Source organism: Micromonospora sp. NPDC050200 (assembly GCF_040656135.1).
GTDB lineage: Bacteria > Actinomycetota > Actinomycetes > Mycobacteriales > Micromonosporaceae > Micromonospora.
The window spans coordinates 56,499-138,509 of record NZ_JBFALG010000014.1 but is presented as its reverse complement, the minus strand read 5'-3'; the positions used below and the strand labels follow the sequence as shown (position 1 = coordinate 138,509).

Here is an 82,011-nt window from a genome sequence, read left to right as displayed (position 1 = left end):
CCGCCGTACGCCAGGCGGGCAGCGCGCGACCGCCGGCCGCCAGCAGCGCGGCGACCTGGGCCGCGTGCGCCTGTTCGGCCGGCTGCCGGACGGGCAGCGCGGCGGCGACCGCGGCGACCGCGGCGGACAACTCCCGGTCGTCGACCCGGGCGGCGGTACGGGCGACGGCGCTGAGCACCGGCCACCCCTCGCGGGGCAGGTGCGGCAGGCGGTCGTCGGCCAGCGCGGCGCGGGCCGCGCGGACCGCCTCCACCTTGTCGTCGGCCGCCAGCGCCGCCTCGATCCGCAGCTCGTGCAGCGGCAGCCGGTGGTTCGGCCACAGGTACGGCCGGACGAGGAAGCCCAGCGCCCGGCCGATCAGCTCGTCGGCGGCGGGGTGGGCCCGGGCCAGCCGCAGCCCGGCGCGCAGCTGGAGCCAGTGCAGGCCGGAGACGCCGGGCGGGTCGATCCGGGCCGCGTCGGCGCAGGCCGCGTCGGCCTCGTCCCAGCGGCCCAGGGCGAGCAGCGCCTCGGCCTGGTTGGACAGCAGGTACGCCCCGGTGGAGCGGCTGATGCCGACCCGGCGCGCCTCGGTCACCCCGGCGGCGGCCGCCTCGGCGGACTCGGCGTAGTGGCCCAGCTCGAACAGGACGTCGGAGAGGTGGACCAGCGCGCTGACCAGCGCCGGCGCGTCGCCGGCGGCGCGGGCCAGCGCCTCGGCCCGGCGCAGCTCGGCCAGCCCGAGGTCGGGGGCGGCGTCGGTGCGGCAGAGCATGGCGATCCGGGTGGGCAGCAGGGCGAGGTCCTCGCCGACCGCCTCGGCGACCGTACGCGCCTCGGCGGCGACCGCGACGGCCTGCTGCGGATCGATCTTCACCAGGTGCGCGGCGATGTCGGCGAGCAGCCGGACCCGCTCCGGCCCGTCCGGCACCCCGCCCGCCAGCCGGTACGCCTCGCGCAGCTCGGTGCTGCCGTCGCTCTTGCCGAGCAGGGCGAGCAGCCGTCCCCGCCGGTCCAGCAACCGGGCGGCGCGCAGCGGCGCGGCGTCGGGGTCCACCTCGGCCAGCGCGGCCCGGGTGAGGGTGACCGCCCGGCTGTAGTCGCCGGCCGTGCTGGCGGCGTCCAGGGTCTCCTCCAGCACCGCCAGGTGGTCCATGCCGAGTCGGTCGGCGGCGTCGGGCACCAGCTCCCACAGCTCCAGCACCCGCTCCAGCAGCCGGCTCTGCTCCGCGTACGCGTACCGGTCGGCGGCGGCGCAGGCCGCCGCGCGGGCGGTGACCAGGGCACGGGGGTGGTCGTGGGCGGCGTACCAGTGGTGGGCGATCTCGGCCGGGGCGCGGCCGGCGGCGACCAGGTGCGGCTGCGCCTCGATGGCGGCGGCGTACCGGGCGTGCAGCCGGGCGTGCTCGCCGGGGAGCAGCTCGTCGTGGACGGCCTCGCGGACCAGTGCGTGCCGGAACTCGTAGTCGCCGTCGGGGTCGGCGACGACCAGCTGGGCGGCGACGGCGGCGCGCAGCGCGTCCTCCAACTCGGGTTCGGGCAGGCCGGCGACCTCGGCGAGGAGCTGGTGGGCGAAGCGGGTGCCGCCGGCGGCGGCGATGCGCAGCACCCGCTGGGCGGCGTCGGGGAGCCGGTCGACCCGGGCGAGCAGCAGGTCACGCAGAGTCTCCGGCAGGGTGGCGCAGCCGACCGGGTCGCCGGCCGCGGCCAGCTCCTCGATGAAGAACGGGTTGCCCTGGGTACGTGCGTGGACGTCGTCGACGGCCCGGGCGGCCGGTTCGGCGCCGAGGATGTCGGCGAGGATCGCGGCGGTGCCGTCCCGGTCGAGGCGGCCCAGCTCGATCCGCTCGACGCCCCGGGCCCGGTCCAGCTCGGCCAGGAAGGGCCGCAGCGGGTGACCCCGGTGCAGCTCGTCGGTGCGGTACGTGCAGACCAGCAGCAGTCGGGCGGTGCGGGCGGCCCGGACCAGGAAGCCGATCAGGTCACGGGTGGACCGGTCGGCCCAGTGCAGGTCCTCGATGACCAGCACCAACGGTTGGTCGGCGGCGAGCCGGTGGAACAGCTCCCCGACCAGGTCGAACAGGTAGCCCCGGGGGGCGTCGGAGAGGGCCGGCCCGGCCGGCGCGGCGACGGCGGCGGGCCCCCGGGCCAGCTCCGGCAGCAGGCGGGCGAACTCCGCCTCGTACCCGTCGAACACGCCGGGGCCGTCGCGGCGCAGCACCTCGCGCAGCGCGGCGGCGAAGGGTGCGAAGGGTAGACCGGCCTCGCCCAGCTCCAGGCACTGGCCGATCAGCAGCCGGGCGCCGGCGGCGCCGGCCAGCCCGCCGAACTCCTCCAGCAGCCGGGTCTTGCCGACGCCGGCCTCGCCCCCGACCAGGACGGTGGTGGGCTCCCCGGCACGGGCGCGGGCCAGGGCGGTGCGCAGCGACCCCACCTCGCCCTGACGGCCGACGAGGACGGTGCTGGCGGCGCGTACGGTCACGGCACCGAGCATGCCACGCGCGGCGGCGGCGCCGTCCCCGCCGACCGGGCGGTCCGGCACCGCCGTCCCGGCGGCCCGCCCGGTCTGCGGCGGGGTGCCGGCCCGGCCGGAGACCGGGCCGGCACTGACTGCCGCCGCCCCGCCGCTCGGGGCGGCGGTCGCCGTCGGGGCGGCGGTCGCCAGGGCCGTCACCGGCGGGCGGCGTCGGTACGGCCGGGGCGGTTGCGGCGGCTCAGCCAGCTACGGCCGTGCCGGCGCGGCAGGGACCGGGCGAGCCGGGCCGCCTCGGCGTCGGCCTGGAGCTCGGCGGCGTGGCTGCGGTGGATGGAGAGGAGGAGGTCTGCGTCGTTGCCGAACATGTCGGGCTCCTTCGGGGTCGTCGTCTGCTGACGTCGACTCTGCGCGGGAAGGTGCCCCCGGGGCATGGGTGCGCCGCCTGATCTTCGGCCGGGCGCCCTCCTTACCCGGGCCCGGAACGACCGCTGAGGCGACGTAAGGTACTCAGCCGGCCGCGGATCATCTGCGCCTGGCGGCGCCCACTAGACTCTGCGGCATGGCAAAGCCCCAGGAGAAGGTCTCGTTCGGCCAGCGGCTGAAGCAGATCGGGATGGTGTTCAAGTTCACCGCCAAGCAGGACAGGTGGTTCGCGCCGCTGACCGCGGCGGCGGTGCTGATCCCGCTCGCGCTCACCGTGGTCGCGGTGATCCTCTGGGGTTGGCTCTGGTTGCCGCTGGGCATCCTGATCACCCTGCTCGCCGTGCTGATCGTGCTCAACCTGCGGTCCAACAAGGCGATGATGAACGCGGCCGAGGGGCAGCCCGGCGCGGCGGCGCAGATCATGGAGAGCATGCGCGGCGACTGGCGGGTCACCCCGGCGGTCAGCTCCACCACCCAGATGGACATGGTCCACCTGGTGATCGGCCGGCCCGGCGTGATCCTGCTGGCCGAGGGGAACCCGCAACGGGTGCGCGGCCTGCTCGGCCAGGAGAAGCGCCGGTTGGCCAAGGTGATCGGCTCGGCGCCGCTCTACGACTATGTGATCGGCCAGGGCGAGGGCGAACTGCCGGTCCGCAAGCTGCGGATGACCCTGATGCGGCTGCCCCGCAACCTGCAGGGCAAGGACGTCAACGCGCTGGACAAGCGGCTCAAGGCGCTCACCGCCCGCCCGCAGATGCCCAAGGGCGCGATCCCGAAGAACATGCGGCCGCCGGGCGGCGCGTTCCGCCAGTCGCGGGGCCGCTAACCCCGGCCCCGCCCGGCGATCTTGCAGTTTCGGCCCTCGCTATACCCTTTTCGCGCTTTTTGACCGGGCAGAAAGCGCAAGATCGCGGGAGGGAAAGAGTCAGGGGATCAGGGGCGGGGGGCGTCGGCGACGACCGAGCCGGTGAGCCGGTCGTGCAGGCCGCGCCGGTGCCCGTCCATGATCAGGGCGGGCACCACCAGGGCGAGCAGCAGGCCGCGCAGCAGCGCCCGGGCCGGCCCGATCCGGCCGCCGTCGGCCCAGTCGAGGCAGCGGATCCTCGTGATGAACATGCCGGGGGTCTGCGCGAAGAGGCCGAGGAAGAAGCCGTACTCCAGGATCAGCACCAGCGGCGGAGCCCAGCCGTCGCGGGCCGGGTCGGCGAAGCCGCGGGCGACCAGCAGGCAGAGCACCCAGTCGATCACCAGGGCACCGAACCGGCGGCCGAGGCTCGGCGGGGTGAAGGAGGGGTCGGCGGCGGGCGGCACCGGTGCCGCGGCGTGCGGGTTGGTCACGACGGTCAAGGGTAGTCAGCGCCCCGCCGGCGGCGGCCGGGGTGGGCAGCGGAGACCGGATCGGCACGCATCGCCGAATCGGGCCAACCGCATCAATTAGCCATACACCGTCCCGGCGGGTATCGTCCGAACGGTGACCCGGTGCGGGCTGAGCGGCGCAGATGACGCTCCGCGAGCGACGTAACACGGCGGAAACAGAGGAGACACGGCCGGGCAACCGGGCGGTCATAACGTCGCCAGTGCCCAGTCACCGGAGTGGACGTGCCAGGAGGACGTGTGTTTGCCAATCCCGAGGAACTCCTGCGATACCTCAAGAACGAGGACGTGAAGTTCGTCGACGTACGTTTCTGTGACCTGCCCGGCGTGATGCAGCACTTCAACCTGCCGGTCGAGTCCTTCGACGACAGCGTCTTCACCGACGGCCTCGCGTTCGACGGCTCGTCGATCCGCGGCTTCCAGGCGATCCACGAGTCGGACATGCTCCTGCTCCCGGACGTCGCCAGCGCCTTCATCGACCCGTTCCGCGCGCAGAAGACCCTCGCGCTGAACTTCTTCATCCACGACCCGTTCACCCGCGAGGCGTACTCCCGGGACCCGCGCAACGTGGCGAAGAAGGCCGAGGCGTTCCTGGCGGCGAGCGGCATCGCCGACACGGCCTACTTCGGCGCCGAGGCGGAGTTCTACATCTTCGACTCGATCCGCCACGAGACCTCCGCCCACCAGTCGTTCTACTACATCGACTCGATCGAGGGCGCGTGGAACTCCGGCCGTGAGGAGCCCGGCGGCAACCGCGGCTACAAGACCGCGTACAAGGGCGGCTACTTCCCGGTGCCGCCGGTCGACCACTACGCCGACCTGCGCGACAGCATGGTCCGCCGCCTCGTCGACGCCGGTTTCACCGTCGAGCGCTCGCACCACGAGGTGGGCACCGCCGGGCAGTCGGAGATCAACTACAGGTTCTCCACCCTGCTGCACTCCGCCGACCAGCTCCAGCTCTTCAAGTACCTGATCAAGAACGAGGCCTGGGCCGCCGGCAAGACCGCGACGTTCATGCCGAAGCCGCTCTTCGGCGACAACGGCTCGGGCATGCACACCCACCAGAGCCTCTGGCTCAACGGTGAGCCGCTGTTCTACGACGAGACCGGCTACGCCGGCCTGTCGGACACCGCCCGCTGGTACATCGGCGGCCTGCTGCACCACGCCCCGTCGCTGCTGGCCTTCACCAACCCGACGGTCAACTCGTACCGGCGGCTGGTGCCGGGCTTCGAGGCGCCGGTCAACCTGGTCTACTCGCAGCGCAACCGCTCCGCCTGCACCCGCATCCCGGTCACCGGCAGCAACCCGAAGGCCAAGCGGGTCGAGTTCCGGGTGCCGGACCCGTCCAGCAACCCGTACCTCGCCTTCTCCGCGATGATGATGGCCGGCCTGGACGGCATCAAGAACAAGATCGAGCCGCCGGCGCCGATCGACAAGGACCTGTACGACCTGCCGCCGGAGGAGTGGGGCAACGTCAAGCAGGTGCCGGGCTCGCTGCCCGAGGTGCTCGACGCCCTCGAGGCCGACCACGACTACCTGCTCGACGGCGGCGTCTTCACGCCGGACCTGATCTCCACCTGGGTGGGCTGGAAGCGGGCCAACGAGGTCGACCCGGTGCGCCTGCGCCCGACCCCGCACGAGTTCGCCATGTACTTCGACTGCTGAGCAGTCGTCCGACACCGGCCGGGCCGGCTCCGCGTTCGCGGGGCCGGCCCGGTTCGTCATGACGCCCGGCGGGCGGCGCGGGCCCGGCGCAGGGCCCAGCCCACGAGCACCACCACCAGCCCCGTCATGGCGATCGCCCCGGGCGCCTTGGTTGACCGGGCCAGCGACGTCCCGTCCGGCAGGGCCAGGAAACCGGCCACCGCGCAGGGCAGCACGAACCAGGTGGTGCGGGTCGCCGAGACGGCGAGCACCAGCAGCGGCCAGGTCGCGTACCAGGGGTGGAGGACCGGGGCCAGCACCACCGTGGCGGCCAGCGCGACACCGGCGGCGTACAGGGTGATCAGGGGGCGGGCCGCCGCCAGCCGGCGCACCCGCTGCCGGACGTTGGTGAGGGCGCGCAACGCCGTCCAGGCCCGCCACCAGAGCGCCACCAGCAGCACCGCGAGCAGCACCAGCGCCACCGCCCGGGTGACCGGCACCGCGGCTGGCTCCCGCCCGGCCAGCTCCCCGAGGTAGTCCACGACGACGCCGACGGCGGTGGGCGGCGAGGTCCACTGCTCGGTGTCGCCGCTGCGGGCCAGGCCGGCGACCCAGCCCAGGCCGAGCCCGGACAGCGCCGAGGTGGCGGCCAGCGCGGCCAGCACGCCACCGGCCAGCCAGCCCCCGTCCCGCAGCAGGGCGCGCGGGGTGTAGCGGCCGTGCACCGCCGCGAGGGCCGCGAACGGCAGCACCACCACGGCGGTGGCCTTCACCGTCACCGCCAGGCCGAGCAGCACCCCGGCCGCCAGCAGCGGCTTCGGCTTGCCGGGCAGCCGGACCAACACCAGCAGGCCGAGCAGGAGCAGCCCGAGCATCACCGCGTCGTTGTGCGCGCCGGCCACCAGGTGCACCCCGACCAGCGGGCAGGCCAGCGCCAGCCAGGCCGCCCGGGCGGTGGGCACCCCGGCGGCCCGGGCCAGCCCGGGCAGGCAGAGCGCGGCCAGCAGCACCCCGGCCAGCGCGACCAGCCGCAACAGCACGATCGTGCCGACCAGGCCACCGCCGAGGGTCGTGGCCAGCGCGGCGAGCAGCACGAAGAACGGGCCGTACGGCGCGGGGGTGTCCCGCCAGATCGGCGCGACCGAGTCGACCCACGGACAGCCGGCCGCCGCCACCCCCACGCCGTACGGGTCGTGGCCGGCGGCGTACGCCCAGCCCTGGCAGGCGTACGAGTAGACGTCCCGGCTGCCCAGCGGCGGCGCGGCCAGCAGCGGGACCAGCCAGAGCCCGGCGGTGAGGTACGCCCAGCGGGTCGACGGCGCGCCCCGGCGCAGCGACCACCAGGCCCCGACCAGCAGCGCCGTGCCGACCAGCCAGCAGCCCAGCGCCCAGGGCCCGGATGCGGCCCGCCAGGGGCCGTTGGGCGGGATGTCGGGCAGCGCCCCGCCCAGCCACCCGGCGACGGCGAGCAGCACCGCGCCCGCCAGGCCGGCGTACCGGGCGGACCGGGCCCGGCCGACGGACGCTGGCCCGGGCTCGGTCACCGGCAACCTCTCCTCAGTCGACGGGGGCCGGCCGGCGGGCCGCCCGGGCCGACCGTACCAACCGGACGGCCACCACGATCACCAACAGCGTCATCAGCGGCGCACCGGGCATCTTGGTGTACCGGGCCAGGCCGGTGCCGTCGGCCAGCACCAGGAACGAGGAGACCACCGTGACCACGCCGAGCCAGCCGGTGCGCAGCGCGGTGGCGGCCAGCACGGTCAGCGGCCAGGTCCAGTACCAGGGGTGGAAGAGCGGGGCCAGTGCGACCGTGGCGGCCAGTGCCAGCCCCGCGTGCCACAGCGGGTCGCGGGTGCGGGCCCGCCACCACAGCCGGACCAGCAGCACGGCGAGCACCGCCACGCCGATCGCCCGGGTCACCGGCAGCGCGTCGACGTGCGCGCCGAAGAGCGCCGCGACGTACCCGACGGTCTGCCCGACCGCGGTGGGCGGCGAGGTCCAGGCGATCACGTCGCCGCCGCGGGCCAGGCCGGAGACCCAGCCGAAGTCGAGGCCGGCGGCGAGGGTCGCCCCGACCACCGCGGCGAGCGCGCCGCCGACCACCGGGCCGCCGTCGCGCAGCAGCGCCCTGATCCGGTACGGCCCGACGATCGCGGCCAGCGCGGCGAACGGCACCACGACCAGCGCGGTGACCTTGACGGCGGCGGCGAGCCCGAGCAGCACTCCCCCGGCCAGCAGCGGGCCGGGGCGCCCGGGTCGGGCCGCCACCACGGCCAGCCCGGCGACCAGCAGCCCGACCATCAGCGCGTCGTTGTGCGCCCCGGAGACCAGGTGCACGCCGACCAGCGGGGAGGCCAGCGCCAGCCAGAGCGCCCGGCGCACCGGCACCCCGCAGCGGCGGGCCAGCACCGGCAGGCACCAGGCGGTCAGCGCCACTCCCGCCACGGCGATCAGCCGGAACAGCGCCATGCTGGCGTAGAGCGAGCCGGTGGCCCTGACGACCGCACCGGAGATCATCACGAAGAGCGGGCCGTACGGTGCCGGGGTGTCCCGCCAGATGTACGAGATGGTGTCCAGCCATGGGCAGGGCAGCGTGGAGACGCCCTGCTCGTACGGGTTGATCCCGGCCGCGTAGCTCGCGCCCTGGCAGGCGTACGCGTAGACGTCGCGGCTGCCCAGCGGCGGCGCGACCAGCAGCGGGACCAGCCAGAGCCCGGCGGTGACCAGCGCCCAGCGGGCGGACGGCACCCGGTCGCGCAGCGACCACCAGGCCCAGGCCATCAGCGCGGTGCCGACCAGCCAGGCGCCCACGACGAGCGGCCCGTGCCGGCCCTGCCAGATGCTGACCGGGGTGGGCCGCAGCGGGGAGTGCGGCAGCGCGCCACCGAGGTACGCGGCGACGGCGAGCAGCGCCGACCCGGCCAGACCGATCCAGCGCGTGAGGTGGTGAGACACGTCCGACATGCTGCCAGTACGGTGGTCGCGGACCGGAGGTGGGCATGCGGCGCAGCAGGGTGGTGGGGCTCACCGCCGTCTGCGCCGCCGTGGCGGGCGGGGTGTGGCTGGCCCTGCCGCCGATGGGCTCGGACCTCTCCGCCCAGGTGGCCCGGGCCGACTTCTTCGCCGCGCACGGCACCGCCCTGGTGGACCTGCGCTGGTACGCCGGCATCCACCCGCTCGGCTACAGCCTGGTCAGCCCGCCGCTGATGGCCGCCCTCGGAGTCCGGGTCACCGGCGTCCTCGCGCTGGTCGCGGCGGCCACCGCGTTCGCCGCGTTGCTGGTGCGCACGCCGGTGCCCCGTCCGCTGCTCGGCAGCCTCGTCGGGGTGCTCACCATCGCCGGCAACCTGGTCTCCGGCCGGGTCACGTACGCCCTCGGCGTCGCGTTCGGGTTGGCCGCGCTGCTCGCCCTGACCCTGCCGGCGCACGCCCCGCCCGGCCGCCGCTGGGCGCGTCCCGTGCTGGTCGCGGCCGGCGCGCTGCTGGCCTCGGCGACCAGCCCCGTCGCCGGCCTCTTCGTCGGCCTGGCCGGCGCGGCGCTGCTGCTCACCCACCGGTACGCCGACGGCCTGCTGCTCGGCGTCGCCGCCGCGCTGCCGCTGGGGGTGACCGGGCTGCTCTTCGGCGAGGGCGGCTGGATGAACATCAGCCGCACCGACACGCTGCGGGCGGTGCTGGCCAGCCTCCTCGTCGCGGCGCTGGTGGCGTACCGGCCGGTGCGGGTGGGGGCGCTGCTGGCGGCGGCGGGGGTGCTGGCGGCGTCGTCGGTGCACACCCCGGTCGGGTTGAACGCCACCCGGCTGGTGGTGATGTTCGCGCTGCCGGTGCTGGCCGCCGCCGCCCGGCCGCCGCGCCGGATCGCCGGCCGGCTGCCCGCGCCGCGTGGCCGCCGCGTCGGCGGGGTCGCGCTCGCGGTGCTGCTGGCGGTGGTGTGCTGGTGGCAGCCACCGGTGGTCGCCGCCGACCTGGTCGGCATCGGCGACCCGACCAGTGGACGGGCCTTCTTCGACCCGCTCCGCGCCGAGCTGACCCGGCGTGGTGTCACCGGCCGGGTGGAGGTGCCGCCGACCCGGGACTACTGGGAGGCGGCGCGGCTCGGCGAGGTGCCGTTGGCCCGGGGCTGGCTGCGGCAGGCCGACATCGACCGCAACCCGCTCTTCTTCACCACGGTGCCCGGGGCCGCCGGCACCGGCGTGCCGCTGACCGCCGACAGCTACCGGGCCTGGCTCGACGAGTTCGCCGTGCAGTACGTCGCCGTCCCCGACGCGCCGCTGTCCTGGGTCGGCCGGGCCGAGGCCGAGCTGGTCGGGTCGGGCCTGCCCTATCTCACCGAGGTGTGGGCGGACCGGCACTGGCGGCTGTACCTGGTGACCGACCCGACGCCGATCGTCGCCGCCCCGGGCGAGCTGGTCCGGCAGGATGGTGCCTCGCTGACCTTCCGGACTGCGACCGCCGGGACGGTCCCGGTCCGGGTCCGACACTCCAGCTGGCTGACCGCCTCGGACGGGGCGACGGTCGCCGCCGACGGGGACTGGACCACGGTCGCCGTGCCGCGCGCCGGCACGTACACCCTGAGCGGGTGAACGCCGCCGCCGACCGCCGGTGGGCGGCCGGACCCAGGGTGTCTCCTCCACGCCCTTTGGAGCTGACGTCGCAAACGATTCACGGCGGTGGCGCCGGGTCCGTAGGGCGGCGGAAGGCCACCGCGCGGATGCGCTGATCCGTCTGTGTCCTCAGCTCCACAGGGTCTCCACCCTCGGCTCGGCCAGACCGGGTCGGTCGAAGACGGGTCGGCACAGGACAAGGAAGGGCAGGACGGGTCGAGCCAGGACCGGCCGGGCAGGAGGGGCCGGGCCGGACAGGTCGGGTCAGGCCGGGTCGGTGTCGCGGCGTACCGGCGCGGGGCGGGCGCGGACGTGCAGCCGCTCCCCCTGCGGCCCGAAGAGGCTGAGGATCTCCAACGGGGTGTCCTGCGGGTTGCCGAACCAGTGCGGCGTACGGGTGTCGAACTCGGCGACCTCCCCCGCCTCCAGGGTCAGGTCGTGCCCGCCGAGCAGCAGCCGGCACCGCCCGGAGAGCACGTAGAGCCACTCGTACCCCTCGTGCACCTGCTGCTCCGGCTCCCCCGCCGGCCCGCGCGGCGGGTAGATCATCTTGTAGGCCTGCACCCCGCCGGGGCGGCGGGTCAGCGGCACGATGGTGACCCCGTTGCGGACCACCGACCGGAGCCGGACCCGGGGGTCCCCGGTGTCCGGCGCGCCGACCAGGTCGTCGAGTGGCACCCGGTGGAACCGGGCCAGCGGCAGCAGCAGCTCCAGGGTGGGGCGGCGGCCGCCGGACTCCAGCCGGGACAGGGTGCTCACCGAGATGCCGGTGGCGGCGGAGAGCTGGGCCAGCGTCACGGCGCGCTGCTGGCGCAGCGCCCGCAGGCGGGGCCCGACCGCCGTCAGCACCCCGTCGGGACTGCTACCGTCTTCCGTCACCTCCCCATTTGCCATCTCGGCAACACTTCTTGTCAAGTCGGGGGGTCGCGCGGACGATCCTGAGCGTGGGCGGGACGGACCCGCCGCGGGAGGGACACGACGATGAGGGAACACCTGACCTACGACGTGGTGGTGGTCGGCGGCGGCGCGGCGGGGCTCAGCGGCGCGCTCACCCTGGGCCGGTCGCGCCGGTCGGTGCTGGTGATCGACGGCGGCACGCCCCGCAACGCCCCCGCCGCCCACGTGCACAACTACCTGACCAGCGAGGGCGTCGCCCCCGCCGAGCTGTACGCGACGGGCCGCGCCGAGGTCGCCGGGTACGGCGTCGAGGTCGTCGACGGCACGGCCACCACGGCCCGTCGGGTCGAAGGTTCGGGCGGGGCCCGGTTCGACGTGGAGCTGGCCGACGGGCGGCGGGTACGGTCGCGGCGGCTGCTGGTCACCACCGGGCTGGTCGACGAGCTGCCCGCGATCCCGGGCCTGGCCGAGCGGTGGGGCCGGGACGTGCTGCACTGCCCGTACTGCCACGGCTGGGAGGTGCGGGACGGGGCCGTGGGCGTGCTGGCCACCGGGCCGATGGCCACCCACCAGGCGCTGCTGTTCCGCCAGCTCACCGACGACGTGGTGGTGTTCACGCACACCGGGCCACCGCTGCCGCCGGAGCAGGCGGAGCAGCTCGCCGCCCGGGGCGTACGGGTGGTCGAGGGCGAGGTGACGGCGCTGGAGGTGACCGACGACCGGCTGGCCGGCGTACGGCTGCGCTCCGGCGAGCTGGTCGCTCGGCAGGCGCTGGTGGTGGGGCCCGCGTTCACCGCGCGGGCCGACCTGCTGGCCGGTCTCGACCTGAAGCCCAGCGAGTTCGTCGTCGGCGGGCAGGTGCTCGGCAGTCATGTCGCCGCCGACGCCGGCGGGGCGACCGCGGTGCCGGGCGTCTGGGTGGCCGGCAACGTGACCGACCCGCAGGCCACCGTGATCGCCGCCGCCGCGGCGGGCATGAAGGCCGGCGCGGCGCTCAACGCCGACCTGATCGCCGAGGAGACCGCCGAGGCCGTGGCCGCACGGCGGGCCGGCGACGCGGGGGACGAGGAGACGGCCCGGTTCTGGGACGCGCTCTACCAGGGGCGGGACCAGGTCTGGAGCGGGCGGGCCAACCCGCACCTGGTCGACGTCGCCGGCCCACTGCCGGCCGGCACCGCACTGGACCTCGGCTGCGGCGAGGGCGGCGACGCGATCTGGCTGGCCGGTCGGGGCTGGCGGGTGACCGCGGTGGACGTCTCCGCCACCGCCCTCGACCGGGCGGCGGCCGAGGCGGCCACGGCCGGGGTGGCGTCGCGGATCGACTTCCGGCGGCACGACCTGACCCGCACCTTCCCGGAAGGCGTGTTCGACCTGGTCTCCGCCCAGTTCCTCCAGTCGCCGCTGGAGTTCCCCCGGGCGGAGGTGCTCAGGGCGGCGGCGCGGGCGGTGGCGCCCGGGGGCCGGCTGCTGATCGTCGAGCACGGCGAGGTCCCGCCGTGGTCCCGACTGGCCCACCCGGAGCTACGTTTCCCCACCCCGGAGGAGACGCTGGCCGAACTCGACCTGGACCCGGACGGGTGGCGGACCGAGCGGCTGGACGCGCCCCGGCGCGAGGTCACCGGCCCGGACGGGCAGCCCGCCGCCCTGGTCGACCACCTGGTGCTGGTGCGCCGCCGCTGACGGCGCCGGGGATCAGGCCTCCATCACCCGTTCCATGGCCGCCCGGGAGCGGCGGGCGGTGCGCAGGTACTCGTCGAGGAACTCGCCGGGGTCGTCGCGGCCGAGCAGCCGGACGACCCCGGCCAGCTCCACGCCGTGCCGGGGCAGCTGGTCGCCGGCCCGGCCACGGACCAGCATGAGCGCGTTGCGGACCTGCGCGGCGAGCGTCCAACCGGCGGCCATCCCGGCGGCGTCCGCCGGGTCGACCAGGCCCGCGTCCCGGGCCGCCGCGAGCGCGTCGAGGGTACGGGTGCCGCGCAGCTGCGGGTACGCCCCGGCGTGCCGGAGCTGGAGCAGCTGCACCGCCCACTCGACGTCGGCCAGGCCACCCCGCCCGAGCTTGGTGTGGGTGGCCGGGTCGGCGCCCCGGGGCAGCCGCTCGTTCTCCACCCGGGCCTTGATCCGGCGGATCTCCACCACCTGCTCGCGGGTCAGCCCGTCGGCCGGCCAGCGGACCGGGTCGATCAGCGCCTCGAACTCGGCGCCCAGGTCGGCGTCGCCGCAGACGAACCGGGCGCGCAGCAGCGCCTGCGCCTCCCACACCTTCGACCAGCGGGCGTAGTACTGGGCGTACGCGGCGAGGCTGCGTACCAGCGGGCCCTGCCGACCCTCGGGGCGAAGGTCGGCGTCGACGCCGAGCGGCGGGTCGGGGGCGGGCACGCCGAGCAGCCGGCGCAGCTCCTCGGCGATGCCGTGCGCGGCGGCGCTGGCCGCGCTCTCGTCGGCCCCGGCGGGCGGGTCGTGGACGAAGAGCACATCGGCGTCGGAGAGGTAGTTCGACTCGTACCCGCCGAGCCGGCCCACGCCGATCACGGCGAACCGCAGGCCGGGCGGTGCCGGCTGGGCGGCACGGGCGGCGCGCAGCGCGGCGGCCAGGGTGGCGTCGGTGACGTCGGCCAGCGCGGTGCCGACCCCGGTGACGTCGGCCAGCGGAGCGGCCGGCGAGCCCCGCTCCGGGCGCGGGGCGAGCCCGCCGGCCCGGCTGAGCAGGTCGGCGCAGGCGATCCGGACCAGCTCCCGCCGGCGCAGCGCGCGCACCGCGCGGATCGCCTGCTCCGGGTCGGGGTAACGGGCCGCGGCGGCGGTGAAGCCGTCGCAGAGCACCTCCCGGGTACGCGGGGCCAGCTCGCTCTCCTCCGCCAGCAGCCGCAGCGCCTCGGGCTCCCGGGCCAGCAGGTCGGCGGCGTACCGGGAGGTGGACAGCACCCGGGCCAGCCGGCGGGCCACCGGCCCGGAGTCCCGCAGCAGCCGCAGGTACCAGGGGGTGCTGCCGAGCTTGTCGGAGACCTGCCGGTAGCTGAGCAGGCCGCGGTCCGGCTCGGGGGCGTCGGCGAACTCGCTGAGCAGCACCGGCAGCAGGGTCCGCTGGATCGCGGCGGTGCGGCTGACCCCGCCGGTGAGTGCCTGGAGGTGACGCAGCGCCCCGGCGGGGTCGGCGAAGCCGAGGATCTCCAGCCGGTGCCGGGCCGCCTCCGGGGTGAGCCGCAGCCCGTCGGCGGGCACCCGGGCCACCGACTCCAGCAGCGGCCGGTAGAGCAGCTTGGCGTGCAGCCGGCGTACCTCGGTGGCGTGGGCGACCCACTCGGCGCGGAAGCTCTCCACGGCGGTGCGGCCCGGCGTGGCGGTGCAGCCGAGCGCGGCGGCGAGCCAGCGCAGGGCGGCCGGCTCGGTCGGCACGGTGTGGGTGCGGCGCAGGCCCTGGAGCTGGAGCCGATGCTCGACGCCGCGCAGGAAGCGGTACCCGCGCAGCAACGCCTCGCCGTCGGCGCGGCCGACGTAGCCGCCGGCGACGAGCGCGCGCAGCGCCGGGATGGTGCCGGCCGCCCGCAGCGACTCGTCGCCCCGCCCGTGCACCAGTTGCAGCAGCTGGACGGCGAACTCGATGTCGCGCAGCCCGCCCGGCCCGCGCTTGATCTCGCGTTCCAGCTCCTTCGGCGGGATGTTCTCGATGATCCTGCGGCGCATGGCCCGGACGTCGGAGACCGCCTCGGGCCGCTCGGCCGCGGTCCAGACCAGCGGGGCGAGCGCGTCGATCCACTCCCGTGCGAGGGCCAGGTCGCCGGCCGCCGGCCGGGCCTTGAGCAGGGCCTGGAACTCCCAGGTCCGGGCCCAGCGCTGGTAGTAGGCAACGTGGCTGGCGAGGGTGCGCACCAGCGGCCCCCGGCTGCCCTCGGGGCGCAGCGCGGCGTCCACCGGCCAGGCGACCAGCCCGCAGACGTGGATCAGCCGGGTGGCGACCGTGGTGGCGACGGTAAGGTCCGCGTCGTCGGCGGCCACGAAGATCACGTCGACGTCGGAGACGTAGTTCAGCTCGTCGCCGCCGCACTTGCCCATCGCGACCACCGCGAGCCGGGGCCGGGGCGTGCCCTCGGGCAACTCGTCGACGGCGATCTCGTACGCCGCCACCAGGGTCGCGTCGGCCAGCGCGGAGAGCGCGGCCATGATCTGCTCCAGGCCACGCCCGCCGGTCAGGTCGGCCGCCGCGATCCGCAGCAGCGCCAACCGGTACGCCTGCCGCAGCACCGCCACCGGCTGGGTGGCGGCGGTCAGCCGCCCGGCGGTGGCGAGGTCCAGCCGACCGTCGGCGGTGGGGGCCAGCCCGTCCGGGGCGGTGGCCAGCACCCTCCACTGCTGCGGATTGGCGACCAGGTGGTCGCCGAGCGCCGAGGAGGCGCCGAGCACGGCGACCAACCGGCGGCGCAGTCCCGGGTCGGCGTGCACCGCGTCGAGCAGCGCGGAGGTGGCGGTGCCGGCCGGGCCACCGCCGCTGCCGCTACCGGCGGCGCGGCGTTCCGCCTCGACCAGGCGGTGCAGCTGACGCAGGGCCAGGTCCGGCCCGGCGGCCCGGGAGAGCGCGGCCAGCAGCTCGGCGGCCGGCTCGTCGGTGGGCTCCTGCTCCTCGACGCGCCACAGCCCGAGCCCGTCCGGCCCGAGCAGGTCGGCCGCGCGGGCGCCACCGTCCCCCTCGGCGGTGCCGAAGCCGTACCGGGCGAGCCGTCCCCTGGCCGGTCTGGTCATCTCACTGCCCGAGCAGCGGCAGGCTGCGCCGGGGGGTGTCGTCGTCCAACTCGCCGAGGGCCAGCGCGGCGAACCGGATGGCGAACGGCTGCCAGACCTCCTCCACGTCGGCCATCACCCGGTCGCAGGCGGCCACCACCAGCTCCGGGTCGTAGCCCAGCTCGGCCAGCAGGTCGGAGTCCCGGGCCCAGTCGGCGATCATGGCGGTGTCGCACTCGATGTGGAACTGCAGACCCCAGGCCCGGTCGCCGAGGCGGAACGCCTGGTGCGGGTAGCGGGTGGAGGCGGCCAGCAGGGTGGCGCCCCGGGGCAGCTCGGTGATCTCGTCGGAGTGCCACTGGAGCACGTCCGGGATCAGCGGCACGTACCGGAACAGCGGGTCGCCGTCGGCGGCGTCCCGCTTGCCCACCACAGCCGGGCCCACCTCGGGCCCGGACGGGCTCCGCTCCACCAGGCCGGCGTGGGCGGTGGCGAGCAGCTGCCCGCCGAGGCAGACGCCGAGGGTCGGCACCCGGTGGCGGACCGCCTTGCGCAGCAGCCCCTCCAGCGCCGGGAACCAGGGCGCGCCCGGGCTGCCGTCGGGCAGCGGGTACGCCTGCTGCTCGCCGCCGAGCACCACCAGCGCGGCGTACCCCTCCAGGTCGGCGGGGAGCGCGTCGCCGGCGTGCGGACGGAGCACCCGCAGGTCGAGGCCCCCCTCGGTCAGCCACTCCCCCAGCCGGCGGAGGTCGTCGGTCGGGTCGTTCTCGATCACCAGCGCGGTCGCCACGGTGTCGAGGCTAGCGGGTGCGTCGCCGCCCACCCGGAACGGCTCGGCCGCTGTCCCGGCGCGGGTTAGGCTCTGCCGCTGTGATCACCGAAGAATGCCTGCGCCCGCCGGTCCTGCGCCCCGGCGACACGGTGATGCTCGTGTCGCCCTCCGGACCGACCCGGCCGGAGCGGGTGGCCCGGGGGATCGAGCTGCTGACCGGCTGGGGGCTGCGCCCGGTGCTGGCGCCGAACGCGTACGCCCGGCGGGGCTACCTGGCCGGCGACGACGCGCTGCGCGCCGCCGACCTGAACACCGCGTTCGCCGACCCGGAGGTGCGCGGGGTGATCTGCACCCGGGGCGGTTACGGCGCGCAGCGGGTGGTCGACCTGATCGACATGGCCGCGGTACGGCGGGACCCGAAGGTGGTCGCCGGCTTCTCGGACATCACCGCGTTGCAGTTCGCGCTCTGGCGGGGCGCCCGGCTGGCCGGCGTGCACGGCCCGGGAGCGGCCTGGCTCGACGAGCGGACCCCGCTGCGCTCGGCGGAGTCGCTGCACGCCGCGCTGATGACCACCGAGCCGGTGACCGTCGACGCGGTGCCGGCGGAGGAGACCTTCGCCGTACGGGTGTCCGGTCGGGCGGTCGGTCCGCTGCTCGGCGGCAACCTCTGCCTGATCGCCGCCTCGATCGGCACCCCGGACCTGCCCGACCTCACCGGCGCGGTGCTGCTGGTCGAGGAGGTGCAGGAACCGCCGTACAAGGTCGACCGGATGCTCACCCACCTGCGCCGCGCCGGCGTGCTGGACGGCGTGGCCGGGGTGGCGGTCGGCCAGTTCACCGACTGCGCCGACGGCTGGGACACCACGATCGTCGACGTGCTCACCGAGCGTCTCGGGGACCTGGGCGTCCCCGTCCTCGGCGGCCTCCCCGTCGGCCACGGCCAGGGCCAGCTGACCGTCCCGGTCGGGACCGAGGCCACCCTCGACGCCACCACCGGCACCCTCACCGTCTCCCCCGCCGTCCACTGACCCCGGCGCCGGCGCCCCGCCCGTTGTTCGGCGTCCGGGAAGGCGCCTGCGCGGGCGCGAATTTCTTGATCAACAGGGGTGGGGGTGGGATTTTCAGCTGGGGCACAGTGTCGGGACGGGTTTTCTCCAGGTTTGGTGGTCACTGTCGGTGAGGTCATCGCACCACCACCGATCACTGGAGGACTGATGTCCCGCACGATCTCGAAGAAGCGCCTGCTGGTCGGGCTGGCCGCCGCCGGAGTGCTCGGCGTGGGGATCGCCGCCCCGGCGGTGGCCTTCGCCGAGGGCGCCACCCCGTCGCCGAGCGCCAGCAGCGGCGCCGACCAGGGCACCGACCGCCAGGAGCGCAAGGCCGACCGCCAGGAGCGGCGGGCCGATCGGCAGGGCGAGTTCGCCGAGGCCCTGGCCACCGAGCTCGGCGTCCCCACCGACAAGGTGACCGCCGCGCTGGAGAAGCTGCGCGAGCAGCACAAGGCCGACCGCCCGGAGCGTCCCTCCGGCGAGGAGCGGCAGGGGGCGCTCAAGGACCGGCAGGCGGCGCTCGAGGACCGGCTGGCCCAGGCGGTCAAGGACGGTAAGCTCACCCAGGAGCAGGCCGACGCGATCACCAAGGCCGTCGAGGCCGGCGTCTTCCCGGGCCCGGGCGGCCGTGGCCACCACGGCGAGGGTATGACCGGCAGGTGACCTGGGTGGCCCCGCCGTTCCCCTCCCCGGCCGCCTGTTCTCCTCCCGGCCGGACCACCCCCGCGGCGGGGCCGCCCTCCGTACCCGATCCACCGCGCACGGCGGTCGTCCGCCCCGGCGGCGCTGCCGGGCGGACGGGGTCCGGCCACCGCAGGTACGGCCCGCCGGCGGGAACGCCGGCGACGTCCACGTCGGACTCGTCGGGGGTTCACCCTCGACGGCCGGGCTTCTCGTGAGAGCTCGCACCTTGCGGCAACGCCTTCCGGGGCAGCCGCCTGCCCGCCGGGCGACCGCGCCGGGGCGGGCAGGCGGCGGGCTCACGCCCCGGCGGGCGGCGCGAAGACGCCGAAGTGGTTGCCGGCCGGGTCGAGCAGGTGGGCGAAGGTGAGGCCGTTGTCGTTCGACTTCAGCGGCACCAGCACCTTGCCGCCGGCCGCCTCGGCCTGCCGGCAGGTCCCGGCCACGTCGGCCACCTGCACGTAGAACACCGCGTAGTTCGGGCCGGCCCCGCCGGTGGCCCGGACGGCGCCCTGGATCGACCCCTCCGGTCCCGGCGCCACCACCCGGTACGACGCCTCCGGGCTGCCCTGTTCGTCGAACGCCCAGCCGAACACGTCGGTGTAGAACTTCCCGGTCTCCTCCGGCCGGTCGGTGCCGATCTCGAACCAGCTGACCGCGTTGGTGATCGTGGACATGGGTCGCCTCCCGTTCCGCGCGCCGGCCGGTCGGCCGGGCTCGTCAGGAGTCAGCCTCGACCCGGCCGGCGACACCGTCCTGTCGGTGTTTTCCGACGGCGAGCCCGACGTGGCGCCCTCTTGCCAGCCGGGCCCCGTCCTCCGCGGTCGGGCCGCGCCGGAGCTCGCCGCACGCGGCCCGCCCCGACAACCGCCATGCGGAAGCCGGCCGGCAGGAGCCGGCGCGGGGGCGCTCAGACCAGGCTCAGCGCGCGGACCCGCTCGTGCGGGATGTCCAGGTCGCCGAGGCGCAACTCCCGCGCGACCAGCTCGGGCAACGCCTCCACCCCGAGGATCCGGTCGGTACGGAAGCAGCGCAGCCCGTCGCGCAGCCGGCACCAGGCGAGCAGGTACCAGTGGCGGGGGTTGCCGAGGTAGCCCAGCGGCTCGACCTCGCGTACCGAAGCCGTGCCGGCGCGGTCGGCGTACCGCAGGCGGAGCACGCGCCGCGCGGAGACCGCGTCGGCGACGGCGGCCGGGACGGGCGTGGCCGGCCCGTCGCCGATCAGGTGCACCCGGCCGGCGAGCCGGTGCGCCTCGGCCGCGTCGGCGGCCGGCATGACCGCCAGCAGTTTGCGCAGCGCGGTGGCGCCCGCCCCGGCGAACGGCGTGCCGTCGAGCCGGTGCAGCGCGACGGCCATCGCGACCGCCTCGGCGGCGGTCAGGTTGACCGGCGGCAGGGTGTGCGCCCGGTCGCCCACGTAGCCGCCGGTGCGGCCGGGCTCGGCCCAGATCGGCACGCCGGAGCCCTGCAGCGCGGCGATGTCCCGCTCGATGGTGCGGGTGCTCACCTCGAAGCGCCCGGCCAGCCAGCGCGCGCTGCGCGGCCGGGGCGACACCGCCCGCAGCTCCTCCACCAGCGCGTAGAGACGGTCGGTCCGGTTCACCCCCGGAGGCTAAGCCGGGGGTACGACAGTGGCGCTCAGGCGATGCAGGCGCAGACGATCAGCGCGGCCCCGAAGTGGGTGGCGGCGCTGACCCGGGCCGCCGGGTGCGGCTCGTCCGAGCAGATGATCTCGCCGAGCCGGCCGGGGGTGAGCAGGTCGAGCACGAAGAAGGCCAGTGCCATGATCGCCAGCCCGATCAGCCCGAAGATCACCGTGGAGGCGAGCCCCTTGGTGAAGTCGCTGTAGCTGGTCAGGATCGCGGTGAAGACGATCCCGGCGATGCCGAGCTGGTTGGCGGCGAGCAGCAACCCGGCGTTGCCGTTGCGCCGCACCCAGATCAGCTCCCGCAGCCTGCCGGGGGTGAGCAGGTCGACCAGCACGAAGCCGGCCGCCATCAGCGCCACCCCGACGACACCGAACACGACGCTCTGCCATGCTCCGGTGAGCAGATCCTCCAGCACCGACGGCCTCCCGACCTCCTACGCCCGGCGGGGGTGCCGGCGCGGTGATCGAGACGATAGCGGCACCGCGCCACCGTGATCTAGAGCGACAGGTAGCGCTGCCGCTCGTACGGGGTGACCTCGCGGCGGTACTGCTCCCACTCGGCCCGCTTGTTGCGCAGGAAGAAGTCGAAGACGTGCTCGCCGAGCACCTCGGCGACCAGCTCCGAGCCGGCCATCACGTCGATCGCCTCGGCCAGGTTCTCCGGCAGCGCCTCGTATCCCATGGCGCGGCGCTCGGCGCTGGTCAGCGACCAGACGTCGTCCTCGGCGCCCGGCGGCAGCTCGTAGCCCTCCTCGATGCCCTTGAGGCCGGCACCGAGCAGCACCGCGAAGGCGAGGTACGGGTTCGTCGCCGAGTCCAGCGAGCGGACCTCCACCCGGGCCGAGTTCGGCTTGCCGTACGCGGGCACCCGGACCAGCGCGGACCGGTTCAGGTGACCCCAGCAGACGTACGCCGGGCTCTCGGTGATCCGGTCCGGCAGCGCCAGCGGGAAGAGCCGCTTGTACGAGTTGACCCACTGGTTGGTGACCGCGGTGTACTCCCGGGCGTGCATCAGCAGGCCGGCGATGAACGACTTGGCCACCTTGGAGAGCTTCATCGGGTCGCCGGCGTCGTGGAACGCGTTGCGCTCCCCCTCGAACAGCGACAGGTGGGTGTGCATGCCGCTGCCCGGCTGGTCGGTGAAGGGCTTCGGCATGAAGCTGGCCTGCACGCCGGTGGAGAGCGCCACCTCCTTGACCACGTGCCGGAACGTCATGATGTTGTCGGCGGTGGTCAGCGCGTCGGCGTAGCGCAGGTCGATCTCCTGCTGGCCGGGGGCCACCTCGTGGTGGCTGAACTCCACCGAGATGCCGATCCGTTCCAGGGCCAGCACGCCCTGGCGGCGGAAGTCCCGCGCGACGGCGTGCGTGGTGTGCTCGAAGTAGCCGCCGGTGTCCACCGGGGTCGGCACCGAGCCGTCCTGGGGGCCGTTCTCCAGCAGGAAGAACTCGATCTCGGGGTGGGTGTAGAAGGTGAAGCCCTTCTCGGCCGCCCTGGACAGCATCCGGCGCAGCACGTGCCGCGGGTCCGCCCAGGAGGGACCGCCGTCGGGGAGCAGGATGTCGCAGAACATCCGGGCGCTCTCGCCGCTGACCCCGCCCTCGAAGGGGAAGACCTGGAAGGTGGTCGGGTCCGGCATGGCCACCATGTCGGACTCGAAGACCCGGGCGAAGCCCTCGATCGCGGAGCCGTCGAAGCCGATGCCCTCCTCGAAGGCCGCCTCCAGCTCGGCGGGGGCGACCGACACGCTCTTGAGCGTGCCGAGCACGTCGGTGAACCACAGCCGGACGAACCGGATGTCCCGCTCTTCCAGCGTACGGAGGACGAACTCCTGCTGACGGTCCACTTCCCCAACCCCTCGCGACACTCTTTCTCCGCCTTCGACCGGGCTGTGCCCGACCTGACCGCCCAGTCTCCCCGGGCCTCGTTACGCCGACGTTACGCGAAGCGCCGGCGCCCGTCCCGCCGTGTCCCGCCCGCCGGTGGCCGGGCTCCCGCGCGGGTGGTCGCCGTCTCGTCCCGGCCACCGGTTCGGTTCGTCAGCGCTGGGGCAAGATGAGGACATGCCCACCCTGCGTCTCGCCCTGTCACAGGTCAACCCGACCGTCGGCGACCTCGCCGGCAACGCCGAGCTGGTCCGCGCCTGGAGCCACAAGGCGGCCGACGCCGGCGCCCAACTCGTCGCCTTCCCGGAGATGATGCTGACCGGCTACCCGGTCGAGGACCTGGTCTTCCGCCGCTCCTTCGTCGCCGCGTCGAAGGCCGCGCTGGAGCGGCTCGCCGCCGACCTGGCCGCGGACGGACTCGGCGATCTGCCGGTCGCGGTCGGCTACCTGGACGCGGACGGCCCGCCGCAGGTCAGCGGGGACGCCCAGCCGGGCCGGGGCGCCCGCAACGCCGTCGCGCTGCTGCACCGGGGCGGGATCGTCGCCACCTACTTCAAGCACCACCTGCCCAACTACGGCGTCTTCGACGAGGACCGCTACTTCGTCCCCGGCGACACCCTCACGGTGGTCCGGGTCGGCGGGGTGGACGTCGCGCTGACCATCTGCGAGGACCTCTGGCAGGCCGGCGGCCCGTTCGCGGTGGCCCGGCAGGCCGGTGTGGGGCTGGTGGTCAACATCAACGGCTCGCCGTACGAGCTGAACAAGGACGACATCCGGCTGCCGCTGGTCCGCCGCCGGGCCGCCGAGGCCGGCGCGACGATCGCGTACGTCAACATGACCGGCGGCCAGGACGAGCTGGTCTTCGAGGGCGACTCGATGATCGTGGCGGCCGACGGCACCCTGCTCACCCGCGCCCCGCAGTTCGTGGAGCACCTGCTGGTGCACGACGTCGAGCTGCCCGAGGCGGGTGAGCGGGGCGCGGACACCGCCGAACTGGCCGACGGGATGCGGCTGGTCCGACGGGAGGTCTCGGCGATTCCCCCCGCGCCACCGGGCCCGGCGGCCGCCGGCGGGGTGCTGGAACCGGTCGCCGACGAGGCCGAGGTGTGGCACGCGCTGGTGCTCGGCCTGCGCGACTACGTCAACAAGAACCGCTTCCCGTCGGTGGTGCTGGGCCTGTCCGGCGGCATCGACTCGGCGGTGGCGGCCGCGCTCGCCGTCGACGCGCTCGGGCCGCAACGGGTGGTCGGGGTGTCCCTGCCCAGTCAGCACTCCTCGGAGCACTCCCGCGCCGACGCCGAGGACCTGGGCAAGCGGACCGGCCTGGACTACCGGGTCGAGCCGATCCAGCCGATGGTGGACACCTTCCTGGCCAACATGTCGCTCTCCGGGGTGACGGTGGAGAATCTCCAGGCCCGGGTCCGGGGCGTGATCCTGATGGCGCTGTCGAACCAGGAGGGCCACCTGGTCCTCACCACCGGCAACAAGAGCGAGCTGGCGGTGGGCTACTCGACCCTGTACGGCGACTCGGTCGGCGGGTTCAACCCGGTCAAGGACGTCTGGAAGACGCTGATCTGGCGGCTGGCGAAGTGGCGCAACGCCGACGCGGCCAGCCGGGGCGAGACCCCGCCGATCCCGGAGAGCTCGATCGGCAAGCCGCCGTCGGCCGAGCTGAGCCCCGGCCAGCTCGACAGCGACACCCTGCCCGAGTACGAGGTGCTCGACCCGATCCTGATCGGCTACGTCGACGGGGACCTGGGCCGCGACGGGCTGGTGAAGGCCGGTCACGACCCGGCGCTCGTCGACCGGGTGCTCCGACTGGTGGATCTCGCCGAGTACAAGCGCCGGCAGTCCGCGCCGGGCACGAAGATCTCCATGAAGGCGTTCGGACGGGACCGGCGGCTGCCCATCACCAACCGCTGGCGCGAGCACGGCTGAGCGGGCCCTTCCCGGCGCGGCGGCGGCCCGTCCCGGTCCCGCCGCGCCGATTCCGCCGAGTGAAATCCGGCACTGTGCCCTGCCGTGAGGCGGTCGTCCGGTGCGACGATCGCGGCGGAACCCGGGGACCGCGACGGCGGCCTCGAGGAAAGGAGACAGCCATGGTGGAGTCCACCCCGACCGAGGTGACCGCCCTCTACGGCGGCCCGGCCACCCGGCGGGTACGCACCCGCGACCTGATCGCCGCCAAGGAGCGCGGCGACCGCTGGCCGATGCTCACCTCGTACGACCAGTACACCGCCTCGATCTTCGACGCCGCCGGCATCCCGGTGCTGCTGGTCGGCGACTCGGCGGCCAACAACGTGTTCGGCTACGAGACCACCCTGCCGGTGACCGTCGAGGAACTGCTGCCGCTGGTCCGGGCCGTGGTCCGGGCGACCCGGCAGTCGCTGATCGTCGGTGACCTGCCCTTCGGCTCGTACGAGGAGGGCCCGACCCAGGCCCTGCGCACGGCGGTGCGGTTCATGAAGGAGGGCGGCTGCCACGCGGTGAAGCTGGAGGGCGGGCGGCGCTGCGCCGACCAGATCGCCGCGATCGTCGGCGCCGGCATCCCGGTGATGGCGCACATCGGCTTCACCCCGCAGAGCGAGCACACCCTGGGTGGCTACCGGGTCCAGGGGCGGGGCGACACCGCCGACGAGGTGATCGCCGACGCCCGGGCGGTGGCCGAGGCGGGCGCCTTCGCGGTGGTGCTGGAGATGGTGCCGGGCGAGGTGGCCAAGCGGATCACCGCGGAGCTGCCGATCCCGACGGTGGGCATCGGCGCCGGCCCGGACACCGACGCCCAGGTGCTGGTCTGGCAGGACATGGCCGGACTGCGTACCGGCAAGGCGCCACGCTTCGTGAAGCGGTACGCCGACCTCGCCGGGACGCTCACCGAGGCCACCCGCCGCTTCGCCGACGAGGTGCGCGGCGGCGAGTTTCCCGCCGCCGAACACACCTTCTGAGTACGACGGCAGCGGTGCGGCGTCCGGGCCGCACCGCTGCCCACTCAGACCACACAGAACTCGTTGCCCTCCGGGTCGGCGAGTTGGGCGGAGTAGTAGCCGTTCTCCGGGTCGTCCATCGAGCCCGACACCCGCGCCCCGAGCCCGGTCAGGCGGCGCACCTCGGCGTCGACTGCGACCCGCCGCTCGGCGACCGGCACGCCCCGGCCGCCACCGACCTTGAGGTCGATGTGCAGCCGGTTCTTGACCGACCGGGACTCCGGGACCGGCTGGAACCAGATCCGCGGGCCCGCCCCGGTCGGGTCCTCCAGCCGGTCCAGGCAGTCGCCGTCGCCCAGCTCGTCGGCCGGGATGCCGTTGGCCAGGTACCAGGCCCGCCAGGTCGGGTGCCCGTCCGGCGGTGGTTGGGGCCGGTATCGCAGCGCCTCCGCCCAGAACGCGACGAGGCGTGACGGATCCCGACAGTCGATCACCAGTTGCCATTCCATCCGGCGATGATGCCCCGGCGGTACGACAGCGCCGCCGTACCCCGGTGTCGCGGCGGACTGCTCAGAGGTCGGTGACGCGGATGCCGGCGTGCGCCTTGTAGCGCTTGTTGATGGCGATCAGGTTGGCGGTGAACGCCTCGATCTGGTGGGCGTTGCGCAGCCGGCCGGCGTAGACGCCGCGCATGCCGGGGATCCGGGCGGCCAGCGCGCCGACGATGTCGACGAGTTCCCGGTCCTCGGTGCAGATCAGCACGTCCAGATCGATCCGGTCGATCTCCGGGTCGGCCAGCAGCGGCGCGCTGACGTGGTTGAACGCCGCGCAGACCCGGGAGTCCGGCAGCAGGCCGGCGGCCTGCTGCACCGCGCTGCCCTCGGCGACCGGGAGGGCGTACGGACCCTGCTTGTCGAAGCCGAGCGGGTTGACGCAGTCGACCACGATCTTGCCGGCGAGCGACTCGGCGAGGGCGGCGACGATCGCGGCGTGCCCGTCCCACGGCACCGCGATGACGACCACGTCGCTGCGCCGGGCCACCTCGTCGTTGTCGGCCCCGGTCACGTCCACCCCGGCCGGGAGGCCGGGCAGCGCCGCGATCTCGGCGGCGGCCTCCGCGGCCCGCTCGGCGGAACGGGAACCGATCAGCACGGTCTGCCCGGCCCGGGCGAACCGGTAGGCGAGGCCCCGCCCCTGGTCGCCGGTGCCACCGATGATGCCGACGGTCAGCCCGGAGACGTCGGGCAGCGTGGTCGCGTCGTAAGCCATGCAGCCATCCTCGCAAACCGCCCCGCCCCCGCCCACCCGCCACCCGCCGCGTGCCGCGTGCGCGCAGTTTCAGAGAAAGTGTGGCCTTCACGGGCCGGAAAGCCACACTTTCTCGGAAAGTGCGCGGATCTTGAGGGGCGCGCGGGGTCGTCACGGGGGTGGTGGGGGTGGAGCGTGGGCGGGGCGGGGCGGGGCGGGGCGGTTCAGGCTCGCTCGAAGAGGACCTTGCGGGCCGCGGGGTCGGCGGTGACCAGGCGGACGCGGATCCGCTCACCGAGCGGCAGCTCGCCGGTGCAGCGGGCGCGGACCGGCGGGGCGTCCAGCGCCACCGTGCCGCCGGGCGGGCGCCCGGGCTTCGACTGCCCGTTCGGCGGGGCGGCCACGTCCAGCACGGCGGCCTCGAAGATCTCCCCCACCCGGTGTTGCAGCAGCACCGCCTCGGCCAGCTCGATGGCGCCCCGGGTGGCGGCGCCCGCCGTCCGGTCGGTCGCGGCCATCACCTCGGGCAGCTTCGGCAGCGCCGCGCGGACCCAGTCGGGCACCGGTCGCTGCTCGTGCAGGGCCAGGCAGGCCTCCGTCGCGTACCGGTCGGCCAGCCGGCGCAGCGGGGCCGTGACATGGGCGTACGCGGCCGCGACCCCGCCATGCTCCGGCTGCTCGGGCAGCTCGCCGTCGAACGCCGTGTACCCGGCACCCCGCATCAGCTCCGCCGCCTGGTCGACGAAGGCGGCGGCCCGGGGCTGCGAGGCGTCCAGCCCGGCCAGCACCTCGCCCACGCCGACGCCGTCGGGCCACCGCACGCCGAGCGGGGCGGCGGCGGCGCGCAGCCGGGCCACCGCCTCGGGCTTCGGCGGCGGCATGGTGCGCAGCAGCCCGATCCGGCCGGCGAGCATGATGTCGGCCGCGGCCATCCCGGTCAGCAGGGAGATCTGCGCGTTGTGGTCCTCCATCGGGACCGGGCCGCGCAGCACCAGCCGCCACCCGTCGCCGTCGGGCTCGACGTCCTGCTCGGGCAGGGGCAGGTTGACCGCGCCCCGGCGCAGGCCCCGGGCGGTGAGCAGGACGCCGATCTCGGGCAACAGGGCGATCGGTTCGGGCAGCCGCCCGGCGTCGGCGGCGGCCTGCACCCCGTCGTAGTCGAGCTTGGCCCGGCTGCGGACCCGGGCGCGTTCCAGCGCGACGCCGGTCGTCGCGCCGTCGGCGTCGAGGTCGATGGTCCAGACCACCGCCGCCCGGTCGACGTCGGGCAGCAGGCTGGCCGCCCCCTCGCTGAGGGTGTGCGGGTGCAGCGGGACGTTGCCGTCGGGCAGGTAGACGGTCTGCCCGCGTCGCCAGGTCTCCTCTTCCAGCGCGCCGCCGGGGCGTACGTGCGCGGCGACGTCGCCGATGGCGTACCGCACGCGGTAGCCGCCACCGGGACGGCGGGCGAGGTGCATCGCCTGGTCGAGGTCGCGCGAGGTCGCCGGGTCGACCGTGACGAACGGGACGTCGGTGCGGTCGGCCCCGGCGGCCGGCGGCGCGGCGGCGGCCTCGTCCGCCTCGCGCTGCGCCGCGTCCGGGAAGCCCTCGGGCAGTCCCAGCTCGCGGCGCAGCGCGCCGAAGTCGATGCGGGGCGCCAGTACGCGTCGGATGACCACGGGCCAATCCTGGCAGTCCGGCGCGTGATCCGCTCTCCGGCGTTGCGGCGGCGGTCGCCGTACGGTCAGCCGGTGGCCCTGCGGGCGCGGGACCGGGGGCTGGCGGGCGCGGTCGCCCGGGCGGCGGCCGGGCGCGCCGGCGCCTTGCGGGCGGTGGCCTTCCCGGTGGCCGTGGTCTTCTTCGCCGGTGCCTTCTTCGCCGTCGCCCTGCGGGTGGTGGTCGACGAGGTCGCGGTCGCCTTCTTCGCCGGCGCCTTCTTGGCGGTGGTCTTCGACGCCGGTGCTTTCTTGGCGGTGGTCTTCTTCGCCGGGGCCTTCTTGGCAGCCGTGGTCTTCTTCGCTGGGGCCTTCTTGGCAGCCGTGGTCTTCTTCGCTGGGGCCTTCTTGGCCGCCGTGGTCTTCTTCGCCGCCGTGGTCTTCTTGGCCGCAGTGCCGGTGGTCTTCTTCGCCGCGGTGCGGGTGGTCTTCTTCGCCGCGCTCGTGGTCTTCGCGGCGGCCTTCCTGGCGGGGGCCTTCGTCGCCGTCGCTTTCGACGCGGGCGCCTTCTTCGCGGCGGTCCTGGAGGCGGGCGCCTTCTTCGCGGTCGTCCTGGACGCCGGGGCCTTCTTCGCCGCCGTCTTCTTCGCGGCGGTCGCCGTGGTGGCCGGAGTCCGTCCGGACCCGGCGCCCGACGCGTTCGCCGAGGCCCTGCCGGCCGACGCCTTCCGGGCCGCCGCCGTGGTCGTGGTGGACCGGCGTGCCGCGGTGCTGCGGGTGGCGCCCGCGGTCCGCTCCGCCGCGGCGGACTTCTTGGCGGCCGGCCGGGTGGTGGCCTGTTGTGCTTCGGCCATCTCGGTTCCCTCCTTGGGGACATGCGCTCGCGTGCCCCCGCTACGGAGGCACGGAGTTCCTCGACACGGGCCGTCCCGTGCCGTTCAGCTGCCCTCCCCGGCCCAGCGGGCGTCCTCGGCGTCCCACGCTTCGTTGCGCTCCCGCACCGTCTGCAGGGCGTTCTCCGCGTCGGCGGACGAGTCGTACGGTCCGAGAACGTGCTTCGCAGGGCACACGTCGGCATCGGTCTCGACCCGGTGGTGTCGGGTGCACCAGTAGTAGCGCCCACCACTTCCGCTGTCGTTCATGAGATCACTGTGCACCGGGAGCAGCCCGGCCGCCACCGGATCGCGCAAATAGTCGCGACGACCTCCACAGTAGACGTGCAGGTCGGGGCCGCGAGGCCGAACGCGGGAAGCCGTACCCGGGTGGACGGGGCAGCCGGAAGACCGGTCGGTGGCGGAGAATCCCCCGGTGCGTTTCGGGGGCAGAACATCGGCACGGGTCCGCCGCGGCCTGCTCGCCGCGGCCGTGGTCATGGTCCTGGCGGTGACGGTGGTGACGGTGGCGGTGCCCCTGCTGCGGGACCGGTCGCAGCAGCGGCTCGAGCGGCGGGCCGACCGCGAGGTGACCGCCATCGCGCAGCGGGCGCGGGCCGAACTGCTGGCCGATCCGGCGGCCGGGGAGGCGGCTCTGCGCCTTGCCGCGGACCGGGTCGACGGCGTCGAGGTGCTGGCCGTGGAGGGTGGCGGGCAGCGCCCGGAGGCCGCGGTGCGCCTGGTCTTCCGGGTACGCGTGGCGAAGCCGCGAGCGTCTTCGGCTGGCAGCAGGCCACAGCGACGCGCTGCTTCGCGCAGGTGGTGCGCCCCGGTTCCGGTCCGGCGGCGTTGGAGCGGGTGCCGTGCCCGGCGTGAGTCGACGCGGGTCACGCCCTCACCTCGTCCCGCTCGGCGGCCGGCTCCGCTGAACAGCCGGTACCGCGGCGCGGCCACCACCGGCAGGATCGGCGGTCATGATCACGACGACGTCCGGGACGGGGCCGTGCCCGCAGTGCGGTGCGACGACGGTGTCGGTGCGCGAGGCGATGCCCTGGTGTGCCGGCTGTGAGTGGAACCTCGACGGCTACGACCGGGTCCGGCAGGCGCCGGAGTTCGGCTGGTCCTGGGTCGACCGGCGGACCCACCGGTTGGCCGCCCGGCTCACCGGCCAGCAGTACGCCGCGCTCGTGGGGCGCCCGCTGGACTCGACCGGCCTCGGGGTGGCCGGGATGGCGACCGTGCTCGTCTCGCTGCTGCTGGTCGCCGGGGTGCTGGCGATGGTCGGCGAGGCGATTGGCCGGATGCTGTCGTGGCTGCTGTCCCGGCTGCTCTTCGCCGGCCACCTGCTGCTGGTGGTGACGGCGCTGCGGGACAGCCAGCGGGCCGAGTACCTGGCCGACGAGATGTCCGCCCGGGCCGCCGGCACCGCCGGGGCGACCGGCCTGCTCGACGTCCTGCTCAGCGGCGAGTCGGTGGCGCTGGTCGTCCGTCAGGCGTCGCGCGGCGGGCACGGGCCGGCGACGTGGCGGTCGGGGGTGGCGAGGTCGCTGGCCGGCTCGGGTGAGCGGCTGCCGCTGCTGCGCCAGCTCTCCCTGCGCGAGCAGGTGTCGCTCTTCGCCTCCCACCCGCCGGCGGGCCTGCGGCACCGGATGCTCACCGCCCGCGCCCGGCAGGACCCCCGGGTGGTGCTCACCGAGACCCGCGCGGAGCGGATCGACGCCGAGCTGGCCCGGCACTACCAGCGGGTGAGTCGGGCCGTGGCCTGGTCCGGCTGACGACCGACGGCGGCACCGCCAGCGGCCGGCACGGTCGAGGTCGCGACGGTTAGGGTCGCCGGATGGGCGTACCGGACTACATCCTGCGGATGCGCGAGCACGTCGGCCACGACCTGCTCTGGCTGCCGAGCGTCAGCGCGGTGGTCCGCAACGACGCCGGCGAGCTGCTGTTGGGGCGGCGCTCCGACGACGGCCGCTGGTCGGTGGTGAGCGGCTTCGTCGAGCCGGGCGAGCAGCCGGCCACGGCCGTGGTGCGCGAGGTCGAGGAGGAGACCGGCCTGTGCGTCGAGCCGATACGCCTCAGCAGCGTCGTCTCGCACCCGCACACCTACCCCAACGGCGACCGCTGCGAATACCTCAACCTCGGCTTCCACTGCCGATTCGTCTCCGGTACGGCCCGGGTCAACGACGACGAGTCGGTGGCGGTGGAGTGGTTCCCGCCAGACCGGCTGCCCGAACTGGACGCGCACGCCCGGCTGGTGATCGCGCAGGCGCTCGCCGACGACCCGACCGCCTGGTACCTGCCCGCGGGCGCGACCTGGGACGAGTTCTCCGCCGCGCGCTGACCTCGGACGCCGTGGCCGCCGGGCGGAGCCGCACGCCGTGACGCCCGCCGGCGCCACCTCCGCGGCGGGCGTCGCCGTGGGCGCTGTCGGGCTTTCCGCGCGGCGTCGGGCGCCCCACGGACGGCGGCGAACCGGCCTGGCGAGCGTGGTGGCCCCGTCGGTGTTGGCCCTGTTCTGCATCACCTGGGGAGCACCCGGCTGGCTGCTGCTCGGCGGTGTCTTCGTGGTGACCGGGCTGGTGATGCCGGCCGTCGCACGGGCGGCCGAGCGCTCCCGCCCGTACGTGCCCCGGCCGGGGTGACAGGCGGTGGCCGGGTCAGCGCGTCGAGCGGTCGCGCAGCACGGGGGACCCGTCGCCGTCCAGCTCGGCCAGCACGACGAGCCGGCCGGTCAGCGCGAGCATCAGCGCCTCGGCCGTGCCCCGGACCACCGGGCCGTCGCCCCACGTCCAGTCCAGGTCGGTGGCCGTGAACCGCAACCCCTCCCGCAGGCTCCTCCGCCCGAATGCCACCGAGCGGCGGCTGACCAGGAAGTCCAACGACACCCGCATCCGGTCCGGACGCAGCTCGTGCGGCAGGCCGAGCGGACGGCGAATGTCCTGCCCGTGCACCTGGAGGTCGGTGAGCTGACCGAAGTGCCCGACCACGGGCGGCCGGAACGGGTTCTCGGCGTTGTCCCGCAAGACCGCCGCGAGGTCGTGAGCCGGCCTGCGCGCGACCAGTTGGGCCAGCTTGGCATTGGCAGCGTGGAGGTTGAAGCCGCTGCGCAGCAGGAGCGACAGCATCGCGCGGGGTCGCGTGGCGAAGGGAGAGACCAGGTGGGCCACCACCTCATGGACGGTCCACGACCCGCACAGGCTGGGCGTGTCGAGCTGCTCCCGGTTGAGCGAGTCGATGAGGTCGGCGAGCCGACGTCGCTCATCGGCGATCATCCCCGTGAGGTCCATGGCGGGACACTACCGTCGGCCGCCGCGCCGCCGCTGTCCCTGCTCGGGTGGCCAGGTCCAGCCCGGCGGGGAGCGCCGCCACCATGAGCCGGCGACTGGCGGTCAGCCACAGTCGGGCGGCGAGCCGGGCGGCGGGCTGTCGGATGACCCCGTACTGCTGGCCCTTGAGCGAATGGGCAGTACGTCCATCGACGCCGACAATGAGGCGCATGACGGTGCGTCATCGGATCGCAGCCGGGCTCGCGCTCACCGCGGCGGGCGTCCTGGTACTGGCCCTGCCGGACAGTTTGGAGGGTCCACGGCTGGTCGCGTTCGGCCCCGGTCATGGACCCTCCCGACTGGACCTGATCGGCATTGCGCTGCTCGCTCCGGGCGCCAGTTGGCTGCTGGTCACGCTGGTACGAGCGCTGCCATCGCTCGAGTACACACCGCGTGTGCTGCTCGGCCTGGGCGGCGCGGGCGGGCTCGGTCTCGGGCTGCTGGTTGCCTCGAGCTTCGCCGGGTTCACCGGCTGGTGGGTGGTCGGTGCCCTGACACTGTCCGCAGTCGAACTCATTCTCGTCGCAATGGTGTGGCGAGGACGCGGCCACCCAGCTGCCCACCGGTAGGTCTCCGCCCGTCCCAGGCCGTGGTCAGGCCGCCAGACACCGCCTGACGCTGACCAGGGTCAACCAGGAACACCCGACGGGAATCCAGCTCGGAGCCTGGCGAGGTACCACTGCTTGAAAGGGTGCTGCGCTGGTCGTCGTCTACCCTGCGTCCATGTCTGTCACCGACCAGGAGTTGGCTGTTGCGGCAGCACAAGCAGGAGCCGTCGTGGTGCGGAACATGTACGGCACATCACTCTCCCGCATCGAGAAGGCCGCGGGCGACTTCGCTACCGCCGCTGACATCGAGGCGGAGAAGATCATCATCGACATGCTCGGTTCGGCCCGACCGGACGATGCGGTGAGCGGCGAGGAGAGCGGACGCACGGGCGCAAGCACGGCCGAGCGGATGTGGCTCGTGGATCCTCTGTGCGGCACCTTGAACTATGCCGCGCGCAGCATGCTGGTCTCGGTGAACGTTGCCTTGCGAAAGGACGCCGAGGTGACGGTCGCGGCGTCAGCCGACCCGTTCTCCCGTGAGGTGTTCTGGACCGATGGGTCTGGTGCGTACGTTCGGCACGGCGACATCGACGAGCGGCTCAGACCGTCGGCGGCGTCTCGGCTGGTGGATGTCAACCTCGATCCACCGTTTCCGAACGCTCCCCGCTTCCGGGCTGCGCGGCTCCTCGCTAAAACGGGATTCGTCGAGCGGTTCCGCCCGCGCGTGGTCTCCACCACCTTGGCGGTGGCGTGGGTGGCAGCCGGCCGGAGAGCGGCGTACGTCACCGATGGTGACCTGCGGGACAGCGTGCATTTCGCCAGTGGGATCGCCCTGTGCCGGGCTGCCGGTTGCGTGATCAGTGACATCGACGGGCAGCCGCTGCACAGTGGTGCCGGTGGACTCGTCGTGGCGGCGGACGATGAGACACATGCTGCCTTGATGGCGCTGATCCGGACCCAACTGGCGGCTGCTGGTTAGCCCGCAGACCGGCGGCGCTTGCTCTCCGTCAAACAGCGAGTAATCCTGGCAGCCCGATCCGCCCTGCGAGCAGGTGTCGGGCACCGTTCCCGCTGGTGGCGGGGAGACGGCTCTAAGTTCCGCTTCAACATATGACCGTCAGGCCGGGAGACCGGGGGATGGTCGGCAGTTAGGTAGGCGTGCTTCCATGACTGCATGACGAAGACCGGCGAGCCGCCGACTTCCAAGCAGGTTGCTCAGCTGGGTGCGTGGTTCCTGGTCTTCGGCTTGGGTGCTCTCATGATCGAGGTTTGGGTGGGCGACCATCCGTTCAGAGGAAGTCCGGCGTCATGGGGCCTCGGGGAGACTTTCTCTGTGGTGGGGGGCGGGATCCTCTGTTGGGCCGCGCAGCGTCATCGACAGCAGCGGTGACAGCAACCGGCCGCGATGAAGACGACCAAGGCCGGCGTCGCACGGACGGTCGGCCGAGGCAGGAGACGGCCCAGGACGCGGCCGGACCAAGCGCCCAGAACTTACAAGCGAGGGGTCGAGCGGCGGCGCACTTCCGCATCGCCCGACCCCTCGGGTTGTGCCCGATCAACGCTGACAGGCCACACCTTGCCCCTCGACGAAGCCTGGCTGCTGGTTAGGCCCGTAGCACTCGAAGAAACAGCAGGTCAGCCACCATGTGACGGCGGCTGACCTGGTGGGCGACGGACGAGTCGACCTGTACGCCGGATTCTGTGCGCGGCGCGTACCCCTCGCGGCGTACGCACCGGCGGCGGCCATCCATCTCGGCCTGCCGTCGCCGACAGGCTCCTGCGGCCTACCCGCAGACATCGGGCGGGCAGCCCTCAAGCGTCTGCGCCGGGTCGTCATCTTGCGGTGACGGCCCTTTCTTGGCCTTGCTCCGGGTGGGGTTTACCTAGCCACCCCGGTCACCCGGGGTGCTGGTGGGCTCTTACCCCACCGTTTCACCCTTACCGACCCGTTTGGGCCGGCGGTCTGTTTTCTGTGGCACTGTCCCGCGGGTCACCCCGGGTTGCCGTTAGCAACCACCCTGCCCTGTGGAGTCCGGACGTTCCTCGGCGGCGGGCCGGAGCCCGCCGACGCGACCGCCCGGTCGACTCGTCCGTCGCGCCTTCATCCTAACGACGCGGCCGGCCCGCCCATTTCCGCCCCGGACCGCCACGCAGGCGGCGGTGCGGGCAGCCGCCGGAGGGAACGCCCATTTCCGCCCCGACGGGCGGTTCAGGGGATGGCGATCGCGAGCCAGGACGGCCAACCGGTTTCGCGTCTCCGCGTCCACCTTGATCGTCGTGTCCACGTCGGCAACATACCGCCGGTATACCGCCTACGGAGAGCAACACGAACAGGTGAATCACCGCCCGCGCGGTGCGGACCGGGGCGTACTAGCCTCGGGACACCATGGATCTTTCCCACGCCGCGCTGCTGCTCGCCGCCGGTCTCGCCGCGGGCACGGTGAACGCGGTGGCCGGGGGCGGTTCCCTGATCACCTTCCCGGCGCTGATCGCGGTGGGCCTGCCGCCGGTGCCCGCGAACGTCACCAACTCGGTCTCGGTCTGCCCCGGTTACCTGGCCAGCGTGGCGGGCAGCCGCGGCGACCTGCCGCCGGCCCGCCGGCTGGCGGTGCTGGTGCCCACCACCGTCATCGGCACGATGATCGGCTGCCTGGTGCTGCTGGCCACTCCGGCGCGGGCGTTCGAGCTGGTCGTACCGTTCCTGGTGCTCGGCGCGACCGCGGTGCTCGCCTTCCAGGATCCGCTGCGCCGGCTGGTCGGGCATCCGCGCGACCTGTCGCCGCGCCGCCGTACCGTCACGGTGCAGGCCATGGTCGGGCTCGGCGCGGTGTACGGCGGCTACTTCGGCGCGGCCCTCGGGGTGATGCTGGTCGCCGGCCTGGCCCTGGTGCTGGACGCGACGCTGGCCCGGGTGACCGCGATCAAGAACCTGCTCTCGGCGGTGGTCGGGCTGACCACGGTGGCGGTGTTCGCGCTCGTCGGGCCGGTGAACTGGGCGGCCGTCGCGGTGGTCGCGCCGGCCACGGTGGTCGGCGGGTACGCGGGTGCCCGGCTGGTCCGCCGGCTGCCGTCGGTGATGCTCAAGACGCTGATCGTGGTCTTCGGCACGGTGATCGGCCTCTACCTGCTGTGGCGGGCGCTGCGGTGAGACGCCGGACCGCCCCGGCGCGAGCCTGCGCCGGGGCGGTCCAGGGTGTCAGTACGCCTCGCCGACCGGCTCCTCCGGGGCGTGCTCCGCCTGGCGGGCGGCGCGGTTCCAGCGGGACCAGAGCACCCGCTCGCCGTAGCCGGCAGCCATCAGGTGAGCGAAGGCCAGGTAGACCAGCACGCCCACCGCGAGGACGCCGAAGCCGACCCAGAACGGCAGGGCCAGACCGTGCTCGGCGAGCTTGCCGGAGATGATCGGGGCGGGCGCGGCGGCGCCCCAGCGGACCAGGTTGAACGCGCCGGTGGCGAGCCGCCGGTCGCTGGACCCGAGGCCGAGCGCGAGGTCGGTGAGGTTGGCGTTGGCCAGGCCCATGCAGAGGCCGGCCAGGACCAGCACCACCAGCGACTCGGCGGTGCTGCCGGAGGTGGCGAAGAGGACCATGCAGGCCAACAGCCCGGCGATGGCCACGCCGACGGTCTGCACGGCGCCGATCCGGTGCGCGAGCCGGTGGCCGATCACCAGAATGCCGGCGGCCAGGCCGAGACCCCAGCCGGTGAAGGCCAGCCCCAGCGGGACGACGTCCAGGCCGAGAAAGAGCGGCGTGTAGCCGAGCACCACGAAGAAGACGAAGTTGTAGGCGGCGGTGACCACACAGAGCGCGACGAACGCCGGCTTGCGGTAGGTGGCGAAGATCTGACCCACGCGTACGGGCGCCTGCCGGTTGGCCGGCTCGCGGAGCTTGCGGGAGGCCACGGCCAGCGCGAGCACCATGAACACGCCGCAGACGAAGAACGGCAGCCGCCAGCTGACCTGGCCGAGCAGGCCGCCGATCAGCGGGCCGACGGCGAAGCCGAGACCGAGCGCGGTCTCGAAGAGGCCGACCACCCATTCCCGGTCGTTGGCGAGGTTGACCAGCACCACCATGGCGGTGGCGAAGAACATCGCGTTGCCGAGCCCCCAGACGCCGCGCAGCACCGACAGTTGCCCGATGTCGTTGCTGAACGAGGCGAGGATGGCGGCCAGGCCGACGACGGACACGCCGGTGATCAGCACCGGTTTGAAGCCGAACTTCCCGCTGGCCAGGGTCGCTGGGATCATGCCGACCGCCATCACCGCGATGTAGGCGGTGAAGAGCAGTTCGACCTGCCAGGCGGTGACCCCGATCGCCTCGCCGATGGCGGGCAGGATCGGGTCGACGACGGCGATGCCGGCGATGGCGAGGAAGGCCACCAGCGTGGTGGCGTAGATGGCACTGCGGTTCGGTTCGGTACGCCGATCCACTCCGCCTCCCAAGTTGGCTGTATCGTACAGGTAGTTTTGTTGTATCATACAGATATGAGCCGCGACCACAGCACCGGAACGGACGGAAACGAGACCACCCTCGGCCGGATCGAGACCGAGGTGGCCCTGCTGATGCGCCTGGGCGAGGCGACCCGCCGGGCCACCGGCACCGCCGAGCACCGGGTGCTGGACCGGGCGGCGTACGTGATCCTGCGACACCTGGACAAGGCCGGCGCGCAGAACGTCTCCGCGCTGGCGGCCCGCCTCAACCTGGACGGCTCGACGGTGACCCGGCAGGTCTCGGCCATGCAGCGCGACGGCCTGATCACCCGCGCCCCCGACCCCGCGGACGGCCGCGGCACCGTGGTCTCCGCCACTCCGGCCGGGTTGCAGCGGATGGCCGCCGTGCGGGCGGCCCGCACCCGGCTCTACGGCGACATCCTCGCCGACTGGACCGGCGACGACCGGGACACCCTGGCGACGATGCTGCACCGGCTCAACCAGGCCCTCGAATCCCGCAACAAGCGGCGCTGAGCCGCCGACGGGGGCGGCCCACCTGCCCTGCCCGAGGCCGTCCGGGGCGGTGGGGTGCCGGGCGCTGTGGAGCTGATGACGCGAACGAATCAGCCGGCCGGGCCTGACCGGCCGGGCTTCGGATCCTCAGGGCTGGGACGCGGAACGGATCAGGGCCGGATGTCCGCCCCTGATCCGTTTACGTCATCAGCTCTAAAGCGTCCGAACACGATGGGCCAGACCCCACGAAAGCCGCCCCGGCACCCAGGCAAGGAGGGGACCAGGCGCCCTCGACGGAGCACCCGGGCGGCATCGGAAGGTCCGCCCGGCGCTACCGGAGGTGCCGCCCGGGCGCCGTCGGTGCGGGCGCCCGGGCGGACCGCCGGGTCAGGCGACCGGCTCGCGGGCCGAGTCGGCGTCGCGCTCGGTACCCGGGGTGACCCGGGGATCGCCCTCGTCGGCGAAGTAGTCGTCCGGCCTGGTGCCGTCGACGCCCTCGGCGGCCTTCGCCGCCCGCAGCGCCAGCGTCAGCAGCGCCGCCACCAGCAGGTTCACCAGTACGGCCACGATGCCGACGTAGATCGTCTTCTTGGTGTCGAAGCCGAACTCGGACAGTGGGAAGGCCGAGCCGGCGAAGTGCTTCTTGCCGGTCACCGGGTTGGCGACCTGGTAGAGCATCCACAGGCCGAGCCCCATGCCGGCCACCCAACCGGCGATCAGCGCGGTGCGGTGGAACCAGCGGGTGTAGAGGCCCAGCGCCACCGCCGGCAGCGTCTGGAGGATGATCACGCCGCCGATGAGCTGGAGGTCGATGGAGAACTGCGGGTCGAGGAAGATGATGCAGGCCACCGCGCCGACCTTGACCACCAGCGAGGCGATCTTGGAGACGTTCGCCTCCTGCGCCGGGGTGGCGTCCCGCTTCAGGTACTCCTTGTAGATGTTGCGGGTGAACAGGTTCGCCGCCGCGATCGACATGATCGCCGCCGGCACCAGCGCGCCGATGCCGATGGCCGCGTACGCCACCCCGGCGAACCAGTCGGGGAACTGCTGGTCGAACAGGACCGGCACCACGGTGTTGCTGTCCACGCTCCCCGCCGTCGCGCCGGGCAGCGGCTTCACCCCGGCCGCGATGGCCATGTAACCGAGCAGCGCGATCAACCCGAGCAGCAGGCTGTACGCCGGCAGCGCCGACATGTTCCGCTTGATCACGTCGCGGTTCCGGCTGGCCAGCACACCGGTGATGCTGTGCGGATAGAGGAACAGGGCCAGCGCCGAACCGAACGCCAGGGTGACGTACTGGAGCTGGTTGTTGGCGTTGAGCAGGATGCCGTCGTTCGGATTGTTCGCCGTGGCCTGGAACTTCGCGTCGGCCGCGTCGAAGATGTCACCCCAGCCGCCCAGCTTGTACGGCAGGTACAGCACCGCCACCAGAATCACGATGTAGATCAGCGTGTCCTTGACGAACGCGATCAGCGCCGGCGCGCGCAGCCCCGACTGGTAGGTGTACGCGGCCAGGATCGCGAACGCGATGATGATCGGCAGGTGCCGGGCCAGCGCGCTGTCCCCGGTCACCCCCATCGTCTTCAGCACCGCCTCGATGCCGACCAACTGAAGCGCGATGTACGGCATGGTGGCGACGATGCCGGTGATCGCGATCAGCAGCGCCAGCACCGGCGAGTCGAAGCGGTTCCGGACGAAGTCCGCCGGGGTGACGAAGCCGTGCCGGTGCGAGACCGACCAGAGCCGGCAGAGCACCAGGAACACCATCGGGTAGATGACGATGGTGTACGGCACGGCGAAGAAGCCCGCCGCGCCCGCCCCGAAGATCAGTGCCGGCACCGCCACGAAGGTGTACGCGGTGTAGAGGTCGCCGCCGACCAGGAACCAGGTGATCCAGCCGCCGAAGCTGCGCCCGCCCAGCCCCCACTCGTCGAGGTGGGCCATGTCCCGCGGGGCCCGCCAGCGGGCCGCGACGAAGCCCATCGCGCTGACCAGCAGGAAGAGCACCGTGAAGACGATGATCTCGGTCAGGTGGTCCCGCCACATCACCGACCACCCCGCTTCTTCGTCATCTGGTACACCAGGGTCGTGGTGGCCACGCCGAGCAGGATGTAGGCCAGTTGCAGCCAGTAGAAGCGCGGGAAGCCGAAGAGCCGGGGCGAGTCCGCGTTGAAGAACGCCGGGACCAGCGGCACCAATATGGGTATGAAGAGCAACCAGTTCCAGGGACTGTGGTCCTTCGCCCTGGACGACGCCGTCTGCGGCGCCTCCGGTTCCGGTGCAGCCATCTGACACACCTCCGGGAAGTCGTAACTCGCCATGTGACGGCCGGAGGCTACGACTCAGTGACGGCGGTCACGCTCGACCCGGGTGCGCCGCTGCGCCGAACGGCCGCCCGCCTGCGCCGAACGGCGCGCCCGGTTGACCGGGTGGACCGTCAGCGCGCGGCGAGGTGGGCGGTGTCGTTGACGCTGCGCACCGCCACCCCGCCGTCGGGCCACATGTCCAGCACCGAGATGCCGGCCGCGTCCAGGTAGAGCCGGTGCAGGAAGGCGTCGCCGGCCGCCAGGGCGTCGCGCAACGCCAGCTTGATCGGCGAGACGTGCGAGACCACCACCACGGTCTCCCCCGGGTACGCCTCACGCAGCGCCGCCACCGCCCGGTCGACCCGCTCCGCGACGGCGGTGAACGGCTCCCCGCCGGGCGGCGCGATCCGGGTCGAGGCGAGCCAGGCGTCCAGCTCTCCCGGCCACTGCTCGCGTACCTCGGCGAAGGTCATCCCGTCCCAGTCGCCGAAGTCGCACTCGATCCAGTCGTCCTGCGGGCGTACCGGGATGCCGCCGAGCGCCCCGGCGATCGCCTCGGCGGTCGCCGTACACCGGGACAGCGGTGAGCTGAGCACGGCCGCGACGGACGGGGCCAGCTCGGCCACCCGCGCGGCGGTGGCCCGGGCCTGGGCCCGGCCCTGGTCGGACAGGGGGACGTCGGCGCGGCCGGCGTAGCGGTGCTGGACGGTCCACTCGGTCTCGCCGTGGCGGACCAGGATCAGCCGGGTGGCGGTGAAGCTGGGCCGCGGCTCCCAGGATGGCCTGGTGGTGGCCGGGTCGGTGCCGGCGGTGCGGGTGGCGGCGCGGGCGGCGACCTCGCGGGCCTGCGCGCGGGCCGCCGAGTCGGCGGCGGCCACCTCGCGGGGCGGCTGGGCGGCGGCCCGCTTCGGCGGCTTGCCGGCGGCGGCGTCCATCGCCGCGTTGGCGAGGGCGTCGGCGTGCCGGTTGCGCTCGCGCGGGATCCAGCTGAACCGGACGGACTCGAAGCGGTCCACCAGGGCGGCGGCCCGCGCGGCGAGCGGGCGCAACCCCGGGTGCTTGATCTGCCAGCGGCCGCACATCTGCTCGACCACCAGCTTGGAGTCCATCCGCGCCTCGACCTCGACCGCGCCCAGCTCGGCGGCGGCCTCCAGCCCGGCGATCAGCCCCCGGTACTCGGCGACGTTGTTGGTGGACACCCCGATCGCCTCGGAGCGCTCCACCAGCACCTCCCCGGAGGCCGGGTCCCGGACCACCGCGCCGTAGCCGGCCGGGCCCGGGTTGCCCCGCGACCCGCCGTCGGCCTCGACGACGACCGCGCGCACCGCCACCGGCTACAGACCCGACTCGTTGGTGCGGACCATGATCCGTCGGCACTCCTCGCAGCGGACCACCTCGTCCGGGGCCGCCTTGCGGATCCGGGCCAGGTCGGCGCCGGAGAGCTCCAGCCGGCAGCCGCCGCAGCGGCCGGCGGTGAGCAGGGCCGCGCCGAGGCCGGTGTCCTCGCGGATCTTGTCGTAGAGGGTGACCAGGTCGCCCGGGAGGTCGCCGGCGAGCGGCTTGCGCGCCGACTTCTTGAACTCCTCCTCCTTGGCGATCTCGGCCAGGGTGTCGTCCCGGCGCTGCTCGGCCGCCGCCCGGCGCTCGCGCGCCTCGGCCAGCCGGGCCTCGATCCCGTCGAGCACGCCCTGCGCGGTCTCCCGCTGCTCCATCAGCTCCAGCTCGGCGTCCTCCAGGTCGCCCTGCCGCCGGTTGAGCGAGACCAGCTCGTGCTGGAGCGCCTCCAGCTCGCGGGCCGGGCCGGAGCCGGCGGCCAGCCGGGCCTCGTCCTTGCTCTTGCGGGCGCGGACCTGGTCCACGTCCTTCTCCAGCCGGGCGATGTCCCGGTCCAGGTCGTCCACGGCGACCTGGGCCCGGACCCGCTCGTCCTCCAGCGCGGACAGCTCCCGGGCCAGCCCCTCCAGCTCGGCCCGCTCGGGCAGGGTGCGGCGGCGGTGGGCCAGCTGGGCGAGGGCGGTGTCGATGGCCTGCAGATCGAGCAGGCGGCGCTGGACCTGGGGTTCTGCCTTCACGGTCGGGGCTCCTTGTCGTCCAGTACGGGCGCGGCGGCGTGCACGGTCCAGGGGTCGGTGTCCAGGTCGGACACCACGGTCTCGACGCCGAGGTCGTCCCGGAGGTGGGCGGCCAGGTCGTCCAACCAGGGTCGTTCGGTCGCCCAGTGGGCGGCGTCGAGCAGGGCGGGCCCTCCGGCGGCGAGGTGCTCGCCGGCCGGGTGGTGCCGCAGGTCGGCGGTGAGGAAGGCGTCCACCCCGGCGGCGGTCGCCTCGGCCAGGAAGGCGTCGCCGGAGCCGCCGCTGACCGCGAGGGTACGCACGATACGCGCGGGATCCCCGGCGGCGCGAACTCCCCAGGCGGTGGCGGGCAGCACGGCGGCGGCGTGCCGGGTCAGCTCGGCCAGGGTCATCGGGGTGGGCAGCTCGCCGATCCGGCCGATGCCCCGGCCCGGGCCGTCGGCCGGGGCGCCGGGCGACGGGCGGTGCAGCGGGCGCAGCCCGGTGAGCCCGAACCGGGCGGCGAGCGCGTCGGAGACGCCCGGGGCCGCCACGTCGGCGTTGGTGTGCGCGACGTACAGGGCGACACCGGCCCGGATCAGGTCGTGCACGATCCGCCCCTTGTATGTGGTCGGGGCGACCGAGGAGACGCCGCGCAGCAGCAGCGGATGGTGGGCGACGATCATGTCGGCGCCGGCGGCGCGCGCCTCGGCGACCGTCTCGGGCACCACGTCGACCACGCAGGCGACCCGGCGTACGCCGGCGGTGGGCTCACCGAGCACCAGGCCGACCCGGTCCCACTCCTCTGCCCAGGACGGCGGATACCGGCGCTCCAGGACCGCCACCACCTCGGCGACGGTCGTTGGCGCTGCGGTTGTGCTCACGGCGGGTCAGCTTACCGGCGCACACGGGCGACCACGGCCTCCCCCGCCGCCCGTGTCCCCCGGCCCAGCCCGCTCTCGCCCCACTCGGTCCACCCCGTCTGCGCGGGTGTGGCGGTGTCGGGGCGCCCGCCACACCGCGACATGGCGCGAACAGAGTCGATCACGGCGTGGGCCGGGACGGCTCAGGCGGCCGACGTGACGCGCGCCCGGTCGCGCAGGGCGGAGAGCCCGACCTCCCAGGGGAATGCCTGGAGGTGCCGCTCCCCCGTGCCCGGCGGATGCAGGGGAAAGACGTGGTCACCGAAGAGCACCGTGGTGCCCCACTCGCGGAGCCGGGCCAGGCCGGCCCGGAAGGCCGGGTGGGCGGCCATCGCGGCGTTGGTGAACGGGACGGCCACCACCGGCAACCCCTTGCCCTGCCCCTCGACCAGCAGGCCGAGGGCGAGGGTGTCGGTGATCCCCGCCGCCCACTTGTTGACCGTGTTGACCGTCGCCGGGCAGACGATCATGGCGTCGGCCGGGGGCAGCAGGTCCGGGTCGCCCGCGTTCTTGTAGTGGGTGCGTACCGGGTGACCGGTCTGTCGGGCCAGCGCGGCCCGGTCGACGAACTTCGCCCCGTCGGGCGTGGTCACCAGGCAGACCTCCCAGCCGTCCCGCTGGGCCAGCTCGACCAGGCGACCGACGTGGCGGGCCAGCGGCGAACCGCAGGCGATGACGTAGAGCACCGCGCGGCGCTCGTTGCTCGGGTGCGGGCCGCTCATCCGGCCGGCACCGTGTTCATACCCCTACTCCCATGTGCTCAGCCAACTCCGCTATCGGCGGCGGCGGCGCACCACGTGTGCGACGCAGCACGTCCGACATCACCTCGTGGGCGATCGGCCGGCAACGGATCTCCGAGGGCGCGAGCCGGTCGCCGCGCAGCAGCATCTCCCCGGCGTTGGCCACGTCGCCGATCTGGGCGAAGCCCCGGGCGATGTCGAGCAGGTGGTGCGCCCGGCGCTCGGGCAGCAGCGCGTTGAACGCGGGCTCCGGGAGACGCTGGTGGATCTCCACCGCCCGGCCGCCGTCACCCAGCTCGACCGCCGCGGCGGCGCGGTGCAGCTCCAGGTTGGTCGGGCCGAACGAGGTCCAGTAGTGGTTCTGGTCGCTGCCGAGCAGCGTGGCCGCCTCGTGGGCGCCGTTGAGCAGGTCGTCCACGGTGGCGGAGTCGCCGATCCGGGCGGCCGCCATCGCGCCCTGGAGCAGCAGCATCCCGTAGACGGAGAGCCGGTCCGGGCAGGCGTCGTTGCTCCCGCCCGGGGCGAGCCGGTTGGCGATGGTGACGTTCAGCTCCAGCGCGGGGCGGGCCCGGCCCATGGCCACCAGCGCGTTGCAGACCCGGGTGGTGGCGACCCCGGCCAGCAGCTGGTCGTCGGCCCGCTGGGCGACCGCCATCGAGCGGTCGGCGGCCAGCCAGGCCAGGTCGCACTCGCCGAGCTTGCGCAGCACCGAGGAGGCGATCTGGTAGACCTGCCCGAGCAGGTGGGCCGCCTCGCACGCCTGGTCGCCGCGGTAGCCCGCGTCGGCCGCCTGGGCGTCGCGCAGCAGCTTCGGCAGCGCCCGGGTCAGCATCCCGTAGCGGCCGTACTGGTAGGTGAGCCAGGCGTGGTTGACGGCCTTGCGCATGTCGGCCAGCGGCGGCGGATACGGCGCGGCGTCGAAGTAGGCGCTCATCGAGTCGTACCGCTCCAGGGCGGCCCGGATCTCCTGCACCTCGATCTGGTCGATGCAGTTGAGCGCGTCGGTACGCCGTTCCGGGTCCTTGCCGAGCAGCAGCTGCACGTCGACCTGGAGGATGTCGGCGATCTCGTAGAGGACGGAGAACTTGTCGAGCCGGCGTACCCCGCGCTCGACCTTGTCGACCCAGCTCTTGGACTTGCCCAGCCGGTCGGCGAAGACCTGCTGCGACATCTTGCGCCGGCCCCGCCAGTAGGCCACCCGCCGCCCTATGGGTAGCTCGTCCATCCCTGCTCCTCCCCCTTGTCGCCCGTCCGGTGGTACTCCGGACGGCTTCCCCGCGGGTGCGGCGCTCCGTCCGTCTCAGGTTTTCGCTGGTCGCACAGGTTGTACGTCAGCCATACGGCCAGTCCTCGTAGTTTTCGTGCAAGTTGCACGAGCCGTTCGACAGCTCAACGATCGCGGGTTACGGCAGTGACGGTGCTCGACATGCTGCCTGACGGGATGTCCGGTCGGGGCGAGGGGAGATCACGGGAAATGTGGGGGAACGTCGGACCGCGGGTCGCCCAGCTGTCGCCGATCGAGCGGGTCCGGCTGCGCCGGATCGCCGTCCGGTACGCCGTGCACGGCTGGGATGTCACCCCGGGCGCCTGCCTGGCGCGCAGCCGTTTCGTCTGCGGCCGGGTCGGCTGCCCGACCGTCGGCTGCCACCCGGCGCTGGAGAACTGGGAGCACGGGGCCAGCGCCGACCCGGCCCGGGTGGCCACCTGGTGGCGCAGCCGGCCGCACGGCGTGCTGCTGCCCACCGGGCGGGCCTTCGACGTGCTGGAGGTGCCGGCCCACCTCGGGCGGCACATCGTCGACGCGATCCCGACGCACCCGGCCGGTCCCGCCGTCCGGGGCCCCGTGGTGGTGACCCCGACCGGTCGCTGGATGTTCCTCGTCCGCCCCGGCGACCCGCTGCGGCCGGAGCTGGTGCACTGCTTCCACGTGGTACGCCACGGGCCCGGCTCGTGGATCGCGGCGCCGCCGACCCGGCTGCCGGAGGGACCGGTGCGCTGGGCGGTCGCCCCGGAACAGGCACGCTGGCAGCTGCCCGACTCGTACCTGGTGCAGAACAGCCTGGTCGACGCGCTGCGGGCCACCGGCGTGACGCTGGCCCCGGAGCTGCTCCCCGGCCAGCTCCCGCTTCCCAGGCGGGGTCACTGATCCGCCAGTCGGGTCACCGGCAGCGTCCCGGCCGGTGCCGGGGTCGTTGAACCGGTGACGGCGTGGACGCGCCGGGAACGGGGGTACGTGATGGCCAGCGACGACGCGGCGTGGCCCGCCGGCGGCACCGAGCCGCCACCACACCACCGGCGGCCCCACCGCCGGTCGGGCACCCGCCCGGGTGGTTCCCGCCCGGAACGCGCCCGCCCCGCCGGCTCCCGCCCCGCCGGCAGCCCCCGCCCCGCCCGCTGACCCTCGCGGCCTCGGTGCGGAACTGGCGCAGCAGCCGCCCGAGCTGCCGGCGCGGGTCAGTCGGTGAGGGGCAGGTGGGTGGAGTGCAGGAGGCGGGCGTCGTCGGTGACCACCGCGTGCCGGTGGTCGGTGAGGCGGTCCAGCCAGCCGACGCCGGCCTCACCCATGGCCACCGCCGCGGTGGCGTACGCGTCGGCGACGCCGAGGTCGGCGCCGACCACGGTGACCGAGCGCAGGCCCCGCGCCGGCTCACCCCGGCGCGGGTCGCGCACGTGCTGGCCCCGGTGCTGGACGCCGGAGGTGGCGACCGCCAGGTCGCTGCCGGCGAGGACCAGACAGGTGGCCATCGGGTTCCACGGGTGCGCGACGCCGATCCGCCACGCCTCCCGGGTCGGTGACAGCCCCCGGACCACCACGTCGCCCCCGGCGTTCAGGCAGTGGTTGGCCGCCCCGGCGGCGACCAGCCGGTCCGAGGCGACCTGCGCCGACCAGCCCTTCACATAGCCGGAGGGGTCGAGCCGACCGGTGGCGTACGCGTCGAAGTAGCCGTCCGTGGCGGCCCACAGGTCGGCGCAGCGCTCCAGCACCGCCCGCAGGTCCGCCGACGCCTCGGCCAGCGGCAGCTCGCCCCGGTCGAGGCGGCACACCTCGCTGTCCTCCCGGTAGGTGCTGAACCGGGCGTCGACCTCGCGCAGCCAGCCGAAGGTCTCCTCGGCCAGGTCGTGCAGGGTCGCGGCGGGCAGGTCGTCGGCCAGGTCGAGGCTGATCGCCGTACCCATGACGTGCTCGACCCGGCGCAGACCGGGACGGGCCGGCGAGGCCGGCACCTCAGCCGGCCCGGTCGATCGCCGCCTGGAGCGACCGCTGGTACACGTCGCTGGTGGCGGTGGCGCCGGAGACGGTGTTCAGGTTGGCGCTCTGCTTCTGCACCACCTCGCCGGAGGTGCCGCTGTAGGTGCTCTGCACGTCGTCGCTGCGCTGGCCCGACTGCCCGCTCTGCGGCAGGCCGATCCCGGTGGCGTTGACGATCCGGGTGCCGGAGAGGGTGATCTGCACGTGCAGCGTGCCGTACTCGTACGTGACGTCGGGGCCGCTGACCGTACGCAGGGTCGGCTTCGGCGCGCTGGTGGTGGTCTTCGCCGCGGCCGTCGGCCTGGCGCTGGTGCTGGTCCGGGCGCCCGGGGTCCGGCTCGCGCCGGCGGTGGGTCGGGCTGCCGGGGTGCGTCCCGAGGCGGAGGCCGAGGGCGGCGTCGGGGTGACGCCGCCGGGCGCGGGGGCGACGGACGCCTGGTCGGCGGGGAGGCCCTGGGCCAACTGGCCAGCACCCGGGGAGCCCTTGAGCACCACCAGCGCGCTGGTGCTCGCGGCCAGACCGGTGATCGCGAGGATCGCGCGACGCATGTCGGTTGCCTTCCTACAGTTCGAACGTGGCGAGGTGGATCTGCCGGCGGGGCACACCGGCAGCGCGCAGCACCCGCACCGACTCCTCGACCAGCCCCGAGGGTCCACAGAGGTAGACGTCGCGGCGGGCCACGTCGGGCACCAGCCGGCGCAGCCCTTCGGGGCTCATCACCTGCCGGGGGCCGGCGTCGTCACGGGAGCCGATGACGTACCAGACGGAGGTCCGCCGGGCCTGGGCGAGCCAGTCCAGCTCGTGGTGCAGCAGCACGTCGGCCGGGGTACGGGCGCGGTAGATCAGCGCGGCGTCGGGCGGCAGCTCCTCCAGCATCGCCCGCAGCGGGGCGATGCCGCTGCCCCCGGCGATCAGCAGGGCCCGCTCCCTGGTGCGGTGCGCGGCGGTGAAGGTACCGGACGGCCCCTCCGCCCAGACCCGGGTGCCCGGGTCGAGGTCGCACAGGTCGGCGGTGTGCGCGCCGACCACCTTGACGGTCAGCCGCAACCAGCGACCGTTGGCCGCGGCGGAGAGCGAGAACGGGTGCGACTGCCACCAGCAGCCGCGGGCGAGGAACCGCCAGCGGAAGTACTGCCCGCCGAGCATGTCGATCTGGTTGAGCCGCACGCCGGTCAGGTAGATCGAGATGGTGTCCGGGGTCTCGGCGACCACGTCGGCCACCCGCAGCCGGTACCGCAGGTTGAAGCGCAGCGGGGCGACCAGCCGCCCCCAGCCGAGGGCGACCAGCACCAGCAGGTAGGCGCCGATCCAGCCGGTGCGCACCGGCCCGGGCGGAAAGAGCTGGGCGCCGTTGCTGAACTGGTGACCGAAGCCCAGCAGCAGGGCCGCGTAGCTGGTCAGGTGCAGGTGGTACCAGAGCTCGTAGGGCAGCGCGGTACGGATCGCCCGGACGCCGGTGACGCCGACCAGCACCATGACGCCGGCGGCGGCGAACGCGGAGACCATGTCCTCGTAGTCGCGCAGCAGCACCCCCACCTCACCGGCGACCGACTGCTCGTCGACCTCGGCGTAGGCCACCACCAGCAGCGACATGTGGGTGAGCACCGCGACGAGCAGGGTGGCGCCGACGTCCCGGTGCAGCCGGGAGATGCGTTCCCCGCCGAGCCAGCGTTCCAGCGCGCCGAGGCGGCTCATCATCAGCACCTGCACCAACAGCAGGTAGCCGGCGACCAGGCCGGTGATCCGCCCGGCGGCGGTGAGCACGTCGGCGGTGTCGGTCAGCGAGCCGGCCGGGGTGTCCAGCGACCAGGGCAGCACGCTGGCCACCAGGCCGAGCCAGAACAGCGCGGACAGGGCCCGCCGGCCGCCGGGCCCGCGCCGGGGCAGCGCCGGAGCCGGAGGTACGGAGACAGCCGAACGGCCGCCGTACGGGGACGAGGTCCCGGTACGGCGGCCGGCGGCGTAGGTGTCCTGGTATGTCACGCGTACAGCTTCATGGGGGTGTACTTCTACCTCGGGAAGATCTTGTCCACCTCGGCGTTGGTCAGGCCGAACCGCCCCTGCGCCACGCTTCCGTAGCCGTTGAACATGTTGTTGTACTCGGGTACGCCGCCGCTGTCGAGATCGTCCAACCCGTTCCAGGTGCCGAGCCGGCGAGCCGGCGGATGTTTCGCCCCTCGCGGGCGTCGGCGTCCGGAGCAGTGGCGACACGCTCGCCGACGGCCCGGACGTAACGTTTCCGCGCACGCGACGCTTTCCGCGGCGTTCACCGGTACAGCGAAACTTAAGGCAGGGATAAGCCTGTGCTGAGCCGTTCCTGATCCGCGTCCCGGACCCCGGCACCGGCGCAAATGGCAGCGGCGGAAGGGCGTGAGCCGCCGCCGCAGCGGGTAAGCCGCCGGACCGCTGAAGCCGTGAGGGGAAGGCACCGCCATGCTCAGCAAAGAGGATCAGCGCAGATTCGAACAGATCACCCGGCACCTCCGGGAGAGCGACCCGAAGTTCTTCGCGAGACTCGACCATCGGGCGCGGGCCCGACGCGGGCGCTGGCTGATGATACTGACGATCGTGCTGTGGGCGTCACTGCCGGCGATGACCGTGCTGGCCGGACGGATGGCCGGGGCGATCTGCGCCGTGGTGCTCGCGGCCAACGCCGCCCTGATGTGGCGCGTACGCCGCCGCTGGCAATGACCCGTCGGCCACCACGGCCCCACGCCGACGACGGCACCGCGCCGCCCGGCCCGGGATCGTGGACAGGTGGCGTCCACAACGGACGGCAGCCGTCCACGATCCTCCGCCGGCGGCGGAGTCAGGACCGGCCGAAGGTCCGGTATGCCCGGCGCAGCCGCTCCAGCAGGCCGGGGCCGCCGATGGCGGGCGCGGGCGCGCCGAGCTGCCTCAGCAGCAGCTCCGGGCCGGTCGCCAGGCTCGGCGGCCGGTCGGGCAGCGGCACCGGCGGCAGCCAGAACCGGTCCACCGCCTCGTCCAGCGGGATCGCGGGCAGTCCCGCGAGCACCCGCGCCGTCCCGGCCGGTTCCTCGCCGGGCGTCCGCTCCGGACCCGGTCCGGCTGCGGCCGGGGCGGGGGTGTCCGGATCGGACGGTCGCGGTGGGCCGACGGGGTCGGCCGCGCCCGCACGCAGGGTACGCAGCCGGTCGAGCAGCTCGACCCGGCTCCGGCCGCGCCAGTGCAGCAGCTGGAACGGGTCCGCGTCGAACGCCTCGGCGAGCAGGTAGAACGTCGCCGCGAGGTGCTTGCAGGGCACCGCGAAGTCGGGGCAGCTGCACCGCTGGGTCAGCTCCGCCACCCCGCTCGGGAAGAGCGGGGCGCCGGCGGCCACAAACACCTCCTCCAGCTCCGCCGGGAGGTCACCGGCGAGCAGCCGGGCGCTGAAGAACGCCTGCGCGGCGAGGTCCCGCTCGACCCGCTCCCAGAGCGCCGCCGGGAACACCGCCAGCTCGATCCCCACCCGGTACGGCTCGGCCCGGGAGCCCTGCACGGTCGCTTCCACCCGGCCGGGCGTCACGTCGAGCCGGAGCACCTGGCCCTTCCGCGCGTACGACCGGCCGCGGGTCAGCCGGGTGCCGAGGGCGAACGACTCCAGCACCTCCAGGAACCGCCGCGACCACCAGGAGACGCCGATCGTGCCCCGGGTGCTGCGCGCCTTCAGCCCGCCGTCGACCCGCCGGGGTGGCCCGAAGTCGGCGAACCGCCCGCCGCCGGCCGCGCTCACGTCGTCGCGGTCGGGCTCGCCGGTCGGAGGGGTGGGCTCGCGGCGCCTCACTCGACCACCGCCCCGGCCTCCAGCGCGAACAGCTCGCGCAGTTGGGCGGTGGACAACTCGGTGACCCACTGCTCGCCGCTGCCCACCACCGAGGCGGCCAGGCTGCGCTTGTCGGCGATCATCGCGGCCACCTTCTCCTCCACCGTGCCGGCGCAGACGAACTTGCGTACCTGGACCCGCCGGCGCTGGCCGATCCGGAAAGCCCGGTCGGTGGCCTGGTCCTCCACCGCCGGGTTCCACCACCGGTCGACGTGGACGACGTGGTTGGCGGCGGTGAGGGTCAGCCCGGTGCCGCCGGCCTTGAGCGACAGCAGGAAGATCGCCGGGCCGTCCGACGACTGGAACCGGGTGACCATGGCGTCCCGGTCCGCCTTGCCGACCCCGCCGTGCAGGAAGAGCACCTCACGGCCGAACCGGGCCGACAGGTGCCCGCGCAGCATCCCGCCGAACTCGGCGTACTGGGTGAAGAGCAGGGCCTTCTCCCCCGCCGCCAGCACCTCGTCGAGGATCTCCTCCAGCCGTTCCAGCTTGCCGGAGCGCCCGGGCAGCGCCGAGCCGTCGCGCAGCAGCTGCGCGGGGTGGTTGCAGACCTGCTTGAGCCGGGTCATGGTGGCCAGCACCAGGCCGCGCCGCTCCATCCCGTCGCTGGACTCGATCTTCGCCAGCATGTCGTCGACGACGGCCCGGTAGAGCGACGCCTGCTCGGCGGTGAGGTTGCAGAGCACCTCCATCTCCAGCTTCTCCGGCAGATCGGAGATGATCGAGGAGTCGGTCTTGAGCCGGCGCAGCACGAACGGGCCGGTCATCCGGCGGAGCCGGGCCGCGACCTCGGCGTCCGCGTGCCGCTCGATCGGCACCGCGTACGCCTTCTTGAAGCTGGCGGCCGGGCCGAGCAGCCCGGGGTTGGCGAACTGCATGATGGACCAGAGGTCGGCCAGCCGGTTCTCCACCGGCGTACCGGTGACCGCGACCCGGTGCCGCGCGGGCAGCGACCGGACCGCCTCGGCCTGCCGGGTCGAGGCGTTCTTGATCGCCTGCGCCTCGTCCACCACCACCCGGTGCCAGCCGATCGAGGCGAGCGCGGCCGCGTCCCGGGCCGCCACCGAGTAGGTGGTCACCACCAGGTCGGCGGCGTGCACCGCGTCGGCGAACTCCTCGCCCCGCGCCCGGTCGGCGCCGTGGTGCACGTGCACGCGCAGCCCCGGGGTGAACTTCGCCGCCTCCCGCTGCCAGTTGCCGACCAGCGACATCGGGCAGACCAGCAGGGTCGGCCCGACCGCCGGCGGGTCCCCGGCGAGCAGGGCCAGCAGCTGCACCGTCTTGCCCAGCCCCATGTCGTCGGCGAGCACCCCGCCGAGCCCGAGCGACTGGAGGAAGGCCAGCCAGGCCAACCCCCGCCGCTGGTACGGCCGCAGGGTGCCCTTGAAGCCCGGCGGCGGGTCGAGCGGGGTGAGCCGCCGCTCGGCCTCCCCGGCGAGCAGGTCGCCCAGCGGCCCGTCGGCGGTCACCTCAAGCACGGGCAGCGCCTCGGGCCGGTCGGCCCCGGCCAGGCCGAGGCGGAGCAGGTCGGCGACGGTCAGCTCGCCGGAGGAGCGCAACAGCCGCAGCCCGGCGGCGAGCCGCTTCGGGTCCAGCTCCACCCACCGGCCACGCAGCCGCACCAGCGGGGTCTTCAGCGCGGCCAGCGCGGTCAGCTCGTCGGCGTCGAGCGTCTCGTCGCCGAGCGCCACCTCCCACCGGTAGTCGACCAGCGCGTCCAGCCCGACGCCGCCGGAGGTGCCGGCGACGGTGCCCGGGGCGGTGCGGCCGCGGGCCTGCAACCGGGCGCCGAGTCGCGCCGACGGGCGCTGCCACCAGGACGGCAGCAGCACCCCGAAGCCGGCGGCGTGCAGCACCGGGGCGCCGTCGCGCAGGAACCGGTGCGCGCCCTCGGCGTCCAGCTCCAGCTCATCCGGAGCCGGGGTACGCAGCGCCGCGTCCAGCTCCGGCCAGAGCCGGCCGGCCCGGCCCAGCTCGGCCAGGAGGGTCTCCTGCGGGTCGTCCCGCCGGCCGGCGAGCACGGGCACCGTCTCCGGCGCGCACCAGACCTGGCCGGCGTCGACGTGCAGGCTCGGCTCGTCGGCGGCCTGGAGGCCGAACTCGACCCGCCAGCGGCCACCGTGCCGGACCACCGTGGCCGGGTCGGCGGGCATCACCACCAGCGGGTCCACAATCTCGTCGACCGGCGGCTCGACCAGCCGGAAGCTGGCCCGTACCGCGCCACCGGCGGCGTCGCGCTGCCAGCTGTCCAGCTCGGCGCGGAGGGTGGCCAGCGCGGCGGGGTCGGCGGTGAACTCCCGGTCCGGCCCGGACAGCGCGGTCAGCCAGCCGGCGACCACCCCGTCGCGGCGGCCGCCCCGGGCCGGGTCGGTGTCGGCCAGCGCGACCCGGGCGGCGGCGTCGGTCAGCGCGTCCAGCGCGTCGGCGACCATGCCGCCCGGCCCGGGATCGCCGGGGGCGGCGGCCCGGACGGTTCCCCGCCGGGCGGCGGGCACCGGCCCGGCCTCAGACAGCGGCGCAGCGGAAACCGGCCCGGCGGCGGCCAGCGGCCCGGCGGCGGCCCGGGCGGCCGGAGGCAGGGCCAGCGCGAGCGACCGCGCCCAGCCGGCGTCGGCGCCGGTGAGCAGCGGCCGCCAGAGCGCCCGGGTCACCGCCACCGCGCCGTCGGGCGGGGCGGGCGCGGCCAGCCCGGGCAGGACCCGGCCCCGGGACACCAGGTCGACCGCGAACTCGGCCAGGTCGGCGAGGTGCCGCAGGGTGGCGCCCGGCACGGTGGCGGGCCCGTCGAGGGCGCGCAGCACGGTCAGCGCGTCGTCCGGGGCGTACGTCAGGACGGGCACCCGCCACCCGGCCAGGGTGACCGGGCCGCGGACCGGTTCCGCGACGGTGGTCCGCACCAGCTCGGGCGAGTCCAGCGGGGAGCCGGCCCGGGTGGGCAGGGTGAGCGGCAGCGAGCCGGCCCCGGCTGGGACGTCGCCCAGCGCGGCGGCCAGCGCGGCGGCCAGCGCGGCGTGGTCGGCGGCGAACGGGTGGGGGCGCTCGCGCGGGGCCCGACCGGGGCGGCGCGGCGCCCGGGCCGGCCGGGCACTGTCCTCCGCCCAGACGGCGAGGCCGGCGTTGACCAGCCACAGCCCGTGGATGACCAGCACAGCTCCCGTTTCCTTTCAGTGAGCTTCAGTGAGCACACGTGGGGAAGTCCCGCCGACGCCCGGGCCAAGGATAGGCGGCGCCCACCGGCTACCGTCGGCGCCATGTTCGATCTTCTCGTGGTCGGCGGTCTGGGAGTGGATCTGCGGGTACGCGTGCCCGCGATCCCGCCGCCCGCCGCCGACTCGCTCATCGTCCCCCCGATCGAGTCGCGGATCGGCAACACCGGCGCCGGCGTGGCCCTCGCCGCGCACGCGCTCGGGCTGCGGGTCGCCCTGGTGGACGTGCTCGGCACGGATCCCGCCGGTCAGCTGGTGCGCGCGGCGCTGGCCCGGACCTCGGTACACACCGTGCTGGTCGACAACCCGGGCGGCACCCGGCAGTCGGTGAACCTGGTCGACCCGGCCGGGCGGCGGATGTCGCTGCACGACCCGTCCCCCTGGACCGGCCCGGCGGCCCCGTTCGCCGACGAGGAGCTGGCCGGGCTGGTCCGGGCCGCCGCCCACGTGCACGTCTCGATCATGGACTGGGCGCGGGACCGGCTGCCGGTGCTGCGCGCCGCGCTGCCCGACGGGGTGCCGCTCTCCACCGACCTGCACGACTGGGACGGGCGCGAGCCCTACCACCGCCCGTTCGCCGAGGCCGCCGACCTGGTGCTGGTCAGCGGCGTACGGCTGGGCGACCGGGCCCCGGCGGTGGCCGCCGGGCTGGCACCCCGGACGGTGGTGGTGACCCGGGGCGCGGACGGCGCCGACCTGCACGCGGGCGGCGGCGCGCCGGTGCGGGTGCCCGCCACCGTGCCGGCCGCGCCGGTGGTGGACACCAACGGCGCCGGGGACGCCTTCGCCGCCGGGCTGGTCGCCGGCCGGCTGCGCGGCGCGGCACTGCCGGAGGCCGCGGCGTACGCGGCGGCGGTGGCCGCCGCGGCCTGCACGCACGACGGCATGGAGTATCCGCCCGCGCTGCTGCCGCGGGCCTGACTCAGAGCACGCCGGTCTCGCCGTCGGTCAGCTCCCGCAGGATGTCGGCGTGGCCGGCGTGCCGGGCGGTCTCCTCGATCATGTGCACCAGGATCCAGCGCAGCGACACCTCGCCGAGCTGCGGCTGCGGCACGACGTGCTCCAGCGGGAACCGGGCGGCCACCTCGCGGGACCGCGCGCAGGCCCGCTCGTACGCCTCGACGAGCGAGTCCAGCGTCTCCTCCTCGTCCACGGTGAAGCTGGCCGCCGCGTCCTCCTCGGAGGTCGGGAAGGCATCCCCCGGGGCGGGATCGAGCAGGATCGGGAACCAGTTCCGCTCGACCAGGGTCAGGTGCTTGAGCAGGCCGGCGAGGTTCGTCGCGGACGGCACCAGCCGGCGGCGGGCGTCGGCGTCGGCCAGGCCGCGTACCTTGCGCAGCACGATGCCCCGGTGGAAGTCGAGGAATGCCTCCAGCACCGCCCGTTCGTCGCCGGTGCGGGCCAGGACCGGCGCGAGCGTGGGGTCGATCTCGATGTCCGCCATTCCCGGACCATAGTCCGGGCGGACCCGGGCCCGCTGCCCCGGCTATCCCTGCGGGCCGGCGATCGCCGGGGCAGGATGGGCCCATGGCATCAACGGTGCGGATCCCCCTGGTCGACGGCCCGGCGGACGGCGAGGCGGTCGACGTCGAGCTGGACAGCAACGACCGCCCGCCGCTGACCCATCACCACCTCGGGCCCGAGGGGCTGGCCGACGCGCAGATCTACGAGCTGGAGTTCGTCGGCGACCGGTACTGCTACCGTTGGCGCGGCCCGGCGGTCTGAGCCGTCCGGGGGTGTCACCCGGCGCGCCGCACGCAGGTGTGCCGCACCCGCCGCGATCCGCCGTCGGGCGGGGGCGGTCAGGCGTCCGCCCGGGCCAGCGCCCGGGAACGCAGGCTGTCCAGCACCGCCCGGGTGACGTGAGAGGTGCCCCGGGCCTGGTCGCAGACCTCGGCGACCAGGCGGGCAGTGTGCTCCGCCCGGGACTCGCGTTCGTCCCAGAGCCGGTCGACCTCCGCGAGCAGCGGGCCCTCCACCTCCCGCTCCACGCCGCGCAGAGCCGGCACCCCGAGCCGCTGGGCCAGGTCGAAGACCTTTCCCGCGTACGGCAGGGGCAGGAACGGGGTGCCCATCATCGCGGCGAAGATCAGGAAGTGCAGCCGCATGCCGACCGCCAGGTCGAGGTGCTTCATCAGGCCGAGCACCTGCCGGGGTGTGTAGTCGCCGTGCAGGATCCGGCCCCGGTCGGCGGCGATCATGTGGGACATCACGCCGTGCGAGTGCCGGATGTCGTCGCGCTCCATCGGGACGAAGAGCACGTAGGCGTCGATCCGGTGCACCAGGAAGTCGCCGATCTGGGCGATCAGCCGGTGGTACCCGTCGACGTCGAGCCGCTCGGCGGCCCGGCCGGGCTCGCGGACGCTCAGCCCGACCAGGCGCTTGCCGGCGGGCACGCCCTCCTCGCGCAGCAGTTCGGCGGGGAAGTCCTCGGGCTCCAGCAGGAACGCCGGGTCGGCGGTGACGGTGACCGGGTTGAGCAGCCCCGCCTCCTCAAGCACCATCCGGGACTCCTGGTCCCGCACGGTCACCTCGAGGGCCCCGGCCAGGGTTTCCCGGACCATGCCGGTGTCGACCCCGTCGCTCAGCGGCCCCACCCCCACCGCGTACGTCAGCAGCGGCAGGCCCCGCTCCTGGGCGACCCGGACGACGCGCAGGTAACGGCGGGCCTCCCGGTCGTACAGGATGCCTCCGCCGCCCAGGATCAGCAGGTCGAGCTGGGCGAGCACCTCGGCGGAGTCGACCCGGCTGACCCCCTCCCACGGCACCGCCTCCACGTCGGGGTGGGCGAGCGCGGTGTGCGTCGGGTTGCGGGAGAAGACGATGATCCGGGCGTCGGGTTCCTGTTGGCGCAGGTCGGCCAGGAGGCCGGTGAGGATCGCCTCGTCCCCGAGGTTGCGTCCGCCGTACGAGCCCAGCACACCGATGGTCAGGCCGGCGCCGTCTCTCATCCGTCACTCCTCCCGGGGTACGTCCCGGGCGGTTTCCCGTTGCGGCGGGTGGCATACCTCGGGCCGAGGCGGACGGCTGGGGTGTGTTCAGGCGCGGGCGACCAGCCGGGACACGAGGGCGGAGACCACCTCGTCCGGGTCAAATCCGGCGTCGATCGAGGTGGTGAGCAGGTCGAGCAGGAGCCCGTCCAGCGCGTAGTGCAACAGGGCGACCTCGAACGCCCCGCCGGGCAGCCCGGCGGCAACGTGGAACGCGACGTCGTCGCGGTAGCCACGGCGCAGCGTGTCGCCGAGGATCCGGGCCAGCTCCGGCCGGCGCACCGCCTCCAGCCGCAGCTCGATCAGCGCCCGGGTCAGCTCCGGCTGGGCGGTGGTGCGCGTGACGATGTAGCGGACGTAGTCGGTGAACAGTTCCAGCGAGGGCTCCCGGGCGCCCAGCTCGGCGAGGGTGCGCTCGTCCGGGGCGAACCGCTCCATGATCCGCTCACCGAGCGCGCCGAGCATGGCGTCCCGGGACCGGAAGTAGTTCGAGGCCGTACCGATCGGGACGCCGGCCTCGGCGTCGACGGCGCGGTGGGTCAGGCCGCGCGCCCCGGTCGCCGCCAGCACCCGTAACCCGGCGTCGGCCAGCGCCGCCCGCCGTTCCACGTTTCTCACCACGGCATCACCCTAGCGAAAACCACGACAGATGTTGTAGTTTCGCAACCACGACAGCAGTAGTGATGAGGAGTTCGTTTGCGCAAGCTCGTGTACTACGCCGCCAGTACCCTCGACGGCTTCATCGCCGCCCCCGACGGGTCCTACGACTTCTTCCCGCTCGAACCCGACGTGCTGGAGCACCTGGTGGCGACCTGGCCGCAGACGTTTCCCACCTTCGCCCACGCCAGGTTCGGCATCGACCGGCCGGAGGGCCGCTTCGACGCGGTGGTGATGGGCCGCGCCACCTATGACCCGGGGCTGGCCATCGGCCTCACCAGCCCGTACGCCCACCTGACGCAGTACGTCTTCTCCCGCTCGCTGCCCCCGGCGGACTACCCGGACGTGCAGCTCGTCGACACCGACCCGGTCGAGTTCGTCCACGAGCTGAAGCGGCGGGAGGGCGGGGACATCTGGCTCGCCGGCGGCGGGCAGCTCGCCGGGCAGCTGCTGCCCGAGGTGGACGAGCTGGTAATCAAGCTCAACCCGTTCCTGATCGGCCGGGGCGTGCCGATCATCGACCGGGAGTTCGACCCGCGCCGGTTCCGGCTGGTGGAGACCCGGCCCTTCGACAGCGGGGTCGTCGTCCTGCGCTACCTCGCCGGATAACGCGGTTGCCCGCCGGCCGCTCCCTCGACCACCCTGGACGGATGGGTGAGCTGGTCAGGACCCGGATCGGCTGGACGGACCTGCCCGGCCACGTCCGGTCGGCGGTGGAGGACGTCCTCGGCGACCGGGTGGTGGAGGCGGTGTCCCAGCCTGGGGGCTTCTCCCCCGGCACCGCCGACCGGGTCCGCACCGCCGATGGGCGACGTGCCTTCGTCAAGGCGGTCAGCCCGGCGCAGAACGCGCACAGCGTCACGCTGCACCGGACCGAGGGGGCCGTCGCCGCCGCGCTGCCGACGTCCGCCCCGGCGCCCCGGCTGCTCGGGCGCCACGACGACGGCGAGTGGGTGGCGCTGGTCTTCGCCGACGTCGAGGGCCGGCACCCGGCCACCCCGTGGCGGTCCGACGAGCTGACCACCGTGCTCGACACGCTGGCGGCGATGGCCACGGCACTCACCCCCGGTCCGGTCCGGCACGCGCCGACCGCCGTCGAGCGCCTGGCGTACGACTTCACCGGCTGGGACCGGATCGCCGCCGACCCGCCCGCCGACCTCGACCCGTGGGCCCGCGCGCGGCTCGACGACCTGTGTGACTCGGCCGAGCGGGCGCTGGCCGCGCTCGACGGCGACACGCTCTGCCACCTCGACATCCGGGCCGACAACCTGCTCGTCGACGGGGCCGGGGCGGTGGCCGTGGTCGACTGGCCGCACGCCTGCCGGGGCCCGGCCTGGCTGGACACCGCGCTGCTGCTGGTCAACGTCCGGCTGCACGGCGGGCACGACACCGAGGCGCTGCTGCGCCGGCTCCCGCTCACCGCCGACGTCGACCCCGACGTTTTGACCGGCGTGTACGCCGGCCTGGCCGGCTACTTCACCGACGCCGCCCGGCAACCGCCCCCGCCGGGCATCCCCACCGTCCGGGCGTTCCAGCAGGCCCAGTCGGATGCCCTGCTGCCCTGGGTACGCCAGCGGATGCGCTGACCGCGGGGGTCACTCATTCGGGTGGGCGGACCTGGTGGGTGAGGAACGGCAGGACGGCGGCGGGCAGGGCCGGCGAGGCGACGATGTCGTAGTGGGTGAGACCGGGCAGCACGGCCAGCCGGGCCGTCGGCCGGTCGCTGCCGTCCCAGCCGGCGTCCCGGTGCCCCCCGCCCAGCAGCCCGAAGAACTCCGCCATGTGGGTGACCGGGATCGAGTCGGCGTCGGCGTAGACCAGCATGGTCGGCACGGTGAGGGCGGCGACCTCGGCCGACCAGTCGTACTCGCGGCGCAGCAGGTCGCCGGTCCTGGCCCAGAGCTGCGGCCAGTCCTCAGGCCGGGGGGCGACCCGCGCGTACAGCTCGTGCGGGGGCGTGCCGCGCATCTGCTCGCCGACCCGCGCGTCCTGGGCGGCCATCGCGGCCAGCACCTCCGGGTACCAGCCCTGCCGGCGGCACGGGGTGGAGACCATCACCAGCCGCCGGACCAGCGCGGGATGCTGGATCGCGGTACGCAGCGCGACCCCGCCGCCGAGGGAGTAGCCGAGCACGTCGGCCCCGGACAGGTCGAGGTGCCGCAGCAGCGCGGCGACGTCGTCGGCCATCGTCTCGTACCGCAGTGGACGGTCCACGTCCGCGGTGCGCCCGTGACCCTGCAGGTCGACGGCGATCACCCGCCGCCGCTGCGTGAGGGCGGGCAGGATCGGGGCGAACATCTCCACCGCGCCGTACCCGCCGTGCAGCAGCACCAGCGGCTGGCCGCTGCCGTGCGTCTCGTACCAGAGGTGCAGACCGTTGACGTCCGCGTAGCTCACCAGGGCGCCTCCCGTCGTCTCGTCCCGCCCGCATCCTGACAACGCCGTACGACACTCGGAGGCACCGGTCACGAGCTTCTCGTCCTGGCACAGTGGCGTGTTCCCGCCGGCACGGCTCAGCGGGCGAACGGGGAGTCGGGCATCTCGGGCAGCGGCGGGGCTTGGCTCCTCTCGTCGGCCCAATCGGTCTGCCAGCGGACCAGGGTGGGCGCGGCCCACCGACCGGCGTGCCAGGCGAGCACGCCCACGGCGACGACCAACGTACCCACCACCAGGACGGCCAGCAGTGTCCGCAGGGCGGCCCGGCCGTCGACCGGGTGGCGGGGCGGCGGGGAGTGTTCCAGCTCGAACAACCACTGCGGCCAGGTCATAGCGACGCCCACACCTCCTGCCCCACGGCGGAGGCCGCTTCGACGATGGCCGGGGCGGCGACACCCCGCGCCTCGTACCTGACGTAGACCCCGTACGTGCCGAGGCAGGACGACAGGTGGACGACATGGTTGTCGGCCTGGTTGCCACGCTCGAAGTAGTACGTCCCGACGTCGCCGAGCGCGACCCGGTGGTTGGCCCGGTTGACCGGCCGGGTCAATGCTCCCGGTCTGTCGAGACAGCGCGGCCCCTCGCCCGCCTCGCTCCGCCCGTACCGGGTCAGGGCGACGAACAGGCTGGTGCCGTCCGCACCCGGGGGGCCCTCGGTCAGACAGGAGGTGCCGTGCCAGCTCGGCTCGGCCTCCTCCCCGGCCGTCAGCGGGCCGTGGCCGGGAACGAGGATGTCGAAGACCGCCGGCCTGATGAGGCGGCAGACCGAGGGGGCGCGGTCGGGTCGACGGTGGCGCTTCCGTACCCCTGCTGGAAACCGACGGTGGCCGCGATCAGCACACAGATGGCCGCGACGGTCAGCCAGGTCACCCGCCGCGCGCTCACGCCGTCGGTGTGGCGCGGGCCGACAAGCAGCTGGACTGAGCCCATCCGGCTTGGTGGTGGGCGCGGCAGGTTTCGAACCTGCGACCCCTCGCTTGTAAGGCGAGTGCTCTCCCACTGAGCTACGCGCCCGGAACGCCCGTACGGCGGGCCGGAGGGTGGCAAGCTTACCTGCCGGCCCCCGGCCCGGTCGAACGGTGTGCCCCGGTCAGGGCGTCAGGCGGTGACGGCCTCCGCGAGGGCCTTGCGCCAGCCCTCCTGGTCGCGCGCCTCGCCCGGCATGTTCATCTCGGCGAACCGGACGACGCCGGCCTTGTCGATGACGAAGGTGCCCCGGTTGGCGATGCCCGCGACGTCGTTGAAGACGCCGTACGCCTGGGCGACGGCCCCGTGCGGCCAGAAGTCGGCCAGCAGCGGGAACTGGTAGCCCTCCTTCTCGGCCCAGATCTTGTGGCTGTAGACCGAGTCGACGCTGACGGTGAGCACCTGGACGTCGTCGTTGACGTACTCGTTGAGGTTGTCCCGCACCTCGCAGAGCTCGCCCTGGCAGATGCCGGTGAAGGCGAGCGGGTAGAAGACCAGCAGCACGGTGCGCCTGCCCCGGAAGTCCGAGAGCCGGACCTCCTGGTTGTTCTGGTCCTTGAGCACGAAGTCCGGCGCCTCGGCGCCAACCTCGATCGGCATGCGAGCTCCTTGGGTTGAGTCTGGAGGTGGCAACAGCCTGCCACACCCGGTGGCGGCCGCCGCCGGGTCACGGGTTGCGCTCGGGGCTACTTCTTGTTCTTGGACCCGCGCCGCAGCACCAGGCGGGCGCCGCTCCAGTCCCGGCCGGCGTTGATCGTCGACGTCTGCTGGAGCCCGGCGGTCTGCGCCGACTCGGCGACCTCGCTCGGCTCGACGTGCCCGTCACGGCCGGCCTTCGGGGTCAGCAGCCACACGACTCCGGCGTCGGCCAACGGGCCGAGGGCGTCGACGAGGAGTTCGAAGAGGTCACCGTCGCCGTCGCGGTACCAGACCAGCACCGCGTCGACCACCTCGTCGGTGTCCTCGTCGACCAGATCTCCACAGCGGTCGGTCAGGGCGTCGCGGAGATCCTGGTCGACGTCGTCGTCGTACCCCATCTCCATGACGACCATCCCCGGCTCGATCCCGAACCGGTCCGCCAGGCTGCGTACCCCGTCGGCGGCCTGACCTGCGGTCGCGCTCACTGTCGCGTGCCTCCTCATCTCATCCCTGTCTGCGACGTCGGGCGACGCCGTCAGGCAAAGTCCACACAGTTGCGGGCCCACGCGCAAGTGGCGCACCGGGTGGAACGGAATTTACCGTGCCAGCAGCGTACGGGCACCCTGGGTAATGGCTTCCTCGGAGACCAGAACCTGACGCGCCGCCGGACCTAATGGTACAAACGAGTCAACTCCGGCCACTCGCCGCGCGGCACCCACATATCCGGCGTCGACCAGCGCCGCGAGGATCCCCTCGCCGACCCCGCCGGACCGGCGCGTCTCGTCCACCACCAGCACCCGGCCGGTCGCCGACGCCTCCCGGATGAGGTCCGCCACCGGCAGCGGGGCCAGCCAGCGCAGGTCCACCACCCGGGTCCCGATCCCCTCGTCGGCGAGGGTGGCGGCGGCCCGCAGGGACATCCGCACCCCGTTACCGAAGGTGAGGATCGTAACGTCCCCGGCCGAGCCGACGCCGTAGACCCGGGCACGGCCGATCGGCACGTGCCCGGACGCCCACGCGCCGGGCTCCGCGTACTGCCCCAGCCACTCGCCGTCGCCCGGCTCGTACAGGTCGCGGGTGTGGTAGAGCGCGATCGGCTCCAGGAAGACGCAGACGCTGCCGTCCACCGCCGCGGCGGCCAGGCAGGTGCGCAGCAGCGGCGCGGCGTCGTCCGGCCGCGCCGGCACCGCGATCACCAGGCCGGGCACGTCCCGGAGTACGGCCACCGAGTTGTCGTTGTGGAAGTGCCCGCCGAACCCCTCCTGGTACGCCAGCCCCGGCACCCGCACCACCATCGGGTTGCGGAACGCCCCCCGCGAGAAGAACTGCATGGTGGCCGCCTCGCCGCGCAGCTGGTCCTCGGCGTTGTGCAGGTACGCCAGGTACTGGATCTCCGGCACCGGCAGCAGCCCGGCCAGCCCGGCCCCCAGGCCCAGCCCCAGTACCGAGGTCTCGTCGAGCAGCGTGTCGAACACCCGCGCCGGGCCGAACTTCTCACGCAGCCCCTTGGTCACCCCGTACACCCCGCCCTTGGCGGCGACGTCCTCCCCGAACACCGCCATCCCCGGGTGCTCGAGCATCCCGTCGGCCAGGGCGGCGTTGATGCTCTGCGCGAGGGTGAGCGGGCCGGCCAGCTCCGGCGGCTTCCCGCCGAACGCCTCGGCGCGGGCGCCCGCGCCGGGGCCGGCGGCCCGGGACGCCACCTCCGCCACCGCCGTGGAGATCCGCAACGGCCGGCGCGGCGCGAGCGGGGCGACCACCTCAGCCGCCGTGGCGAGCTTCGGCTCGTCGAGCACCTCCTCGGCGATCCGGCGGATCTGCCAGCCGCGCTCGTCGTACCGGGACAGCAGCTCCTCGCCGGTGGCCAGGCCGGCGTCCACCAGCAGCCGGGCGGTGGCCAGCACCGGGTCTCGCGCCTCGTCGGCGGCGATCTCGGCGGCGCTGCGGTAGGCGGTCTCCGCGTCGGCGCCGGCGTGCCCCATCAGCCGTACGGTGCGCAGGTGCAGCACCGCGGGCCGCCGGTGCCGGCGTACCCAGGCCGCCGCCTCGGCCGCCGCCGCGTACGTCCCGACGGGGTCCGCCCCGTCGGCGGAGAAGTAGCGCAGCCCGGGCCGGGCCCGCAGGCTCCGCTCGACCCAGCCCTCCGGCGAGCGGACGCTGATGCCCAGCCCGTTGTCCTCGCAGACGAAGAGCACGGGGATACGCAGCCCGGTGTGGTCGTACCAGCCGGCGGTGTTGAGCGCGGCGGTGGCGCTGGCGTGGTTGACCGAGGCGTCGCCGAAGGAGCAGACCACGATGGCGTCCCGGGGCCACGGCGAGCGCAGCGGGGCGTCGGCGCCGTCCCGCCGGCCGGCGGTCCCCACCCGGCGCAGCCGCTCCAGGGCCAGGCCCAGCCCGACCGCCCGGGGCAGGTGCGAGGCGATCGTGGAGGTGGTGGGCACGACGGCCAGGTCGGCCCGGCCGAAGACCTTGTGCCGGCCCCCGGCGACCGGCTCCCGTGCCGAGGCGACCATCCCGCGCAGCACGTCCCGCGCGGCGTCGGCGTACGCGTCCGGCCGGCCCGCGCCGGTGGCCGCGTCGCGGGCGGAGGCGCCGCCACCGGGAACCGCCTCGGCGCCGGTGCCGGTGCGGTCCGGGAGGGGACCGGCGGCGATCGCCTCGGCGGTACCGTCCGTGCCGACGCGGTAGGCGGCCGCACCCGTGACGGCGCCGCCGGCGGTGGCCGGGGCCACGGGGGCCGCCTGCTCCCGCGTCGGCCCGCCATCCGCGACCGTCGACGCCACGTCTCCGGAGGGGCCGGGGACCCCGACGGGATCGACGCCGTCACCGAGGACGTCAGGGACCTCGGCGAAGTCGGCGCCGTCACCGGAGGCGTCAGTGGCGTTGACGGGGTCCGCGCTGCCGGTGGAGGCGTCGGGGACCCTGACGGGGGCCGCGCCGTCACCCGGGGCATCGGCGGGGCCGGGAGTGCCGGCGGTGGGCGTACCGTCGCCGGTGCCCGCGGCGGGGAACTCGCCGGCGGCCCGGGCGGCGCGGGCACAGTAGAAGGCGCCGGAGCGGTAGTGCAGCAGCGCCGGATCGGTGGGGCGCAGCGCGGCGGCGACCGCGGCGTTGGCCTCGTGCCCGGCCGAGCCGATGGTGTAGAAGCCCTCCCCGAAGCTGCGCAGCCAGCGCCCGGCCAGGTCGAGCTGGCGGCTGGTGACCTGGGCGTCGAAGAGGGCGAGCAGCTGCCGCCCGGTCAGCGCGGCGCCCTCGCGGACCGGCTCTGCCGGGTCACGTCGCCGCTCGGGCTCGGGCAGCGCGCCCAGGCTCTCCCGGAATCGGTCGTCGAGGTCCTGCGGGGTGGTCACGTCGATCAGCATTACCGACGGAGGCCAGGGTCGCCCACTCAGACACGACGCGCCCGGCCGGACTCACTCCGGGCCGCACTGCTCCGGGCAGCCGCCGTCGGAAACCTTCCAGACCAGCTCACGCAGGGTGGCCAGCTCCTCGGCGCTCAGGCCGGCGAGCAGCCGGGAGTCGGTCATCACCCGGTGTACCCGCTCGCGCATCCGTCGGCCGGCCTCGGTCACCAACAGCGTCTTCTGCCGCCGGTCGGCCGGGTCGACCCGGCGTTCGACCAGGCCGGCCTGCTCCAGCTTGTCCACCAGGGCGGTCACGTTGGACCGGTCGCAGCGCAGCTGCTCGGCGAGGTCGCGGGCGGGCAGCGGCCGGTCCGGGTCGAGCTCGTACAGCGCGCGGGCCGCCGCCGGGGTCAGCCCCAGCTCGGCGACCTCGACGTCCTGGTAGTGCCGGATGGCGGAGGCGATGTGCATGATCCGGCGCACCGCGTCCCCGGCCAGACGGGAGCGGTCGCCCAGGTCGGACCCGGTGGGAACGGTGCTCTGCGTCATGTCTCACATCCTACTTGCGGCTCAATAGTTGAGCAGCTCTACTATTGGCAAGCTCACGCATTCGCGATCGAGAGGATCCACCCATGTCCGACCGCACCGTCCTCGCCATCTCCGGCAGCCTGCGCGAGGCGTCGTTCAACACCGCGCTGATCCGGGCGGCGCAGCGGCTCGCCCCGGCCGGCCTGACCATCGAGCAGTACACCGACCTCGGCGCGATCCCGCCGTTCAACGAGGATGTCGAGGCCCAGCCGCCAGCCGCCGTGGTGGACCTGCGGGAGCGGATCGCCGCCGCGGACGCCCTGCTCGTCGCCACTCCGGAATACAACTACGGCGTCCCCGGCGTGCTGAAGAACGCCCTCGACTGGGCGTCGCGCCCCAGCTTCCCGATCACCTCGTGGGTCTCCCCGCTGGCGCACAAGCCGATCGCCATCGTCGGCGCCGCGCCGACCGGGATGGGCACCGTCCGCGCTCAGCTCCAGCTGCGCCAGCTCTTCCTCTGGACCGACTCCGCGGTGGTCACCAAGCCCGAGATCATCGTCACCAACGCCCACGAGAAGCTTGCCGCGGACGGCACCGTCAAGGACGAGACCACGGAGAACCTGCTCCGCACCCTCCTCGACGCCCTCGCCACCAAGATCCGCGTAACCCAGCTCGCCGCCGCCACCGCCTGACGCACCGACCGGGTGCGCGCACTTTCCCGGAAAGAGTGGCTGTTCCGCGCGGGATGGCCACTCTTTCCGTGAAAGAGGCCCGAGGCGGGGCCCGAGGCGGGGCCCGAGGCGGGCGGCGTCAGGCGGGGAGGAAGGAGAAGCGGACCTGGCGGGTGGGGTTGTCGCCGTTGGGGTCGACCAGGGTGAGTGACTGCCACGTGCCGAGCGCCAGGCGGCCGTCGAGGACCGGCAGGGTCGCGTACGGGGGGACGAATGCGGGGAGCACGTGGTCGCGCCCGTGGCCGGGCGAGCCGTGCCGGTGCCGCCAGCGGTCGTCGGCGGGGAGCAGGTCGTCGATCGCCCGCAGCAGGTCGTCATCGGAACCGGAACCGGTCTCGATGATCGCCAGGCCGGCGGTGGCGTGCGGCACGAAGACGTGCAGCAGGCCGTCGCCCTGGCCGGAGACGAACCGCTCGGCCTCGGCGGTGATGTCCTGGACGGTCGGCCGGGACCCGGTCCGGACGGTGATCACCTCACTGCGCATGCGCCGCATTCTGCCGCACCAGCTCAGCAACCACTGCCACTGCCGCCGTCTCCGGCACCACCGTCGCCGTCGGACGAGGAGTCGCGGTAGTCGGCGCCCTCGGCGCCGCTCGGACCCTGCACCCCGGGACCGCGCGGGTCGTCGTCCGTGCGACGCTCGGGGCGCGGGCGGCGGGCGTACTTCACCAGATCGACGCCGAGCAGCACCAGCACCACGCCGGCCACGAAGGCGGCGAGCAGGCCCGACTCCCCGGTCAGCAGCCCGCCCGCACCGAAGGCGAGCGCGACCAGCCCCACACCGACGATCACCACGCCCAGGAGCGCCCACCGCATGGACGGAGGGTACGGGACGCGGCACTCCACCCGGGGTAGCCCAGGGGGCCGTCGCACAAAGTTACCGGCGGGTACCTGTGTTCAGCGTCGCGTCTGGGGGAGCTAGAGGTGACGAGGTATGCCACCAGGGGGCAGGATGGCGCTAGAGACCTATCCCACACACAACCGAGGGAACGCCTGTGGCTACGGAACGCAAGCGCCCGGTGATCACCGCTGGTCTGCCGAGCCAGCTTCCGGACACCGACCCTGAAGAGACCGCCGAATGGGTCGAGTCGCTCGACGGTGTCATCGACGAGCGCGGGACAAAGCGCGCCCGCTACGTCATGCTGCGCCTGCTGGAGCGGGCCCGTGAGCGCCAGGTCGGGGTGCCGTCGCTGACCACCACCGACTACATCAACAGCATCCCGCCGGAGCGCGAGCCGTGGTTCCCGGGCGACGAGCACGTCGAGCGGCGGATCCGGGCGTACGTCCGGTGGAACGCCGCGATGCTGGTGCACCGGGCGCAGCGCCCGGAGATCGGCGTCGGCGGGCACATCTCCACCTTCGCCAGCTCCGCGTCGCTCTACGAGGTGGGCTTCAACCACTTCTTCAGGGGCAAGAACCACCCGGGTGGCGGCGACCACATCTTCTACCAGGGCCACGCCTCCCCCGGTATGTACGCGCGGGCGTTCCTGGAGGGGCGGCTGAGCGAGAACCAGCTCGACGGGTTCCGCCAGGAGCTGTCCCACCCGAACGGCGGGCTGCCGTCGTACCCGCACCCGCGGCTGATGCCGGACTTCTGGGAGTTCCCCACCGTCTCGATGGGGCTCGGCGGCCTGAACGCCATCTACCAGGCCCGGTTCAACCGGTACCTGCAGCACCGGGGCATCAAGGACACCTCCCAGCAGCACGTCTGGGCGTTCCTCGGCGACGGCGAGATGGACGAGCCGGAGACCCTCGGCGCGATCGGCGTGGCCGCCCGTGAGGAGCTGGACAACCTCACCTTCGTGATCAACTGCAACCTCCAGCGGCTGGACGGCCCGGTCCGGGGCAACGGCAAGGTCATGCAGGAGCTGGAGGCCTTCTTCCGGGGCGCCGGCTGGAACGTCATCAAGGTGGTCTGGGGCCGGGAGTGGGACCCGCTGCTCGCCGGGGACACCGACGGCGCGCTGGTGAACCTGATGAACACCACGCCCGACGGCGACTACCAGACCTACAAGGCGGAGTCCGGGGCGTACGTGCGGGAGCACTTCTTCGGCCGCGACCCGCGGACCCGCAAGATGGTCGAGCACCTGTCCGACGACGAGATCTGGAACCTCAAGCGGGGTGGCCACGACTACCGCAAGCTCTACGCGGCGTACAAGGCGGCGACCGAGCACACCGGCCAGCCGACGGTCATCCTGGCCAAGACGATCAAGGGCTGGACGCTCGGCTCGCACTTCGAGGCTCGCAACGCCACCCACCAGATGAAGAAGCTGACGCTGGAGGACCTGAAGACCTTCCGCGACCGCCTCTACCTCGACATCCCGGACAAGGCGCTGGAGGACAACCCCTACCTGCCGCCGTACTACACCCCGGGTGAGAACTCCGACGAGATCGCGTACCTCAAGGAGCGGCGCCAGCAGCTCGGCGGCTACCTGCCGACCCGGCGGACCAGCACCAAGCGGCTGAACATCCCGGGCCCGGAGCGGTTCGCCGACGTCAAGCGCGGCTCCGGCAAGCAGAAGGTGGCCACCACGATGGCCTTCGTCCGCCTGCTCAAGGACGTGATGAAGGACAAGGAGTTCGGCAAGCGCTGGGTGCCGATCATCCCGGACGAGGCCCGCACCTTCGGCCTGGACTCGATCTTCCCGACCGCGAAGATCTACTCGCCGCACGGCCAGCGGTACACCTCGGTCGACCGGGATCTGTTCCTGTCGTACAAGGAGTCGACCACCGGGCAGATCCTGCACGAGGGGATCAACGAGGCCGGCTCGGTCGCCTCGTTCACCGCGGCCGGCTCGTCGTACGCCACCCATGACGAGCCGATGATCCCGATGTACATCTTCTACTCGATGTTCGGGTTCCAGCGGACCGCCGACGGGCTCTGGGCGGCCGCCGACCAGATGGCACGCGGCTTCCTGCTCGGCGCGACCGCCGGCCGGACCACGCTCAACGGTGAGGGCCTCCAGCACGAGGACGGGCACTCGCTGCTGATCGCCGCCACCAACCCGGCGGTGGTCGCGTACGACGCGGCGTTCGCGTACGAACTCGCGCACATCATGGAGAACGGCCTGCACCGGATGTACGGGGAGGCGCAGGAGAACGTCTTCTACTACCTGACGGTCTACAACGAGCCGATCCACCAGCCGGCCGAGCCGTCCGACGTGGACGTCGAGGGGCTACTCAAGGGCATCTACCGCTACTCCCCGGCACCGCAGGTGGGCGGGAACGCCCCGAAGGCCAACATCCTGGCCTCCGGCACCGGCATGCAGTGGGCGCTCAGGGCGCAGCAGCTGCTGGCCCAGGACTGGGGGGTGGCCGCCGACGTCTGGTCGGTGACCTCGTGGACCGAGCTGCGCCGGGACGCGGTCGAGTGCGAGGAGCACAACCTGCTCAACCCGGGCAGCGAGCCGAAGGTGCCGTACATCCAGCAGAAGCTGGCCGACGCCGACGGGCCGAAGGTCGCGGTCAGCGACTGGATGCGCGCGGTGCCGGACCTGATCGCCCGCTGGGTGCCCGGCGACTACACCTCGCTCGGCACCGACGGCTTCGGCATGTCGGACACCCGGCACGCGCTGCGGCGGCACTTCCACGTCGACGCCGAGTCGGTGGCGGTCGCGGCGCTGCGGCAGCTCGCGCTGCGCGGCGCGGTGCCGGCGACCGTGCCGGCCGAGGCCGCCAAGAAGTACGCCATCGAGGACGTCAACGCCGCCCCGGTCAGCGAGACCGGCGGCGACAGCTAGGGCGTGCCTCCTGGATCTCGTCGAGCCGAGACGAGACCCGGACGGCGAGGATCCGGGAGACACGCCCTGGTTCCCGCGTACGACGGAAGGGCCCGGCGCATCACGCGCCGGGCCCTCTGTCGTCCGCCGGCCGAGGCGGTCATGGGCGGTGGCGGCGTGCCGGGCGCGGCCGTGCCGCCGGTCGCGGCCACGGAGTCCAGCCGTGCGCGGGCCGAGGGCCGGGGACGGGAGCGGCGGTGGTCCGGAGCCCCTGGCGGGGACGCCGGGCCACCGCCGTCGCGGGTGACGCCGTAGGACGCGGCCGTCTCAACCGACGGCGGCCAGGTCGGTGAGTCGGGCCAGCGAGTCCTCCAGGTCGGCGCCGACCCGACGCAGTCCGAGTCGGAGCAGGGCCGCCTTGACCGGACCGGCCGGCCAGCGTACGACGATGAGCCGCACGATCGTCCCGCCCTCCTCCTCGTCGGGAGTGAGCTGGACGTAGATCTCGGTGCGCGCCTCCGCGCGGGCGCCGGCGCCCCTGGCCCGTTCCCGCCATCCGATCAGGGCGGGCTCCTGGTAGGCGATCACCTCGGCCTCGTGCGCCGCGCCGCGCCCGGCCTGGACCAGCTGTCGCCGGCCGAAGCCCTCCCCCGAGAGGACCTCGGCCGCGCGGACCCCGGCCAGCCAGGCCGGCAACTGCTCGGCCCGCTGTACGACTTCCCAGACCGCTTCCATCGACGCCATCACGTGCGCACTGCGTTCCACGAGGATCATTTCTGTCTTCCCCCACTGAGGACATCCGCGATATTCCGCACTGTATGCGCAAATTCGGACTTACCCGGACGGGTTCGGAAAAGACACGCCGAAAACCCTTGCGCTGGCATCGTCGCGGGCCTATGGCGCTTCCGGGTCCCGCGTCCTAGAGTCCCGAACACGCTTCATGTTCGGGAGGGCGACTGTGACGACCGCGCCGATGCCCACGTTCCCCGCCTGCTTCCGCTGGGGGGTCTCCACCTCCGCGTACCAGATCGAGGGCGGCGCCGACGCCGACGGACGCGGGCCGTCCATCTGGGACACCTTCGCGCACACCCCGGGCCGGATCGCCGACGGCAGCACCGGCGACGTCGCCTGCGACCACTACCACCGGCACCGCGAGGACGTCGCGCTGATGGCCGGGCTGGGCGTCTCGGCGTACCGGTTCTCCATCGCCTGGCCCCGGGTCCAGCCCGGCGGGACCGGGGCGGCCAACCCCGCCGGCCTGGACTTCTACGACCGGCTCGTCGACGACCTGCTCGCCGCCGGCATCGACCCGGTGGCCACGCTGTTCCACTGGGACCTGCCGCAGCCGCTGGAGGACGCGGGCGGCTGGCTGCACCGGGACACCGCGCACCGCTTCGCCGCGTACGCCGACCTGGTCGCCGCCCGCCTCGGCGACCGGGTGAAGCTCTGGATCACCCTCAACGAGCCGTTCATCCACATGAGCCTCGGCCACGCCACGGGCGGGCACGCGCCGGGTCGGTTCCTGCTCCTCGACGCCCTGCCGGTCGCCCACCACCAGTTGCTCGGGCACGGCCTCGCGGTCACCGCGCTACGCGCCCGCACCACCAGCCCGGTCGCCATCGCCAACAACTACTCGCCGGTGCGGCTGGCCGGCGACACCGACGCCGACCGGGCCGCCGGGGCGGCGTACGAGGCGCTGCACAACCGGCTCTTCACCGACCCGCTGCTCGGCCGGGGCTACCCGCCCGGCTTCGACGCCGCCCCGGTGCGCGACGGGGACCTCGACGTGATCGCCGCGCCGATCGACGTGCTCGGGGTGAACTACTACAACCCGACCGGGATCCGCGCGCCGGAGGAGGGTGGCCCGCTCCCCTTCGAGCTGGTGCCACTGGACGGGCACCTGCGGACCGCCTTCGACTGGCCGGTGGTCCCGGAGGGACTGCGCGAGCTGCTCACCTGGCTGCGCGACACCTACGGCGCGGCGCTGCCCCCGATCCAGGTCACCGAGAGCGGCTGCGCCTACGACGACGTACCCGACGCGGACGGCCGGGTGCACGACCCGGAGCGGATCGCGTACCTGGACGGGCACCTGCGGGCGGTCCGGGCGGCGATCGACGACGGCGTCGACGTCACCGGCTACTTCGTCTGGTCCCTGCTCGACAACTGGGAGTGGGCGGAGGGCTTCACCAAGCGCTTCGGCCTGGTGCACGTGGACTTCGACACCCAGGTCCGCACGCCCAAGTCCTCGTACGCCTGGTACCGGGACCAGGTCGTCCGGCGGTGACCACGATCGACCCGACGCCGACCTCGCTGCCGGCGGCGCTGGCCGAGCCGGTCGTCCCGGTGCGACGGGGCTGGATCGCGCTGATCTTCGCCGCCAACCTCGGCGTCTGGATGGCCTTCTTCACCCCGATCCAGGTGCTGCTGCCGCAGCAGATCGAGCGGATCGCGCCGGGCGACAAGGAGGCGATGCTGGCGGTCGTCACCGGGATCGGCGCCCTCGCGGCGGTGCTCGCCAACCCGCTCGCCGGGGCGCTGTCGGACCGTACCTGCCTGCGGATCGGCGGGCGCGAATTCGGCCGCCGGCACGTGTGGACCGCGGGCGGCGCGCTGCTCGGCGCGCTCGCCCTGGTGCTGCTGGCCCGGCAGGACACCGTCGCCGGGGTGACGCTGGGCTGGGTGGCCGCCCAGGTCTGCTTCAACGCGATGCTGGCCAGCCTGACCGCGGCCATCCCCGACCGGGTGCCGGTCGCCCAGCGCGGCGGCGTCTCCGGCTGGGTGGGCATCCCGCAGGCCCTCGGCCTGGTGGTCGGCGCGGTGCTGGTCACCGCCGTGGTCAGCGGCACCACCGCCGGGTACGCGACCATCGCCGTGGCCGTGCTGGTGCTCGCGCTGCCGTTCGCGCTGTTCACCGCCGACGACCCGCTGCCCCGGGCGCACCGGCCGGTGCTGCGCTGGCGCGCGCTGGTCGCCTCGATGTGGATCAGCCCGCGCCGGCACCCGGACTTCGCCTGGGCCTGGATCACCCGTTTCCTGGTCCAGATCGGCAACGCGCTCGGCACCCTCTACCTGCTGTACTTCCTCACCGACGGGGTGCGCCACCCCGACCCCGAGGGTGCGCTGCTGGTGCTGATCCTGCTCTACACCGCCGGGATGATGCTGACGGCGGTGGTCGCCGGCCGGCTCTCCGACCGCTCCGGCCGGCGCAAGGTCTTCGTGATCGCCGCCGGGGTGATCATGGCGGTGGCGGCGCTGCTGCTGGCCGTCGCGCCGGTCTGGTCGACGGCGGTGGCCGCCGCGCTGCTGCTCGGCGCCGGCTACGGCGTCTACCTGTCGGTCGACGCCGCGTTGATCACCGAGGTGCTGCCCCGCGCCACCGACCGGGCCAAGGACCTCGGGGTGATCAACATCGCGAATTCCGCGCCGCAGGTGCTCGGCCCGGCCATCTCCGCCCCGATTGTGGTCCACCTCGGCGGCTACCCGACGCTCTACGCCGTCACGGCGGCGGTCACCCTGCTCGGCAGCGCCCTGGTCCTCAAAATCCGCACCATCCGCTGACCCCCACCCCACCCCCACCCTCCGGTGGGCGCACTTTCACGGAAAGAGTGGCTGTTCGGCGCGGAATAAGCACTCTTTCCGAGAAAGTGTGTGGATCTTGGGGGTGGGGGGTGGGGTGAGCCGGGACCCCTGGGGGAATGGGGTCGCGGCCGGCCGTAGGCTGGAGGACGTGACGGTACGTGTGCGCTTCGCCCCTTCCCCGACCGGTATGTTCCACGTCGGCGGCGCCCGCTCGGCGCTGCAGAACTGGATCTACGCCAAGCAGCAGGGCGGGGTCTTCGTGCTGCGCATCGAGGACACCGACGCGGCGCGGAACAAGCCCGAATGGACCGAGGGCATCCTGTCCGCGCTGGAGTGGATCGGCATCGCGCGCGGCAGCTACGAGGGCCCGTACTTCCAGTCGCAGTACGCCGGGGAGCACCGCGCCGCCGCCCAGCGGCTGTACGAGGCCGGCCGGGCGTACTACTGCGACTGCACCCGGGAGGCCGTGCAGGCCCGCACCGGCTCGCAGTACCAGGGCTACGACGGCTTCTGCCGGGACCGGGGCCTGACCCCGGGCGAGGGGCGCGCGCTGCGCTTCCGCACCCCTGACGAGGGCCAGACCGTGGTGGTCGACCTGATCCGCGGCGAGCCGACCTTCGAGAACAAGCTGATCGAGGACTTCGTCATCGCCCGCGGCGACGGCTCCCCGGTCTTCCTGCTGGCCAATGTCGTCGACGACATCGCCATGGGGATCACCCACGTGGTCCGGGCGGAGGAGCACCTGCCCAACACCCCGAAGCAGCAGCTGCTCTGGGACGCCCTCGGGGTCAAGCCGCCGGTCTGGGCCCACGTGCCGGTGGTGGTCAACGAGAAGCGGCAGAAGCTGTCCAAGCGTCGCGACAAGGTCGCCCTGGAGGCGTACAAGGACGAGGGCTACCTCGCCGACGCCATGCGCAACTACCTGATGCTGCTCGGCTGGGCGCCCTCGGGCGATCGGGAGATCGTGCCCTGGTCGGTGATCGAGCAGGAGTTCCGGCTGGAGGAGGTCAACCCCTCCCCCGCCTTCTTCGACGAGAAGAAGCTGCGCGCGTTCAACGGCGAGTACATCCGGGCGCTGCCGGTCGACGGGTTCGTCGCCGCCTGTCAGCCCTGGCTGACCGGCACCGACACGATCGCGCCGCCGCCGTGGCAGCCGGCGGAGTTCGACGCCGACGCGTTCGCCGCGGTGGCGCCGCTGGCCCAGACCCGGATCGCGGTGCTCAGCGAGATCGTGCCGAACGTCGACTTCCTCTTCCTGGCCGACCCGCTGATCGACGAGGGTGCCTGGGCCAAGGCGATGAAGGAGGGCGCGGCCGAGCTGCTCGACGCGGCGATCGCCGCGTACGAGGCGGTGGATTCGTGGGACGCCGAGTCGCTGAAGGCGACCCTGGAGGCGGTGGGCGCGGAGCGCGGCCTGAAGCTGGGCAAGGCGCAGGCGCCGGTCCGGGTCGCGGTCACCGGCCGCACCGTCGGGCTGCCGCTGTTCGAATCGCTGGAGGTGCTCGGCCGGGAGCGCACCCTGGGCCGGCTGCGCGCCGCCCGGGTCCGCCTGGTCTGACCCGTACGCGAGAAGGGCCCGCCGGGGGAACCGGTGGGCCCTTCGTCGTACCCGCACCGGGCGCTCCGGCGCGGGATCGGTCAGTCGCGGGTGGTGCGGCGGCGCAGCAGGGCGGCGGCGAGTCCCGCCACGACGAGCCCGGCGGCGAGCAGCCAGGGCCAGACCGGCGCGCCCTGGTCGTCGGAGCCGGCAGCGGGGGCGACCGGCCCGGCCGTGGTGGGTGCGGCCGCCGACGGCGACGCGGGCCCGGCCGTGGTGGGGGCAGCCGCCGACGGCGACGGGTCGGCCGGCGTGCCGGTGGTGAGGGTGAAGCGCACCTCCCCCTTCACCGGATGGCCGTCGCTCGACGCCAGCTGGTAGCCGACGATGTAGAGCCCGGCCCGGCCCGGCTTGAACGGCACGGCGACCCGGCTCCCGGTGAAGCTCGGCGCGCCGCCGGCGGCCGGTACGTTGTCCGGACCGACCACTGTGATCTTCGTCGTAGCCGGGTCGGCCTTGGACAGAAAACGCAGCTCGATCCGGGCGGGCGCCTCCGCCACCCGGGCGCCGTCGGCCGGGTTGCTGCCGGTCAGCGAGTTGTGCGCGGCTGCCGGCGTTGCCGGCAGCAGCAAAGACACACCGAGCGCCACGCCCATAACCGCTAGCGAGGTACGCGCCGCACGTGCGACCCTGCCCCCCATGAACCCCTCCGCAAAGGTACGATCCGCCCGCTGATCAACGGCTGACCATTAGTCGGTTCCGGATCGCAGATAGTTCCACATAATGGTCCAGCAGCTGCAACCGAGCGCCGTTCTGCGGAGTCTTTGAGGTGGGGCCCAACCTGCGGGCACGGTCACCGCCATCGACCAACCAACGCGTGACCTGCAGCACAGCCATCCATCGAACGGGGCGAGGAGGCGGCGATGGCCAAGAGGGTGAGGCGGCTGCTCGGCATGGTCGTCGCCGTGACGGCGGCGGCGGTGCTCAGCATCGGGATGGCCGCCCCCGCGTGGGCGACCGGCCCGGGACGGGCCGCCCCGAAGCCGCCCCCGGCCGGAGTGGACATCACCGGCGACGGGCTGACCGAGCCGCTGCGGCTGCGCGCCGACAGCCAGCCCGCCCACGTGCTCGCGGTGATCGACCAGGTCAACTGGTTCGGCCGCACCGGGGCCGCCACCGGCCCCCGGGCCGTCGACCTCGGTCCGAAGTACACGATCGTGGTGCTCGCCGGGGACGTGCCGAAGCAGACGTTCGTCCTCTACCCCTTCGCCAAGGGCGGGCCCCGGGTCTACCGGCCGGCCAAGCAGCCGGACTCCCGCAAGACCAGCGCCGGCTGGTTCCTCGGTCGGCTCAACATGTCCGAGACCCTGCGGACCGCCGGGGTGCCGCTGGAGCGGCAGTTCGACACGGTCAGCGGCGGGGTCGGCGGCGGCGAGCGGGTCATCCCGGAGGACTCCCTCAACCCCGGCAAGGACATCGACGAGGCGATCAACGAGTTGCAGCGCCTGCTGCTGCTCAACGCCGGGGTGATGCTGGTGATCACCTCCGGGCTGGCCGGGATCGCGCTGCTGATCCGCCGCCGTACCCGCTGAGCCGCCCGCTCCGGGCGGCACAGACCTCCAGCACCACCTTGCCGCGGACCTGCCCCTCGGCCACCAGACGCTGGGCGTCCGCGGCCTGCGCCAGCGGGAACGTCCGTCCGACGTGCACGGTGAGCCGGCCGGCGTCGACCAGCCCGGCCGGCACGGTGAGGTCCTGGGTGGACGGTCCGTAGGCGGTGAGCCCGGCCAGCGACAGGCCGGCGGCCTCCACCCAGGACGCCTGCGACGGCTTGTCGGCCAAGCAGCGCTCCGGGGCCGACGAGTTCGGCGACGTGCCGTACTGGACGTGGTCGCGGCGGACGGACCCGACGTCTCCTGGGTCTCGTCCGGGCCCGTCGCAGGCCGGCGAAGATCCGGGAGACACGCCCTTGACGGCCGGACGGCCGGCAGGGGGTCAGCACCAGCGGTGCGGGGGCCGCTCCCGGCGGTCGGGGCGGCGGCCGGGGCGGACCGGGCCGTGCCGGTGCGCGCCGGCCCAGCCGGCCAGGTCGCTGCGGCAGGCCCGGGGGGTGGACCGGTCGGGCTCGCCCGGCCCGGCCGGCTCGACGGCCCGGGGGCGGTGGCCCGGCTCGACGCCGCGCGGCCGGGGTGTCGCCGCCTCCGAGGCGGCCGTCTCGGCGGGGCGCTGGCGGGGCACCGCCAGCTCCTCGTCGGCCCGCTCGGGCGCCCGGCCGGCCTGCTCGGTCGGGCAGGGCGCCGCCGCGAGCCGGCGGTGGGGCCGCAGCGGCCCCTGCTGCTCGTGGTGGCCTGGCCGGCAGGGCTCGCCCTGGGCGCAGCCGTGCTCGGCCTCCCCGTGCGCCATCCCGGTCTCCTCACGCTCGCGTCGCGCGCCGGGAGGTCGCCCCGGCGGCAGTGCCACCGTACTGGCCGGCACCGACGCCCGTGCAGCGCGTACCCGTTGTCAGCGCTTCGGACGGCGCGGGAAGATCGTCTCCCAGACCGGGAAGGACCGTCGCCACCACCAGCCAGGGGCACCTGACGGCCCGACGTAAAGGGCCAGGTCGGCACGTGTCAGGCTGGACCGGTGAGCGAGCCGGGCGGGACGGAGCTGTCGGCCACGCTGCGCCGGATCGAGCGGGCGGCGGGGGCGCTGGCCACCGCCAGCGTGGCCCGGATGGACGAGACCCTGCCCTGGTTCCGGGAGCTCCCGGCCGACCAGCGCTCGTGGGTCATGCTGGTGGCGCAGGCCGGGGCCGGGTCCCTGGTGCAGTGGCTGCGCTCGGGCGGCGGCAGCGCGGACAGCACGCAGGAGGTCTCCGACGAGGTCTTCGCCACCGCCCCGGAGGCCCTCGCGCGCTCGATCAGCCTCCAGCAGACGGTGGCGCTGATCAAGGTGACCATCGACGTGGTCGAGGAGCAGGTGTCGCACCTGGCCGCGCCGGGCGAGGAACAGCAGCTGCGCGAGGCGGTGCTGCGGTTCTCCCGGGAGATCGCCTTCGCCGCCGCCCGGGTGTACGCCCGGGCCGCCGAGTCCCGCGGGTCCTGGGACGCCCGGCTCCAGGCGCTGCTGGTCGACGCGCTGCTGCGCGGCGACTCCCCCGACGTGCTGGCCAGCCGGGCCGCGGCGCTGGGCTGGGCCGACGCGCCGCCGGTGGCGGTGGCGGTGGGACGCTCCCCCGGCGGGGAGGTGGCCGTCGTGCTGCACACCGTCTACCGGCAGGCCCGGCGGATCGGGGTGGACGTGATCGGCGGCGTGCACGGCGACCGGCTGGTCATCGTGCTCGGCGGCGCGGCGGACCCGCTGGCGGCCACCGAGAAGCTGCTGCCCGCGTTCGGCGACGGGCCGGTGGTGGTCGGGCCGGCCGTACCCAGCCTGGACGAGGCGACGGAGTCGGCGCGGGCCGCGCTCGCCGGCTTCCGCGCCGCGCCGGCCTGGCCCACCGCGCCGCGCCCGGTGCCGGCGGCGGAGCTGCTGCCCGAGCGGGCCCTGGCCGGCGACGCCGAGGCCCGCCGGCGGCTGCGGCACGACGTGTACGCGACGCTGGTCCGCGCCGGCGGCGAGCTGCTGGAGACGCTGGACGCCTTCTTCACCGCGGGCGGGACGCTGGAGAGCGCGGCCCGGTCGCTGTTCGTACACCCGAACACGGTCCGCTACCGGCTGCGCCGGATCTCCGAGGTGACCGGCTTCTCGCCGCTGTCGCCCCGGGACGCGTTCGCCCTCCAGGTGGCGCTGACCGTCGGGCGGCTCGACCCGGTGGCCCCCGCCGTCACGACCGCCCCGACCCAGACATTGAGCCCAGGCGTGGGGAAAACCTCACAGACGGGGTGATGACCGCCGCTGATCTTTGTAGGATCCCTCCAAAGGTTCTAGTGCGGTTTGGTCGGTGCCGACACAGCGCTACCCACAGGTATCCGGGAGAGTCATAGACGTGCTCGCCGTACTCTCTCCCGGCCAGGGTTCGCAGAAACCCGGCTTCCTGACTCCCTGGCTCGACCTCCCCGGCACCGAGGCCCGCCTGCGCTGGTGGTCCGCGCTCGCCGGGGTCGACCTGGTGCACCTCGGCACCGAGGCCGACGCCGACGAGATCAAGGACACCGCTCGTACGCAGCCGCTGCTGGTCGCCGCCGCCCTGCTCGCCGCCGAGCACCTGCCGATGCACGACGTCGCGGTCACCGCCGGCCACAGCGTCGGCGAGCTCGGCGCCGCCGCACTCGCCGGGGTGCTCCCGGCCGAGGCGGCGATCACCCTCGCCGGGGTACGCGGCCGGGAGATGGCCGCCGCCTGTGCCCTGGAGCCCACCGGCATGGCCGCCGTGCTCGGCGGCGACCCGGACGAGGTGCTCGCCGCGATCGAGGCGCACGGGCTGCACCCGGCCAACCGCAACGGCGCCGGTCAGATCGTCGCCGCCGGCGCGCTCGACGCGCTGGACAAGCTCGCCGCCGAGCCGCCCGCGAAGGCCCGGATCACCCGCCTCAAGGTCGCCGGCGCGTTCCACACCCCGTACATGGCCCCGGCCGAGGCCGCGCTGGCCGGCGTGGCCGCCGGGATCACCCCGGCCGAGCCGGCCCGGATCCTGCTGTCCAACCTCGACGGCTCGGCGGTCAACCACGGCCGGGAGATGGTGCAGCGGCTGGTCCGCCAGGTCACCGCGCCGGTCCGGTGGGACCTGTGCATGCGCACCCTGGCCGACCTCGGCGTCACCGGCGTGGTCGAACTCCCCCCGGCGGGCACCCTGGCCGGCCTGATGAAGCGGGAGCTGAAGGCCACCGGCGGGCCCGAGATCGTCACCCTCAACACCCCCGACGACCTGCCGGCCGCCCGTGACCTGATCGCCCGGCACAGCGGGCTGCGCGGCCACGAGCCGGTGGTCCAGTTCCGGGTGGTGGTCTCCCCCGCCGCCGGCACGTTCGAGCCGGCCGCGGAGCTCGCCGAGGGCGCCGACCTCCGCACCGGCCAGGTGATCGGCCACATCGCGACCCGGCAGGGGCCGGTCGAGGTGACCGCGCACGACAGCGGCCTGCTCACCGAGTGGCTCGCCCACCACGACGACCCGGTCGCGCCGGGCCAACCCCTCGCCCGCATCGGAGGCCCCGCATGAGCGAGCGCAGCGAGCGAACCACCGCACCCAGTCCGCACCAGGCTCACGACGGGGCCGATCACAGGGAGGCCACCGCATGACCGGCAGCCGGATCCTCGCGATGGGGCACTACCAGCCCTCCCGCGTGGTCACCAACCACGACATCGCCCAGCTGGTCGACACCAACGACGAGTGGATCCGGGACCGGGTCGGCATCGTCACCCGCCGGATCGCCGACGGGGAGACCGTGGCCGACATGGCGACCGCCGCCGCCGCAAAGGCGCTGGCCAACTCCGGCCTCACCGCCACCGACATCGACCTGGTCGTCGTGGCCACCTGCACCTCCGTCGACCGCAGCCCGAACGTGGCCTGCCGGGTCGCCGCCAAGCTGGGCATCACCGCCCCGGGCGCGTACGACCTCAACACCGCCTGCTCGGGCTTCGCGTACGCCCTCGGCACGGTGGACCACGCGATCCGGGCCGGGGCGGCGCGCAACGCGCTCGTCATCGGCGCCGAGAAGCTCTCCGAGTTCCTCGACTGGACCGACCGCTCCACCTGCATCATCTTCGGCGACGGCGCCGGGGCCGCGGTGGTCACCGCCGCCGCCGAGGGCGAGCCCGCCGGAATCGGCCCGGTGGTCTGGGGCTCGGCGCCGGAGAAGAGCGACGCGGTACGCATCGAGGGCTGGCGCCCGTACATCGCGCAGGAGGGTCAGGCGGTCTTCCGCTGGGCCACCACCGCGCTGGCCCCGCTGGCCCTGCAGGCCTGCGAGCGGGCCGGGGTCGACCCGTCGGAGCTGGCCGCGTTCGTGCCGCACCAGGCCAACTCCCGGATCATCGACGGCATCGCCAAGCGGCTGAACATCCCCCAGGCGATCATCGCCAAGGACATCGTCGAGTCCGGCAACACCTCGGCGGCGAGCGTGCCGCTGGCCCTGTCCAAGCTGATCGAGCGGCGGGAGGTGCCCTCGGGCGCCCCGGTGCTGCTCTTCGGCTTCGGCGGTGGCCTGACCTACGCCGGTCAGGTCGTCCGCTGCCCCTGAGACCCCTTCCGGCGCGCGAGCGCGGAGGAGTGGCGGCCGGCGTCGTCGGCCGCCGAGTACCCCCGATGAGAGGAACCAACCGCAATGACCCGTGACGAGATCACCACCGGCCTCGCCGAGATCCTCGAAGAGGTTGCCGGGGTGAACCCGGACGACGTGGCCGAGGGGAAGTCCTTCACCGACGACCTCGACGTCGACTCGCTCTCCATGGTGGAGGTCGTGGTGGCGGCCGAGGAGAAGTTCGGCGTCAAGATCCCGGACAACGAGGTGCAGAACCTCAAGACCGTCGGGGACGCCGTCAGCTTCATCGAGGCGCAGTCCTGATCATGAGTCGCATCGACGTCGTCGTCACCGGGCTCGGCGCGACCACCCCGCTGGGCGGGGACGTCGCGTCGACCTGGGACGCCATGCTCGCCGGCCGCTCCGGGGTGAGTGCGCTCACCCCGGAGTGGGCCGGGCAGCTGCCGGTCCGGATCGCCGCCCAGCTGGCGGTCGACCCGGCCGGCATACTGGACCGGGTCAAGCTGCGCCGGCTCGACCGTTCCGAGGCGATCGCGATCATCGCGGCGCAGCAGGCCTGGGCGGACGCCGGCCTGGCCGACTCCGGGCCGGACCCGGACCGGCTGGGCGTCAGCGTCGGCTCCGGCATCGGCGGCGCGCTGACCCTGCTCTCCCAGGACGACATCCTGGAGGCGTCCGGCCCGCGCCGGGTCTCCCCGCACACCATCCCGATGTTGATGCCGAACGGCCCCGCCGCCTGGGTGGGGCTGGAGTTGGG

Annotated in this window: 80 protein-coding genes, 1 tRNA gene and 1 other RNA gene (1 of these 82 cut by a window edge); 34 read left to right on the top strand and 48 right to left on the bottom strand. The window is 74.1% G+C overall.

Features of this window, described 5'->3' with window-relative positions; translation table 11 throughout:
* On the bottom strand, nt 1-2,653 hold a 2,653-nt coding region (locus AB0I41_RS12655; RefSeq protein WP_357105661.1), incomplete at its 3' end, for an AAA family ATPase.
* Nucleotides 2,650-2,820, bottom strand: a complete 171-nt coding sequence (locus tag AB0I41_RS12650) for a hypothetical protein (protein ID WP_357105658.1) — start codon at nt 2,818-2,820, stop codon at nt 2,650-2,652. The genes AB0I41_RS12655 and AB0I41_RS12650, both read right to left, overlap by 4 nt.
* Before the next feature lie 194 nt (nt 2,821-3,014).
* Here AB0I41_RS12650 and AB0I41_RS12645 point away from each other — a divergent pair, with 194 nt between their 5' ends.
* Nucleotides 3,015-3,704 (top strand): DUF4191 domain-containing protein, encoded by a 690-nt coding sequence (locus tag AB0I41_RS12645; RefSeq protein WP_357105655.1) that lies wholly within the window; start codon nt 3,015-3,017, stop codon nt 3,702-3,704.
* 107 nt (nt 3,705-3,811) lie between these two features.
* Here AB0I41_RS12645 and AB0I41_RS12640 read toward each other — a convergent pair whose 3' ends face one another.
* Entirely contained in the window at nt 3,812-4,189 is a 378-nt protein-coding gene (locus AB0I41_RS12640; protein WP_357105676.1) for an RDD family protein, read from the bottom strand.
* 303 nt (nt 4,190-4,492) lie between these two features.
* On the opposite strand from AB0I41_RS12640, the gene glnA (AB0I41_RS12635) reads away from it, so the two are divergent.
* The gene (gene glnA, locus AB0I41_RS12635; RefSeq protein ID WP_357105652.1) at nt 4,493-5,917 is read left to right on the top strand and encodes a type I glutamate--ammonia ligase; all 1,425 of its coding nucleotides are present in this window, start codon (nt 4,493-4,495) and stop codon (nt 5,915-5,917) included.
* Nucleotides 5,918-5,973: 56 nt separating this feature from the next.
* On the opposite strand, the gene mptB (AB0I41_RS12630) is transcribed toward glnA (AB0I41_RS12635), so the two are convergent.
* Nucleotides 5,974-7,440, bottom strand: a complete 1,467-nt coding sequence (gene mptB / locus AB0I41_RS12630; protein ID WP_357105649.1) for a polyprenol phosphomannose-dependent alpha 1,6 mannosyltransferase MptB — start codon at nt 7,438-7,440, stop codon at nt 5,974-5,976.
* 13 nt (nt 7,441-7,453) lie between these two features.
* Nucleotides 7,454-8,854, bottom strand: coding sequence for a polyprenol phosphomannose-dependent alpha 1,6 mannosyltransferase MptB (gene mptB, locus AB0I41_RS12625; RefSeq protein WP_357105646.1), 1,401 nt, complete (start codon nt 8,852-8,854; stop codon nt 7,454-7,456).
* Nucleotides 8,855-8,898: 44 nt separating this feature from the next.
* Here mptB (AB0I41_RS12625) and AB0I41_RS12620 point away from each other — a divergent pair, with 44 nt between their 5' ends.
* Nucleotides 8,899-10,482: a hypothetical protein gene (locus tag AB0I41_RS12620; protein ID WP_357105644.1), complete on the top strand. Its 1,584-nt coding sequence runs from the start codon at nt 8,899-8,901 to the stop codon at nt 10,480-10,482.
* Between the two features lie 285 nt (nt 10,483-10,767).
* Here AB0I41_RS12620 and AB0I41_RS12615 read toward each other — a convergent pair whose 3' ends face one another.
* Nucleotides 10,768-11,382: an XRE family transcriptional regulator gene (locus tag AB0I41_RS12615; protein ID WP_357105641.1), complete on the bottom strand. Its 615-nt coding sequence runs from the start codon at nt 11,380-11,382 to the stop codon at nt 10,768-10,770.
* A gap of 102 nt (nt 11,383-11,484) precedes the next feature.
* On the opposite strand from AB0I41_RS12615, the gene AB0I41_RS12610 reads away from it, so the two are divergent.
* Nucleotides 11,485-13,080, top strand: a complete 1,596-nt coding sequence (locus AB0I41_RS12610; RefSeq protein ID WP_357105638.1) for a methyltransferase domain-containing protein — start codon at nt 11,485-11,487, stop codon at nt 13,078-13,080.
* A 12-nt stretch (nt 13,081-13,092) separates the two neighbouring features.
* Here the strand turns inward: AB0I41_RS12610 and AB0I41_RS12605 are convergent, their stop codons facing one another.
* Both AB0I41_RS12605 and AB0I41_RS12600 read right to left on the bottom strand, forming a co-directional pair.
* A complete protein-coding gene (locus AB0I41_RS12605) occupies nt 13,093-16,137 on the bottom strand; it encodes a bifunctional [glutamine synthetase] adenylyltransferase/[glutamine synthetase]-adenylyl-L-tyrosine phosphorylase (protein ID WP_357105635.1) in 3,045 nt (1,014 codons plus the stop codon).
* 1 nt (nt 16,138) lies between these two features.
* Nucleotides 16,139-16,906 (bottom strand): type 1 glutamine amidotransferase, encoded by a 768-nt coding sequence (locus AB0I41_RS12600; protein WP_357105632.1) that lies wholly within the window; start codon nt 16,904-16,906, stop codon nt 16,139-16,141.
* 80 nt (nt 16,907-16,986) lie between these two features.
* Between AB0I41_RS12600 and AB0I41_RS12595 the strand changes: the two genes are divergently transcribed.
* Both AB0I41_RS12595 and AB0I41_RS12590 read left to right on the top strand, forming a co-directional pair.
* Nucleotides 16,987-17,916, top strand: coding sequence for an LD-carboxypeptidase (locus AB0I41_RS12595; protein WP_357105630.1), 930 nt, complete (start codon nt 16,987-16,989; stop codon nt 17,914-17,916).
* A gap of 186 nt (nt 17,917-18,102) precedes the next feature.
* Nucleotides 18,103-18,600 carry a hypothetical protein gene (locus AB0I41_RS12590; RefSeq protein ID WP_357105627.1) on the top strand — a complete coding sequence of 166 codons (498 nt, stop codon included), beginning with the start codon at nt 18,103-18,105 and terminating at the stop codon, nt 18,598-18,600.
* 317 nt (nt 18,601-18,917) lie between these two features.
* Here AB0I41_RS12590 and AB0I41_RS12585 read toward each other — a convergent pair whose 3' ends face one another.
* The 4 genes from AB0I41_RS12585 to glnA (AB0I41_RS12570) form a co-directional block, all read right to left on the bottom strand.
* On the bottom strand, nt 18,918-19,295 hold the full coding sequence (locus tag AB0I41_RS12585; RefSeq protein WP_357105625.1) for a VOC family protein: 378 nt from the start codon (nt 19,293-19,295) through the stop codon (nt 18,918-18,920).
* 233 nt (nt 19,296-19,528) lie between these two features.
* Nucleotides 19,529-20,221, bottom strand: a complete 693-nt coding sequence (locus AB0I41_RS12580; protein ID WP_357105622.1) for a WYL domain-containing protein — start codon at nt 20,219-20,221, stop codon at nt 19,529-19,531.
* 35 nt (nt 20,222-20,256) lie between these two features.
* Nucleotides 20,257-20,682 carry a DUF350 domain-containing protein gene (locus tag AB0I41_RS12575; RefSeq protein ID WP_357105619.1) on the bottom strand — a complete coding sequence of 142 codons (426 nt, stop codon included), beginning with the start codon at nt 20,680-20,682 and terminating at the stop codon, nt 20,257-20,259.
* A gap of 80 nt (nt 20,683-20,762) precedes the next feature.
* Nucleotides 20,763-22,112 (bottom strand): type I glutamate--ammonia ligase, encoded by a 1,350-nt coding sequence (glnA, locus tag AB0I41_RS12570; protein WP_357105617.1) that lies wholly within the window; start codon nt 22,110-22,112, stop codon nt 20,763-20,765.
* A gap of 217 nt (nt 22,113-22,329) precedes the next feature.
* On the opposite strand from glnA (AB0I41_RS12570), the gene AB0I41_RS12565 reads away from it, so the two are divergent.
* On the top strand, nt 22,330-24,090 hold the full coding sequence (locus tag AB0I41_RS12565) for an NAD+ synthase (RefSeq protein ID WP_357105614.1): 1,761 nt from the start codon (nt 22,330-22,332) through the stop codon (nt 24,088-24,090).
* 161 nt (nt 24,091-24,251) lie between these two features.
* Nucleotides 24,252-25,097, top strand: coding sequence for a 3-methyl-2-oxobutanoate hydroxymethyltransferase (gene panB, locus AB0I41_RS12560; protein WP_357105611.1), 846 nt, complete (start codon nt 24,252-24,254; stop codon nt 25,095-25,097).
* 44 nt (nt 25,098-25,141) lie between these two features.
* On the opposite strand, the gene AB0I41_RS12555 is transcribed toward panB, so the two are convergent.
* The 3 genes from AB0I41_RS12555 to AB0I41_RS12545 all read right to left on the bottom strand — a co-directional run bounded on the left by AB0I41_RS12555 (nt 25,142) and on the right by AB0I41_RS12545 (nt 27,982).
* Nucleotides 25,142-25,585: a VOC family protein gene (locus AB0I41_RS12555; protein ID WP_357105608.1), complete on the bottom strand. Its 444-nt coding sequence runs from the start codon at nt 25,583-25,585 to the stop codon at nt 25,142-25,144.
* A 61-nt stretch (nt 25,586-25,646) separates the two neighbouring features.
* Nucleotides 25,647-26,345, bottom strand: coding sequence for an NADPH-dependent F420 reductase (npdG, locus tag AB0I41_RS12550; RefSeq protein ID WP_357105605.1), 699 nt, complete (start codon nt 26,343-26,345; stop codon nt 25,647-25,649).
* A gap of 203 nt (nt 26,346-26,548) precedes the next feature.
* Nucleotides 26,549-27,982, bottom strand: coding sequence for an RNB domain-containing ribonuclease (locus AB0I41_RS12545; RefSeq protein ID WP_357105603.1), 1,434 nt, complete (start codon nt 27,980-27,982; stop codon nt 26,549-26,551).
* Nucleotides 27,983-28,054: 72 nt separating this feature from the next.
* On the opposite strand from AB0I41_RS12545, the gene AB0I41_RS12540 reads away from it, so the two are divergent.
* From AB0I41_RS12540 to AB0I41_RS12520, 5 genes are all read left to right on the top strand, one after another.
* On the top strand, nt 28,055-29,071 hold the full coding sequence (locus AB0I41_RS12540) for a hypothetical protein (RefSeq protein ID WP_357105600.1): 1,017 nt from the start codon (nt 28,055-28,057) through the stop codon (nt 29,069-29,071).
* 195 nt (nt 29,072-29,266) lie between these two features.
* Complete coding sequence (locus AB0I41_RS12535) at nt 29,267-29,899, top strand: hypothetical protein (RefSeq protein ID WP_357105598.1); 633 nt, start codon at nt 29,267-29,269, stop codon at nt 29,897-29,899.
* On the top strand, nt 29,859-30,605 hold the full coding sequence (locus tag AB0I41_RS12530) for a hypothetical protein (RefSeq protein ID WP_357105595.1): 747 nt from the start codon (nt 29,859-29,861) through the stop codon (nt 30,603-30,605). Before AB0I41_RS12535 ends, AB0I41_RS12530 begins: the two co-directional genes overlap by 41 nt.
* A gap of 62 nt (nt 30,606-30,667) precedes the next feature.
* Entirely contained in the window at nt 30,668-31,171 is a 504-nt protein-coding gene (locus AB0I41_RS12525) for an NUDIX domain-containing protein (RefSeq protein WP_357105593.1), read from the top strand.
* Nucleotides 31,172-31,331: 160 nt separating this feature from the next.
* A complete protein-coding gene (locus tag AB0I41_RS12520; RefSeq protein ID WP_357105591.1) occupies nt 31,332-31,472 on the top strand; it encodes a hypothetical protein in 141 nt (46 codons plus the stop codon).
* A 15-nt stretch (nt 31,473-31,487) separates the two neighbouring features.
* Here the strand turns inward: AB0I41_RS12520 and AB0I41_RS12515 are convergent, their stop codons facing one another.
* Nucleotides 31,488-32,117, bottom strand: a complete 630-nt coding sequence (locus tag AB0I41_RS12515) for a maleylpyruvate isomerase family mycothiol-dependent enzyme (RefSeq protein WP_357105588.1) — start codon at nt 32,115-32,117, stop codon at nt 31,488-31,490.
* Between the two features lie 209 nt (nt 32,118-32,326).
* On the opposite strand from AB0I41_RS12515, the gene AB0I41_RS12510 reads away from it, so the two are divergent.
* Both AB0I41_RS12510 and AB0I41_RS12505 read left to right on the top strand, forming a co-directional pair.
* Entirely contained in the window at nt 32,327-32,725 is a 399-nt protein-coding gene (locus AB0I41_RS12510; protein ID WP_357105585.1) for a hypothetical protein, read from the top strand.
* 154 nt (nt 32,726-32,879) lie between these two features.
* Complete coding sequence (locus AB0I41_RS12505) at nt 32,880-33,683, top strand: inositol monophosphatase family protein (RefSeq protein WP_357105580.1); 804 nt, start codon at nt 32,880-32,882, stop codon at nt 33,681-33,683.
* Nucleotides 33,684-34,376: 693 nt separating this feature from the next.
* Here AB0I41_RS12505 and rnpB read toward each other — a convergent pair.
* Nucleotides 34,377-34,793: RNase P RNA component class A (gene rnpB / locus AB0I41_RS12500), an RNA gene on the bottom strand.
* Nucleotides 34,794-35,090: 297 nt separating this feature from the next.
* Between rnpB and AB0I41_RS12495 the strand changes: the two genes are divergently transcribed.
* The gene (locus tag AB0I41_RS12495; RefSeq protein ID WP_357105577.1) at nt 35,091-35,852 is read left to right on the top strand and encodes a sulfite exporter TauE/SafE family protein; all 762 of its coding nucleotides are present in this window, start codon (nt 35,091-35,093) and stop codon (nt 35,850-35,852) included.
* 48 nt (nt 35,853-35,900) lie between these two features.
* Here AB0I41_RS12495 and AB0I41_RS12490 read toward each other — a convergent pair whose 3' ends face one another.
* Nucleotides 35,901-37,133, bottom strand: a complete 1,233-nt coding sequence (locus tag AB0I41_RS12490) for an MFS transporter (protein WP_357105575.1) — start codon at nt 37,131-37,133, stop codon at nt 35,901-35,903.
* 54 nt (nt 37,134-37,187) lie between these two features.
* Between AB0I41_RS12490 and AB0I41_RS12485 the strand changes: the two genes are divergently transcribed.
* A complete protein-coding gene (locus tag AB0I41_RS12485) occupies nt 37,188-37,667 on the top strand; it encodes a MarR family transcriptional regulator (RefSeq protein WP_357105573.1) in 480 nt (159 codons plus the stop codon).
* A 366-nt stretch (nt 37,668-38,033) separates the two neighbouring features.
* Here the strand turns inward: AB0I41_RS12485 and mctP are convergent, their stop codons facing one another.
* The 7 genes from mctP to AB0I41_RS12450 form a co-directional block, all read right to left on the bottom strand.
* On the bottom strand, nt 38,034-39,692 hold the full coding sequence (gene mctP, locus AB0I41_RS12480; RefSeq protein ID WP_357105571.1) for a monocarboxylate uptake permease MctP: 1,659 nt from the start codon (nt 39,690-39,692) through the stop codon (nt 38,034-38,036).
* Nucleotides 39,692-39,934, bottom strand: coding sequence for a DUF3311 domain-containing protein (locus tag AB0I41_RS12475; RefSeq protein WP_357105568.1), 243 nt, complete (start codon nt 39,932-39,934; stop codon nt 39,692-39,694). Before AB0I41_RS12475 ends, mctP begins: the two co-directional genes overlap by 1 nt.
* A gap of 149 nt (nt 39,935-40,083) precedes the next feature.
* Nucleotides 40,084-41,283: a bifunctional RNase H/acid phosphatase gene (locus tag AB0I41_RS12470; protein ID WP_357105565.1), complete on the bottom strand. Its 1,200-nt coding sequence runs from the start codon at nt 41,281-41,283 to the stop codon at nt 40,084-40,086.
* Nucleotides 41,284-41,286: 3 nt separating this feature from the next.
* Nucleotides 41,287-42,024, bottom strand: coding sequence for a C4-type zinc ribbon domain-containing protein (locus AB0I41_RS12465; protein ID WP_357105563.1), 738 nt, complete (start codon nt 42,022-42,024; stop codon nt 41,287-41,289).
* Nucleotides 42,021-42,887, bottom strand: coding sequence for a Nif3-like dinuclear metal center hexameric protein (locus tag AB0I41_RS12460; RefSeq protein WP_357105560.1), 867 nt, complete (start codon nt 42,885-42,887; stop codon nt 42,021-42,023). Before AB0I41_RS12460 ends, AB0I41_RS12465 begins: the two co-directional genes overlap by 4 nt.
* A gap of 182 nt (nt 42,888-43,069) precedes the next feature.
* A complete protein-coding gene (locus AB0I41_RS12455; RefSeq protein ID WP_357105557.1) occupies nt 43,070-43,648 on the bottom strand; it encodes a flavoprotein in 579 nt (192 codons plus the stop codon).
* Between the two features lie 16 nt (nt 43,649-43,664).
* The gene (locus AB0I41_RS12450) at nt 43,665-44,891 is read right to left on the bottom strand and encodes a helix-turn-helix domain-containing protein (RefSeq protein WP_357105554.1); all 1,227 of its coding nucleotides are present in this window, start codon (nt 44,889-44,891) and stop codon (nt 43,665-43,667) included.
* A 249-nt stretch (nt 44,892-45,140) separates the two neighbouring features.
* Between AB0I41_RS12450 and AB0I41_RS12445 the strand changes: the two genes are divergently transcribed.
* Nucleotides 45,141-45,812 (top strand): bifunctional DNA primase/polymerase, encoded by a 672-nt coding sequence (locus tag AB0I41_RS12445; RefSeq protein WP_357105551.1) that lies wholly within the window; start codon nt 45,141-45,143, stop codon nt 45,810-45,812.
* Nucleotides 45,813-46,120: 308 nt separating this feature from the next.
* On the opposite strand, the gene AB0I41_RS12440 is transcribed toward AB0I41_RS12445, so the two are convergent.
* From AB0I41_RS12440 to AB0I41_RS12425, 4 genes are read right to left on the bottom strand one after another with little or no spacing between them, the layout of a single operon-like run.
* Nucleotides 46,121-46,843 (bottom strand): FAD:protein FMN transferase, encoded by a 723-nt coding sequence (locus AB0I41_RS12440; protein WP_357105549.1) that lies wholly within the window; start codon nt 46,841-46,843, stop codon nt 46,121-46,123.
* Nucleotides 46,844-46,892: 49 nt separating this feature from the next.
* Nucleotides 46,893-47,465 carry an FMN-binding protein gene (locus AB0I41_RS12435; protein ID WP_357105547.1) on the bottom strand — a complete coding sequence of 191 codons (573 nt, stop codon included), beginning with the start codon at nt 47,463-47,465 and terminating at the stop codon, nt 46,893-46,895.
* 13 nt (nt 47,466-47,478) lie between these two features.
* Nucleotides 47,479-48,900: a ferric reductase-like transmembrane domain-containing protein gene (locus AB0I41_RS12430; RefSeq protein ID WP_357105545.1), complete on the bottom strand. Its 1,422-nt coding sequence runs from the start codon at nt 48,898-48,900 to the stop codon at nt 47,479-47,481.
* Nucleotides 48,901-48,926: 26 nt separating this feature from the next.
* Entirely contained in the window at nt 48,927-49,049 is a 123-nt protein-coding gene (locus AB0I41_RS12425; protein ID WP_357105542.1) for a hypothetical protein, read from the bottom strand.
* A 301-nt stretch (nt 49,050-49,350) separates the two neighbouring features.
* Between AB0I41_RS12425 and AB0I41_RS12420 the strand changes: the two genes are divergently transcribed.
* A complete protein-coding gene (locus AB0I41_RS12420) occupies nt 49,351-49,608 on the top strand; it encodes a DUF3040 domain-containing protein (protein ID WP_357105539.1) in 258 nt (85 codons plus the stop codon).
* A gap of 118 nt (nt 49,609-49,726) precedes the next feature.
* Here AB0I41_RS12420 and AB0I41_RS12415 read toward each other — a convergent pair whose 3' ends face one another.
* Both AB0I41_RS12415 and AB0I41_RS12410 read right to left on the bottom strand, forming a co-directional pair.
* On the bottom strand, nt 49,727-50,650 hold the full coding sequence (locus tag AB0I41_RS12415; RefSeq protein ID WP_357105674.1) for an SWIM zinc finger family protein: 924 nt from the start codon (nt 50,648-50,650) through the stop codon (nt 49,727-49,729).
* Nucleotides 50,651-50,697: 47 nt separating this feature from the next.
* Nucleotides 50,698-53,889 carry a DEAD/DEAH box helicase gene (locus AB0I41_RS12410; RefSeq protein WP_357105536.1) on the bottom strand — a complete coding sequence of 1,064 codons (3,192 nt, stop codon included), beginning with the start codon at nt 53,887-53,889 and terminating at the stop codon, nt 50,698-50,700.
* A gap of 102 nt (nt 53,890-53,991) precedes the next feature.
* Here AB0I41_RS12410 and AB0I41_RS12405 point away from each other — a divergent pair, with 102 nt between their 5' ends.
* The gene (locus tag AB0I41_RS12405; RefSeq protein ID WP_357105533.1) at nt 53,992-54,867 is read left to right on the top strand and encodes a PfkB family carbohydrate kinase; all 876 of its coding nucleotides are present in this window, start codon (nt 53,992-53,994) and stop codon (nt 54,865-54,867) included.
* A 1-nt stretch (nt 54,868) separates the two neighbouring features.
* Here the strand turns inward: AB0I41_RS12405 and AB0I41_RS12400 are convergent, their stop codons facing one another.
* Entirely contained in the window at nt 54,869-55,390 is a 522-nt protein-coding gene (locus AB0I41_RS12400) for a DinB family protein (protein ID WP_357105531.1), read from the bottom strand.
* A gap of 83 nt (nt 55,391-55,473) precedes the next feature.
* Between AB0I41_RS12400 and AB0I41_RS12395 the strand changes: the two genes are divergently transcribed.
* Nucleotides 55,474-55,671, top strand: coding sequence for a hypothetical protein (locus AB0I41_RS12395; protein ID WP_357105528.1), 198 nt, complete (start codon nt 55,474-55,476; stop codon nt 55,669-55,671).
* Nucleotides 55,672-55,748: 77 nt separating this feature from the next.
* Here the strand turns inward: AB0I41_RS12395 and AB0I41_RS12390 are convergent, their stop codons facing one another.
* Nucleotides 55,749-56,897: a polysaccharide pyruvyl transferase family protein gene (locus tag AB0I41_RS12390; protein ID WP_357105526.1), complete on the bottom strand. Its 1,149-nt coding sequence runs from the start codon at nt 56,895-56,897 to the stop codon at nt 55,749-55,751.
* 87 nt (nt 56,898-56,984) lie between these two features.
* Nucleotides 56,985-57,557, bottom strand: coding sequence for a TetR family transcriptional regulator (locus AB0I41_RS12385; protein ID WP_357105523.1), 573 nt, complete (start codon nt 57,555-57,557; stop codon nt 56,985-56,987).
* A gap of 75 nt (nt 57,558-57,632) precedes the next feature.
* Between AB0I41_RS12385 and AB0I41_RS12380 the strand changes: the two genes are divergently transcribed.
* Nucleotides 57,633-58,202, top strand: a complete 570-nt coding sequence (locus AB0I41_RS12380) for a dihydrofolate reductase family protein (RefSeq protein ID WP_357105521.1) — start codon at nt 57,633-57,635, stop codon at nt 58,200-58,202.
* A gap of 41 nt (nt 58,203-58,243) precedes the next feature.
* Entirely contained in the window at nt 58,244-59,179 is a 936-nt protein-coding gene (locus AB0I41_RS12375) for a phosphotransferase (RefSeq protein WP_357105518.1), read from the top strand.
* 13 nt (nt 59,180-59,192) lie between these two features.
* Here AB0I41_RS12375 and AB0I41_RS12370 read toward each other — a convergent pair whose 3' ends face one another.
* From AB0I41_RS12370 to AB0I41_RS12335, 8 genes are all read right to left on the bottom strand, one after another.
* A complete protein-coding gene (locus tag AB0I41_RS12370) occupies nt 59,193-59,990 on the bottom strand; it encodes an alpha/beta fold hydrolase (protein ID WP_357105516.1) in 798 nt (265 codons plus the stop codon).
* A gap of 116 nt (nt 59,991-60,106) precedes the next feature.
* The gene (locus tag AB0I41_RS12365; RefSeq protein ID WP_357105514.1) at nt 60,107-60,361 is read right to left on the bottom strand and encodes a hypothetical protein; all 255 of its coding nucleotides are present in this window, start codon (nt 60,359-60,361) and stop codon (nt 60,107-60,109) included.
* Nucleotides 60,358-60,579, bottom strand: a complete 222-nt coding sequence (locus AB0I41_RS12360; RefSeq protein ID WP_357105513.1) for a hypothetical protein — start codon at nt 60,577-60,579, stop codon at nt 60,358-60,360. The genes AB0I41_RS12365 and AB0I41_RS12360 overlap by 4 nt, the downstream gene beginning before the upstream one ends.
* Nucleotides 60,580-60,968: 389 nt before the next feature.
* A tRNA-Val gene (locus AB0I41_RS12355) sits at nt 60,969-61,043 on the bottom strand.
* A gap of 84 nt (nt 61,044-61,127) precedes the next feature.
* Nucleotides 61,128-61,595, bottom strand: coding sequence for a peroxiredoxin (locus AB0I41_RS12350; RefSeq protein ID WP_357105510.1), 468 nt, complete (start codon nt 61,593-61,595; stop codon nt 61,128-61,130).
* 86 nt (nt 61,596-61,681) lie between these two features.
* Nucleotides 61,682-62,119, bottom strand: coding sequence for a DUF3052 domain-containing protein (locus AB0I41_RS12345; protein ID WP_357105507.1), 438 nt, complete (start codon nt 62,117-62,119; stop codon nt 61,682-61,684).
* Between the two features lie 111 nt (nt 62,120-62,230).
* The gene (locus AB0I41_RS12340) at nt 62,231-64,816 is read right to left on the bottom strand and encodes a thiamine pyrophosphate-dependent enzyme (protein WP_357105671.1); all 2,586 of its coding nucleotides are present in this window, start codon (nt 64,814-64,816) and stop codon (nt 62,231-62,233) included.
* Nucleotides 64,817-65,047: 231 nt separating this feature from the next.
* Entirely contained in the window at nt 65,048-65,527 is a 480-nt protein-coding gene (locus AB0I41_RS12335) for a MarR family winged helix-turn-helix transcriptional regulator (RefSeq protein WP_357105505.1), read from the bottom strand.
* Between the two features lie 83 nt (nt 65,528-65,610).
* Here AB0I41_RS12335 and AB0I41_RS12330 point away from each other — a divergent pair, with 83 nt between their 5' ends.
* Complete coding sequence (locus AB0I41_RS12330) at nt 65,611-66,198, top strand: NADPH-dependent FMN reductase (protein WP_357105503.1); 588 nt, start codon at nt 65,611-65,613, stop codon at nt 66,196-66,198.
* Between the two features lie 118 nt (nt 66,199-66,316).
* On the opposite strand, the gene AB0I41_RS12325 is transcribed toward AB0I41_RS12330, so the two are convergent.
* On the bottom strand, nt 66,317-66,721 hold the full coding sequence (locus AB0I41_RS12325; RefSeq protein ID WP_357105500.1) for a YjbQ family protein: 405 nt from the start codon (nt 66,719-66,721) through the stop codon (nt 66,317-66,319).
* A gap of 23 nt (nt 66,722-66,744) precedes the next feature.
* Complete coding sequence (locus tag AB0I41_RS12320; protein ID WP_357105497.1) at nt 66,745-67,053, bottom strand: hypothetical protein; 309 nt, start codon at nt 67,051-67,053, stop codon at nt 66,745-66,747.
* A 179-nt stretch (nt 67,054-67,232) separates the two neighbouring features.
* On the opposite strand from AB0I41_RS12320, the gene aceE reads away from it, so the two are divergent.
* Nucleotides 67,233-69,977 carry a pyruvate dehydrogenase (acetyl-transferring), homodimeric type gene (aceE, locus tag AB0I41_RS12315; protein ID WP_357105494.1) on the top strand — a complete coding sequence of 915 codons (2,745 nt, stop codon included), beginning with the start codon at nt 67,233-67,235 and terminating at the stop codon, nt 69,975-69,977.
* A 306-nt stretch (nt 69,978-70,283) separates the two neighbouring features.
* Here aceE and AB0I41_RS12310 read toward each other — a convergent pair whose 3' ends face one another.
* Nucleotides 70,284-70,730: an SRPBCC family protein gene (locus AB0I41_RS12310; RefSeq protein ID WP_357105491.1), complete on the bottom strand. Its 447-nt coding sequence runs from the start codon at nt 70,728-70,730 to the stop codon at nt 70,284-70,286.
* Between the two features lie 199 nt (nt 70,731-70,929).
* Between AB0I41_RS12310 and AB0I41_RS12305 the strand changes: the two genes are divergently transcribed.
* From AB0I41_RS12305 to gltX, 3 genes are all read left to right on the top strand, one after another.
* Complete coding sequence (locus AB0I41_RS12305) at nt 70,930-72,240, top strand: GH1 family beta-glucosidase (protein ID WP_357105489.1); 1,311 nt, start codon at nt 70,930-70,932, stop codon at nt 72,238-72,240.
* Nucleotides 72,237-73,514, top strand: coding sequence for an MFS transporter (locus AB0I41_RS12300; protein ID WP_357105486.1), 1,278 nt, complete (start codon nt 72,237-72,239; stop codon nt 73,512-73,514). Before AB0I41_RS12305 ends, AB0I41_RS12300 begins: the two co-directional genes overlap by 4 nt.
* Nucleotides 73,515-73,683: 169 nt before the next feature.
* On the top strand, nt 73,684-75,093 hold the full coding sequence (gene gltX, locus AB0I41_RS12295; protein ID WP_357105483.1) for a glutamate--tRNA ligase: 1,410 nt from the start codon (nt 73,684-73,686) through the stop codon (nt 75,091-75,093).
* Nucleotides 75,094-75,173: 80 nt separating this feature from the next.
* On the opposite strand, the gene AB0I41_RS12290 is transcribed toward gltX, so the two are convergent.
* Nucleotides 75,174-75,728: a copper resistance CopC family protein gene (locus tag AB0I41_RS12290; protein WP_357105668.1), complete on the bottom strand. Its 555-nt coding sequence runs from the start codon at nt 75,726-75,728 to the stop codon at nt 75,174-75,176.
* Between the two features lie 267 nt (nt 75,729-75,995).
* Here AB0I41_RS12290 and AB0I41_RS12285 point away from each other — a divergent pair, with 267 nt between their 5' ends.
* Nucleotides 75,996-76,664 carry a hypothetical protein gene (locus AB0I41_RS12285; protein WP_357105480.1) on the top strand — a complete coding sequence of 223 codons (669 nt, stop codon included), beginning with the start codon at nt 75,996-75,998 and terminating at the stop codon, nt 76,662-76,664.
* Here AB0I41_RS12285 and AB0I41_RS12280 read toward each other — a convergent pair.
* Nucleotides 76,612-76,914 carry a zinc-binding dehydrogenase gene (locus AB0I41_RS12280; RefSeq protein ID WP_357105477.1) on the bottom strand — a complete coding sequence of 101 codons (303 nt, stop codon included), beginning with the start codon at nt 76,912-76,914 and terminating at the stop codon, nt 76,612-76,614. The two genes, AB0I41_RS12285 and AB0I41_RS12280, sit on opposite strands and share 53 nt — an antisense overlap.
* Nucleotides 76,915-77,067: 153 nt before the next feature.
* Nucleotides 77,068-77,475: a hypothetical protein gene (locus AB0I41_RS12275; RefSeq protein ID WP_357105474.1), complete on the bottom strand. Its 408-nt coding sequence runs from the start codon at nt 77,473-77,475 to the stop codon at nt 77,068-77,070.
* A 222-nt stretch (nt 77,476-77,697) separates the two neighbouring features.
* Between AB0I41_RS12275 and AB0I41_RS12270 the strand changes: the two genes are divergently transcribed.
* From AB0I41_RS12270 to fabF, 5 genes are all read left to right on the top strand, one after another.
* A complete protein-coding gene (locus tag AB0I41_RS12270) occupies nt 77,698-78,942 on the top strand; it encodes a helix-turn-helix domain-containing protein (RefSeq protein ID WP_357105472.1) in 1,245 nt (414 codons plus the stop codon).
* 100 nt (nt 78,943-79,042) lie between these two features.
* Nucleotides 79,043-80,212: an acyltransferase domain-containing protein gene (locus AB0I41_RS12265; RefSeq protein WP_357105469.1), complete on the top strand. Its 1,170-nt coding sequence runs from the start codon at nt 79,043-79,045 to the stop codon at nt 80,210-80,212.
* A gap of 76 nt (nt 80,213-80,288) precedes the next feature.
* On the top strand, nt 80,289-81,233 hold the full coding sequence (locus AB0I41_RS12260; RefSeq protein WP_357105465.1) for a beta-ketoacyl-ACP synthase III: 945 nt from the start codon (nt 80,289-80,291) through the stop codon (nt 81,231-81,233).
* Between the two features lie 84 nt (nt 81,234-81,317).
* On the top strand, nt 81,318-81,557 hold the full coding sequence (locus AB0I41_RS12255; protein ID WP_007463517.1) for an acyl carrier protein: 240 nt from the start codon (nt 81,318-81,320) through the stop codon (nt 81,555-81,557).
* 2 nt (nt 81,558-81,559) lie between these two features.
* Nucleotides 81,560-82,011, top strand: the 5' end (the start) of a protein-coding gene (gene fabF / locus AB0I41_RS12250; RefSeq protein ID WP_357105461.1) for a beta-ketoacyl-ACP synthase II. It continues 775 nt past the right edge of the window; 452 of the gene's 1,227 nt are visible here — the first part of the coding sequence; it begins with the start codon at nt 81,560-81,562; the stop codon falls past the right edge of the window.

Coding starts and splice junctions, on each gene's coding strand:
- AB0I41_RS12440 (WP_357105549.1), bottom strand. CDS start 46,843: ATGGGTACGGCGATCAGCCTCGACCTGGCCGACGACCTGCCCGCCGCG.
- AB0I41_RS12515 (WP_357105588.1), bottom strand. CDS start 32,117: ATGGACCTCACGGGGATGATCGCCGATGAGCGACGTCGGCTCGCCGAC.
- AB0I41_RS12325 (WP_357105500.1), bottom strand. CDS start 66,721: ATGCGCAGTGAGGTGATCACCGTCCGGACCGGGTCCCGGCCGACCGTC.
- AB0I41_RS12650 (WP_357105658.1), bottom strand. CDS start 2,820: ATGTTCGGCAACGACGCAGACCTCCTCCTCTCCATCCACCGCAGCCAC.
- AB0I41_RS12455 (WP_357105557.1), bottom strand. CDS start 43,648: ATGAGCGGCCCGCACCCGAGCAACGAGCGCCGCGCGGTGCTCTACGTC.
- AB0I41_RS12620 (WP_357105644.1), top strand. CDS start 8,899: ATGCGGCGCAGCAGGGTGGTGGGGCTCACCGCCGTCTGCGCCGCCGTG.
- AB0I41_RS12590 (WP_357105627.1), top strand. CDS start 18,103: ATGTCCCGCACGATCTCGAAGAAGCGCCTGCTGGTCGGGCTGGCCGCC.
- npdG (WP_357105605.1), bottom strand. CDS start 26,345: ATGGCTTACGACGCGACCACGCTGCCCGACGTCTCCGGGCTGACCGTC.
- AB0I41_RS12645 (WP_357105655.1), top strand. CDS start 3,015: ATGGCAAAGCCCCAGGAGAAGGTCTCGTTCGGCCAGCGGCTGAAGCAG.
- AB0I41_RS12290 (WP_357105668.1), bottom strand. CDS start 75,728: ATGGGCGTGGCGCTCGGTGTGTCTTTGCTGCTGCCGGCAACGCCGGCA.
- AB0I41_RS12335 (WP_357105505.1), bottom strand. CDS start 65,527: ATGACGCAGAGCACCGTTCCCACCGGGTCCGACCTGGGCGACCGCTCC.
- AB0I41_RS12365 (WP_357105514.1), bottom strand. CDS start 60,361: ATGACCTGGCCGCAGTGGTTGTTCGAGCTGGAACACTCCCCGCCGCCC.
- mctP (WP_357105571.1), bottom strand. CDS start 39,692: ATGTGGCGGGACCACCTGACCGAGATCATCGTCTTCACGGTGCTCTTC.
- AB0I41_RS12390 (WP_357105526.1), bottom strand. CDS start 56,897: ATGAGAGACGGCGCCGGCCTGACCATCGGTGTGCTGGGCTCGTACGGC.
- AB0I41_RS12320 (WP_357105497.1), bottom strand. CDS start 67,053: ATGCGGTGGGCGCTCCTGGGCGTGGTGATCGTCGGTGTGGGGCTGGTC.
- AB0I41_RS12305 (WP_357105489.1), top strand. CDS start 70,930: ATGCCCACGTTCCCCGCCTGCTTCCGCTGGGGGGTCTCCACCTCCGCG.
- AB0I41_RS12350 (WP_357105510.1), bottom strand. CDS start 61,595: ATGCCGATCGAGGTTGGCGCCGAGGCGCCGGACTTCGTGCTCAAGGAC.
- AB0I41_RS12525 (WP_357105593.1), top strand. CDS start 30,668: ATGGGCGTACCGGACTACATCCTGCGGATGCGCGAGCACGTCGGCCAC.
- AB0I41_RS12275 (WP_357105474.1), bottom strand. CDS start 77,475: ATGGCGCACGGGGAGGCCGAGCACGGCTGCGCCCAGGGCGAGCCCTGC.
- AB0I41_RS12255 (WP_007463517.1), top strand. CDS start 81,318: ATGACCCGTGACGAGATCACCACCGGCCTCGCCGAGATCCTCGAAGAG.
- AB0I41_RS12565 (WP_357105614.1), top strand. CDS start 22,330: ATGCCCACCCTGCGTCTCGCCCTGTCACAGGTCAACCCGACCGTCGGC.
- AB0I41_RS12610 (WP_357105638.1), top strand. CDS start 11,485: ATGAGGGAACACCTGACCTACGACGTGGTGGTGGTCGGCGGCGGCGCG.
- AB0I41_RS12435 (WP_357105547.1), bottom strand. CDS start 47,465: ATGCGTCGCGCGATCCTCGCGATCACCGGTCTGGCCGCGAGCACCAGC.
- AB0I41_RS12475 (WP_357105568.1), bottom strand. CDS start 39,934: ATGGCTGCACCGGAACCGGAGGCGCCGCAGACGGCGTCGTCCAGGGCG.
- AB0I41_RS12260 (WP_357105465.1), top strand. CDS start 80,289: ATGACCGGCAGCCGGATCCTCGCGATGGGGCACTACCAGCCCTCCCGC.
- AB0I41_RS12285 (WP_357105480.1), top strand. CDS start 75,996: ATGGCCAAGAGGGTGAGGCGGCTGCTCGGCATGGTCGTCGCCGTGACG.
- AB0I41_RS12395 (WP_357105528.1), top strand. CDS start 55,474: ATGGCATCAACGGTGCGGATCCCCCTGGTCGACGGCCCGGCGGACGGC.
- AB0I41_RS12405 (WP_357105533.1), top strand. CDS start 53,992: ATGTTCGATCTTCTCGTGGTCGGCGGTCTGGGAGTGGATCTGCGGGTA.
- AB0I41_RS12485 (WP_357105573.1), top strand. CDS start 37,188: ATGAGCCGCGACCACAGCACCGGAACGGACGGAAACGAGACCACCCTC.
- AB0I41_RS12505 (WP_357105580.1), top strand. CDS start 32,880: ATGTCTGTCACCGACCAGGAGTTGGCTGTTGCGGCAGCACAAGCAGGA.
- AB0I41_RS12495 (WP_357105577.1), top strand. CDS start 35,091: ATGGATCTTTCCCACGCCGCGCTGCTGCTCGCCGCCGGTCTCGCCGCG.
- AB0I41_RS12510 (WP_357105585.1), top strand. CDS start 32,327: ATGACGGTGCGTCATCGGATCGCAGCCGGGCTCGCGCTCACCGCGGCG.
- AB0I41_RS12605 (WP_357105635.1), bottom strand. CDS start 16,137: ATGACCAGACCGGCCAGGGGACGGCTCGCCCGGTACGGCTTCGGCACC.
- AB0I41_RS12420 (WP_357105539.1), top strand. CDS start 49,351: ATGCTCAGCAAAGAGGATCAGCGCAGATTCGAACAGATCACCCGGCAC.
- AB0I41_RS12310 (WP_357105491.1), bottom strand. CDS start 70,730: ATGATCCTCGTGGAACGCAGTGCGCACGTGATGGCGTCGATGGAAGCG.
- AB0I41_RS12330 (WP_357105503.1), top strand. CDS start 65,611: ATGTCCGACCGCACCGTCCTCGCCATCTCCGGCAGCCTGCGCGAGGCG.
- AB0I41_RS12445 (WP_357105551.1), top strand. CDS start 45,141: ATGTGGGGGAACGTCGGACCGCGGGTCGCCCAGCTGTCGCCGATCGAG.
- panB (WP_357105611.1), top strand. CDS start 24,252: ATGGTGGAGTCCACCCCGACCGAGGTGACCGCCCTCTACGGCGGCCCG.
- AB0I41_RS12555 (WP_357105608.1), bottom strand. CDS start 25,585: ATGGAATGGCAACTGGTGATCGACTGTCGGGATCCGTCACGCCTCGTC.
- AB0I41_RS12400 (WP_357105531.1), bottom strand. CDS start 55,390: ATGGCGGACATCGAGATCGACCCCACGCTCGCGCCGGTCCTGGCCCGC.
- AB0I41_RS12450 (WP_357105554.1), bottom strand. CDS start 44,891: ATGGACGAGCTACCCATAGGGCGGCGGGTGGCCTACTGGCGGGGCCGG.
- AB0I41_RS12585 (WP_357105625.1), bottom strand. CDS start 19,295: ATGTCCACGATCACCAACGCGGTCAGCTGGTTCGAGATCGGCACCGAC.
- AB0I41_RS12375 (WP_357105518.1), top strand. CDS start 58,244: ATGGGTGAGCTGGTCAGGACCCGGATCGGCTGGACGGACCTGCCCGGC.